The organism is Pseudomonas orientalis, from assembly GCF_022807995.1.
Lineage (GTDB): Bacteria > Pseudomonadota > Gammaproteobacteria > Pseudomonadales > Pseudomonadaceae > Aquipseudomonas > Aquipseudomonas orientalis_B.
Genome location: NZ_CP094351.1, coordinates 832,672 through 945,539, shown reverse-complemented (window position 1 = coordinate 945,539; position 112,868 = coordinate 832,672). Strand labels below are relative to the sequence as shown.

Below are 112,868 nucleotides of genomic sequence, written 5' to 3'. Positions count from 1 at the left end.
TGCTTCTTGCCGTCTTCAACGACCTGAACCTGCTTGCATCCTACCACCTGGCGCCCCTGCAGGCCGACCAGAACGTTAGGCATGCCGACGTTCGGGAACACTTTGTTATTCACGCCCCAGGGACGGGCCGGGTCTTCGTAGAAGGATTTGAGGTAGCCGTAGAGCCAGTCGGTGCCGCGCACACGCGCCACCAGGGTGAGGTCCGGCGGCGCGGCGCCGAACCAGGCCTTGGCGTCCGCCGGCTTCATGCCGATGTTCATGTGGTCGCCGATCTTGGCGCCGGTGAACACCAGTTTTTCCAGCATCAACTCATGGGGGATGCCCAGGTCGTCGGCCACCCGCTCGTAGCGCTGGAACTTGGCGCTGTGGCAGCCCATGCAGTAGTTGGCGAACGTGCGAGCGCCATCCTGCAACGCGGCTTTATCGGAGACGTCGATGTCGACCTTTTCCAGTTCCGCGCCATGCTCGGCGGCCAGAGACAGGAGCGGCAGCGCCGCAAGCACTAATGCAACGAATAATTTTTTCATCAGCCAGTCACCCTTTCCGGAACCGGTTTGGTCTTCTCGAGCCGGGTGTAGAACGGCATCAGAATGAAGTAGGCGAAGTACAGGAAGGTGCAGACCTGCGACAGCAACGTGCGCTCAGGGGTCGGCGCCAGTACGCCCAGTACCCCCAGGATCACGAACGAAATGCAGAACACCCATAGCCAGATCTTGCTCAGCCAGCCTTTGTAGCGCATCGACTTGACCGGGCTGCGGTCGAGCCAAGGCAGCACGAACAGCACCGCAATCGCCGCGCCCATGGCGATGACGCCCATGAGTTTGTCGGGGATCGCACGCAGGATGGCGTAGAACGGCGTGAAGTACCACACCGGGGCAATATGCTCGGGTGTCTTGAAGGCGTTGGCTTGTTCGAAGTTAGGTTTCTCCAGGAAATAACCACCCATCTCCGGGAAAAAGAACACGATCGAGCAGAACACGAACAGGAACACGACCACACCGACAATGTCCTTCACGGTGTAATAAGGGTGGAAGGGAATGCCATCCAGTGGGATGCCGTTCTCGTCCTTGTGCTTCTTGATGTCTACGCCATCGGGGTTGTTGGAGCCCACTTCGTGCAGGGCCAGGATGTGCAACACCACCAGGCCCAGGATCACGATCGGCAATGCCACCACATGCAAGGCGAAGAAGCGGTTCAGGGTAATGCCGGAAATCAGGTAGTCGCCACGGATCCACTGGGTCAGGTCGTTGCCGATGACCGGGATCGCACCGAACAGCGAGATAATCACCTGGGCGCCCCAGTACGACATCTGGCCCCATGGCAGCAGGTACCCCATGAAGGCTTCGGCCATCAACGCCAGGTAGATCAGCATGCCGAACACCCACACCAGCTCGCGCGGCTTTTGGTACGAACCATAGAGCAGGCCACGGAACATGTGCAGGTAGACGACGATAAAGAACGCCGACGCGCCGGTGGAGTGCAGCAAACGCAGGATCGAACCGTACTCGACATCACGCATGATGTATTCGACGGAGGCGAATGCCTCTTCCGCCGAGGGGGTGTAGCTCATCGTCAACCACACACCGGTGACGATCTGGTTGACCAGCACCAGCAGTGCCAGGGAGCCGAAGAAGTAGAAGAAATTGAAGTTTTTTGGCGCGTAATATTTGCTGAGATGGTCTTCCCACATTTTAGTGGCGGGGAAGCGCGCATCCACCCAATCCATGAACTTGCTCATCACGCGTTCTCCTTATCGAGGCCAATGACAATGATGTCGTCAGATTCGTAGTTGTGCGGAGGAACCGGCAGGTTCAAGGGCGCGGGTTGGGACTTGTAGACGCGGCCGGCGAGGTCGTAATGAGAGCCGTGGCACGGGCAGAAATAACCACCAACCCAGTCCTTGCCCAAGTCGACGGGCGCGACTTCCGGGCGAAAGGTCGGCGAGCATCCCAGGTGAGTGCACAGTCCAACCAGCAGCAGGATCTCCGGCTTGATCGAACGTGCTTCGTTCTTGGCGTAGGCGGGTTGGTCGGATTTCTCGGATTGGGGGTCAGATAACTGGCCTTCAATCTTCTTGAGATTCCCCAGGATTTCCTTGGTACGACGAACAATGAAAACCGGCTGGCCGCGCCATTCAGCAATCATCTGCTGGCCTGGCTCAATCTTGCTGACATTCACCTTCACCGGTGCACCTGCGGCTTTCGCCTTGGCACTGGGAAACCATGACCCCACGAACGGGACCGCAGCCCCCACCGCTCCTGCAGCACCCACCACGGATGTGGCTGCTACCAGGAAGCGACGCCGGCCTGCATTCACGCCGTCATTGCTCATTCAGTCCTCTCCCATCAGCTTTTTGGCCTGTTAAATCAGGCGTCTACTAAGTGTTGAATCTTTACTTATAAAAATTTTGACGGATGGTAATGAAAAGCCCCACGGATGACAAGGGAATTGCCCGGGCCACTACCCCCAGGCCTTGTAGTATAGGGGGTCTACGGATGTGGCAAGTTGTCACGGCGAAAAATCTGCATAAATCCCAGGCAATAAAAAACGCCCAGCTCCGTGAGGAGGCTGGGCGTTTTTGTGGAACGTAAAGCGAATTAACGCTTCGAGTACTGCGGACGCTTACGCGCTTTACGCAGACCGACTTTCTTACGTTCAACTTCACGAGCATCGCGAGTTACGAAGCCAGCTTTGCGCAGAGCGCCACGCAGGGTTTCGTCGTACTGCATCAGAGCGCGAGTGATACCGTGGCGGATAGCGCCAGCTTGACCACTTACACCGCCACCGATAACGGTGACGTAGATGTCGAACTTTTCAACAGTCTCGGTCAGTTCCAGCGGCTGACGAACTACCATGCGGGCAGTTTCGCGGCCGAAGAAGTTGTCCAGAGTGCGGTTGTTGATCGAGATGTTACCAGTGCCCGGACGCAGGAAAACGCGTGCGGTTGCGGTTTTGCGACGGCCAGTGCCGTAATTTTGAGTCGCCGACATAATGAACTATTCCGTTAAAACTTCAGTTCTTGGGGCTGCTGAGCAGCATGAGGGTGTACAGCGCCCGCATAGACTTTCAGCTTGCGAAACATATCGCGACCCAGTGGGCCCTTAGGCAGCATGCCTTTGACCGCGATTTCGATCGGGGCTTCAGGCTTCTTGGAGATCAGGCCTTCAAAGTTGGAAGACTTGATACCGCCTGGGAAACCGGAGTGACGGTAGTACATTTTGTCTTGCGCTTTGTTGCCGGTAACACGTACCTGCTCAGCGTTGATGATGACAATGTAGTCACCGGTATCAACGTGCGGGGTGTATTCAGGCTTGTGCTTGCCACGCAGACGGCTGGCGACTTCAGTGGCCAGACGACCCAGGGTCTGACCAGCGGCGTCGACGACAAACCAGTCGCGCTGAACTGTTTCCGGTTTTGCAGTAAAAGTTGTCATTCTTTAATAGCCTCAGGGGCCGCCCTGTAAATTAGACGGCGGATCTTACTGAATAGTGCGTACTTTGACAAGGTCAAAGGCAGCCGGATACAGACGCTATCGGGGGCTCGGGTCAGCGCGTCCGTTCAACGGCAAGATTCTTCGGCAGGCGGCGCATCACTTCCACTGCAGAAAGAGGTGGGCAATTATGCAGATTGCGAAAAAAAATTCAACCTGCTTTTATGATTGTTTTCCCCCGAAGGAGTACCCGATGGATTATCGACAGCTGGGCCGCACCGATCTGAACGTCAGCGCGATCGCTCTGGGCACCATGACCTGGGGTGAGCAGAACAGCGAGGCAGAGGCCTTCGCCCAGATCGAACGGGCCAAGGCGGCAGGCATCAACTTCCTCGATACGGCTGAAATGTACCCGGTACCGCCCAAGGCCGATACCTATGCCACCACCGAGCGGTATATCGGCAATTACTTCAAAAGCCGTGGCGACCGCGCCGACTGGATCCTCGCCAGCAAGATCGCCGGCCCCGGCAACACCATCGATTACATCCGCGACGGCCACCTGCGTCACAACCGCAAGCACATCGTCGAGGCTCTGGATGCCAGCCTCAAGCGCCTGCAGACCGACTGGATCGACCTTTACCAACTGCACTGGCCGGAGCGCAGCACCAACTTCTTTGGCCAATTGAGCTACAAGCACAAGGACGAGGACAACCTCACGCCGCTGGAGGAAACCCTCGAAGCGCTGGATGAGCAGGTCAAGGCCGGCAAGATCCGCCACATCGGCCTGTCCAACGAAACGCCGTGGGGCACCATGAAGTTCCTGGCCCTGGCCGAGGCCCGCGGCTGGCCCCGCGCGGTGTCGATCCAGAACCCCTACAACCTGCTCAACCGCAGTTTTGAAGTGGGCCTGGCGGAAATCGCGATTCGCGAACAATGCGGCTTGCTGGCCTATTCGCCGCTGGCGTTCGGCATGCTCAGCGGCAAGTACGAAGGCGGCGCGCGCCCGGCCAAGGCGCGCCTGACGGAGTACAGCCGCTTCAGCCGCTACTTCAACCCGCAGTCGGAAGCGGCGTGCAGCCGATATGTGGCACTGGCGCGGGAGCATGGCCTGGACCCGGCGCAGATGGCATTGGCGTTCGTGACGCAGCAGCCGTTTGTGACCAGCAATATTATTGGTGCCACGAGTCTGGAGCAGTTGGACAGCAACATTGGCAGTGCCGATTTGAAACTGTCCAAGGAAGTGCTGGAAGGGATTGAGGCGATTCAGAAGGATCATCCGAATCCGGCGCCTTGATTGATCTTCAGGCCGCCATCGGGGGCAAGCCCCCTCCCACACCTGACCCTGTTCACAGATCAAAATATGGGAGGGAGCTTGCCCCCACACACCTGACCCTGTTCACAGATCAAAATGTGGGAGGGGGCTTGCCCCCGATGAGGCCCTCAGCAACATCACACAATCAAAGCGCCCGCGCAATGATCTCCTTCATGATCTCATTGGTCCCCGCATAAATGCGCTGCACCCGCGCATCCGCCCACGCCCGGGCAATCGGGTATTCCCACATGAAACCGTAGCCGCCGTGCAACTGCACGCACTCATCGAGCACCTTGCATTGCAGGTCCGTGGCCCAATATTTGGCCATCGCCGCAGTGGGCACATCCAGCTTGCCTTCCAGGTGCAGCGCCAGGCATTTATCCACGAACACACGGCCGATCTGAATCTCGGTGGCCATCTCCGCCAGCTTGAACCGGGTGTTTTGAAAGTCGGCAATCGCCTTGCCGAACGCCCTGCGCTCGCGGGTGTAATCCAGTGTCCACTGCAGCGCCGCCTCCGCTGAAGACAGCGCGCCAATTGCCACGGTCAACCGCTCCTGGGGCAGCTCCTGCATCAGGTAGGCAAAGCCCATGCCCGTCTGGCCCAGCAGGTTTTCCCTGGGCACGCGCACCTCCTGAAAGAACAACTCCGAGGTGTCCTGGGCCTTCATGCCGACTTTTTCCAGGCGCTTGCCCTTGTCGAAGCCCGGTGTATCGGTTTCCACCAGGAACAGGCTGGTGCCCTTCGCACCCGCCTTGGGGTCGGTCTTGGCGACCACGATCACCAGATCGGCCAGATAGCCGTTGGTGATAAAGGTCTTGGAGCCGTTGATCACATAGTCATCACCGTCCAGCACCGCCGTGGTCTTCACCCCCTGCAAGTCTGAACCGGCCCCCGGCTCGGTCATGGCAATGGCCGTAACCTTCTCGCCGGAGATCAACTTGGGCAAGTATTTGTGTTTCAGCGTTTCGCTGCCGTAATGCAGGATGTACGGCGCGACAATGTCCGAATGCAGTGAAAAACCGATGCCGGTCAAGCCCAGGCGGCTGATCTCCTCGATCACCACCGCGCTGTAAAGAAAGTCCGCGCCCAGCCCGCCATATTCCTCCGGCACGTGCGAGCACAACATCCCCGCCTCCCCCGCCTTGTTCCAGAGGCTGCGGTCGATATGGCCCTGTTTCTCCCATTGCCCGTGGAATGGCGCCGCGTCCTTTTCAAGAAAGGTGCGCACGCTTTCGCGGAAGAGTTCGTGCTCCGAACTGAACAAAGTTCTGGGAATCATGGGTCACCTGCGTGGATTGTCGGACAAAGACCTGCTGACAGAGCCTATGCCGTGAAACCCTCACGGGACACTGGACACATCCGACAAAAAATAAGACGATCCAGCCGTCTGATGACCACTTTCCCCTATAAGAATAAATGAAATCATGTCTAACCAAATCTCCACGCCGTTGCGGCGCGTCAGCATTCTGGCCATTGATCGGGTATTTGCTTCAACCCTCATGCAAGCCAAGGATTTCTTCCACCTCGCCAGCCTGCGCTATGGCAAGCAACAAGGCCTGGGCCTGACCCCTGCGTTTGAAACGCGCCTGGTCAGCCCCGACGGGCAATCGGTGCGCAGTTTCAGCGATGTGATCATGCCGGTGGACGGCGGCCTGGAAGACGCCGACATTATCGTGCTGCCAGCCTTCTGGGACGACTTCGACGCCATGTGCACCCGCTACCCCCAGGTGCTGCCGTGGTTGCGCCAACAACACGCACGCGGCGCCGTGCTGTGCGGCGAAGCCACCGGTGTGTTCTGGCTGGCCGAAGCCGGTTTGCTCGATGGCAAGGAAGCGACCACCTATTGGCGCTTCTTCAATGCCTTCAGCGAGCGCTTCCCCAAGGTCCAGCTCAACCAGGACAAGCACCTGACCGACGCCGATAACCTGTACTGCGCCGGCGGCACCACTTCAGCCTGCGACCTCTATATTTATCTGATCGAACGCTTCTGCGGCGCCAATATCGCCCAGGCCGTGGCTCGCGACATTCTCTACGAGGTGCAACGCAGCTATGCGCCGGGGCGCATCGGTTTTGGCGGGCAGAAGCTGCACCAGGATGTGATCATCCTGCAGATCCAGCATTGGCTCGAAGAACACTTTGCCGACAAGTTCCGCTTCGAAGACGTCGCCCGGGAACACGGTATGAGCATCCGCAACTTCATGCGGCGCTTCCAGGCCGCCACCGGCGACAAGCCGTTGCATTATCTGCAACGCTTGCGCATCGAGACCGCCAAGGGCCTGCTGTCGGCCAGCCGCAAGAGCATCAAGACCATCAGCTACGAGGTGGGTTACGACGATGCGAGTTTCTTTGCGCGGTTGTTCAGGCAGCACACGGAGTTGTCGCCGAACCAGTACCGCCAGCAATTCCAGCAGGCCGCCTGAAACACGCCTGTAGGAGCGAGCTTGCTCGCGAAGAACTCAAGGACAATGCGTGGAATCAGATTCCACGCGTTATCGTTAACGACCTTCGCGAGCAAGCTCGCTCCTACAGGGGGGGCGGGGCGATTAGGGTTTGTGTCCGCGCGAGAGGAACTCGTGGGACTGCATTTCCAGCAAACGACTCAAGGTGCGCTGGAATTCGAAGTTCAAGCGCCCGCCGGTATACAGGTCCTTGAGTTCGACTTCCGCCGAGATGATCAGCTTGACGTTGCGGTCGTAGAATTCATCGACCATGTTGATAAAACGCCGCGCGATGTCGTCGGTGGTCACGCCCATCTGCTCCACGCCGCTCAAGATCACCGCATGGAAGATCTTGCCCAGTTCGATGTAGTCGTTCTGGCTGCGCGGGCCGTCGCACAGTTGACGGAATTCAAACCAGGCCACGTCATCGCAGGTACGCAAGGCGATGATTTCGCGGTTCTCGATCATCAGCTTGTCGTTTTCCACCGCCTGGGTGCATTCCGGCGTCAGCGCGCGGAAGCTTTTCTTCAGGCTTTCGTGGGCCGCTTCGTTGAGCGGGAAGTGGAACAGCTCCGCTTGCTCAAGGTGACGCAAACGATAGTCGACGCCGCTGTCGACGTTGACGATATCGGTGTTTTGCTTGATCAACGCAATGGCCGGCAGGAAGCGTGCGCGCTGCAGGCCGTCCTTGTAGAGGCCATCGGGCACGATGTTCGAGGTGGCAACCAGGGTCACGCCGTTCTTGAACAGTTCTTCCATCAAGGTGCCGAGGATCATGGCATCGGTGATGTCTGAGACGAAGAATTCATCGAAGCAGATTACCCGCGCTTCGTCGGAGAAACGCTTGGCGATGATCGTCAGCGGGTTCTTTTCCCCCGGCAGGGTCTTCATTTCTTCGTGCACACGCTTCATGAAGCGGTGGAAGTGGGTGCGCACCTTTTCCTTGAACGGAAGCGCTTCGAAGAAGGTGTCCACCAGGTAAGTCTTGCCCCGGCCGACGCCACCCCAGAAGTACAGGCCCTTGACCGGCGTGTGGTCTTTTTTGCCAAACAGCTTGCTGAACATCCCCGGCTTGGTTTGCGAGGCCGCGACCAGGTCGTCGTACAGGCGCTGCAAATGACGCACCGCATTTTCCTGGGCCGCGTCATGGAAGAAGTCAGGGCGTTTCAGATCAGCTTGATATCGTTCTAGGGGCGTCATAATTTCGTTAGCAAGGCAACAAAAACGGGCCGTCACTGTAACGACGGCCCTGGATAATGGCAATCAACCCTTGGTCGGGTTAATTAATCCTCGAGGGGGGTCAACGCCACGCGCAAGGCGGCGATGGCGGCATCGCGGGAGGCTTGGTCGGCGAATTCGGCGCTGTCGGCCACTGCAGCGCCGTTCAGCCAGACGCTGAAGCTCAAGGCCTCGGTGCGAACATCCAAAGCGTCGCCGCTTTGCAACTGCCTGGTCACCGCGCCCGCCGCTTTGCCGTCAGCAAAGTGACGCGACAGCAGCAGTTGCTCGCCGTCGGCCGCCAGCAGGCGAAAGCGGAAGCTGCCGTCGTCTTCACGAAAGCTCACGAAGCGCGCAGCCTTCGCGGCTTTCTTCTTGGTGGCGACCGGCGCCGCAGCCTGGTTGACGAACGAGCGCAGACCCACCGCTTCACGCAGCTCGGCGAGGAACGGCGCCGCCACGGCACGGGCTTTTTTCGCGCCGACCAGCAGCAGGTCTTCCATGTCGGACGGGCGCGACATCAGTTGATGGTAACGCTCGCGCGCTTCACCGAGTTGGCCGTCGAGCAGTTGGAACAGACGATTTTTCGCTTCACCCCAGCCAAGGCCTTGCAGCAGTTCGCCACGCAATTCTTCTTCCTGGGCCTTGGTCGCGAACGCCTGGTACAGGGTAAACAGATGCGAGTTGTCCGGATCCTTGGCTTCGCCGGGCGCGCGCGAGTCGGTGACGATCCGCGAGATTGCGTCTTTCATGTCCTTGGCGCTGGTGAACAACGGGATGGTGTTGTCATAGCTCTTGGACATCTTGCGCCCGTCCAGGCCCGGCAAGGTGGCGACGCTTTCTTCGATCAACGCCTCGGGCATGGTGAAGAATTCTTTACCCTTGCCGAACAGGTGGTTGAAACGCTGGCCGATATCACGGGCCATTTCCACGTGCTGGATCTGGTCGCGACCCACCGGCACCTTGTGCGCGTTGAACATCAGGATGTCCGCCGCCATCAGCACCGGGTAGCTGTACAGGCCCATGGTGATGCCCGCATCCGGGTCTTCGCCGCTCTCCACGTTTTTGTCCACCGACGCCTTGTAGGCGTGGGCGCGGTTGAGCAGGCCCTTGGCGGCCACACAGGTCAGCAGCCAGGTCAACTCGGGGATTTCCGGGATATCGGACTGGCGATAGAACGTCACCCGGTTCACATCCAGGCCACCGGCCAGCCAGGTCGCAGCGATTTCCATGCGCGAGCGCTGGATGCGCTGCGGGTCATCGCATTTGATCAGGGCGTGGTAGTCGGCCAGGAAGTAGAAGGAATCGGCATTGGCGTCCTGACTGGCAAGGATCGCCGGGCGGATCGCACCGGCGTAGTTGCCCAGGTGCGGCGTGCCGGTGGTGGTAATGCCGGTGAGGATACGGGTACGGGTCGTCATGGGTGATCGCTTGTCATCAATTCGAAAGGCGTGGCAGCACCAGATCCTTGAGATCGGTCAGCTTGCCATGAAAAAAGTGTCCGCATTCTGCCACTTTCAGCAGCGTATGGGGGCGATTCAAGGCGGCGGACCAGTCGTAGACGATTTGCGGGTCGACCACTTCGTCGGTTTCCGGCTGGATCAGGGTCAACGGGCAACCTTGGGGCAACACGTCCGACTCGCCCAGGCGCATCACCGCAGCAGCGACCATGAACAGGTGCGCGAGCTTCTCGCCCCTGGCTTCCAAACGCCCGCCGAGACTGGCAGCCACGTAACCGCCGAAGGAAAAACCCAGCAAGGTGATCGGCAGGTCCGGGTGTTTTTCCCGCAGCCAGGTGGCGGCCGCTTCGGCATCGTCGACTTCACCGCTGGCCATATCGTGGGAACCAGCACTGGCGCCGACGCCACGATAATTGAAACGCAACGTAATCAAACCGGCATCGCGGGCGGTGCGTTGCAGGGTCGAGACCACTTTATTGAGCATGGTCCCACCCTGCACCGGGTTAGGGTGACAGATCAGCGCCAGACCACGTGGCTCGGGGTGATCCAGGTACAGGGCTTCCAGTTGGCCCACCGGGCCATCGATCAAAACAGGGGCTTCACGCATGAGCAAGAGATGAACTCCGTGACCTCTCAAAGGGTCGACTCGTCTAGCTAAAAGTCTGTGCATGGCATCATTGCGAGGTTAATCGCGGTATACAGCGCAGGTTTGAGCCGTTAACGTAAAGCAAAGCCGTTTATAGAGGAAGGACTCGTGGAACACTCGCTCTTAGTTTGGTTGTTGCCGACTCTTGCCCTGGTTGCCGGTGTCGCCATTGGATTCCTGGTTGCTCGCCTGCTGCCGAATGCCGCGCCTAACCGCACGCAACGTCAGCTGGATGACATTCAGGAACGTTTTGACAGTTATCAGAACGAGGTTGTTACCCACTTCAACAGCACCGCGACCCTGGTCAAGAAGCTCACCCAGAGCTACCAGGAAGTACAGGATCATCTCGCCGATGGCGCAAACCGCCTGGCCCTCGACGACATCACTCGCCAGCGCCTGCTGGCCGCGCTGCATTCCGATGCACCGCAAACCCCACGGGAACGCCTGACCCCACCCCGGGAAAACCAGGAGCCGCCTCGGGACTACGCGCCAAAAATGCCGGACGCTCCAGGCATGCTGGATGAGCACTACGGCTTGAAGAAGTAATTCATTCAAGCAATTAAAAAGCCCGGCTGATCGATGATCAGCCGGGCTTTTTTGTGGACTCTCTCCAGAGACAATCGAGATCCAATGTGGGAGGGGGCTTGCCCCCGATAGCAATGTGTCAGATCCAAAGTAGGTGACTGACACACCGCCATCGGGGGCAAGCCCCCTCCCACAATTGACCGAGCAAGACTTTAAATCTGTTCCTGCAACCGCCCACCCTCGATCCGCACATGCCTTCCATGAAAGCGCTTGAGACTGCTGCGATGACCAACGCTGACGACGCTCAGCCCCGGCAGCTCATCGATCAGCGCCTGGTACAACGTCGCCTCATCCTCTTCATCCATGGCCGAAGTGGCTTCGTCCATGTACAGCCATTGCGGCGCGAACAACAAGGCGCGGGCGAAGGCCAGGCGCTGCTGTTCGCCCGGCGAAAGCATGCGTTGCCAGTGATTGGCGTCATCCAGGCGACCAACCAGATGCGGCAAGCGGCAGGTTTCCAGCACCTGTGCATAACGTTCGGCCGGATAGACGCTGTCGTCCTGTGGATAACTCAGCACCGCCTTGAGCGTGCCTATCGGCAAGTAAGGCTTCTGCGGCAGGAACAAGTAGCGCTTCGCCGGCAGCCGAATGCTGCCATGACCGGCCGGCCACAGGTGGCCCATCGCCCGCAGCAAGGTGCTCTTGCCGCTGCCGGAACGCCCGCTGAGCATCACGCGCTGGCCAGGCTCCACGCTCATGTCGGCGTCGGCGAGCAGGTGACGGCCATCGGCCAGGTCCATGCCCAGGCCGTTGATCACCAGGCGTTCACCTTCAGGGCGCACATCGATGGCCGGGGCACGCTGCTCGTTATCGCTCATGGCCTGCTGGAAACTCAGCAGACGATCACTGGTAGCGCGCCACGACGCCAGTTCCGAATAGGCGTTGATAAACCAGCTGAAGTTATCCTGCACGTTGCCGAACGCCGAGTTGATTTGCATCAGCTCGCCCAGTTCGATCTTGCCGGTGAAGTAGCGCGGCGCGGCGACGATAAACGGGAAGATGATCGCAATCTGGCTGTAGCCGGCGGTGAAAAAGGTCAGGCGCTTGGACACTTTCATGATGTCCCAGAAGTTGTGCCAGACCTTGCCGAAGCGCGTACTCAGGCGCTGTTTTTCATTCGGTTCGCCATTGTACAGCGCGATGCTTTCGGCATTTTCGCGCACCCGCACCATGGAGAAGCGCAAGTCCGCTTCGAAGCGCTGTTGCTGGTTGCTCAAGCCGATCAGACGGCGCCCGATCAGGTGCGTCAACCAACTGCCCACGGCGGCATACAGCAGCGCGCACCAGAACATGTAGCCGGGAATGGTGATACCGAACACCTCGATGCTGCCCGACACGCCCCACAGGATGATCGAGAACGACACCAGGCTGACCACGTTGCGCAACAGCCCCAAGCCCAGGCTCAAGGTGCTGGAGGTGAAGGTATTGAGGTCTTCGGAAATCCGCTGGTCCGGGTTATCGGTGTAGCCGCCCTGCTCCAGCTGGTAGTAGTTCTTGTGGGCGAGCCAGCGTGCGAAGTGCTTTTCGGTCAGCCAGGCACGCCAGCGGATGGTCAGCATCTGGGTCAGGTACAAGCGGTACACCGCGCCCAGGATCGCCACGGCCGCGATGCCGCCGAAGTAACCGATCAGTTGCCAGAAGGCGGCCGTGTCCTTCTTCTCCAGGGCGTTGTAGAAATCCTTGTACCAATGGTTGATCCACACCGAGATCGCCACGCTGAACAGCGACAAACCAATCACGGCGGCCAGCAGCAACCAGGCCCTGCCCTTCTCTTCACTGCGCCAATACGGCGTGATCATTGCCCAGGTTCGGCGGAAGAATTGCCCACGCACCGCATCATTGACCGCGGAGTACTCAGCGTTCTGATTCATTGTTCAGGCTCGGTAGGAAAATATGACAGGCGTTTGAACCGATCATAGGCGATCGGTTCAGGGCTCCGTGCGGCCTGAAGCAGCTTGTTCAGTCTTCGTTCAGCGCCGTACCGGGCGCTTCTGCAATTTGCGCTGTAACGTGCGCCGGTGCATGCCCAACGCGCGCGCGGTGGCGGAGATATTGCCTTCATGCTCGGTCAGTACGCGCTGGATGTGTTCCCACTGCAAGCGGTCCACCGACATCGGGTTTTCCGGCACCAGGGTGTCGAGGTCGGCGTGCTCGGAAAGCAGCGCGGCGAGCACGTCATCGGCATCCGCCGGCTTGCACAGGTAGTTGCAGGCGCCGCGCTTGATGGCTTCGACGGCGGTGGCGATGCTGGAGTAGCCGGTGAGGATCACTACGCGCATTTCCGGGTCGAGTTCGAGCAGCTTGGGCAACAGCACCAGGCCCGAATCGCCGTCCATTTTCAGGTCGAGCGCGGCGTAGTCCGGCAGGTCGGCCTGGGCGATGGTCAGGCCTTCTTCGGCAGAACCTGCGGTGCTGACGCGAAAGCCGCGCCGGCTCATGGCGCGCGCCATCACGCGGGTAAAGGTGGCGTCGTCATCTACCAGCAGCAGGTGCGGCAGTTCTTCGCCTTCGACTTGGGTCTCGTCACTCATCGATATCTCCTCGTGCGACACGGGGCAGGCGCAGCTCGGTGAGCGTGCCGCCTTCCTCATGACTATAGAGCTTCACTGAGCCGCCCGCGCGGGTCACGCTGGCCTTGCTCAAAAACAGGCCGAGGCCGAAGCCTTTGCCCTTGGTGGTAAAGAAGGGTTTGCCGATCTGCTCGGCAATGGCCAGCGGCACGCCCGCGCCGTGGTCACGAATGCTGATGGTGACGTTTTCCGCGTCCCAGTCCAACTGCACGCCCAGGCCTTCAGGGCAGGCGTCGGCGGCATTGTTCAACAGGTTGAGCAAGGCCTGGGTAAGATCCGGCGGCGGCGCCATGCGCGGTACGCTGCCCTGGCCCAACAGGCTGAAACGGTAACTGGCTTCGGGGCGCATCAGGTGCCAGCGGTTCAGGGCTTCGTCGAGCCACTGGGTAACATCCTGCATCTCGACCGCCAGACGCCGATTGGCTTCGGCGGCCCGCACCAATTGCTGCAGGGTCAACTTGCACTGCTTGACCTGTTCCTGCAGCACGCTGAGGTCATCCTGCAACGCCGGGTCGTGATGGTCCTGGGTCATTTCCTTGAGCAGCACGCTCATGGTCGCCAGCGGCGTGCCCAGTTCATGGGCGGCACCCGCCGCCTGCGTGGCGACGGCCAGCAGTTGCTGGTCGCGCAGGCCTTCTTCGCGGCGAATCGCGCGCAGTTCTTCCTGGCGACGCAACTCTTCGGCCATGCGTGCGGCAAAAAACGTGATGACCGCAGCGGACAAGGCAAAGCTCAGCCACATCCCGTAGATCTGCAGATTTTCCCGAGCGATCGGAAAAGTCTGCAGTGGATAGAATTGCGCCAGCAGCAAAGTGTAGAGGGTCAGCGCAATGCCCGACAGCACCACCGAATAGCGCCACGGCAAGGTCACGGCGGCGATGGTCAGTGGCACCAGGTAATACGACACAAACGGGTTGGTGGAGCCACCGGAGAAATACAGCAACACACTGTGGATAAACAGGTCGCAGGCCAATTGCAGCGCGTATTCCAACTCGGTGACCGGCCAGGTGGTGCGCAAGCGGATGGCGGTAAACGCACACAGCACGCTGGAAAAGCCGAGGGTCACGGCCAGTTGCAGCCAGGGCAGCGGCAGCAGGTCGAACCAATAGGCGAGCCCGACGGAACCGGCCTGTGCGGCCAATACCAACGTGCGGATGAACGTCAGGCGCCAGAGGTTCTGGCGGGTGGCGGAAGTCAGTTTTACGGCGGCGAGCATGAGCTCTCCCGATGAGCGCTGCAGGCGGATCGGCACGAGTATAAACGAAGCAGAGCGGCTGGCACGGCGCGTGTGGCTCTTTGACGCAGGCCGCACAAATGACCGTTCGCCGCCGCCGCCAGCACATGTAGAGAATATGTAAACCCGAAGAACCCGATGCCACCGTCTACAGTCATACCGAACACGACAATCTCAAGGAGCTTTCATGTCCCGTTTCACTCGCAGTGCCGCTGTTCTCACCCTCGGCGTCAGCGCCCTGGCCAGCCTGCCGGCGATGGCCGCCGATGAACTGCATTACAACCAGATCTCCCTGCGCGCCGAAGTCAGCCAGGAAGTGGCGCGCGACAAGATGATCGTGACCCTCTACACCGAATCGCAGAACGCGGACCCGGCCAAGCTCGCCGCCGAAATCACCACCGCCATGAACACCGCTCTGGGCCAGGCCCGCGAAGTCAAGGGCGTGACCCTGCGCCAGGGCAGCCGCAACAGTTACCCGATCTACGACAGCAAGAACCAGAAAATCACCGGCTGGCGAGAACGCGCCGAACTGCGCCTGGAAAGCGCGGACTTCCCGGCGCTGTCCAAACTTACCGGCGAGCTGTTGAACACCCTGAAGATGGACAGCATGGACTTCGCCATCGCGGACAGCACGCGCAAGGCCAGCGAAGATGCGATGCTCAAAGACGCGGTGGCCGCATTCAAGGCCCGTGCGCAACTGGCAACCGATGCGCTGGGCGGCAAGGGTTACAGGATCGTCAACCTGAACTTCAACACCAACGGCTATCCGATGCCCTATGCACGCGGCGCCATGATGATGAAAGCGGCGATGGCCGATTCAGCGCCCACCCCTGAAGTGGAAGCCGGCACCAGCCAGGTCACCATGAGCGCAGACGGCGTGATTGAAGTGCAGATGCAGTGACCCCTACCTGACAACCCTGAACGGCGGTAACCTCGGTGACCGCCGTTTTTTTATTTGCGCAGCTTTTACAGGGTTGCGATTTCAGGGGTCTCCATGGACAGAACTGCCTTCAAACCGCTCCTCCTTGCCGCCGGCCTCCTGGCCTTCATGCCCATGGCGCACGCAGCTACCACCCTGGTCTACTGCTCCGAAGCCAGCCCCGCCGGCTTCGACCCCAGCCAGTACACCAGCGGCACCGACTTTGACGCCTCCGCCGAAACCGTGTTCAACCGCCTCACCCAGTTCAAGCGTGGCGGCACCGAAGTCGAGCCCGGCCTCGCCACTCGCTGGGATGTCTCCGAAGACGGCCTCACCTACACCTTCCACTTGCGCGAGGGCGTGAAGTTTCACACCACCGATTTCTTCACCCCGACCCGCGACTTCAACGCCGATGATGTGGTGTTTACCTTCAACCGGCTGTTGGACGCCGAAAGTCCGTTTCGCAAGGCCTACCCTTCCGAATCGCCCTACTTCACCGACATGGGCCTGAACACCACAATCAAAAGCCTAGACAAACTCGACGATCGCACCGTGCGCTTCAACCTGAACAAGGTGGATGCCGCGTTCGTGCAGAACCTGGCGATGAGTTTCGCCTCAGTGCAATCGGCCGAGTACGCCGCCCAGCTCCTCAAGCAAGGCAAGGCCGAGGACATCAATCAGAAGCCGGTCGGCACCGGCCCGTTCGTGTTCAAGCGCTACCAGAAAGATTCACAGATCCGTTACGTCGCCAATAAAGCGTATTGGAAGCCCGAAGATGTGAAGCTCGACAACCTGGTCTTCGCCATCACCCCGGACGCCGCCGCGCGCCTGCAGAAACTCAAGGCCGGTGAATGCCAGGTCAGCGGCTACCCGCGCCCCGCCGATATCGAGGTGATGAAACAGGACCCGAACCTGCGCGTGCTGCAGCAGGCCGGCTTCAACCTCGGCTTTCTCGCCTACAACGTCACCCATCCGCCCCTGGACCAGCTGAAGGTGCGCCAGGCGCTGGATATGGCCATCGACAAGCCTGCGATCATCAAGGCGGTGTATCAAGGCGCCGGACAATTGGCGCAGAACGCGCTGCCGCCCGCGCAGTGGTCTTATGACACGGCGATAAAGGATGCGCCGTACGACCCGACCAAGGCCCGGGCGCTACTAAAAGAAGCAGGGGTTGCACCAGGTACCACCATCGATCTTTGGGCAATGACCGTGCAACGCGCCTCCAACCCGAATGCGCGCATGTCCGCACAAATGATCCAGCAGGATTGGGCCAAGGTCGGCATCAAGGCCAATATCGTCAGCTATGAGTGGGGCGAATACATCAAGCGCGCCAAGAATGGTGAACACGACGCGATGATTTACGGCTGGACCGGCGACAACGGCGACCCCGATAACTGGCTCGGCGTGCTCTACAGTTGTGCCGCGGTCAAGGGCAGCAACTACGCCAAATGGTGTAACCCGGCGTATGACAAGCTGGTGCAGCAGGCCAAGGTCAGCAACGCCCGCGAACAGCGCATCAAGTGGTATCAACAGGCACAACAAATCCTTAAGGAACAAGTACCTATAACGCCTATTGCGAACTCGACGGTTTTCCAGCCAATGCGCAAGCAAGTGCGCGACTTCAAGATCAGCCCGTTCGGGCTGACACCGTTCTACGGTGTGAGTCTAGATAAGTAACAACAACGCCCCAATCGAGTGCACTAGACGCCTCGATTGGGCTTTTGCGGTGCGCCCCACGCACCGAAAAAAACCGCCAAATGGACACATTTATGTCAAAACTTTCATAAATGCGACATTCTTGTACGCCCGTCCCACTGTTTGCCGCTTGCAACCGTTCAACATCTTGCAATGGGTATGGCGCCTGCGTAAGTATCCGCAGGCCGACTCACGAGGTCGCCCTCACCACCAAAAATGACAACAAATCATGAGGCCAACATGCTTAAACACGCAGTCCTTCCGTTATTAGTGAGCGCTGGCCTTATGGCCGCAGCCCCATTTGCCCAAGCGGCAACTAACCTGGTGTTCTGCTCCGAAGGGAGCCCGGCCGGTTTTGACCCAGGCCAGTACACCACCGGAACAGACTTCGATGCCTCGGCCGAAACCATGTTCAACCGCCTGAGCCAGTTCGAACGCGGCGGCACCGCCGTGGTGCCAGGCCTCGCCACCAGCTGGGACGTGTCCCCGGACGGCCTGACATATACCTTCCACCTGCGCGAAGGCGTCAAGTTCCACACCACCCCGTACTTCAAGCCGACTCGTGAATTTTCGGCCGACGACGTACTGTTCACCTTTAACCGGATGATCAATAAAGACGATCCATTCCGTAAAGCCTACCCCACCGAGTTTCCGTACTTCACGGACATGGGGATGGACACCAACATCAAGAACATCGAAAAGATCGATGACCACACCGTCAAGTTCACCCTTGGCAAAGTGGACGCTGCGTTCATCCAGAACATGGCCATGAGTTTCGCCTCGATCCAATCCGCCGAATACGCCGCGCAATTGTTGAAGGAAGGCAAACCCGCCGACATCAACCAGAAACCGGTGGGTACTGGCCCGTTCGTGTTCAAGAGCTACCAGAAAGACTCGAACATTCGCTACACCGGCAACAAGGACTACTGGAAACCTGAAGACGTGAAGATCGATAACCTGATCTTCGCCATCACCACTGACCCGTCGGTGCGTATCCAGAAGCTCAAGAAAAACGAATGTCAGGTCACCCTGTTCCCACGTCCGGCCGACCTCAAGGCGCTGGGTGAAGACAAGGACCTGAAACTGCCGCACCAGGCTGGTTTCAACCTGGGCTACGTGGCCTACAACGTGATGGACAAGGTCAAGGGCAGCGATCAGCCCAACCCACTGGCCGACCTGCGCGTGCGCCAGGCGCTGGACATGTCGGTGAACAAGCAGCAGATCATCGACTCGGTGTACCAGGGTGCCGGTCAACTGGCCGTCAACGCCATGCCGCCGACCCAATGGTCCTACGACACCACCATCAAGGATGCCGCCTATAACCCTGAGAAAGCCAAGGCGCTGCTCAAGGAAGCCGGCATCAAGGAAGGCACCGAGATCGTGCTGTGGGCCATGCCGGTTCAGCGTCCGTACAACCCGAACGCCAAACTGATGGCCGAGATGCTGCAGAACGACTGGTCCAAGATCGGCTTGAAGGTCAAGATCACCAGCTACGAGTGGGGCGAATACATCAAGCGCTCCAAGGGCGGCGAGAACCAGGCCATGATCATTGGCTGGAGCGGCGACAATGGTGACCCGGACAACTGGCTGAACGTGCTGTTCGGCTGCGACTCGCTGTCGGGCAACAACTTCTCCAAGTGGTGCGACAAGAAATTCGACGGCATCGTGAAGGAAGCCAAGGCCACATCGGATGTCGCCAAACGCACCGAGCTGTACAAGCAGGCGCAACATGTTCTGAAAGATGCAGTTCCGATGACACCTATCGCGCACTCGACGGTGTATCAACCCATGCGCAACACCGTGCAGGATTTCAAGATCAGCCCGTTTGGCTTGAACTCCTTTTACGGCGTGAGCGTAAGCGGCAAGTAAGGATCAATGACGGCGACGTTTTACAACGTCGCCGTTATTTCATCCGCCTGGACCGTAGGAAACAGACCACATTTATAAGCGCTGCTGTCCTACAGCAATGAACTGCGCTTCATGTCTCCGTTACCTACAGGGTCAATCCGATTTGGCGCATTTACTGTGAAGTCCGCAGCCCATAACGTTGTAGGACAGCAGAGGCGCCAACTTGCGAAAGGCACTTACCGCGTGTGGGACCAGTGATGTCCGCCTGGCCGGAGGCCTAAGGGATTGTTCGCTGTTGATAACTACAGACAAGGATCGGAATCGTCATGCGCCATACCACCGTTCTATCCGCAATGTTTGCCACCAGCCTGTTGGCCGTGGCCACAATAGCTCAAGCCGCCGACAAGAAGAGCCTGGTGTTCTGCTCCGAGGGCAGCCCGGCAGGCTTTGACACCGCGCAATACACCACCGCCACCGACAACGATGCGGCAGAACCGTTGTACAACCGTCTGGTCGAGTTCGAAAAAGGCGCAACTGACGTAGTGCCTGGGCTGGCGACCAAATGGGACATCTCCGAAGACGGGCTGACCTACACCTTTCATCTGCGTGAAGGGGTGAAGTTCCACAGCAACAAGGAATTCAAGCCGACGCGCGACTTCAACGCCGACGACGTGCTGTTCACCTTCAACCGCATGCTTGACCCCGACCACCCGTTTCGCAAGGCCTACCCTACCGAGTTCCCCTACTTCAACGGGATGAGCCTGAACAAGAACATTGCCAAGGTCGAAAAAACCGACCCGCACACCGTGGTGATCACCTTGAACACGGTCGACGCCGCGTTCGTGCAAAACATCGCCATGAGCTTCGCCGCGATCCTCTCCGCCGAGTATGCCGAGCAGTTGGTCAAGGAAGGCAAGCCCAGCGATATCAACCAGAAGCCGATCGGCACCGGCCCGTTTGTGTTCCAGCGGTACCAGAAAGACTCGCAGATTCGCTACGTGGCGAACAAACAGTACTGGGACCCGAGCCGGGTCAAGCTCGATCAACTGATCTTCGCCATCAACACCGACGCGTCGGTGCGCGTGCAGAAGCTCAAGGCCGGCGAATGCCAGGTCACCCTGCACCCGCGCCCCGCCGATGTCGACGCGCTCAAGGCCGACCCGAACCTGCAATTGCTGACCAAGCCCGGCTTCAACCTGGGCTACATCGCCTACAACGTGCGCCACAAGCCGTTCGACCAGCTTGAAGTGCGCCAGGCGCTGGACATGGCGGTGAACAAGCAGAGCATCCTCAACGCCGTCTACCAGGGCGCGGGGCAACTGGCGGTGAACGCCATGCCGCCGACCCAGTGGTCCTACGATGACAGCATCAAGGACGCCGCCTACAACCCGGAAAAAGCCAAGGAGCTGCTCAAGGCCGCCGGCGTGAAGGAAGGCACCGAGATCACCCTCTGGGCGATGCCGGTACAACGGCCGTACAACCCCAATGCCAAGCTGATGGCTGAAATGCTGCAGAACGATTGGGCCAGGATCGGCCTGAAAGTGAAGATCGTCAGCTACGAATGGGGCGAATACATCAAGCGCACCAAGAACGGTGAGCACGATGTCAGCCTGATCGGCTGGACCGGCGACAACGGTGACCCGGACAACTGGCTGGGCACCCTCTACAGCTGCGACGCCATCGGCGGGAACAACTACTCCATGTGGTGTGACCCGGCGTACGACAAGCTGATCAAGCAAGCCAAGGTCGTCACCGACCGTGAACAAAGGACTGTTCTGTACAAACAGGCGCAGCAACTGCTCAAGCAGCAGGTGCCGATCACGCCAGTCGCCCACTCGACGGTCAACCAGCCGTTAAGCGCCAAAGTCGAAGGATTCAAAGTAAGCCCCTTCGGCCGCAACGTGTTCTCGGGCGTCAGCATCACCCCATAAGAAAAATAACCGGATTGCGCAGGGCGAAGTTGGCCCTGCGGCAAACGTGCAGCCTTTTGTTGGGATTTTTCCTACGCCAAACGTTTGCAATAGCTTGAACGAGTTACACACCCAATAGCCGGTTCACCTAAAAAGACCGGCATAAAAAAGAGAACCAAAGGAGCTTCACCCATGAAACTGAGCAGCAAAGCGCTTCTGGCCCTGGCCATCAGCAGCATCACGGCCACCGCCTACGCTGAAATCCAGAGCCAGGACTTCGTTCCTACCACTCTGGCCGGCACCAGCGCCCAAAGCGAGGCCAAAGGCTTCATCGAAGATTTCAGCCTGGGCGGCACCACGCGTAACTGGTACTCCCATGAAAGCAAATACCGTGGGGGCACCTTCTCGTACCAGAAGCACGGCCAGACCCTGACCGACCGCAACCGTACCAACTGGGTGCAGGGCACCATCCTCAACGCCAGCTCGGGTTTCACCCAGGGCACTGTCGGCGTCAAGACCGAAGTGGCGGTGTACAACGCGCTGGTCCTGGACCGCAGCAAGCGTGATATCAAGGGCGGCTCCAACCGCACCCTGGCCGACTCCAACGGTGATGCCGTAGACCAGTGGAGCAAACTGGGCCTGGCCAACGTGCAGTTCCGCGTATCCAACACTACGCTGACTGCCGGTCGCCAGAACTTCAGCAGCGGTATCGTCGATACCATCGGCAACCGTGCGCTGCCCTCAAGCTTCCAGGGTGTGAGCTTCAACAGCGAAGAATTCAGCAACCTGTCGTTCCAGGGCGGCGTGTTTGACCGCGTTTCCCCGCGTAGCGAGCAGAGCCTGTCGAAATTCCGCAGCGAATACGGCAATGGTGCGGAAACCGACAAAGTGTCGACCCTGGGTGTGAACTACCAGCCGCTGAAAAGCCTGAAGACCAGCTTCTTCGCCGCCAACGTGAAGGACTTCTGGAACCAGTACTACTTCGGCGCCACCCACGAACTGGGCGACGCTCAGCAACTGGGCCTGACCACCGGCTTCAACTACTACAAGACGGTCGATGAAGGCAAAAAAGAGATGGGGGAAATCGACAACGATACCTTCTCCCTGTCCCTGGGACTGACTCACCAGGCACACAGCCTGACCTTCGGCTACCAGCAGGTGAACGGTAACGAGTACTTCGACTACCTGCACGAAACCAACGGCATCTACCTGGCCAACTCCCTGACGTCCGACTTCAACGGCCCGAACGAGAAATCGTTCCAGATCGCCTACGCCATCAACATGGCCGAATACGGCGTGCCAGGCCTGAAGTTCAACGCCTACTCGGCCCGCGGCTGGGGCATCGACGGTACCCACTACACCGGCAACAATGGTCGCGCCAAGTTCGCCTACGACGGCATTCAGTCCCAGGACGGCGAGAAGCACCAGGAATACGGTGTAGGCGCCTCTTACGCCCTGCAAAGCGGCCCGCTCAAAGCCACTACCGTGCGCGCAACCTATGTTGAGCACCGTGGCAGCGAGTTCCAGTCCGACGGCAGCATCAAAGAGTTCCGTCTGGTCACCACCATCCCGTTCAACATTCTTTAATTAGCGCCAGGTAAGCGGCGGGCTCAGGACGAGCCCGCCGTCTTCGCGTTTCTGGCTCCATCGATTGCAGAGGGCTCTGAATGAAAATGCTCCCGCTACAAGCTGCCATGGCCGCTGCGCTGCTCAGCGTGGCGATCGGCGTTTCGGCCAAACCGCTGGTGGTCTGCACCGAAGCCAGCCCGGAGGGTTTTGACCCGGTCCTGTACACCACCGCCGTGACCGCTGACGCCGCCGCCGAAACCATGTTCAACCGCCTGGTGGATTTCAAGCCCGGCACCACCGAAGTGGTTCCGGCGTTAGCCAAGGACCTGCCGGAAATCAGCGCCGATGGCCTGACCTACACGTTCCACCTGCGTGACGATATCAAGTTCCACACCACCGACTATTTCAAACCCACGCGCAACCTGAACGCCGACGACGTGCTTTGGAGCTTCCAGCGCCAGCTGGACCCGAATCACCCGTGGCATAAAAAGTCCAACGTGGGCTACCCGTATTTCGAAAGCATGGGCTTCAAGGAACTGCTCAAGAGCGTAGAGAAGACCGATGATCACACCGTCGTCTTTACCCTGACCCGTCCTGAAGCACCGTTCCTGGCCGACCTGGCCATGGCGTTTTCCTCGATCCACTCCGCCGAATACGCCGACCAGTTGCTCAAGTCCGGCAAGACCGATGACCTCAACGCCAAGCCGATCGGCACCGGGCCGTTCATCTTCATGCGCTATGCCAAAGACGCCCAGGTGCGCTTCAAGGCCAACCCGGAGTACTTCCGTGGCAAGCCACCGGCCGATCCGCTGATCCTGGCAATTACCACCGACAACAACGTGCGCCTGCAGAAGCTCAAGGCCAACGAGTGCCAGATCGCGCTGTATCCCAAGCCCGACGATGTGCCGAGCGTCAAGGCCGACCCGAATCTGAAAGTGGATGAACTGGCGGCGATGACCACCAGTTACACCGCCCTGAACACCACTCACAAGTACATGAGTGATGCGCGGGTGCGCCACGCGATCAACATTGCGTTCGACAAGGCCGGCTACACCGACGCCCTATACGGCAAAGGCAACGCAGTCGTCGGCACTGGCCCGTATCCACCGACCTTGCTGGGCTTCAATGACAAGATCAAGAACCCGCCCCGCGACCTGGACAAGGCCCGCGCCCTGCTCAAGGAAGCCGGCGTACCGGAAGGCACCGAGTTCACCTTGTTCACCCGTAACGGCGGTGGTCCGACCAACCCCAACCCAATGCTCGGCGCCCAGCGTATGCAGGCGGATCTGGCGCAGATTGGCCTGAAGGTCAATATCAAGGTCATGGAATGGGGCGAAATGCTCAAGCGCGCCAAAGCCGGCGAACACGACATGGTTTCCGCCGGCTGGGCCGGGGACAACGGGGACCCGGATAACTTCCTCACGCCAAACCTGAGTTGCGATGCGGCGAAAAACGGCGAAAACTACGCCCGCTGGTGTAACAAAGAATTTCAAGACTTGATCGATAAGGCCCGCGCTGACGCTGAACCCGCCGAGCGCGCTGCACTCTATGAACAAGCTCTGGATGTGTTTGAAAAGGATCAGCCGTGGATTCCAATGGCTTACCCGAAAATGTTTACTGCCATGCGCAAGAACGTCGAGGGTTATACCCAAAGTCCTCTGACGACCAATAACTTCGCCACCACCCAGGTGAAGTAATAAGAAAAACGCTCGGCGCCGTCGCCACTGACGGCGCCGAACCTGCCTAACCGGCTGATTGAGGTATACACCAAGATGTTTAGTTTTATTGCCCGCCGACTGGGGTTATTGATCCCCACGTTCTTCGGCATCACGTTGCTGACCTTTGCGTTGATTCGCATGATTCCAGGCGACCCCGTAGAAGTCATGATGGGCGAGCGGCGGGTTGACCCCGAAATGCATGCCCAGGCAATGGAACGCCTTGGCTTGAACAAGCCGTTGTATGCGCAATACCTGGACTACGTGGGCAAACTTGCCCAGGGCGACCTTGGCGAATCCCTGCGCACCCGCACCAGCGTGTGGACCGAGTTCACCGCACTCTTTCCGGCGACCCTGGAACTGTCCATGGCCGCCCTGCTGTTCGCCGGTATCCTGGGCCTGCTGGCCGGGGTGATCGCGGCACTCAAACGAGGGTCGCTGTTTGACCACGGGGTGATGGGCATCTCCCTGGCGGGCTATTCGATGCCGATCTTCTGGTGGGGCCTGATCCTGATCATGTTCTTCTCGGTGAGCCTGGGCTGGACCCCGGTTTCCGGGCGTATCGACCTGCTCTACGACATCGAGCCGCGCACCGGCTTCATGCTCATCGACACGCTGCTGGCCGACGAGCCGGACGCGTTCTGGGACGCACTGCACCACCTGATCCTGCCGGCCATCGTACTGGGCACCATCCCGCTGGCGGTGATCGCGCGGATGACCCGCTCGTCGATGCTCGAAGTGCTGCGTGAGGACTACATCCGCACCGCCAAGGCCAAGGGCCTCTCGCCGGCGCGCGTGGTGTTCGTGCACGGCCTGCGTAACGCGCTGATTCCGGTGCTGACCGTGGTCGGCCTGCAAGTCGGCACGCTGCTGGCCGGTGCGGTACTGACCGAAACCATCTTCTCGTGGCCCGGCATCGGCAAATGGCTGATCGAGGCCATTGGCGCGCGGGACTACCCGGTGGTGCAGAACGGCATTCTGCTGATCGCCTGCCTGGTGATCCTGGTGAACTTCGTGGTGGACATCCTCTACGGCTTCGCCAACCCACGCATCCGTCACCAGCGCTGAGATCATGACCATGACTACCTCTACTCCAGTGTCAGCAGTCGATCAGAGCCTGCTGTACCCGTCCCCGTACAAAGAATTCTGGCAAGCCTTCTCCAAGAACAAAGGCGCGGTTGCCGGGCTGCTGTTCATGCTGCTGATCGTGTTCTGCGCGATCTTCGCGCCCTGGGTTGCACCGCATAACCCGAGCGAGCAGTACCGCGACTTCCTGCTCACCCCGCCGTCCTGGCTCGAGGGCGGGCAGATCCAGTTCCTGCTCGGCACCGACGAACTGGGCCGTGACCTGCTCTCACGCCTGATCCAGGGTTCGCGCCTGTCGCTGTTGATCGGCTTGTCGTCGGTGGTGATGTCGCTGATCCCGGGCATCCTGCTGGGCCTGTTCGCCGGGTTCTTCCCGCGTCTGCTCGGCCCGACCATCATGCGTTTGATGGACATCATGCTGGCCCTGCCTTCACTGCTGCTGGCCGTGGCGATTGTCGCCATCCTCGGCCCTGGCCTGATCAATACCGTGATCGCGATCGCCATCGTGTCGCTGCCGTCCTACGTGCGCCTGACCCGCGCTGCGGTGATGGGCGAACTGAATCGTGACTACGTGACCGCCGCCCGCCTTGCCGGCGCCGGGTTGCCGCGCCTGATGTTCATCACCGTGCTGCCTAATTGCATGGCGCCGCTGATCGTACAGGCGACCCTGAGCTTTTCCTCGGCGATCCTCGATGCCGCGGCCCTGGGTTTCCTTGGCCTTGGCGTCCAACCGCCAACGCCTGAGTGGGGCACCATGCTGGCTTCGGCCCGTGACTACATCGAACGCGCCTGGTGGGTCGTGAGCCTGCCTGGCTTGACCATTTTGCTCAGCGTGCTGGCAATCAACTTGATGGGTGACGGCCTGCGCGACGCGCTGGACCCGAAACTCAAGAACGCCGCCTGAGGAGATTCCCATGTCACTGTTAGAAATCAAGAATCTCAACGTGCGCTTCGGCGACAAGACCGCCGTGCCGGTGGTCGATGGCCTCGACATTTCGGTCGACAAAGGCGAAGTCCTGGCGATCGTTGGCGAGTCGGGCTCGGGTAAATCCGTGACCATGATGGCGCTGATGGGCCTGATCGAGCACCCCGGCATCGTCACCGCCGACGCGCTGAACTTCGACGGCAAGGACATGCTCAAGCTGAGCAACCGTCAGCGCCGCCAGATCGTCGGCAAAGACTTGGCGATGGTGTTCCAGGACCCGATGACCGCGCTGAACCCCAGCTATACCGTAGGCTTCCAGATTGAAGAAGTGCTGCGCCTGCACCTGAAAATGTCCGGCAAGCAAGCGCGCAAGCGCGCCATCGAGTTGCTGGAAAAAGTGGAGATCCCGGGCGCTGCCAGCCGTATGGATGCCTACCCGCACCAACTGTCCGGCGGTATGAGCCAGCGTGTGGCAATCGCCATGGCGATTGCCGGCGAGCCGAAGCTGCTGATCGCCGACGAACCGACCACCGCCCTGGACGTGACCATCCAGGCGCAGATCATGGAACTGCTGCTGGCCCTGCAGAAAGAACAGAACATGGGCCTGGTGCTGATCACCCACGACCTGGCGGTGGTGGCTGAAACCGCCCAGCGCGTCTGCGTGATGTACGCGGGCCAGGCCGTGGAAGTCGGCCAGGTGCCGCAACTGTTCGACATTCCGGCGCATCCTTACAGCGAAGCATTGCTCAAGGCGATTCCGGAGCACAGCCTGGGCGCCACGCGGCTGGCCACGCTGCCCGGCATCGTGCCCGGCCGTTATGACCGTCCGCAGGGTTGCCTGCTGTCGCCGCGTTGCCCGTATGTACGCGACAACTGCCGCGCCGAGCGCCCGGCCCTTGATCCGAAAACCAACAGCCTGGCGCGCTGCTTCTACCCCTTGAACCAGGAGGTGGCGTAATGGCCGTCGTTCTTACCGCCCGCGACCTGACCCGTCATTACGAAGTGTCCCGTGGCCTGTTCAAGGGCCACGCCACGGTGCGCGCCCTTAATGGTGTGTCCTTCGAACTGGAAGCCGGCAAGACCCTCGCCGTAGTGGGCGAATCGGGTTGCGGCAAATCCACCCTGGCCCGCGCCCTCACGCTGATCGAGGAACCGTCTTCGGGCTCGCTTAAAATCGCCGGCCAGGAAGTGGCCGGTGCCGACAAGGCCCAGCGCAAGCAATTGCGCAAAGACGTGCAGATGGTGTTCCAGAGCCCGTACGCCTCGTTGAACCCACGCCAGAAGGTCGGTGATCAACTCGGCGAGCCGCTGTTGATCAACACCAACCTGTCCGCCGCCGAACGCCGCGAAAAAGTGCAGGCGATGATGAAGCAAGTGGGCCTGCGCCCCGAGCATTATCAGCGCTACCCGCACATGTTCTCCGGCGGCCAGCGCCAGCGTATCGCCCTGGCCCGGGCGATGATGCTGCAACCCAAAGTGCTGGTGGCCGATGAACCGACCTCGGCGCTGGACGTGTCGATCCAGGCCCAGGTGCTCAACCTGTTCATGGACCTGCAGCAGGAATTCAACACCGCCTACGTGTTCATCTCCCACAACCTGGCGGTGGTGCAACACGTCGCCGACGACGTGATGGTGATGTACCTCGGCCGCCCGGTGGAAGTGGGCCCCAAGGAAGACATCTACGCCCGCCCGCTGCACCCGTACACCCAGGCGCTGCTGTCGGCCACCCCGACCATCCACCCGGACCCGAACAAGCCGAAGATCAAGATCGTCGGCGAGCTGCCCAACCCGCTGAACCCGCCGCCTGGCTGCGCGTTCCACAAGCGCTGCCCGTATGCGACGGCGCGCTGCAGCACCGAGGAGCCGCTGTTGCGGCCGTTGGATAACCGCCAAGTGGCTTGCCACTACGCGGAGCAGTTCGTCGCCTGAGATCGTTGAACGATCAGTGATACAGCGTTCTACAGCCCTTCCCGTCAGGTTGCGCATCAGCCTGGCGGGAAGGGCTTCTTTTTGGGTTGGGGCCGCGTCTCAGGTCTCGCCGTCGTCAAAAGTCTCACTGTCCTCCCCTTCGTTGACGGGGTTTTCCGGATCCCTGACATCGGTGGGCTGGGGCTGCGGCTTCCAACTGCCGGAGTTGACCTCGTTGGCCTTTCTCTTGGTGACGGGGCCGGTGTCCTTCCATTGGGGCGTGCCATCGACGGCCAGTGCCGGGAGCGTTGTCAGCCCCGGGCCTGCCAGTAGCATCAGACAAATAGCGTATCGAACATTTCGCACGGAGGTCTCCTTCGCAGTCAATGTGTGAACGCTAGACCCGATGCAGGATTCTCGCCAATCCCCAGCCGTATAGAGGGCAAAAGTGGGAGGGGGCTTGTCCCCGATAGCAGTGGGTCAGGACGTTACATGTCACTGATAGACCGCTATCGGGGGCAAGCCCCCTCCCACAGTTGATTGCTCAGCCGCAATCGAGGAGGTGTGTGGTTATCGCCACAGCTCATCGCCCGCCGGGCTATCCTTATCGCTTGGAGAAACAACTTTACTATCAAATCCGTTAATAACTCCCCGCCCTGAAACATGAATCTCTTCTCTATTACCCCATCGGTTTTTAGCAATAAAATTAAAATCAAAATCAATGCTGGGGTTGTCTCCCAGCGAAATGGCGTGGATATTGAAGGTTCCACTTATCGCCGGCCAACTATTAAGACTCGCATGGTTATACCAGGCTATGGCATCACCCTCGCCAACAGGCGCAATGGAATAAGAACCGACAGCAAAATCGTCTCCTCTCCAAGCCACGTAGGCCGCTGGGGAAAAAGAACCTTTACTTCCGCCAAAAGTCAGGACCCCTCTATCGTCCTTGTTAAATAAAAAATCCTTCGCGCTGAAATCAAGCTTCTTTTCGACGTAAACATCCAAATCCCCGGTCGGCACCATAACTTTTGTAGTTCCCATAGCCTTTTCCTCCTCAGCCTAGACCGCTAACGCCCAACTATAAATAATACCGTTTGCCCCATACTCCTTATTCACAACTCAACATTAGTAGCGGAAAAAGCACCTGTCTACTGCCAACATTAACAGTAGACACACCAACGCCATTCATATAAGTACCGACTGTATTCAGTCAGCCTATTGACCCGGCGCCGCCGAGCAACCTGCGGATGTGCTGTATGTTTGCCCTGACTTACATACATGCAGAAGCTCGACACACATTCAGACCAAAGCTATTGGCAGCACCGTTATAGAGAGAGCCAACAAAAAGGGCGAAGCCATGACAGCTTCGCCCTCTCTGCTACCGTTCAGACCTTAATGGTGTTCGCGGGTCGCGCGGAATTTCACATCCGGCCAGCGCTCTTCCATCAGCGCCAGGTTGACGCGGGTCGGGGCCAGGTAGGTCAGGTGACCACCGCCGTCCACCGCGAGGTTTTCCACGGCCTTGTTGGAAAACTCCTCCAGCTTTTTCTTATCGCTGCACTCGATCCAGCGCGCCGAATACACGGTGATCGGCTCGTAGGAGCATTCCACCTTGTATTCCTCTTTCAAGCGGCTGGCGACCACGTCGAACTGCAGCACACCCACGGCACCGAGGATGATGTCGTTGCTGCGCTCGGGGAAGAACACCTGGGTGGCGCCTTCCTCGGCCAGTTGCTGCAGGCCCTGGCGCAGTTGCTTGGACTTGAGCGGATCGCGCAGGCGTACGCGGCGGAACAGTTCCGGGGCGAAGTGCGGGATGCCGGTGAAGCCCAGCGCTTCGCCTTCGGTGAAGGTGTCGCCGATCTGGATGGTGCCGTGGTTGTGCAGGCCGATGATGTCGCCGGCGTAGGCTTCTTCGAGCTGTTCACGCTCGGAGGAGAAGAACGTCAGGGCGTCTCCGATGCGTACGTCCTTGCCGGTGCGCACGTGGCGCATCTTCATGCCCTTTTCGTAGCGGCCGGAGCAGATACGCATGAAGGCGATGCGGTCGCGGTGCTTGGGGTCCATGTTCGCCTGGATCTTGAACACGAAGCCGGTGAATTTCTCTTCGACCGGTTCCACGGTGCGCTCGTTGGCCACACGGGCCAGGGGCTTGGGTGCCCAATCCACCACGGCGTCGAGCACATGGTCGACACCGAAGTTGCCCAAGGCCGTGCCGAAGAACACCGGGGTCAATTGACCGTCGAGGAATTCCTGCTGGTTGAACGCGTGGCAGGCGCCCTGCACCAGTTCCAGCTGGTCGACAAAGCGGTCGTACTCGTCGCCCAGGTGGGCGCGGGCTTCGTCGGAGTCGAGCTTCTCGATGATTTTCACATCGGTGCGCTCATGCCCATGACCGGCGGTGTAGACAATGATGTAGTCGTCGGCCAGGTGATACACGCCCTTGAAGTCGCGGTAGCAACCAATCGGCCAGGTGATCGGCGCGGCCTTGATCTTCAGGACAGCTTCGATTTCATCCAGCAACTCGATGGGGTCGCGGATATCGCGGTCGAGTTTGTTGATGAAGCTGACAATCGGTGTGTCGCGCAACCGGCACACGTCCATCAGCGCAATGGTGCGAGGCTCGACGCCCTTACCGCCGTCGAGGACCATCAGCGCCGAGTCCACTGCCGTCAGGGTGCGGTAGGTGTCTTCGGAAAAGTCTTCGTGGCCCGGAGTGTCGAGCAGGTTGACCATGTGGTCGCGATACGGGAACTGCATGACCGACGTGGTAATGGAGATACCCCGTTGCTTTTCCATTTCCATCCAGTCGGATGTCGCATGGCGGTCGGATTTGCGCGATTTGACCGTGCCGGCCACCGCGATTGCCTTGCCCATCAGCAACAGCTTTTCGGTGATGGTGGTCTTACCGGCATCGGGGTGGGAAATAATGGCGAAAGTGCGGCGTTTCGCGACTTCGGCGGCCTGGTGGGTCATGGGAAATCGCCTGGCAGGTGAGTCAAAAAAGGGCGGCGAGTATAGCGCAAACGCGAGGGTACGGACCACCGTTGAGCCCATTGGGGGTGGCTAAATGCGCCCAAGTGTGGAACCTTTTAAAAGGTAGAGACGTCCACTCCCCTGCTTACGCACTCGGAACAGGGGCTGGAAAATCAGCAAGTTAGCCTGACGAGGCTGCGCTTATGGCTCGAACTCATGCCGCTTTTGACGGCATTGGCGAGCTGCATTTCGCGATTACATTTCGCTGACAGCCAGCAATGGCTTGCCACGCAGGAATGTGTTCGTCGACAGAAGAAAAAAGGAGTCCGCCTGTGGCTATTCGCTATGGCAAAGGGCTTATGGGAGCAGCGGTTGTCGTCGCGCTCCTGGCCCTGCTGGTCCACTGGATCGGCATCAACACGATCGAACTGTACCGCGACGATTTGTTGTTTTACCTGCAAGCTCATCTGATTCTGGTTTTAGTGTCCATGCTGGCCGCCCTGATTGTGGGGATCCCCGCCGGTATCCTGCTCAGTCGACCGAACATGGTCGGACGCGCAGAACGCTTCATGCAGATTTTCAACATCGGCAACACCGTCCCTCCCCTGGCCGTACTGGCCATCGCCCTCGGCGTCCTCGGCATCGGCAGCGGCCCGGCGATCTTCGCGTTGTTTCTCGCCTCCCTCCTGCCCATCGTGCGTAACACCTACGAAGGCCTGAAAAATGTTCAGGGCTCCCTGAAGGAGGCCGCCACCGGCATCGGCATGACCCCGCGCCAGGTGCTGTTTCGCGTGGAATTGCCCAATGCCGTGCCGATCATCATCGGCGGCGTGCGCGTAGCCCTGGCGATCAACGTCGGTACCGCACCCCTGGCGTTCCTGATCGGTGCCAACAGCCTCGGCAGCCTGATCTTCCCCGGCATTGCCTTGAACAATCAGCCGCAACTGCTGCTTGGTGCTGCATGCACCGCGCTGCTGGCATTGCTGCTTGACGGCCTGGTGACCATGGCCAGCCGCCTCTGGCTGGAACGCGGGTTGCGCCCGTCTTAACGCCAGGTAAGGAATCGACATGAAAAAATTAAGCTTGATATTAGGCTGCGTCCTGCTGCTTGCAGGTATTGCGCAAGCCGCCGACAAACCCGTAATCCGTATCGGCGCCCGGGTGTTCACCGAACAGACCCTGCTCGCCGAAATCACCTCCCAGTACCTGCGCAGCAAGGGCTACGACGCCCGAGTGACCGGCGGCCTGGGCAGCAACCTGGCGCGCAGTGCCCAGGAAAGCGGGCAACTGGATCTGATCTGGGAATACACCGGCGTGTCGCTGGTGGCCTACAACCACATCGACGAGAAGCTCGACAGCGAACAGTCCTACGCGCGGGTCAAAGAACTCGACGCGAAAAAGGGCCTGGTCTGGCTGTCGCCGTCGCGCTTCAGCAACACTTACGCCCTGGCGTTGCCCGAGAAAGTGGCTCAGGAACACCCCGAGATCAACAGCATCAGCGATCTCACCCAAGCCATGGCCGAAGACGCCAAGGATCACCGCCTGGTCGCCCTGGACACCGAGTTCGCCAACCGTTCCGACGGCCTGGCAGGCATGGTCAAGCTGTACGACATGAACCTGACGCGCAAGAACACTCGGCAGATGGACGCAGGCCTGGTCTACACCGCGTTGCGTAATGGCCAAGTGTTTGCCGGCCTGGTCTACACCACCGACGGTCGCCTCAACGCCTTCAAGTTGAAGCTGCTTGAAGACGACAAGCACTACTTCCCGGACTACACGGCCGCCCCGGTGATTCGCCAGGAATACCTCGATCAGCACCCGCAACTGGCTGCCGAGCTCAAGCCCTTGGCCACTCTGTTCGACGACGCAACCATGCGCCAGCTGAATGCGCGGGTCGACGTCGACCATGAAAGCCCGTCCGCCGTTGCCGCCGATTTCCTGCGCCAACATCCAATCAACTAAAAAGGAGAAGACATGGAATTTTTGAACGCCTTTTCCCATCTTGATTGGGCCCAGGTCCTGCACCTGACCTGGCAGCACATCACCCTGGTCGGTATTGCTGTGATTCTCGCGATTGTCGTCGGTGTGCCCTTGGGCGTGCTGATGACCCGCTATCCGACACTTGCAGGCCCCTTGCAAGCCAGCGCCACGGTATTGCTCACGGTGCCCTCCATCGCCCTGTTCGGCCTGCTGCTGCCGTTCTACTCCAAATTTGGCCAGGGCCTGGGACCGATGCCGGCGATTACCGCCGTGTTCCTCTACTCCCTGTTGCCGATCATGCGTAACACCTACCTGGCGCTCACCGGTGTTGAACCGGGTATCCGCGAGGCCGCCAAAGGCATCGGCATGACCTTCGGCCAGCGCCTGCGCATGGTCGAACTGCCGATTGCCGTACCGGTAATCCTCGCCGGTGTGCGCACCGCCGTGGTGATGAACATCGGTGTGATGACCATCGCCGCCACCATCGGCGCCGGTGGCCTGGGTGTACTGATTCTGGCTTCCATCAGCCGCAGCGACATGTCGATGCTGATTGTCGGCGCCGTACTGGTCAGTCTCCTGGCCATCTTTGCCGACCTGCTCTTGCAATGGCTGCAACGCTCGCTGACTCCAAAAGGATTGCTCAAATGATCGAACTTCAAAACCTGTCCAAGACTTTTCAAAGCAACGGCAAGACTGTCACCGCCGTCAACGATGTAAGCCTGACCGTCAACGAAGGCGAAATTTGCGTATTCCTCGGCCCGTCGGGCTGCGGCAAGAGTACGACGTTGAAGATGATCAACCGCTTGATCAAGCCCTCGTCGGGCAAGATCCTGATCAACGGCGAGGACACCACCGACCTGGATGAAGTGACCCTGCGCCGCAACATTGGCTACGTGATCCAGCAGATCGGCCTGTTCCCGAACATGACCATCGAAGAAAACATCGTGGTGGTGCCCAAGCTGCTCGGCTGGGACAAGCAGAAATGCCACGACCGCGCCCGCGAGTTGATGAGCATGATCAAGCTGGAACCCAAGCAGTACCTGCATCGCTACCCGCGTGAACTGTCCGGTGGTCAGCAACAGCGCATCGGTGTGATCCGCGCCCTGGCGGCCGATGCGCCGTTGCTGCTGATGGACGAGCCGTTCGGCGCGGTCGACCCGATCAACCGCGAGATGATCCAGAACGAGTTCTTCGAAATGCAGCGCGCGCTGAACAAGACCGTGATCATGGTCAGCCACGACATCGACGAGGCCATCAAGCTGGGTGACAAGATTGCGATCTTCCGCGCCGGCAAGCTGTTGCAGATCGACCATCCGGACACGCTGCTGGCGCACCCGGCGGACGAGTTCGTCAGCAACTTCGTCGGCCAGGACAGTACCCTCAAGCGCCTGTTGCTGGTGAAGGCCGAAGACGCGGCGGACAACGCGCCGTCAGTGAGCCCGGAAACCCCGGTGGCCGATGCGCTGGAGTTGATGGACGAGCACGACCGCCGCTATGTAGTGGTCACCTGCGCCGAGAACAAGGCGCTGGGCTATGTACGCCGTCGCGACCTGCACCGTCAGGCCGGTACCTGCGGCCAGTACCTGCGCGAGTTCAACGCCACGGCGGCGTATGACGAGCACCTGCGCATCCTGCTGTCGCGGATGTACGAGTTCAACCGTTCATGGTTGCCGGTGATGGATGCCGAGCGGGTGTTCCTCGGGGAAGTGACCCAGGAATCGATTGCCGAGTACCTGAGTTCCGGCAAATCCCGTGGCGGCAAGACCAGTATCGTTTCGCCTGCCGAGACCGCCCTGGCCTGACACAACGCGGTAAAAAAATGTGGGAGGGGGCTTGCCCCCGATGAGGGTGGGTCAGTTGATAACTATTTAACTGACCCACCGCTATCGGGGGCAAGCCCCTCCCACATTTGCCCCGCGGTGAGTCAGGGAAATGTGCTCAATTCCCCTTCAGCGGGGAACATCAATCCGTCACACCGGTCGGTTACATAAGTAGCTGCACGCGGCCGCGCGACGAACGCGTGCAGAAACGCGACATTTTTAGTTGATCCCACGCCCGCCAAGCCCTAAAGTTCGCGCCGAACGTCCATGCTGGAAACGATCCATCCGGCTCAAGTACTGACGACGAGACAGCAAGGCCAAGGGAAGCTTAACCCATGGCCTTTTTGCTTTCGGCGACATGCCTTGGGAAGTAGGCGAACCAAAGTGGGGATACGGAGGACGTTCATTTGCACCCATTGATCAAATTTGTTTGCCCTTAGGAGTTCCCAGCATGTCGATCAACGTCGAAGATTATTTCGCGCGCGCCACCTTTGACAAAATGAAGGCGTTCGCCGACAAACAGGAAACCCCGTTCGTGGTGATCGACACCGCGATGATCAGCCAGGCCTACGATGACCTGCGCGCCGGTTTCGAATTCGCCAAGGTGTATTACGCGGTCAAGGCCAACCCGGCCGTCGAGATCATCGACCTGTTGAAAGACAAGGGCTCGAGCTTCGACATCGCCTCGATCTACGAGCTGGACAAGGTCATGGACCGTGGCGTCAGCGCCGACCGTATCAGCTACGGCAACACCATCAAGAAATCCAAGGACATCCGCTACTTCTACGAGAAAGGCGTGCGCCTGTTCTCCACCGACTCCGAAGCCGATCTGCGCAACATCGCCAAGGCCGCGCCGGGCTCGAAAGTGTACGTGCGCATCCTCACCGAAGGCTCGACCACCGCCGACTGGCCTTTGTCGCGCAAGTTCGGCTGCCAGACCGACATGGCCATGGACCTGCTGATCCTCGCCCGTGACCTGGGCCTGGTGCCGTACGGCATCTCGTTCCACGTCGGTTCCCAGCAGCGCGACATCAGCGTGTGGGACGCGGCGATCGCCAAGGTCAAAGTGATCTTCGAACGCCTCAAGGAAGAAGACGGTATCGAGTTGAAGTTGATCAACATGGGCGGCGGCTTCCCGGCCAACTACATCACCCGTACCAACAGCCTGGAAACCTACGCTGAAGAAATCATCCGCTTCCTCAAGGAAGACTTCGGTGACGACCTGCCGGAAATCATCCTGGAGCCAGGCCGTTCGTTGATCGCCAACGCCGGTATCCTGGTCAGCGAAGTGGTGCTGGTGGCGCGCAAGTCGCGTACCGCCGTCGAGCGTTGGGTATACACGGATGTGGGCAAGTTCTCCGGCCTGATCGAAACCATGGACGAAGCCATCAAGTTTCCGATCTGGACCGAGAAGAAAGGCGAGATGGAAGAAGTGGTCATCGCCGGCCCCACCTGCGACAGCGCCGACATCATGTACGAAAACTACAAGTACGGCCTGCCGCTGAACCTGGCGATCGGTGATCGCTTGTACTGGCTGTCGACCGGTGCCTACACCACCAGCTACAGCGCGGTTGAGTTCAATGGGTTTCCGCCGTTGAAGTCGTTTTACGTTTAAAAGCAGCAGTAAGTTTTAAGCTACAAGCTATAAGAAAAAACCCATGACATTTCATGGGTTTTTTTATGCCTCAGGAAACGCTCAAGGCACGCTGTTGATATGCATCGGCCATGGCGCGAATCTGCGGATCGTAGGCGATTGCCAGCGCCTTGTGTGCCCCCCGCAAAAACTTTGAATTCCCGCCGTCCAGCGCTTTGCGCAACCACTCCAGTGCCGCTTCGATCTGGCCGCTATCGGCCAACACCGCCGCATAACTGAACTGTCCACGAAAATCCCCGGCTTCGGCTGAACGTCGGTACCACTCAACGGCCGCTTCAAAATCCCTCGGGCAATACTGCCCATCTTCCAGATAGCGCCCCAGCAGATTCATCGACTTGGCGTGGCCCTGCTCTGCCGCCTGGCGATACAGCACCAGCGCCTGGACCTCATCCTGCACAACGCCACGGCCGGTCGCCAGCAGGTTGGCGTAGTTGTACTGCCCCCAATCCAGCCCGGCCTCTGCTGCCAGCCGGTAATCCCGCGCAGCCGCCGCTTCATCGGCGGCGCACCCCCAACCATGCTCCAGGCAACGCCCGGCCATATTGCGCGCCATCAAGTGCCCGCCTTGCGCCGCAATCCGAAACCAGCGCAGCGCCAATGCTTGATCGCGGGCAATGCCGCGTCCTTCCAGCAGGATCTGCCCGAGCAACGCCTGGGCATCGACCACGCCTTCCCTGGCCGCAATCAGAATCGCCTGGGCGGCGCGCACCGGGGAATCCTCGAGCATCGACTGCAACTGCTCAACGTCGAGCACTTCCTGGCGGCGCAGTAAAAAGCCCATCTCAGACCTCGACCCAGCGGCGCAGCAGGTTGTGATAGGTGCCGGTGAGCTGGATCAGCGCCGGGTGGTCGGGCACGTCGCGGCTCAGTTGCTGGATGGCGCCGTCCATTTCGAACAGCAGGGTGCGCTGGCTGTCTTCGCGCACCAGGCTCTGGGTCCAGAAGAACGAGGCGTAGCGCGTGCCACGGGTCACCGCGCTGACTTTATGCAGGCTGGAACCGGGGTACAGCACCATGTCGCCCGCCGGGAGCTTGACGCGCTGCAGGCCGAAGGTGTCCTGGATTTCCAGTTCCCCACCGTCGTAGTCGCCAGGGTCGCTGAAGAACAGGGTGGACGAAAGGTCGGTGCGCACGCGCTCGTGGCTGCCTTTGGGTTGGCGCACCGCGTTGTCGATATGAAAATCGAAACTGCCGCCTGCGGTGTAGCAGTTAAGCAGTGGCGGGAAGACTTTATGCGGCAGCGCGGCCGACATGAACAGCGGGTTGCTCCACAACCGTTCCAGCATCGCCGCGCCGATTTCCTTGGCCAGCGGATGGCCTTCCGGCAATTGCAGGTTGTGCTTAGCCTTGGCCGACTGGTGCCCGGCAGTGATTTTGCCGTCAGCCCATTCGGTCTCCTCCAAGGCCTGGCGAATGCGCAGCACCTCCTCGCGAGAGAACAGGCCGGGAATGTGCAGCAACATGGGGCAATACCTGCGATCAGAGAAGCGTCAATGGTATTGATTCTTATCCGCTGTGTAAAACACGGGACGAACGAGAAGGCAAATTCCGTAAAGAAAAAGTGTAAAGAATGTAAATTTGATGCGAATAGCAATATCTCGCAATTGATACAAAGTCTTGTTGGCCCTATATTCCGCGGCCTCACATCCTTGGGGAAGGGACACGTCATGTCGCGCACTATTCTAAAAATACCGGTCAGCTCACCACGCCTTTTGGCCTCCGCCATCGGTGTTGCCCTGAGTGCCGGCTCCGCCGCCCACCTGGCGCAGGCGGCTGAAAATACCGAGCCAAAAGGCGAGCGCAACCCTATCTCCCTCGGCGCCACCAATATCACCGGCCAGGATCAGGACACCACTTCCTACCAAGTGGAAAAAGCCTCGTCGCAGAAATACACCGCGCCGCTGGTGGACACGCCGCGTTCGGTCACTGTGGTGCCGCAACAAGTACTCAAGGACACCGCCGCCACCTCGCTGCAGGATGCCTTGCGCACCGTACCGGGTATCACCTTCGGCGCCGGTGAAGGGGGTAACCCTCAGGGCGACCGTCCGTTCATCCGGGGTTTCGACGCCCAGGGCGACACCTACCTGGACGGGGTACGTGATACCGGCGGCCAGAGCCGTGAGATCTTCGACATCGAATCCATCGAAGTCAGCAAAGGCCCGAACTCGTCCTTCGGCGGTCGCGGCTCGGCCGGCGGCAGCCTCAACCTGGTGAGCAAGACCCCGCAAGCGCGGGACTTCACCAACGGCGGCTTCACCTACGGTTCCGACCAGACCCGCCGCTACGTGCTCGACGTGAACCGCCAGTTCCTCGACGACAGCGCCGCCTTCCGCCTGAACTTGATGAGCCATGAACAAAACGTGGCGGGCCGCGACGCGGTGAATTACGACCGCTGGGGCGTGGCACCCTCGCTGACCTTTGGCCTGGGCACACCGACCCGCGTCAACCTCAGCTACTACCACATGGAAAGCGACGACCTGCCGGATTCGGGAGTCCCCTACGGCTACGGCAACAATGGCGCACGTGCGGCCCACGTACACGACAAACCCACCGACGGCGGCGACAGCAACAACTTCTACGGTTTGAAGAGCCGCGACTTTCGCAAGACCCGTGCCGACATCAGCACGTTCTCCATCGAGCACGACCTGAACGACAATATGACGCTGAAAAACACCCTGCGCCATGGCAGCACCGGCCAGGACTACGTATTGACGCAACCTGACGACAGCCAGCACAACGTCAACCAGTTCGGCACCGTGTGGCGTCGTGCCAACAGTCGCGTTTCCACCACCACCACGACCACCAACCAGACCGACCTGTTCGGCAGCTTCCAGGCATTGGGCTTCAAGCACACTTACTCCACCGGCCTGGAATTCACCGGCGAAGAAACCCGCGTCAGCGGCTACACCGTCAGCCCCAACGCCAACCCAGTCTGCACCGTGGCCAAGGGCAGCCTGGGTGGCCAGTGCACCTCGCTGAGCAACCCGAACCCGGACGATGCCTGGAACGGCAGCGTCGCGCGCAACTACAACGGCACCAACACCAAGGCCACCAGCCGCGCCGCCTATGTGTTCGACACCATCGAGCTGGACCCGAAATGGCTGCTGAACCTGGGCCTGCGCTACGACACCTTCGACACGCAAGCCAACACCAACGCCGTGGCCGGGCGCAGCAAAATCAAGGAGGACAGCCAGTTCTTCAACTGGCAGGCGGGCCTGGTGTGGAAGCCGCTGGAAAACGCCAGCATCTACGCTTCCTACGCGACCTCGGCCACGCCGGCCGGTGGCCTGGTAGGTGAAGGTTCCGACGGCAACCCGTTGTCCGCCGGCGCTGCCACCAGCGACCTGCAACCGGAAGAGACCGTCAACTACGAACTGGGCACCAAATGGGACCTGTTCCACGACCGCCTGTCCCTGACTGCCGCCGTGTTCCGTACCGAGAAGAAAAACACTCGCGTCCTGGTCGACGCCCTCACCTACGAAAACGCCGGCGAATCACAGGTCGACGGTATCGAGTTGTCCGCCAGCGGCAAGCTGACCGAGCAATGGCAAGTGTTCGCCGGGTACACCTACCTGGACAGCAAACTGGTCAAATCCGGCCTCAACGGACGTAACGGTGTGGTCAGCGCCGGTTCCAACACCGGCAACCAGATGCCCAACACGCCGAAGAATTCCTTCAGCCTGTGGACCACCTACGCCATCACGCCAAAGCTGACCGTCGGCGGCGGCGCGTTCTATGTCGACGAGGTGTATGGCGATGCGGGCAACACCGTTTACGTGCCGTCCTACACACGCTACGACGCCATGGCCAGCTACAAGCTGACCAAGAACGTCGACTTGCAATTGAACGTGCAGAACCTGACCGACAAAACCTACTACGACAAGGCCTACTCGGCGCACTTCGCCAACCAGGCGGCCGGTCGTACGGCGCTGCTGACCACCAGCTTCCACTTCTAAACGCAACAACGTTCAGCCAAAAGCCCCACGCATCGGATGCGCGGGGCTTTTGCGTGTTTCCCGGCAACTCACGGCATAATGCGCGCCGTGATACCTATATCCAGCTAAGCGAGGCGCTCCGACGTGTTGAAGAAAACCCTGTTCCAGTTGCATTGGTTCTTCGGCATCACGGCCGGGCTGGTGCTGGCCTTGATGGGGATTACCGGGGCTGCGTACTCGTTCCAGGATGAAATCCTGCGGGCGCTCAACCCTACGGTGCTGAGCGTACAGAAACGCGAAGCCGGCGTGCTGCCGCCCGCCGAGCTGGTGCGCAAACTGGAAGCCGCCGAAGGCAAGCGCGTGGCGATGCTGTGGGTCGAAGACCACAGCGGCAATGCCGGCCGAGTGGCCTTTACCCCACCGCCGGGCGAGCGGCGCGGCCAGATGCGTTACTTCGATCCGTACACCGGCGACTACCTGGGCGACGCCGTCGGCCAGGACGTATTCGGCTTTATCCTGCAGTTGCACCGCTTCCTCGCCATCGGCGACACCGGACGCAATATCACCGGCGCCTGCACCCTGATCCTGCTGTTCTTCTGCCTTTCCGGCCTGTACCTGCGCTGGCCGCGCCAGGTCAAAAACTGGCGTGTCTGGCTGACCCTGGACTGGCGCAAAAAGGGCCGCAGCTTCAATTGGGACCTGCACTCGGTGTTCGGCACCTGGTGCCTGCTGTTTTACCTGCTGGCAGCGCTGACCGGGCTGTATTGGTCCTATGACTGGTACAACCAGGGCGTGACCAAACTGCTCTCCGATGCGCCGCAGAACGAGCGTATGCGCAAGCGCGGCCCGCCGCCTGCTGGCCTCGCGCCCGCGGCCAACTACGAGGCGATCTGGAGCAGCATCTACAGCAACGCCGGCCCTGGCTTGAGCGCCTACAACATCCGCCTGCCGGCCGTCGCCGGGCAACCGGCCACCGTGTATTACCTGCTGGATAGCTCGCCCCATGACCGCGCGCTGAACCAGATCAACCTCGACCCGGCCACCGGCGAGGTCACGTCCCATGAGCGTTACGCCAGCAAGAGCCTCAAGGCGCAGTTGCTGACCAGTGTCTATGCACTGCACACCGGCAGTTATTTCGGGCTGGTCGGGCGAATCGTCCTCACGGTGAGCGCGCTGCTCATGCCGTTGTTCTTTATTACCGGCTGGCTGCTGTATCTGGACCGCCGGCGCAAAAAACGCCAGGTGCGTGACGCGCGCAACGGCCTGGTGGTCAGCCACAGCGACGCGCCGGACTGGTTGATCGGCTTTGCCAGTCAGAGCGGCTTTGCCGAACAGTTGGCCTGGCAAACCGCCGGGCAATTGCAGGCCGCCGGGTTTGGGGTGAAGGTGCAACCCCTGGGCAGCGTCAGCCGCGATGATCTCGGCCAGGCGCAACAGGCGTTGTTCGTGGTCAGTACGTTCGGTGACGGCGAAGCGCCCGACAGCGCCCGTGGTTTTGAGCGCAGCGTGCTCGGCCAGGACCTGTCCCTCAAAGGCTTGAACTACTCGGTACTGGCCCTGGGTGACCGACAGTACGAGCACTTTTGCGGCTTTGCGAGGCGTCTGCATTTCTGGCTGACGCACCAGGGCGGTACCCCGCTGTTCGCGCCGGTGGAAGTCGACAGCGGCGACACAGAGGCCTTGCTGACCTGGCAACAACAACTCGGCCAACTCACTGGTCACGCGCCGGCAGCGGCCTGGCAAGCAGCACAGTTTGAAAACTGGCCCCTGAGCCGCCGCACCCTCCTCAATCCCGGCAGCGTCGGTGCCCCCGTGTACCTGCTGGGCCTCACGCCACCCTCGCCCATCAGTTGGCTGGCCGGTGACCTGGTGGAAATCCTGCCGCGCAATGGCCCAGGGGCCGTCGAGCACTTCCTGGAAGGACTGGGCCTGGCCGGCAGCGACGGCGTGCTGATCGAAGGCCTGGCGCAAACACTGAACCAGGCCCTGGCCACACGCCAGCTACCGGACAACCGCACGCACCTGGTCGGCCTGCACGCCCAGGCACTGGTGGATGCGCTGATCCCCCTGGGCATGCGCGAATACTCGATCGCCTCGATTGCCAGCGACGGCGTGCTGGAGCTGATCGTGCGCCAGGAGCGTCATCCCGATGGCAGCCTGGGCCTGGGCTCCGGCTGGCTGACTGAATATGCCGCCGTAGGCTCAAGCATCAGCCTGCGCCTGCGCCGCAACAGCGGCTTTCATCTGCCGGATGCGCCGGTGCCGCTGATCCTGCTGGGCAACGGCACCGGCCTCGCCGGCCTGCGCAGCTTGCTCAAGGCGCGCATTGCCGACGGCCGACAACGTAACTGGCTGCTGTTCGGCGAACGCAATATCACCCACGACTACCTGTGCCGTGAAGAACTGCAAGGCTGGCTGGCCAGTGGCGACCTGGCCCTGCTGGACCTGGCTTTCTCACGGGATCAGGCGGAGAAAATCTACGTGCAGGATCGCCTGCGCGAGTCCGCCGATGTGCTGCGCAAGTGGCTGGCCGATGGCGCGGCAATTTATGTATGCGGCAGTTTGCAGGGCATGGCCACGGGTGTGGACCAGGCGCTGGTGGATATCCTCGGCAGTGAAGCGGTAGAGCGCCTGATCGAACAAGGCCGCTATCGCCGGGATGTGTACTGATCCTTCACAGACACTGAAAATCAAATGTGGGAGGGGGCTTGCCCCCGATGGCGGTGTGTCAGCCAGAATATTTGTAGCTGACACACCGCTATCGGGGGCAAGCCCCCTCCCACAGTTTTACTGTATTCCAAGTCAGGTGGTGTGGACCAGGCATTGGTGGATATCCTCGGCGGCGAAGCGGTAGAGCGCCTGATCGAACAAGGCCGCTACCGCCGGGATGTGTACTGATCAATGTGGAGGGGGCTTAAGGCTTTTTGTAGGAGCGAGCTTGCTCGCGAAAAACTCACAGGCATCGCGTTCATTCAGAAAACACGCGTTATCGTTGACGTTTTTCGCGAGCAAGCTCGCTCCTACAGTTTTCAGGTGGGTTGCAGCTTCTGTTCGAACACTGAAAGCCCATCCAAGTCTCGCAGGATCACCGTCAACTCCGCCGTCTGCCCATCAATCTGCACCTCGCCGAAAAACTGAAACCCGGCAAACGGCGAGGTGTTCTGCGCCGGCGGTGCCTTCTCGAACACCACCTCGGGCCCGAAGGTCTTGTCCAACGGATTGGGTCCGAAGCTCCCGGCATTCAAGGGCCCCGCGACGAACTCCCAGAACGGTTCGAAATCCTGGAACGCCGCCCGGTCCGGATGATAGTGATGCACCGCGCAATAGTGCACATCGGCAGTCAGCCATACATGGTTGCGCACCTTGTGCGCGCGCAGGAACCCCAGCAATTCGGCAATTTCCAGCTCACGCCCCTGGGCCGGGCCGGGATCACCGTTGGCAATCGCTTCCCAGCGCGGCACGCCGGGGCTGACTTCACCGTCGGGCACGCCCAGCCCGATAGGCATGTCGGCCGCGACCACCTTCCACTGCGCCCGGGACGCCTTGAGTTCGCGCTTGAGCCAGTCCAGCTGCTCGCGGCCGAGGAAGGGCTTTTCGCCGCCCAGATTGTCGTCGTTGGGGCCGCGATAACTGCGCATGTCCAGCACGAACACATCCAGCAGCGGACCATAACTGAGCTTGCGATAAATCCGCCCGCCAGCGTCGGCGCTTTGCCGACGCATCGGTGAATATTCCAGCCAGGCCTGACGCGCGCGACCGACCAGGGTGTTGATGTCGCGGGTCTGGTAACGCTCATCCAACTGCTTGCTGGATGACCAGTTATTGATCACCTCGTGATCGTCCCACTGCCAGATCTGCGGCACCTCGGCATTGAAGCGCCGCACGTTTTCATCCAGCAGGTTGTAGCGGTAATTGCCGCGATACTCATCCAGGGTTTCGGCGACTTTGCTCTTGGCTTCGGTGGTGATATTGCGCCAGATGCGTCCACCTTCGGTGGCCAGTTGCGCCGGCACCGGGCCGTCGGCGTAGATGGTGTCGCCGCTGTGGATAAAGAAGTCCGGCAGGCGCAGGCGCATGGCTTCATAGATGCGCATGCCGCCGATGTCGGGGTTGATGCCGAAGCCTTGCCCGACGGTGTCGCCACTCCACACAAAGCGGATGTCGCGACGCTGTTGCGGCACGCTGCGCAGGTGGCCGAACCACGGCTCGCTGGCGATGCCGGTCTGGGCGTCTTCGAAATGCACGCGGTAGAAAATCGCCTGGTCGGCGGGCAGCCCGGTGAGTTCGACGCGGGCGGTAAAATCGCTGCGGTTATCGGCCAGGGGCGAGACGAATCTGCGCGGGTTGCTGAACACACTGCGGGTGTCCCACTCCACCACCATCCGCGCAGGTCGGTCGCTGCGGCTCCAGATCATCGCACGATCGCCGAGCAAATCCCCCGATTGCACGCCATCGGTGAGCAGCGGGCGGTCCTTGACCGACGCAATCACCGCAGGCGCCAGGCCCGGCAGCAGCAGGCCTGCGCCGACAGCTTGCATCACGCGGCGACGGCCGAGATCGAAGTGGCTCATGCGGGTGCCCTCTTGAGTATCAAAAGGCCAACTTAAGCATGATGGGATGAAGCGGATATGACACCGCCCTTACCGCCAATGCAAATCCAAATGTGGAAGGGGGCTTGACCCCGATGGCAGTGTGTCAGCTGCAAATAAGCTGGCTGACACACCGCTATCGGGGGCAAGCCCCCTCCCACATTTTTTTACCGCGTCAGGCAGTGACGGCCAGTTCCACTGCTTCCGGGCGCTTGAGCAGCGCATACACCACACCGGTCAGCACACTGCCGGCCACAATCGCCAGCAGATACAGCAGCGCATGATTCATCGCGTTCGGAATCACCAGCACGAACAACCCACCGTGAGGCGCGGCCAGTTTGCAACCGAAGTACATCGACAATGCCCCCGTCAACGTCCCTCCGGCAATGCTGGCCGGGATCACCCGCAGCGGGTCCTTGGCCGCAAACGGAATGGCGCCTTCGGAGATAAAGCACATCCCGAGAATCATCGCGGCCTTGCCGGCTTCGCGCTCAGTCTGGGCGAACTTGCGCCGGGCCAGGAACGTCGCGATGCCCATGCCAATCGGCGGCACCATGCCGGCGGCCATGGTCGCGGCCATCGGCGCCCCGCTTGAAGCCGCCAGCAGGCCGACGGAAAACGCATAGGCCGCCTTGTTGATCGGCCCGCCCAGATCGACGCACATCATGCCGCCCAACAGGATGCCCAATAGCACCGCGTTGGTAGTGCCCATGGTGCTGAGAAAATCCGTCAGCCCGGTCAGCACGCGCGCCACCGGTGGGCCGACCAGATAGATCATGGCCAGGCCAGTGAACAAACTGGCCAGCAACGGGATGATCAGAATCGGCTTGAGCGCCTCCAGGCTTTGCGGCAAACGCACCGCCCGTGTGATCAGCTTGACGCTGTAGCCGGCCAGGAAACCGGCGAAGATCCCACCGATGAACCCGGCGCCCAGCGTGCCCGCCAGCAACCCGCCGATCATGCCCGGCGCCAGGCCTGGACGATCGGCAATCGAGTAAGCGATGTAGCCTGCAAGCAACGGCACCATCAGCATGAACGCCTGGTCGCCGACGGTTTTCAGCGCCGCCGCCAGGGTGCCTTTCTCCTCGAAGGCATGGATGCCGAATACAAAGGACAGGGCGATCAACAAACCACCCGCCACCACCATCGGCAACATGAACGACACCCCGGTGAGCAGGTGTTTGTACACGCCGGTTTTCTCCGACTTGGCCACCGCACCGCTGCCCGCGCTTTCCACCACGCCTTCGGCCAGCGCCTTGTTGAGGGTGGCTTCCGATTGCTTGAGGGCAATGCCGGTGCCGCAGCGGTAGATCTTCTTGCCGGCGAAGCGCTCGGTAGCGACTTCAATATCCGCCGCCAGCAGCACCACGTCGGCATCGACGATGGCCTGCGGACTCAACGGCGTGCGCGCACCGACCGAACCCTGGGTCTCGACCTGCAAGTCGTAGCCCAGGCGCTTGGCGGTCTGCTGCAAGGCCTCGGCGGCCATGAACGTGTGGGCAACGCCGGTGGGACAAGCAGTAATCGCGACAATGCGCGGCGCATGCTTGGCCGGTGCATCCGTCGCCACATAGACCTGCGCCTCCTCGGCGCCTCGACGCAATACCGCATCGACATCCGCCAGCGCCTGGGCCGGCGTGCTCTGGAACACGCGCTTGCCGACAAAACGCTGCATATCCACCGGCGTGCTGCTGACCAGCAATACCCATTCGGCGTCATCGAGGGTCGCCTGGGACAGCTGGCTCTCCGGGCGTTGCACGTCCACCACTTCGACACTGGTGCTCCAGCCCTGGCGTTGCGCGGCAGCGTCCAGCAAGCGGGCGCACAGCACACTGGTGACCATGCCGTTCGGGCAGGCGGTAACAATGGCTAACTTCATCACAAACCCTCTTATTGTTCGGTCAGCGTGCGCACAGCGACGCCGCTTTCGAGACGCGCCAACTGCGCGTCATCGCTGATGCCAAAACCGATCTGCGTCACCGCCATCGCGGCAATCGCCGTGGCGCGGCGCAGGGTCTGCTCGGGCGCTTCGTCGCGCAGCAGGCCGTGGAGCATGCCCGCCAGCAGCGAGTCGCCGGCGCCTACGGTGCTGGCAACCGTCACCTTGGGCGGCTTGGCCTGCAGGCTCGCCCCCGAGCTGTACCAGCTCACGCCGGCGGCACCGTCGGAGACCACCACATGTTCCACACCCTGTTGATGCAACTGGTGGATGGCGTCCGTGGCGTTATCCAGCGCCTGGGCAAGTTCTTCAGTGTTGGGCTTGACCATCCAGGGGCCTGCCTTCAACCCGGCGCGCAACGCTTCTCCACTGGTGTCCAGGGCCACTTTCAAACCGAGGCTTTTCAGCTGCTCGATCAGTGCCTGAAACCATTGCGGGCTCACGCCCCTCGGCAAGCTGCCGGCCACCACCACGGCATCAAACCCCGTGGCAATCCGCGCCAGTTTCTCAAGCAACGCGTTCTGCGCCTGCGCCGACACCTCAGGTCCGGGTGCGTTGATATCGGTGACGCGGCCATCGTGTTCGGCAATCTTGATATTGCTTCGGGTTTCGCCGGGCACACGAACAAATGCGTCCGTGAAACCACGCTGTGCAATCAGTGCCTCGAAAGCCTGCGGGTTGCCTTCGCCCAGAAAGCCGCCCACCGTCAGCTCGTGGCCCAGATCGGCCAACACCTGCGCCACGTTCACGCCCTTGCCGGCGGCATGGGTGATGAGCGTTTCGCTGCGGTTGACTTCACCGGGTTCCAGGCGCGCCAGGCGTACCGTGAGGTCCAACGCCGGATTCAGCGTCAGGGTCAAAATCCTTGCCATCTACACGGCCTCCACTAGAGCACGTACTTCGGCGGGCGAACCCACCGCGAGTGCCTGTTGCGCCAGGCCCTGGGCCTGGCTCAGGCTGAATTCACGTACCCGCGCCTTCACTTCGGGAATGCTGCGCGCCGACACGCTCAACTCATCCACGCCCAAGCCAATCAGCACCGGTACCGCCAGCGGGTCCGCCGCCAGCTCGCCGCACACGCCGACCCATTTGCCATGGGCATGGGCGGCACGCACGGTGATGTCGATCAGTTGCAGCACGGCCGGGTGCAGGCCATCGGCCTGGGCCGACAACGTCGGGTGGCCACGGTCGATGGCCAGGGTGTATTGGGTCAGGTCGTTGGTGCCGACACTGAAAAAGTCGACTTCCCGGGCGAGCACCGGCGCCAGCAACGCGGCCGACGGCACCTCGATCATGATCCCCAGTTGCAGGTCGGCCACCGGGATTTCCAGGCGCAGACGCTCGGTCATATCCCGGGCGGCGCGCCATTCATCCACGCTGCCGACCATGGGGAACATGATGCGCAACGGCCGGCTGTCCGCCGAACGCAACAGCGCACGCAGTTGCGCTTCCATGATTTGCGGGCGTTGCAGGGTCAGGCGAATGCCGCGCACACCGAGGAAGGGGTTTTCTTCCTCGGCAATCGGCCAGTACGGCAGCGGTTTATCGCCGCCCACATCGAGGGTACGCACCACCAGCGGGCGCCCGTCGAGGCCGTCGAGTACGCGGCGGTATTCGGCTTCCTGGGTGGCTTCGTCCGGCGCCTGGGGGTGGGCCATGAAAATCAGCTCGGTGCGCAACAGGCCGATGCCTTCGGCGCCCTGCTCCACCGCTGCGGCCACGCCGGCGCTTTCGCCGATATTGGCGAACACTTCCACCGCGTGGCCGTCGCGGGTCAGCGCCGGTTCATGGCGTTGTGCGGAGGCGGCTTGAAGGCGTTGTTCGCGGGTGTCGCGCTCAACAGTCGCGCGTTGCAGGGTGGCGGCATCGGGGTCGACATGCAGGCGTCCGCGCTGGCCGTCGAGCAACAACGGCGTGCCGGCCTTAAGCAGCAACACCGCTGCGCCGGCACCGACCAGCGCGGGAATGCCAAGCGCGCGGGCGACGATGGCGCTGTGGGCCGTGGCGCCGCCACGGGCCGTGAGAATGCCGGCGACACGGGCCGGGTCCAGGCGCGCAACGTCCGAAGGACCGACTTCGTCCATCACCAGAATGTAGGGCTCACTGGGCTCCTGCGCGGTGTCGACACCACACAGTTGCGCCAGTACGCGGCGACCGATGTCGCGCAGGTCGGCGGCGCGCTCGGCAAGCAGGACATCCTGCAACGACTCCTGCTGCCTGGCGGCCGCTTCGATCACGCTCATCCAGGCCGCTTCGGCGCTTTCGCCTTGCTTGAGGCGCGTATCGACTTCGTCGGTCAGCTCCGGGTCGTCGAGCATTTCCTGGTGAGTGATGAAGATCTCGCGAATCGCCTTGGACTGGCTGCGTTCGATCAGGCCCTCGATATCGCCACGTACATCACTCAGCGCGGTGTGCAGGCGCTGGCGCTCAACGGCGCAAGACTCACCGCGCAAGGGATAGTCGAAGACCTGTTGCACCTGAATATGCGCGGGGCCGATGGCGATACCGGGCGCGGCGGCAATCGCCTGGATCTGGCTACCGGACAGCGGCGCGCTGATGACCGGTTCGATATCGACGGTGGCGGGCTGGGCGCTGACGGTCGGCAACGGCTCGACTTCTTCGCCCAGGCCTTCTTCAATTGCGGCCAACAGGGCCGGCAGCGCATCCCCGGCAATGCTCGGCTCGGCGACGAATTCCAGCACCTGGCCCCGCCGCGCGCCGAGGCTCAACAGCTTGCTCAGGCTTTTGACCGACACCGCACCGACCGGCCCATCGACAATGCGCACACGGATATCGCCGTCAAAACTTTTCGCCAGTTGCGCGAGGATTTTCGCCGGGCGCGCATGCAGGCCGTGAGCGTTGGCCAGGGTGATGCGGGCGCTGGGCCAGTCGGGCGGCAGTTCGCCACCCAGCACTTCAAGCACGGCACGACTGCTGGTGGCGCGGCCCAATTCCTGGCCGCGCCCTTCGATCAGCAAGGCGCACAGGCGCTCGAGCAGCGCCTGATGCGCTTCGCCCAGGCTGGCCAGGCAGAACAGGCCATTGAGGGGCTGGCCCAGGTAGCGCATGGGTTTGTCCGGCGTGACGAACGCCAGGCCCGGACGCTTGACCGTCTGCTCGCTGTGCAGCCACCACAGCCCATCGCCCAGGGGCAGTGCATCGACTTGCTGCAACACGGCGGCAAACCCGTTGCTCACGCAATCGGCCTGGCGCAACAGGCGCGCGCCTCGCCACACCAGTTCCTCGAAATCATCGGCCGACACGCCGAGGCTGATCATCTGGGCATCCAGTGCCAGCTCCTGCGGCGCGCCTTGCAGCAGTTTCAGCAAGGCCTCGGCGGAACCGGCACGACGCAGCGCCTGGCCGAGGTCGGTTTCACCCAGGGCGCGGGTCAGCAATTGCAAAAGACGCAAGTGCTCATCGGATTTGGCGGCAATCCCGATTGCCAGGTACACCACCTGGCCGTCGCCCCAGTCAACGCCTTCGGGAAACTGCAACAGACGCACGCCAGTGGAAAACACTTGGTCGCGGGTTTCCGGGGTGCCGTGAGGAATGGCGATGCCTTGGCCAAGAAAGGTCGAGCCTTGGGCTTCACGGGCTTGCAAGCCACCGAGATAACCGTCGGCAACCAGGCCATCGGCCACCAGTTTTTCCGCGAGCAGGTGCAAGGCCGCAGATTTATCCACCGCCACCTGGCCCATGGATATCTGCTCTACAGTGAGCTCGAGCATGCCGTTCTCCTAGTTAGTGCGAGGTGCGCACTAGGTATTGTTTTGAATAAATCAGCTTAGCGGTGTTCGAAAGTAACTGACTGAGCGGTCAGTTGGCAGTAGCCACTCAGCGGCGAACATCGTAAAAATACCCTTGCTGAAACGTTTAATCTAGAATTTATGGCAGATTACGCGTTAATTGCGCAAGCTTGAAGGGCCACTCGGCGCCTGTTGTGGGACATTGGTCGTATGCGGGAATCGGTTACGATTGGACAAAATGTCGGGGCACGCTCAAAAAAACAAGGAAACCCGGTTTGAAACTCAGTGATATCGCACGTCTGGCCGGTGTGTCCGTGACCACCGCCAGCTATGTCATCAATGGCAAGGCCGAACAACAACGCATCAGCTCCGCGACGGTGGAGCGGGTGCGGGCAGTGGTCCAGGCCCACGGTTTTACACCTAACCCACAAGCGGCCGGATTGCGCAGCCGGCACACGCGCACCCTGGGCTTTATCCTGCCGGACCTGGAGAACCCCAGTTACGCACGGATTGCCAAGTTGCTCGAACAAGGCGCACGGGCGCGCGGCTATCAATTGCTGATCGCCAGCTCCGATGACGAGGCTGACAGCGAGCGCCAGTTGCTGCAACTGTTCCGCGCCCGGCGTTGCGATGCGCTGTTTGTCGCCAGTTGCCTGCCGGCCGAGGATGACAGCTATCGCGAGCTGCAAGCCAAAGGCTTGCCGGTGATCGCCATCGACCGGGTCATGGAACCCAGTCAGTTCTGCTCGGTGGTCAGCGATGACCGCCAAGCCTGCCAGCAGCTCACCGGCAGCCTGCTGCAACCGTTGCCCAAGCAAATCGCACTGATCGGCGCACATCCGGAGCTGAGTATCAGCCAGGAACGTGCCGCTGGTTTCCGTGAAGCCCTGCAAGGCTTCACCGGCGAGGTCATCATCGAACAGGGCGAAGCCTTCAGCCGTGACTGCGGGCGACAGCTGATGGAGCAATTACTGCAGCGCCTGGGGCATCTGCCTGACGCTCTGGTGACCACCTCCTACGTGCTGCTGCAAGGTGTGTTTGACGCCCTGCACGACTTCCCGCTCAAGTCGCGGCCCCTGCGCCTGGGCACCTTCGGCGATACGCAGTTGCTGGACTTCCTGCCGCTGCCGGTCAACGCCATGGCCCAGCAGCATCAACTGATCGCCGACACCGCCCTGCGCCTGGCCCTCGCGGCCATTGAAGAAGAACAGTATGAACCCGGCGTACACGGCATCAGCCGAACCTTCAAGCAGCGTATTCACGAGGCCTGAGCGTGGAGCTGATCGATACCCACACCCACCTGGATTTCGCGGACTTCGACGCTGACCGTCCGCAGGTCCTCGCCCACAGCCGTCAACTCGGCGTGCGGCGCATGGTGGTGCTGGGGGTTTATCAGCGCAATTGGCAACGGTTGTGGGATCTGGTGGTGGAGGATGAAGGCCTTTTCGCCGCCTTCGGCCTGCACCCGGTGTATCTCGATGAGCATCGTCCGACCGATCTGCGGGAATTGGGCGACTGGCTGACGCGCCTGCAGGGCCACCGGCAGCTGTGCGCCGTGGGTGAGATCGGCCTGGATTACTTTCTTGAGCATCTGGACCGAGCGCGCCAGCAAGCGCTGTTCGAAGCCCAGTTGAAACTGGCGGTGGATTTCGCCCTGCCCGCCTTGCTCCACGTACGCCGCAGTCACGCGGCGGTGATCGCCACACTCAAGCGCATCCACCTGCCGCGCGGCGGCATCGTTCATGCGTTCGCCGGCAGCCGGGAAGAAGCCCGCGAGTACATCAAGCTCGGTTTCAAGCTGGGCCTGGGTGGTGCCGCCACCTGGCCGCAGGCCTTGCGCATGCACAAGGTGCTGGCCCAATTGCCGCTGGACGCCGTGGTGCTGGAGACCGACGCGCCCGATATGGCCCCGGCCATGTATCCGGGCCGGCGCAACAGCCCACAACACTTGCCGGCTATCTGCAGCGCCCTGGCCGAGCGGATGGGCATCAGCGCATCACGGCTGGCTGAGGCGAGCACACGCAACGCGTGCGAGCTGTTCCATTGGTAAACGGCTGACCGCCTGCAGATTCAAGGTCATCCTTTGCCGATGACGCACGTAGCGCAGCACCAGAAAGTGGATCAACAGCGTCGCCAGCGAAATGTTGAATTGCCCGATCACACTGAGCAGCCCCAGCCATTCTGCAAACAGCGCCGCCAGGAGGGTCGCGCACGTCAGCATGATCATGCCGGGCGGCACCAGGGCCCAGTGGTCGAGGGCACGAAAGCGCCGCAGCTGCTTTCGGCAACACAACTGCAGACACGCGTGGCAATAGGTACAGACGAAGGGTTCGTCGATGGCGATGGCATTCAATTGCCAGGGCTTGAGTTCAAATGTCATGTCGCAGTGGGCGCAATGCCCTTTGATGCCGATGACAGCGGCCATCGCCGTGCCTCCTTGAGACCGTGACCAGGTGATACAAATTTTCACCTATTCACGCCGCTTTGAAAGGCCAGCAGCGAAATCAGGACAAGTGCCACGCCCTGCCAAGTTAAATCCCACCGACAATTCCTACACGCGAAACGCGCCAATCAATTGCTTCAATTCCATCACCTGCTGCGACAACTGATGGCTGGCCGCTTCGGTCTGGTCGGCCCCCTGGGCGGCGTGCTCACCCGCGCGATGGATGGCGACGATATTCTGATCGATCTCATGGGCGACCGTCGTTTGCTGCTCCACGGCGGCCGCGATCTGCTGGTTCTGATCGACGATCATGCCTACCGCCCCGAGGATGTTCTCCAGGGCTTGCTGGACTTTTTCCGACTGCCCTACCGTGCCATTGGCCATGTCATGGCTGGCCCCCATGGCCTTGACCGCTGCGCCGACGCCACTGTGCAGGCGCCCGATCATCTGTTCGATTTCTTCGGTGGACTGCTGGGTACGCCGCGCGAGCGTACGCACCTCGTCGGCCACCACCGCAAAACCCCGCCCCTGCTCGCCGGCGCGCGCGGCCTCGATCGCCGCGTTGAGCGCCAGCAAATTGGTTTGCTCGGCGATGCTTTTGATCACGTCCAACACGCTGCTGATGGACTGGCTGTCGGCAGCCAACTGGTTGATCACCCGCACCGACTCATCGATCTCCGACGCCAGGCGCGCAATGCTGCCTTGCTGGGACTGCACCAGCCCACGGCCGCTGACGGTTTCATCGTTGACACTGCGGGCGCTGCTGACAGCGGCTGCGGCGCTGCGCGCCACTTCCTGAGCGGTGGAAGACATCTGGTTCATCGCCGTCGCCACTTGCTCGATCTGGCTGCGCTGGCCGGACACCGCCTGATTGCTCTGCGCCGAGACCGCCTGTACCTGCCCGGCTTGTAGCTCGACCTGGCCAACCGTGTGTCCGACGCGCTCGATCAGGTCGTGGATCCTGGCCACGGTGCCATTGAATACCTGACCCAGATCCCCCAGTTCATCGCGACTTTCGGCCACGAAGCTGACGGTCATATCCCCGGCCGCCACTTTATCCATCATTGCCCCAAGGCTGCGCAAGGTCGTGCGCGTGGACGCGTAGAAGCCTGCATACAAGTAGAAAATCAGCGCAAATACCGCCACCAGCGCCGTGACCAACAGCAGCATGTGCAGACGCTTTTGCGCCAGGCGTTGCTCCAGTTGCTGCTTGAGGAATGCCAGGGTGGCGTCATCGAGTTGATAGGTCTTTGCCATCAATTGGCTGACGTCGTCATAAAAGGCCTGCCACGGCGCGTCCAGGGTTTCAGCCACCACCACCCGCTCTTCGAACAGGTCAGCGCCCTGCTTGAGGCTGGCCCGGCTGGCTTGCGCCACGGGATCAAGCGCCACCCGCGCGGCATGGCTGGCGCCGAGCGCATCCTGCAGCTTCAGGCCATATTCGCCCTGGAGCTTTTCCAACTGCTGCAGCAAATCGTCAAAGCGCGTGCTGGAGGATGAATTGATAAAGCCCTGGCCCAGGGAATACGCGCCCATCGCACGCCCTTCCCCGAGCAACTGCGTGACGTGTGGGGTGACGGCGATGATCAGCTCGCTGAGCTGGCGCAGATCGCTCTGCGAATCCCGGCTCAAGCCCGATTGACTGGCGATGATCTGGCTGAGTATCTGGGCCTGGTTGAGCAATTTGCCGATCATCGCAGTTTTGTTGAGCAGTGACGTTTCCTGTTGTTGAGCCTTGAACGCAGCGATCAGTTCGTCACGCTTGGCATCGAAGGCGGCAACCTGCTCGGGCTCGGTAGTCATCGCGCTGAGCCCCTGCACACGGCCGAGCACACTCTGCTCCAGGGCATGGATTCTGGCTTCAAGGTCGCCAGCCTTTCCGGACTGGCCGAGGGCCGCGTTGATCTGCACCAGGTTATTCAGCGCTTCCAGCTCGCGACGCACCACCAGGCTGCTGCCAAGCAGATCGAGGCTTTGCAGTTCAACGCGAGTCCCCTGGAACTCGGCCCAGGCGTCACGCACCAGGTAATAGTTGGTCGCCAGCATCGGCAGCAGGAACAGCACGCTGATCAGACTGAACTTCAGGCCGAAACTCAGGCGATTCATCAACGCGACGGCGGGATAGAGCAAGCGCTTCACAGGTGATCTCCCCTTCTTTATTTTTATTGAGGCGCAGGGCGGCGGCAAATAGCCACTATTGGGCGCCCTGTCTGTATAGCTCAATTTGAAAGAGAGTTTTGTAACGTAAGGTTAACGGCAGGGGTTGCCCCTGCCGGTTGTCTCAGGGCAATACGGTCCAGATTGCAAACCCGGCATACCACAACACCGCCGCACGCAGCAGCAGTTCCCACAGCTGATCCAGACTGGTGATACCTTCGGCGCCCACCACCGGCGGCGGTATTTCCGCGGCGGCCAGGCCGACCTTTTCGACCAGCCGTGCAGCGCTGATATCCCAGCTCAGCAATTCGTGGAGCATGACCCGACTGACCCCGACAAAATTGCCCACCAGGGCAAAGCTCGCCGCCAGCAGGCGCACCGGCAGCCAGTCAAAGGCGTGGCGCATTTGCGTGGCGCGTTCGGCTACCAAGGGATTCTGGCTGTGCTCACTGGCCAGCGCCAGCAGGCGATAGGCCAGAGCAGCCACCGGGCCCAGCAGGAAATACCAGAAAATCACCGCAAAAAAGCTCTGGTACGCCTGCCACAGCAAATAGCCTTGCACCCGCTCGAGCAATTGCTCGCCACTGTCGGCACCCAGCTTCAGGTCACGTTCGGCCACATGCTCGGCGGCTTGCAGATCCCCACGACGCCACGCATCGCGAAACGGTCCCAACCCGGCCAACAGATCGCCACGGCCCAGGCTGTAGATCACCACCAGCACGTGCACCGGCAATGCCAACAAGCCATAGGCCACGGGCTCCAGCACGAGCAGCAGCAAGCCCAGCAGCGCCACCGGCAGCACCACCAGCACGAGCAGGATCAGCCAGGGCCGCTTGCCCATGCGCGGGCTCGATTCAAGCTTGGCCAGCTCACGCAGCCAGCCGCCGTCGCGCTGCAACCGCTGACGCAAGGCCGAGAACTTCTCGATCCACACCGCCAGCACCAGCACCAGGAAACTCATAGTTTGTGTCCTCCATCCTGCAGCGCGCCACGAAAGCGCTTCCAATCAAAAGCCGGGCCCGGATCGGTTTTGCGGCCGGGAGCGATGTCGCTGTGACCGCAGATACGTTCAAGGGTGATCGCAGGGTAGGCTGCAAGCAACTGGCGCGTCAGCTCAATCAGCGCCTGGTACTGGGCATCGGTGAACGGCAGATCGTCCGTGCCTTCGAGCTCGATGCCCAACGAAAAATCGTTGCAGGTGTCCCGACCGTCAAAGCTGGAAACCCCCGCGTGCCAGGCCCGGTCCCGACACGCCACAAACTGCGTCACGGCACCGTCGCGCTCAATCAGAAAATGCGCAGAGACCCGTAGGTGGACGATCCCTTCAAAGTAGACGTGCTCCGTTACATCCAGGCGATTCTGGAAAAATTCCTGCACCTTACCGGTGTCGAACTGCCCCGGGGGCAAGCTGATGTTATGTATCACCAACAGCGATACCTCGCCTGCCGGGCGCTCGTTGAAGTTGGGCGAAGGGCAATGGCGAATACCCTCCAACCAACCACTGACGGGGTCCAACTGCATACAGGCTCCTTGAATGAGACGAAGTGTTACCAGTATGCCGCGTTCCGCCCTGCGCTTGCGATCACTTGCGGCGATTGAGTTGACGCAGGTTGCCCATCACCGCAGCCAGCGCGCGGTCGAACAGCAGACCCTCGTCCAGGCTGCGCAGAGCGCCGCGCTTGAAAGCCGCAGCCAGTTGCCCGGGGGTTTTCTCCAGGACCTTGAGCCCCGTACGGCTGACGAAAATATAACGATGGTTCGGCGCCATGATCGCCGTGAGCTTGCACCGCAGCATTGTGTGCTCGTCCTGTTGGAACTCCACCCAACCGCCGATCCGCAGTTGGTGGACCTTGAGCAGATCCGGGCCATCATGCGGCAGGTCTTCGACGGCGTCCGGCAACTGGGTGCCGAGAACGAAGGGTTCGCGAACTTCAATCAGTCCGTCGCCGCCCTCACCTTCACAGGTTTGAACATGTACGTTCTGCAAGCGTAAAAAGAACTCACGTGTGCTGAAAGGATCAAACGCCGCACTGGCCAGCCCGTCACGCAACGACTTGAGCAACCCCGGCAATTGCTCCAGCAGATGCCGGCCCGCCTCGGTGTCTTCATGCAGGCCGACGCTCCAGATCAATTCATCCATGGTGCGCAGCCCGGTCTGCCACTGCACCGAGTGTTCGCCGTGCTTGAGATTGGCCAGCAACAGCACCTGACTCCAGGTGTGTTGCACAAATTGCACCACGAACGGCGGCAGCACCTTGCCCGATAACCGGCGGTTCAGCGCTTGCGCCACGCGCTGGCGAGCGACCTCGGTACGCAGGCGCCCTTCCTCGACGTCACGGGTGTGCTGCTCAAGCAACTCACTGCGTTGCTGTTCTTGATTGATGAATGTGCTGAATTGCGCCAGTAACTGCGAAAAAATCGCCGGGTCTTCGATGAACTCATTCAACAGGCGCTGGATGACCTGTTCGATACGCAGGTACAGGCTGTCGTTCTGATAGCCATTGCGCGGGCTGCAACCCATGGCGGCGCTGGCGATCTGATTGAGCAGGCATCGCGCCGGATGCCCGGGGCAACTGAACAGGCTCGTGTCCAGAACGGCGACTTTCAGTATCGGAATCTGCAAGCGAGCGATCAGGGCTTTGAAGGCGTGGGGAACACTGCGGTCATTGAGGATGAACTCAAAAAGCAGCGCGACGAGGTTGATCACATCCTCGTCGGCCGCCTCCAGCACCCGCGACTTGCCGCTCTTGACGCTGCCCCGGGTCAGCAACTGTGCGAGCTGGTTGCGCAGGTCGAAATCGTCCTCGGCCCCAGGTTCCGGTACATATTGCTGCAAATGCGACAGCAGGCGCAGCAGGTCTCGGCTGGCGATGGGTTGCGGTTGCGCGCTGGCTTCAAGGGTCGGCGCTACGCTGCCGCGCACACCGACCAGCAACGCTTGCAAGGCGGTAAAGGCCTCCACGCCGTTTTCGTCACAAGGGGGTTCGGCGGTCGACGGACGAGCCTGGTGCTGACGCTCACGCGCCGCGCGCCCACCCGCACGACGGGATGGCACGCTCTTGAGTCCAGGCAGGACCCCGGTGGCAACCAGCAGTTGATTGGCTTCACCATAGAGCTGGTCGGCATCGCTGAGCACGTATTTCTCAAAAAGCTTGAGCATGATCAGCTTGACCCGGATCTCCACCCCCAGACTGCGCCCCGCCTGCAAAAAAAACTGGCAAAGCCGTGCAGGGCCCAGAGGATTCTCATGATCGGTCATGGGCCTGCCCAGCACTTCACTCAAGCGCGCGCTCAGTTGTCCGAGCGCCAAGCCGTCACGGTGTTGCACCCGACCGAGCATTGCCTCCAGTGCCACGGCTTTTTCCCGGTCATCCGCCCGGGTAGCGCCCGCCATCTCGTAGGACACCACTGGCACCGGATGCAACTCGCCGCTATCGGCCTGGCTCAGTGCGGCAAAGACGGCATACAGTTGCTCCATGAACACGCGCTCGAAGTTCTTGCGCTTGAGGCGCAGGTCGCGCATGGCCTCAAAGAAAATATGCTGGTCAACCGTGCTGCGGGACTTGTCGGCCATTTCGAACAGGGTGTCGTCGGCGTTATCGAACAGCTCCTGCAACCCCTGTTGCAACTGCTGCGCCGCTTTGTCACGCACTTGCACCACCACCACCGGCAGACGTGCGAGCGGCGATGGCGTGGCCTGTGCCTGCTTGATAGGCACCACCTTCCCGTCATTGTGCATCCTGGCCTCCTGAAACGGCGGGTGTTTAGATGGGCAAGTAACGGACTCAGGGCTTCTGGGCGCTGCAGATACCGGTCACCATCAGGACGTCAAAGCTATGACGCCAATTGCAAGGCGCGAGATTATCGGCAAATCAGGGGCGTTGCGCCAGTAAACTCTGCCCTGCGCGGTAAATGAGTGACGAGGCTGGGTTCGAGTCCACGCAGCCCCTATAATCCTGGCACTTTGTCTGTGGAGCCCGTTATGCCGAACCTGCGTCTTGCCGACCTCGCCGCCGAAATCGAAGCCAACGTGCGCCGCGCACTGCTGGAAGACATCGGCAGTGGTGATATCACCGCACAGTTGATCCCGGCCGAACGGCTGGCCAAGGCCACGATCATTACCCGCGATGCGGCCGTTGTCGCCGGGACGGCCTGGGTGGATACGGTATTCCGCCAACTGGACCCACGCGTCGCCGTGCATTGGCAGGTGGCCGATGGTGAACGCGTCAGTCCCAACCAACCGCTGTTTCACCTTGAAGGCCCGGCGCGCTCGCTGCTCACTGGTGAACGCAGTGCGCTGAATTTTCTGCAAATGCTGTCAGGTGTTGCCACCCGTGCCCGATACCTGGCGGATTTCGTCGCCAGCACCCAGGTCAAGCTGCTGGACACGCGCAAGACATTGCCGGGCCTGCGCCTGGCGCAGAAATACGCGGTCACCTGCGGCGGTTGCCACAATCATCGCATCGGGCTGTATGACGCCTTCCTGATCAAGGAAAACCATATCGCCGCGTGCGGGGGCATTGCCCAGGCTATCAGCGCGGCCCACAAAATCGCGCCGGGCAAGCCGGTGGAGGTCGAAGTGGAAAGCCTGGAGGAGTTGCGCGAAGCATTGGCGGCGGGCGCCGATATCGTCATGTTGGATGAACTGAGCCTGGACGACATGCGCGAAGCCGTGCGGCTGAACGCGGGCGTGGCCAAGCTGGAAGCCAGCGGCGGCATCAATGAAAGCACCCTGCTGCCCATCGCCGAGACCGGTGTTGACTACATCTCCATTGGCGCGATGACCAAGGATGTGAAGGCCGTGGATTTATCGATGCGGCTGAGTATCTAAAGAGCCTTGGCTGTAGGAGCGAGCTTGCTCGCGAAAAACTCAAAGGCAGCGCGTGCACTCGGATGTCACGCGTTATCGTTAACGTTTTTCGCGAGCAAGCTCGCTCCTACTGGCGGCGTTTAGACTACAAGATTGTTCATCTCGCAGTACTCTTCCCATTCGACACCCAGCACTTCGGCCGCTTCCTTGTGCAAGGCGAGCCGTGAGGCTTCGAACTCTTCCGGGGTAGAGGTGTATTTGAGGGTCAGTTCCCAAGGCTGGAGGTTCTGGCTCTCTGCCTCGTCCTCGAATGCCCACTGAACCTGATCACGCTGGTCGTCCGCGCTCAGGTCCTTGATCTCTTCTTTGAGCTGCGGCGTTGCCTCGAGGTATTTGTCGAGGGCTGCCTGGTGCCGAACTTCCTGGGTCATCTCAGTCGTGGTCATGTCGTTCTCTTAGATCGAGGAATGGGGATGCATCTGGGTCATCAAGGTTGCGCAGATACGAAAGAGCGGGCGCGAATGCCGGCTCGTCTGGCCTTCAGAACCATTCTGGGATCATCTGAAAACAGTGCCTTTGAAACATGCTCTTGAAACATGCTCTTGAAACAGTGTTGCCTTGGTGCCCGAGACAGGAATCGAACCTGCGACCTTCGCGTTACGAGTGCGCTGCTCTACCGGCTGAGCTACACGGGCGGTGGGCTAAAGCTAGCACCGCATTGGACATGCGGCAACCAGCTCGCTCACCGCCCGGCAGCCGTTATGCGCCGTTGGCGCCACAACCCTTGGCCACGTATTGCGCCTCGGCGGTGGTTGCGCACGTCCAGCCGCTGGTGGCGCTGCGCGTCAAGGTGATCGTCTTGCCCAGCACGGGAGCAGGCGCATCAAGGATTTCACAGCTGATGGAGCCGCTGCCCGTGGCGACATCTCCTGTCACATCGACCTTGCAATTGGCCGTGGGGCTCTTGCCGCCAATCGACGGCACCGTGGGCACGGCGCCCTGGTTAATGACATCTTCGTAGCCGGCCTTCAACGCACTGATTTCCGCCAACCCGGCCGTGAACTTGGCCTTGGCCTGGTGCTTGGTGTACATGGGCAAGCCAATCGTGGCCAAAATGCCGATGATTGCCACGACGATCAACAACTCGATCAAGGTAAAGCCTTTCTGACGCATCACTTTCACTCTCCAGAATAGAACCGTGACAAGGCGCTTCCTGCGCCCTGCATTGTGCAGCGGCGCCAGTGTACTCATCCCTGCGCGACCAATTGCATACCGGAAGCACAATCTGACATTTTATCGCCCAACGCCAGCCTGCCTGTATCCGCCCGCTGGCTAAGCTGTAAATTCTTAATCTGCATGTGCGAACGCGACATGAAAGACAGCTCGACGATCTACGCCTGGCAGGGCATCAACCGCAAAGGCCACTGGGTGTGCGGAAAAATCGCGGCGCGTGACCTTGCGCAAGTCAATGCACAACTGCGCGAACAAGGAATCTGCCCCGAGCGTGTGCGCAGGCAATCGCCAGGCCTGCCAAGCCTGGCTGCGCCGATACTGCCGGCGGACATTGCCCTGTTCACCCGCCAGTTGGCGACGCTGTTGAAGGCGGGTATCCCGCTGCTGCAAGCCTTCGACATCATCAGCGCGGGCGTTGAAAACCGCACACTGCGCGAGCTGGTCAAGGGTCTGAAGCAACACGTCGCCGCCGGTAACAGCCTGACCAGCACGCTGCGCCAATATCCCCGTTACTTCGATGACCTGTACTGCCACTTGATTGCCGCCGGTGAACAGGCCGGTGCCCTGGAAACGCTGCTGGAGCGCGTGGCCATTCATCTGGAAAAAAGCCAGCGGCTCAAAACCAGAATCAAAAAAGCCATGACCTACCCTCTTGCAGTGCTGGTGGTGGCCGGACTGGTCAGCGCAGTGTTGTTGATACAAGTGGTGCCGCAGTTCCAGAACCTGTTCGCCGGAGTCGACAGCCAATTGCCCGCTTTTACCCTCGCGGTCATCGCCCTTTCCGATTTTCTGCAACAGGCCTGGTGGATGCTGGCGCTGGGCCTGGGCACGGCCTTCGGCGGGCTGCGTCACGCCTACCGTGGCTCTGCGGGGTTTCGCTATCGACTGGAGGCGGGTTTGTTGAAAGTCCCCCTGGCAGGCAAACTGTTGACCAAAGCTGCCGTCGCACGCTACGCCCGCACGCTTGCAACCACCTTTGCGGCAGGTGTCCCGCTGGTGCAGGCGCTGGGCTCAGTGGCCGGCGCTGTCGGCAATGGCCATTTCAAACAGGCAATCGAACATATGCGCCACGATGTATCCACAGGCATGCAGTTGAATCAATCCATGGCCGCCAACGGCCTGTTTCCAGGCATGGCGATCCAGATGACGGCGATCGGCGAAGAGTCCGGCACCCTGGACCACATGCTGGAAAAAGTTGCGAACCATTACGAGGCCGACGTAGAGACCCTCGTCGATAACCTCACCAGCCTGATGGAACCGCTGATCATGGTGGTGCTGGGGAGCATCGTCGGCGCGCTGGTGATTGCAATGTACCTGCCGGTATTTCAACTGGGTTCGGCATTTTGAGCGCGTTGCTGGGCGAGCAGCCCTGGGCACTTGTCGGCATGGCGCTGGTGCTGGGCCTGATCATTGGCAGCTTCCTCAATGTGCTGGTATGGCGTCTGCCCAAAATGCTCGAACGCGAATGGCGCGCCCAGGCCCATGAGATCCTCGGCCTGCCCGCCGCGCCAGCGGAGCCGGTCTATAACCTGATGCGCCCGAATTCGTGCTGTCCACACTGCGACCAGCCGATTCGCCCCTGGGAGAATATCCCCCTGGTCAGCTACCTGATGCTCAAGGGACGTTGCGCCCATTGCCGTGCAGCGATCAGCGCGCGCTACCCCTTCACTGAACTGGCCTGTGCGCTGATATCCGCCATCGTTGCCTGGCACTTCGGCTTTGGCTGGCAGGCCGGCGCAGTGATGCTGCTGAGTTGGGGGTTGCTGGGCATGAGCCTGATCGATGTGGATCACCAACTGCTGCCGGATGTCATGGTGCTGCCGCTGCTGTGGCTGGGGCTTGTCCTCAATAGCCTGGGCCTGCTAGCGACATTGCCCGATGCGTTATGGGGCGCGGTGCTCGGTTACATGAGCCTGTGGAGCGTGTTCTGGCTGTTCAAGCTGGTCACCGGCAAGGATGGCATGGGCCATGGCGACTTCAAGCTATTGGCGCTGCTGGGTGCCTGGGGCGGCTGGCAGATACTGCCGATGACGCTGCTGATGGCGTCACTGCTCGGCTTGTTTGCCGGGCTGCTGCTGATGCGCGGGCGCAAGACGCCTATGTCGGCACCGATGCCATTTGGCCCCTGCCTGGCAATTGCCGGCTGGATTGCATTGCTCTGGGGTGGTCAAATAACCGACTTCTATTTGCAGTCTGTCGGTTTCAGATGACCACTCCTGTTGCAACACCCTGGATTCTCGGCCTCACGGGCGGTATCGGCAGCGGTAAAAGCGCTGCGGCCGAGCACTTCACCCGGCTGGGTGTCGACCTGATCGACGCCGACCATGCCGCCCGCTGGGTGGTCGAGCCCGGCCGGCCTGCGTTGGCGCGCATTGCCGAGCATTTCGGCAGCGCTGTGCTGCAGCCGGACGGCCAATTGGACCGTGCGGCGTTGCGCACATTGATTTTTGAAGTACCCGAAGAGCGTCGCTGGCTCGAAGGCCTGTTGCACCCGCTGATCGCTGAAGAAATTCGCGATCACCTGGCACGCGCCCGTTCGCCTTACGCGATTCTGGTGTCACCGCTGCTGATCGAGTCCGGCCAATACAGTATGACCCAGCGCATTCTGGTGATCGACGTGCCGCAGTCCCTGCAGATTCAGCGTACCCTGCAGCGCGACAGCATCAGCGAGCAACAGGTGCAGGCCATTCTCAAGGCCCAGTCGAGCCGCGAAGACCGCCTGAACCATGCCGATGACGTACTGGTCAATGACCAGGACCTTGCCTGGCTGCACCGTGAGGTCGAGCGACTGCACCACTTTTACCTTACTTTGCGTGGAGGCCGATCATGAGCCAACCCTTGACCGTCGATTGCCCAACCTGCGGTGCCCCCGTGGAATGGAAAGCGACCAACCTCAACCGGCCGTTTTGCTCGGACCGTTGCAAACTCATCGACCTGGGTGCCTGGGCCGCTGAAGAACACAAGATACCGGTGGCCCCGGACGCCGAGGACGAGTTGTTTTCCGAAGACCTGCCGCCACGCCACTAAGGCCGCATAAAGGCATATTCCTGCTGGTCGTCGAGATTTTCCGCAAGGTATTGCAACTCGTCGGCCAGGTCTTCAAAGCTGCGCACGCCCTTGCTCTGCTGCACCACTGCGCTGAGCATGGCGCGCAGGGTCAAGCCCGGATCAAAACCGATTTCCTGCGCTGCATCCTGGCTTCTACGCAACTCCTGCCGTGCCCATTCGTACACACTCATGATCGGTGCTCCTGAAATTTCGCAGAGCATGGGCCTGTGCGGTCATCTGCCTTTTGACCTGGATCAACGCAGCGAATCGTCGTCCTTCCACGGTGCCGAGAGGTAGCGGGTGCGGTTGAATGTCTCAAGCCATTCCGGGCAGAACACCACCAGGGCACTGATGACCATGCCATTGATGAAGGCTTCGGGAAAGATGATCAGCCACAAGTAGCCAACAAAATCCTCCAGCCATTGCGGCATCGCAAATCGTCCATCGGCCCACAGCAACCCCAGGCCGACCAGCAGGCAAAGCAACGCCGACAAGGCGGCGGCAAAGAAACCGGAACAGAAGATGTAAACGAAGGGGTTGCGCGGCTGCGCCCGCTCCACCCATACCGCGCAGGTCTCGGTGACCAGCACCGGTAGCACAATCAGCAGCAGTCCATTGACGCCGACGGCGGCGAGGTCCTGACGCCCCAGCCATACCAGCCCCAACTGCGCGGCAAACCCACCGACGATCGCCAGCGGCCAATCCAGCAGCAGTGTCACCGCGGTCATGCCGATAAAGTGATAAGACACCCCCGTATCGAAATCCCGCCGCACCAGCCACAACATGAACAGCGCGAACGCCGTGCCAAACAGCAAATGCTGGCGCCGTCGGTCGGCAAACAGCTCGACCCAGGGCGCACGCACAATCGCCCAGACCACCACCGGGGCATACAACAGCCCGCCGAGGCCGAGGGTCAGGGGCGCCAGAACAGCGGCACTGATCACGGATGCACTCCCTTTATAAAAAGCCTCACCGCCCACCTCATCCTTGGACCGGTAGCCAGATGAACAGTCTACACCCACGTTTTAAAGCAAGACTTCCTGTGGTCATCATTTGAACGCTAAGCTGCCAATATGGATGACTCAGACTATTTGCGACTGCTCACCGTAGCAGCCGAACAAGCCAACGCGTTCCTGTCCAATGCCCGCAAATGGGAGCGTGAGCGTTGGGTCTGCCAGCGCCTGTTGCAAGGCTTGAACGTGCCCTATCGCGCCGAAGAGTTCCACGCCGCAGGCACCGAGCCGCCGGACGTGCTGTTTCGCGACGCCAGTTTTGAAGTGTTCTTTGTATTGGACGAAGGCCGCCGCCTGAACGATGAATGGCGCGACGAATTGCTGCGCAGGCGCAGCGCGTTCTCCTTGAGCCAACTGGTGCGGCGCGAAGCCAAGCCAAGGCGCATTCCCGCCCATGAGTTCCTGCTGCGCCTGGCACCGACACTGCGCAAGAAAGCGCATAACTACAGAGAACGCGGCATGGACCTGGGGGAGCTGGACCTCATCGCCTTCACCAGCCTCAAGCGCGAAGTGCTGGACCTCAACAGCCACTTTCCGCCGCCCACCGAATACCTGCGCCAGGGCTGGCGCTCCCTGTCACTGGTGGGGCCAACCTTTGCGCGGGTGCTGTTCGCTCATCCCGACGCGCCGGATTTCTTGCGCAACAACCTGGGCCGCAGCATAGTGTTCGATGTGGGCATCAGCCTTTGATCCAGCGGCTGTAACGTGACGCCCTTTTGCAACGTCTACCTGACGAGGCCTTTATGAGCAGCCGCCTGAAACCCGATGACCAACAGCATGTCGAAGAGTACCTGCAACTCTCCCAGCACAGAGTCGAGCGCAAGCCTTTCAGGCCGTGGCTGCTCCTCGGTGTGGTGCTGGTGGTGGTGATCGGGCTCGGTTTGCTGAGCCGCCTTTTGAGTTACCTGACGCTATGAGCTGCCTGGCGCTCGCGGGGGTAACTGCTCCGATTTCTTTTAGCCTTGCGAGATATCCCCATGACCCATCGTATTATTGTCGTCGGCGGCGGTGCCGGCGGCCTGGAGCTAGCGACCCGCCTGGGTAAGACTCTGGGCAAACGCGGCAAAGCCAGCATCACGCTGGTGGACGCCAACCTGACGCATATCTGGAAACCGCTGCTGCATGAAGTAGCGGCCGGCTCGCTGAACTCGTCGGAAGACGAACTCAACTACGTCGCCCAGGCCAAATGGAACCACTTCGAGTTCCAACTGGGGCGTATGAGCGGACTTGATCGCGAACAGAAGAAAATCCAACTGGCCGCCACCCTCGACGAAGAAGGCCGGGAACTGGTGCCCGCACGCGTACTTGGCTACGACAGCCTGGTCATTGCCGTGGGCAGCACCACTAACGATTTCGGCACCGAGGGCGCTGCGCAACATTGCCTGTTCCTCGACACCCGTAAACAGGCCGAGCGCTTCCATCAACAGCTGCTCAACCATTACCTGCGCGCCCACGCCGGGCAGACCGACACGGTCGAACAGATCAGCGTCGCCATCGTCGGCGCCGGCGCCACCGGCGTTGAACTGGCCGCCGAACTGCATAACGCCGCCCATGAGCTGGCGGCGTACGGCCTGGACCGCATCAAGCCGGAAAACATGCACATCACCTTGATTGAAGCCGGCCCGCGGGTATTGCCCGCGCTGCCGGAGCGGATTGGCGGGCCGGTGCATAAAACCCTGGAGAAACTCGGGGTGACCGTGCTGACCAACTCGGCCGTCAGCGAAGTGACCGCAGACGCGCTGATCACCAGCAGCGGCCAAGTGATACCGGCCAGCCTCAAAGTCTGGGCCGCCGGGATTCGCGCCCCGGGCTTTCTCAAGGACATCGATGGCCTGGAGACTAACCGCATCAACCAGCTGCAGGTGCTGTCGACGCTGCAGACCACCCGCGACGAAAACATCTTCGCCTTTGGCGATTGCGCCGCCTGCCCGCAACCGGGCACCGACCGCAATGTTCCGCCACGCGCGCAAGCCGCTCACCAACAGGCTTCATTGCTCGCCAAATCGCTGAAACTGCGGATTGAAGGCAAGGAGCTGCCGACCTACAAATACACCGATTACGGCTCGCTGATCTCGCTGTCGCGCTTTTCCGCAGTGGGTAACTTGATGGGCAACCTGACCGGCAGTGTGATGCTGGAGGGCTGGTTGGCGCGGATGTTCTACGTGTCGTTGTACCGCATGCACCAGATGGCACTGTATGGGTTCTTTCGCACGGCGATGCTGATGCTGGGCAGCAAGATCGGGCGCGGGACTGAGCCGCGCCTGAAACTGCATTAACAAACACATGACCATGTGGGAGGGGGCTTGCCCCCGATAGTGGTGTGTCAGCTAAGTATCTATTGACTGACACACTGCAATCGGAGGCAAGTCCCCTCCCACATTTGATCTCCACTGTTACCGAGTTTTGCGCAGGCAAAAAAAATCCCCGTATCTTTCGATACGAGGATTTTTAATATGGTCGGGGTAGGGGGATTCGAACTCCCGACATCCTGCTCCCAAAGCAGGCGCGCTACCGGACTGCGCTATACCCCGGTAATAAAAAGGCGACCTTTCAGTCGCCTTCTTCGATCAGTGCTTTTGGCCTCTGATCTTAAGATCTGATTCCAGCGCTAACTGGTCTCAAAAATGGTGGGTCGTGTGGGATTCGAACCTACGACCAATTGGTTAAAAGCCAACTGCTCTACCAACTGAGCTAACGACCCAAATATGGTCGGGGTAGGGGGATTCGAACTCCCGACATCCTGCTCCCAAAGCAGGCGCGCTACCGGACTGCGCTATACCCCGGTTTGAAATTGGCTCCGTGACCAGGACTCGAACCTGGGACCCAATGATTAACAGTCATTTGCTCTACCGACTGAGCTATCACGGAACTGCATATTTCAAAGTACAACATTTACTGCTTTGTAGCTCCTCTTCAACCCTGTCCGTATCGCTACGTTAGCGTCTCTGAGGCGCGCTATTCTACAATCTTAAAAACCCCTGTCAACCCTTTAAATTGCTTTTAAGACAATGATTTGCGCTTCTTTCTGATTTCTTCTTGGGGAGAAGAAACCCGTGGGCTGACGTTGCTGCGGGGCGCACTTTACAAGCCTTTGCCTTACAGTTCAACGCCCTATCGAAAAAAAAGGCCCCGCAATGCAGGGCCTCCTCTTATAGCGCTGGCCACTGGGCTTAGTGGAAGACGATTTCATCGTTCTCCACCGTCGCCTCGACGCTGGTGCCGGGCATAAAGCTGCCCGACAGGATCAGTTGTGCCAGCGGGTTCTCGATCCAGCGCTGGATCGCACGCTTCAACGGCCGCGCGCCATACACCGGGTCGTAACCCACCGCGATCAGCTTGTCCAACGCCTCGCTGCTCAGCTCCAGGGCCAGCTCGCGCTCGGCCAGACGTGCACGCAAGCGTCCCAATTGGATCTCGGTGATGCCGGCAATCTGATCCCGCGCCAACGGCTCGAAGATCACCACTTCATCCACCCGGTTGATAAATTCCGGCCGGAAGTGCGTGGTCAGCGCGTCCATGACAGCGGCCCGCTGCGCCTCGCGATCGCCCACCAGTTCCTGGATCTGCGACGAGCCCAGGTTGGAGGTCATGACGATCACCGTGTTGCGAAAGTCCACCGTACGTCCGTGGCTGTCGGTGAGGCGGCCATCCTCAAGCACTTGCAGCAGAATGTTGAACACGTCCGGGTGCGCCTTCTCGACCTCATCGAGCAGGATCACCGAGTAAGGCTTGCGCCGCACGGCTTCGGTCAGGTAACCGCCCTCTTCATAGCCCACATAGCCTGGTGGCGCGCCGATCAGGCGAGCCACCGAGTGTTTCTCCATGAACTCGGACATGTCGATACGCACCATGGCCTCTTCGGTATCGAAAAGGAATTCCGCCAAGGCCTTGCACAGCTCGGTCTTACCCACACCGGTGGGCCCAAGGAACATGAACGAACCACTCGGGCGATTCGGGTCGGACAAGCCGGCGCGGGAACGCCGCACCGCATTGGACACCGCCACCACGGCCTCTTCCTGGCCAATGACGCGCTGGTGCAACAGGCTTTCCATCTTCAGCAGTTTGTCGCGCTCGCCTTCAAGCATCTTCGACACAGGAATACCGGTCCACTTGGAGACCACCTCGGCAATTTCCTCCTCGGTCACCTTGCTGCGCAACAGCTGGTTCTCGCTATGACCATGCTGGTCGACCATCTGCAAGCTACGCTCCAGGTCCGGGATCACCCCGTACTGCAACTCGGCCATGCGGTTCAGGTCGCCTTTACGGCGCGCGGCTTCCAGCTCCTGGCGCGATTGCTCGATCTTTTGCTGGATCTGCGCAGAGCCCTGCACTTCGGCTTTTTCCGAAGTCCAGATTTCTTCAAGGTCCGAATACTCGCGCTCCAGGCGAACGATTTCTTCCTGGAGTTTTTCCAGGCGTTTCTTCGCGGCCTCATCCTCTTCTTTTTTCAGCGCCTGGGATTCGACCTTCAGTTGAATCAGGCGGCGATCCAGGCGGTCGAGCACTTCCGGCTTGGAGTCGATCTCCATGCGGATGCGGCTGGCCGCCTCGTCGATCAGGTCGATGGCCTTGTCGGGCAACTGGCGATCGGTGATATAGCGATGGCTCAGCTTGGCCGCCGCAATAATCGCACCGTCGGTAATCGCGACCTTATGGTGAACCTCATAGCGTTCTTTCAGGCCACGCAGGATGGCGATGGTGTCTTCTTCGCTGGGCTCTTCCACCAGGACTTTCTGGAAGCGCCGCTCAAGGGCCGCGTCCTTTTCAATGTACTGACGATATTCGTTGAGCGTGGTCGCACCGACGCAGTGCAACTCACCCCGTGCCAGAGCGGGCTTGAGCATATTGCCTGCATCCATCGAGCCTTCGCCTTTACCGGCGCCGACCATGGTGTGCAGTTCGTCGATAAACAGAATGATTTGCCCTTCCTGCTTCGACAATTCGTTAAGCAGGGATTTCAGGCGCTCTTCGAACTCACCACGGAACTTGGCGCCGGCGATCAACGACCCCATGTCCAGGGAGAGCAGGCGCTTGCCTTTGAGGCCGTCCGGCACTTCGCCATTGATGATGCGTTGGGCCAGACCCTCCGCGATTGCGGTTTTACCCACCCCAGGCTCACCGATCAGGACCGGGTTGTTCTTGGTGCGACGCTGCAGCACCTGGATGGTGCGACGGATTTCATCGTCACGCCCGATGACCGGGTCAAGCTTGCCCTCTTCGGCGCGCTTGGTCAGGTCAACGGTGTATTTATCCAGGGCCTGGCGCGACTCCTCATGATTGGGGTCGTTCACCGCCTCGCCGCCACGCAGGTTGTTGATGGCGTTTTCCAGGGCTTTTTTGCTCACGCCCTGGCCCAGCAACAACTTGCCGAGCTTGCTGTTGTCGTCCATGGCGGCGAGCAGCACCAGTTCGCTGGAGATGAACTGGTCGCCTTTTTGCTGAGCCAGGCGGTCGGCCTGATTCAGCAGACGCGCCAAGTCCTGCGACATATTCACGTCGCCGGTAGGGTTCTGGATTTTCGGCAGTTGGTCGAGCTCTTTGCTCAACTCCTTGCGCAGGCTGTTGACGTCAAAGCCCACCTGCATCAACAAGGGCTTGATGGAACCACCTTGCTGTTCGAGGAGCGCCTGCATCAAGTGCGCCGGTTCAATCGCCGGGTGGTCGAGACCGACCGCCAGGGACTGGGAGTCCGATAAGGCCAACTGCAATTTGCTGGTTAAACGATCAATACGCATTAGTCACCTTCCTTTTGAGCAGGCCGGAGCTATGAACAAACACATCCTGAATGAAGAAACCTGCCAGATACCCCTATAGATGGGGTGGATTCTGCGGGATTCAAGCAGTGGATGGTTGATACAGATCAGGACAGTCTAGCGTTCAAGCCAGACAAGGGAGGCGAATCGGCCCGTACGCGGGCTGCGGCGATAGGAAAAGAATCGCGGGTCGGTCACGGTGCAGTAACCGCCACCGTAGACGGCGGTGATACCCCGTGCGGCAAGGCGCAGGCGAGCAAGTTGATAGATGTCGGCCATGAACTTGCCGGGATTACGGCTGGGAACAAAGGCCTGGGCAGTCGCCGGCAGTTGCTGCAGGAACGCTTCACGCACCTCGGGTCCGACTTCAAAGGCCTGCGGGCCGATGGCCGGACCGAGCCAGACCAGCACGTCGGCGGGCGGGCTCTCAAGGCTTTCGAACGCCGCCTCCAGCACTCCTGCCGCCAACCCACGCCAACCGGCATGAGCCGCCGCAACACGGGTACCCGCTCGATTGCAGAACAATGCAGGCAGGCAATCGGCCGTCATGGCGGTGCAGGCGATGCCCGGTGTGCTGGTCCAACTGCCATCGGCTTCGGCGATACGGCTCGGATCGGCCTCGACCACCGTGGTGCCGTGGACCTGGCGCAACCAGGCCGGCTGGATATCGAACGCTTCGGTAAGGCGACGACGATTTTCCAGGACAGCCTCAAGGCTGTCCTCCACATGGTCGCCCAGGTTGAGGCTGTCGAACGGCGCCACACTGACGCCGCCCGCTCGGGTGGTGACGCAGGCTTTGACCTGAGACGGCGCGGGCCAGTCAGGAATCAGCCAGTCATTCACCCGACAAACGCCTCGCGATCCTGCTTGAGCAGCGACAACAGCCAGACCAGATCGTCCGGAAGCGGCGATTCCCAGCTCATGCGCTTACCGCTCGTCGGATGATCCAGTTCCAGGAAGCGTGCATGCAGTGCCTGACGCGGGAACGTTTTGAGCGATTCAACCATGGTCTGGCTGGCCGCAGGCGGAATGCGGAAGCGACCACCGTAGGCCGGATCACCGACCAGCGGGAAGTTGATGTGGGCCATGTGCACGCGGATCTGGTGAGTTCGACCGGTTTCCAGCTTGACCCGTACATGGGTGTGGGAGCGGAAACGCTCCAGCACGCGATAGTGGCTGACGGCCTGCTTGCCGCCCTCCATCACCGCCATGCGCTGGCGCTGCTGGCCGTGGCGACCGATAGGCGCGTTGATCTTGCCACCGGCCACCACGACGCCGATCACGATGCATTCGTAGATCCGGCTGACGCTGCGACTCTGCAATTGAGTAACAAGTTGCGTCTGCGCCTGAATGGTCTTGGCCACCACCATAAGGCCGGTGGTGTCCTTGTCCAGACGGTGCACGATGCCGCAGCGCGGCACATTGATGATGTCCGGCACGTGGTGCAACAAGGCATTGAGCAAGGTGCCATCAGCGTGCCCGGCCGCCGGGTGAACCACCAGGCCTGCGGGTTTGTTGATGACCAGGATGTCATCGTCTTCATAGACGATATCCAGCTCGATGTCCTGGGCGACCCATTCTCCCTGGGCTTCCTGCTCGGCAGTCAGCTCAAGAATCGCACCGCCATGCACTGTGTCTCGCGGGCGGATAACCGCTCCATCCACAGTCAGGCGGCCGTCTTTGATCCAGGCGGAAAGGCGCGAGCGCGAGTGCTCAGCGAATAATTGTGCGGCGACTTGATCGAGGCGTTGGCCGCCCAATTCGGACGGCACCTCTGCGCGAAGTTCAATTTTATCGGACATGCTCGGACTAGGCGTGGCACAGCCTTTGGTTTCGGCTGCGCGCTTGTGGTTAAATACGGCGTCTTTTGCCCCGAGGCTTTCAACGGGGCGCTCATCATAACAGGACGGCCCCGCCCAAGACAGCGGCCGTCATAGGGACGCAAGCCGCCATGCAAGTGAAACACCTGCTGCTGATCGCCATCCTCGCCATGACTGCTGCTTGCTCGTCAACAAAGGACGTCGTCGACGAAAACCTGAGCGAAGTCGAGCTGTACCAGCAAGCTCAGACAGACTTGGACAACAATAGCTACACCAGCGCCACAGCGAAGCTGAAGGCACTGGAGTCGCGCTATCCGTTCGGACGCTATGCCGACCAGGCCCAGCTCGAGCTGATCTACGCCAACTATAAAAACGCCGAGCCGGAAGCTGCCAAGTCCGCCGCCGAGCGTTTTATCCGCCTGCATCCGCAGCACCCGAACGTGGACTACGCCTACTACATGAAGGGCCTGACCTCGTTCGACCAGGACGTCGGCCTGCTGGCGCGGTTCCTGCCGCTGGACATGACCAAGCGCGACCCGGGTGCCGCCCGCGACTCCTACAACGAGTTCGCCCAGCTGACCAGCCGCTACCCGAACAGCCGCTACGCGCCGGACGCCAAGCAGCGCATGATCTACCTGCGCAACCTGCTGGCTTCCTACGAGATCCACGTGGCCCACTACTACCTGACCCGTCAGGCATACGTGGCCGCTGCCAACCGTGGCCGCTATGTGGTGGAGAACTTCCAGGAAACCCCGTCCGTGGGTGACGGCCTGGCCGTGATGACCGAGGCTTACCAGCGCTTGCACCTGGATCAACTGGCGAGCACCAGCCTGGAAACCCTGAAACTCAACTATCCGGACCACCCGAGCCTGAAAGACGGCCAGTTCGTGCCTCAGGTTGACGAAGCCGACAACCGTTCGTGGCTGAGCAAGTACACCCTGGGCCTGATCGAGTCCCGTCCACCGCTGCCGCCAGGCGAAACACGCGCCAACCAGGACGTGATCAAGCAGTACCAGGACGCCAAGGACGCTATTCCTTCGGACCTCAAGCCCCACGACGAGAACGGCGACGTGATCGAAGAGGAAGAGCCGCAAGCCCTGGGTAACAACCAGGACCGCTCGTGGTTCAGCTACATGACCTTCGGCGTGTTCGACTGACCGTTCGACGCAACGCAAAAGGGAGCTCTCAGGAGCTCCCTTTTTCATTGGTGAGTATTTATTGCGCTGTGCGCCCAGCGCGAGCTTGGCTAAACTGGCGCATTCCTTATCGAGAAACCGCCCATCATGCTTCGTCTATTGTTCTGGATCGCCGTCATTGCCGCTGCGGTATGGCTCTGGCGCAAATTCAAAAGCCCTGCCACCAAGCAACCGCGCGCCGGCGAACCCAATGCTGCGTTGATGGTGCGTTGCGCCCATTGCGGCGTGCACGTGCCGCAGGATCGGGCGCTGAGCTCAGGCCAACAATGGTATTGCACCCAGGCGCATCTGCAGCAAGGGCCGAAGTCTATCCAGCGCTGACTCGACCGGCGGGCGCGTAGGGTGCCGGGTCGATGATCGGCGCATGCCCCAGCAACAAGTCGGCAAACAGCTGGCAGGACGCCGGGGCAAGCACCAGGCCATTGCGGTAATGCCCGCAGTTGAGCCACAGGCCCTTGAAGCCGGGTACCACGCCGATATACGGGATACCTTCCGGCGAGCCGGGCCGCAGACCCGCCCAGTGCCCCACCACCTCGGCGTCCGCCAGGGCGGGAAGCAGCTCCACCGCAGACGCCTTGAGACTGTCCAGCGCGCTTATCGTCGGCGTTTTGTCGAAGCCCTCATGCTCCAGGGTGCTGCCAATCAGAATATGCCCATCACGCCGCGGGATCGCATAGCGCCCTTTGGCCAGGACCATGCTCGATAAAAAGTCGGACGCGCATTTGTAGAGAATCATCTGGCCCTTGACCGGTTCCACGGGCAGCGCCAAGCCCAGTTTCCCCAGCAAATCTCCACTCCAGGCGCCGGCGGCGAGCACGACCTGATCACCCGTGATGACGCCGGCGGACGTATTCACGCCCACCACGGTGTCGCCTTGCACGATAAATCCATCGACTTCGCACTGCTCGTGAATCGTCACGTCGGGCAGCGCCGACAACGCCGCCTTGAGGGATTTGACCAGGCGCGGGTTGCGCACATTGGCCACATCGGCCATGTAGATCGCCTGCGAATAACCGCCGCCCAGCGCCGGAACGGCATCATGGGCAGCCGATACGTCCACTTTGCTCAAGGGCCGCCCCTCACGCGCAGCCCAGGCCAGGGCATCGGCTTCGTCATCCAGATCGAGCCAATACAGTCCCGTGGTGTGGACCTCAGGATCAATGCCGGTCGCAGCGAACAGCCGTTGTGCCAGTTGCGGGTAGAAATCCTGGGACCAATGGGCCAAGGCGGTCACCGCCGGGCTATAACGCCACGGGTACAACGGCGAAACAATCCCGCCGCCTGCCCAGGAAGATTCCTGCCCAAGCCCTCCGCGCTCCAGCAATATGACCGCCTGCCCCTGGTTCGCCAGGTTGTATGCCGTCAACAAACCAATAACGCCGCCGCCGACAATCACTACTCGCTGTTGCTTCGCCATCATTTGATCCAGCCGATAAAAAGGGAAAAGCGCGCCCGGCGCCCATTCATCCAACACTCTCATCATTGCCCCCAGCATGCCTTGAGCGGCATGTGCGGCGCCGCGCCCGGATTGCTTCGCAGACCGGTGCTGGTCAAGCTGAATTGGCCGCAGGCGTCGTCTGCCATGACTGAGTCAAAGGCAGGCGTGGCGAGCAGGACAAAATCGTGAGGGTTCAATACGGCGCTGATTCTATAGTGATCATTGCCTGTACTGACGCCGCCTGCATCAATAAAAGTGCCGTTGCGCGTGTAAAAACGCTCCAGATGTTGAGCCTGCTCGCTCAGCAATGCGACGATTTGCACCCGATACACCTTTTTCACCTGTCCGGTATAGGCGGGGTAAGCGATCCCGGCCAGCAACGCGACGATCACCACCGCGATCAACAATTCGATCAGGGTAAAACCCTGGCTATCCATGCCCATTGAATGGCTCCTTATTGAAGTTGCCGCCATAAGACTCGCCGAAACCGCGCGCCGTTGGCCTCCTCCACCCGCGCATACACCGTCTCGAGTACCGTGCGCGATTGGCCACCCAGCCCCACAGCCGTCACCCGAAAGAGCGCGGCCGGGGTATGCGGCGGTAAATGCGCCTGGCCCATGCCCAGTCCCAGGGATTGAACGCCATACACCCCGTCCTTGAACGCCACCCACTTCACCGTCGAGACCGGATTTGGCCCGGCGCCAACCACCGAAAATGCATCGGCGGGCGGCGCGCAGCTGATGATCGAGTTGCAAAGTGGCAGCGCAAGCCCGCCCCTGCGTACCGCCGATTCCCCGAGCCGCAGGCCACTTTCGGCCGTCTGGAACGATTGATTACGTTGCCACAGGCTAGTGGCGACCTTCTGCTGGGAAATCGCGCCTTGCATCGACGACAAGCCCACCAGTGACAGCAACAGCAGAAATACCAGACTGATCAGCAGTACCGTCCCAGCCTGGCGCACCTGGCGATAACTACTCATGGGCATCGTCCTACTCCAGCCGGTTGCGCAGCGCCGCCACGACGCTATAGGCCTGATCCTTCACTCGCCCGGTCGGGTCCTGCAGGGTCATGCGGATGCGCACACTGCGTATCAACGCTACGTCGGCAGGGTGGCTGTCGTAACGCACCACGTCCGTCGATTCAGGCCTGGCCGCCACCCCGAAACTGATCTCGAAGGCCCGCACGTTATCTATCAGCACTGCCTTGGCCGGTGCCGATGGGGTACTGATCTTCAACTGCCCCGCCTCATGGGTGTAGGTGAGCTCACGTATGGCAAACCGAATCTGGCCCGGCGCGATCACAGGCGGCGTGCCGGCGTAAGCCTGTGCCTTGTCCTTGCAGTCGGACACCACCGTCCAGTCCGGCTTGCCGGCACCGTCGCCGGCATTGGCGGTCACCAGTGTCAGTGACATAGCGCTTGCCGACATGTCCCAGCCAATCGGCCGATCAAAGGCCGCCGGGGCATTGTCGATAAAGGCTGGGGCCAGACACCCCAGCATGCCTGCCTGGCGAATATCCTGGACCAGCTTGCTCAGGACGAATCGCGCATCATCCTGCAGCACCATCGCGGCTTGCTGGCTGGCCTGAGTCAACCGCGCACTGATCAGCACCTGGCTCGCGCCAAGGATCAGCACCAGACCGACGGCCAACGCCAGCAGCAGCTCCACCAGCCCAAAACCACGTGCAGGACGGTTCATTGCGATCTGCCTTGGTCATTGGCGATACGACTGGTCAGGGTGAAGATTTGCCGCGTACCCAGGCTGCCCGCCGCCCTGGCATCATCCCAACTGATGCTGATGGTGACTGCGTTGCCGCTGACCGTCACAGCGCCTTTGGCGTCCTTGCCGGCAAAACCCAGGATATTGGTTTCGAAATCATGCAAGTCCAGGTCACGCACGCTGGCGGTCGAGGTGCCGGGCGGCGCGCGCTCGGCTTGCGCCCAGGCGTAATCGACACCGGCATTGGCGCGAATTCGGTCGAGCATGTCGTAGGCAATGAAACTGGCCTGGCTGGTCATCCGTGCGCTGTCAGTGTATTTGAGCGCGTTGAGCTGTATAGCCGCGGCCCCCAGCAGCCCCAGAGCCAGGACCAGCAGCGCCACCAGCACCTCGATTAGCGTCATGCCGGATTGAGGTCGATGAACCGCGCGTAGAAATAATCTATTTCGGCAGAAAGGCATTACCGTCGTCATCCATGTCGAAGGCTTTAGAAAAACAGCAGAACCCTGCTGTACGCCCCAAGACTAGCGCCGGTTTTTAGCCGCGGCCGCTGCCGGAACAAAGGGAAATACATTGGACGTAAAGGCCATCATTCAGCATCAGGGACCAAACGCTATACCTATGCCTGTCACTTGAAGATCACCCGCATCCACGGAAGGAGCGCACATGACACAACGAGGGTTCACCTTGATCGAATTACTGCTGGGACTGGTCGTGACGGGCTTCCTGGCGCAGTTGGCCATACCCGGCTTCAAGGGTTTGCTGGAATCGCAGCAGCGACAAAGCATGGCCCAGGCACTGGCCGACGGGCTGCGCTATGCGCGCAGCGAGGCGATCGCACGCAATCGTGCAGTGATCATCCATGCACGGAAGCAGGACTGGAGCCAAGGGTGGCGGGTGATCCTGGATATCAGTGGTCGCGGCCATCTGGATGACGACAATCCGGTGCTACTGGAGCGACAGGACAGCGGGCGCGTACCGGTGGCAGGTAATGGCCCGGTCAGCAGCCAGGTTCGTTTCAGCGCATTGGGAGAGCCGGTATTTGCAGGCGGCGGATTTCGTGCCGGCACCGTGCATGTGTGCGACACGACGCAGGCACGAAGCCTGTATCAGGTAGTGCTGGCGCCGAGTGGGCGTGTCAGCCTGCGCAGTGACAAGACCGAGCAGGCGTTATGCCGTGGCTGAGCGAACCTGGCTCAGAGCAGCGAGCGTACCCGCAGCTCCTTGGGCATTGAAAACGTGATGTTTTCTTCGCGCCCCGCCAATTCATCGGCGCCAGTGGCGCCCCAGGCGTGCAATTGCTGAATGACGCCACGCACCAGAACTTCCGGAGCCGAGGCGCCCGCCGTGATGCCGATGCGCTCGACACCGTCGAACCAGCTGCGCTGCATATCCTCGGCACCGTCGATCAGGTACGCCGGTGTCGCCATACGCTCGGCCAACTCACGCAAGCGGTTGGAGTTGGAGCTGTTGGGGCTGCCGACCACCAGCACCACATCACACTCGTCGGCCAGTTGCTTGACCGCGTCCTGGCGGTTTTGCGTGGCGTAGCAGATGTCGTCCTTGCGTGGGCCGCCAATGGCCGGGAAGCGCGTGCGCAAGGCATCGATAACGCGACTGGTATCGTCCATGGACAAAGTGGTCTGGGTCACGAAGGCCAGGCGTTCCGGGTTCTGCACTTGCAGGTTGGCGACGTCTTTTTCGTCCTCCACCAGGTAGATGGCGCCGCCATTGCTGGCATCGTACTGGCCCATGGTGCCTTCTACTTCCGGATGGCCGGCGTGGCCGATCAGGATGCATTCACGGCCATCACGGCTGTAGCGCGCCACCTCGATGTGCACCTTGGTCACCAGTGGGCAGGTGGCATCGAAGACTTTCAGACCACGGCCGGACGCTTCGGTGCGTACGGCCTGGGACACGCCGTGGGCGCTGAAGATGACGATCACATCGTCAGGCACCTGGTCGAGTTCTTCGACGAAGATGGCGCCGCGAGCACGCAGATCCTCGACAACGAATTTGTTGTGGACGACTTCATGCCGCACATAAATCGGCGGCCCGAAGACTTCCAGGGCGCGGTTGACGATTTCGATCGCCCGGTCCACACCGGCACAGAAGCCACGGGGGTTGGCGAGTTTGATTTGCATGCTGTGCCTCGTGTCTTGCAGCCACATTGAGTCAATAAGAACGCTGACTCAACCGACAATGGAAATCAAAGGTGGGAGGGGGCTCGCTCCCGATAACGGTATATCAATCTGCACATACTTAGCTGATACACCGCTATCGGGGGCAAGCCCCCTCCCACATTTTAGACCTTGCAGGGTCAGTTACAGCGCCTTGACGTTGATGATCTCGACGTCGAAGGTCAGTGTCTTGCCAGCCAAAGGGTGGTTGAAGTCGATGGTCACTTGCGTGTCATCGAAGGCTTTGACCACGCCCGGCAATTCCGTATTCGCCGCATCATTGAAGATCACCAGCAGGCCTTCGGACAGATCCATGCCTTCGAACTGCGAACGCGGGATGATCTGCACGTTTTGCGGGTTGGGTTGGCCGAAGGCATTTTCCGGCAGGATCTGCAGGTTGCGCTTGTCGCCAGCCTTGAAGCCGAACAAAGCCGCTTCAAAACCCGGCAACAGATTGCCATCACCGACCTTGAAGGTCGCCGGGGTTTTGTCGAAGGTGCTGTCGACCGTGTCGCCATTCTCCAGGCGCAGTGCAAAATGCAAGGTGACTTCCGTGTTCTGGCCGATGCGTTGCTCAGCCAATACCTGATCAGTCATTGACGGTCTCTCCGGTTTTCTTGCTCTTGAACATGTCCAGCGCCAGCATGATTGCACCGACGGTGATGGCGCTGTCGGCGAAGTTGAACGCCGGGAAATAATGGCGGTTCTGCCAGTGCACCAGAATGAAATCGATCACATGGCCCAGGGCAATGCGGTCGTACAGGTTGCCCAGCGCGCCGCCCAACACCAGGGCCAGCGCGATGGCCAGCCAAGTGTCATCCCTGCCCAGGCGCTTGAGCCACACCACCAGCACCGCACTGACCACCACGGCGATCAGTGCGAACAACCAGCGCTGCCAGCCACCGCCATCGGCGAGAAAGCTGAAGGCCGCACCGGTGTTGTACGCCAGGGTCCAGCTGAAGTAATCCGGGATTACCACGATCTGCTGGAACATTTCCAGGGTGCCTTCGAAATGAGCCTTGCTGACCTGGTCGATGACCAACACCAGCACGCTCAGTACGAGCCAGCCCAGACGTCCGAAACGACTGGCTACATTAGGCATAGTGGCGGACCTCGCCTGCACCGCTGATGTTATCCACGCAACGACCGCAGATTTCCGGATGCTCGGGGTTCACGCCGACATCTTCACGGCAGTGCCAGCAACGGGCGCATTTAGGGAAGGCCGACTTGACCACCTTGAGCTTCAGGCCCGGTACCTCGGTAGCCACGGCATCTGCCGGAGCCTGGGCGAATGGCGCCAGGCTGGCGGTAGAGGTGATCAACACAAAGCGCAATTCGTTGCTCAGCTTGGCGAGGTCGGCGGTCAGGCCTTCCTCGGCAAACAGGGTGACTTCGGCTTGCAGGTTGCCACCCACGGCCTTGGCCGCGCGCTGCACTTCCAGCTCCTTGTTCACCGCAACCTTAACGGCCATCACGCCTTCCCAGTACTCGCGGCCCAGTTCGAAGTCGGCCGGCAGTTCGGTCAGGCCTTCGTACCAGGTGTTGAGCATGACGGACTCGTTACGCTCGCCCGGCAGGTATTCCCACAGCTCGTCGGCGGTGAACGCCAGGATCGGTGCGATCCAGCGCACCAGCGCTTCGCTGATGTGATAGAGCGCGGTCTGCGCCGAGCGGCGCGCCTTGCTGTTGGCGCCGGTGGTGTACTGGCGGTCCTTGATGATGTCGAGGTAGAAGCCACCGAGCTCCTGCACGCAGAAGTTGTGGATCTTGGAGTAGACGTTCCAGAAGCGGTACTCGCCGTAGTGTTCCTGCAGCTCGCGCTGCAGCAACAGGGCGCGGTCCACGGCCCAGCGGTCGAGGGCGAGCATGTCCTCGGCCGGCAGGATGTCGGTGGCCGGGTTGAAACCGGTCAGGTTCGACAACAGGAAGCGCGCGGTATTACGGATGCGACGGTAGGCATCGGCGCTGCGGGCCAGGATCTGGTCGGACACGGCGATTTCGCCCGAGTAATCGGTCGACGCGACCCACAGACGCATGATGTCGGCGCCCAGGGTGTCGTTGATCTTTTTCGGCTCGATCACGTTCTTCAACGACTTCGACATCTTGCGGCCGTTTTCGTCGACGGTGAAGCCGTGGGTCAGCAGCTCGCGGTACGGCGCGTGGTTATCGATGGCGCAACCGGTCAGCAGCGACGAGTGGAACCAGCCACGGTGCTGGTCCGAACCTTCCAGGTAGAGGTCGGCACGCGGGCCGGTCTCGTGGCCCATCGGGTGCGAACCGCGCAGCACGTGCCAGTGGGTGGTGCCCGAGTCGAACCACACGTCGAGGGTGTCGCTGATCTTGTCGTACTGCGGCGCTTCATCACCCAGCAGTTCGGCGGCATCCATTTTGAACCAGGCTTCGATACCTTCCTGTTCAACGCGCTGGGCCACGACTTCCATCAACTCGACGGTGCGCGGGTGCAGTTCGCCGCTTTCCTTGTTCAGGAAAAACGGGATCGGCACGCCCCAGTTACGCTGGCGGGAGATGCACCAGTCCGGACGGTTGGCGATCATCGAGTGCAGGCGCGCCTGGCCCCAGGCCGGGACGAACCTGGTGCCTTCGACGGCCTTGAGCGAGCGCACGCGCAGGGTTTCGCCGCTGGCCGGCTCTTTGTCCATGCCGATAAACCACTGCGCGGTGGCGCGGTAGATCAACGGGGTCTTGTGGCGCCAGCAGTGCATGTAGCTGTGCTGGATGGTGGCGGTTTGCATCAGCGCACCGACTTCACGCAGCTTTTCGATGATTGCAGGGTCGGCCTTGAAGATGAACTGGCCGCCGAAGAACTCCAGCGACGGCACGTAGACACCGTTGCTCTGCACCGGATTGATGATGTCATCGTTGACCAGGCCGTACTGCTTGCAGATCACAAAGTCGTCCACGCCATAAGCGGGCGAGCAATGAACGATGCCGGTACCCGAACCCAGTTCGACGTAGTCAGCCAGGTACACCGGCGACAGGCGGTCGTAGAACGGGTGACGGAAGTTGATCAGCTCCAGCGCGGAGCCGGTGGTGGTGGCGATCACCGAACCTTGCAGCTCGTAGCGCGCCAGGCACGACGCGACCATTTCTTCGGCCAGCACCAGCAGGCGATCACCCACGTCCACCAGCGCGTAGGTGAACTCTGGGTGCACGTTCAGCGCCTGGTTGGCCGGGATGGTCCAAGGTGTCGTGGTCCAGATCACGATGGCAGCCGGCTTGGCCAGCGATGCCAGGCCAAAGGCCTCGGCCAGCCGGGCCTCGTCGGCGATCGGAAAGGCCACGTCGATGGTCGAGGACTTCTTGTCTTCGTACTCGACTTCCGCCTCGGCCAGGGCCGAACCGCAGTCGAAGCACCAGTTCACGGGCTTGAGACCCTTGAACACGAAACCGCCCTTGACGATTTCGGCCAAGGCGCGGATTTCACCGGCCTCGTTCTTGAAGCTCATGGTCTTGTACGGGTTGTCCCACTCGCCCAGCACACCCAGGCGGATGAATTCGGACTTCTGCCCTTCGATCTGCTCGGTGGCGTAGGCACGGCACAGTTCGCGGGTTTTATCCGCGCCCAGGTTCTTGCCGTAGGTCACTTCGACCTTGTGTTCGATCGGCAGGCCGTGGCAGTCCCAACCCGGGACATACGGCGCGTCGAAGCCCGACAGGGTCTTCGAACGCAGGATCATGTCCTTGAGAATCTTGTTCAGCGCATGACCGATATGAATCGTGCCGTTGGCATAAGGAGGGCCGTCGTGCAGGACGAATTTCGGACGATCCTTGCCAATTTCGCGCAACTTTCCGTACAGGCCAATACTGTCCCAGCGCTGCAAGATCTGCGGTTCGCGCTGTGGCAGGCCGGCCTTCATTGGGAAGGCGGTGTCCGGAAGGTTTAGCGTGGCTTTATAGTCGGTCATTTAAGGCTCTTCGGTTAGCGATGGGCGCTAGGTGCGGCTAGTGCACGGGCGGCGGCGACATCCGCATTGATCGCCGTTTTCAACGCCTCAAGGGAGGCGAAACGCTGCTCTTCACGCAGCTTCTGGTGGAAAACCACGGTTAAACGCCGGTCATACAAGTCACCGGCAAAATCCAAAAGGTGAACTTCCAGGTGGGCCTTGCCATCACCTGCAACCGTGGGCCTGACGCCTATGTTGGCGACTCCCGGCCACGATTGGCCGTCGATGTCGACGCTCACCAGGTAAACCCCGGTCAGCGGCACACGGCGGCGCTTGAGTTGCACGTTGGCGGTTGGCGTGCCCAGTTGGCGTGCCAGCTTCTGGCCGTGCAGGACCCGACCGGCAATGCGGAACGGGCGACCGAGCAAACGCTCGGCCAAGGCGAAGTCGGCGGCGGCCAGGGCGTTACGCACCTGGGTACTGCTCACGCGCAGGCCGTCGAGTTCGACGGTTTGCGCGGCTTCGACGGTAAACCCCTGGTTTATGCCGGCCTGTTGCAGGAAATCGAAATCGCCGACGCGGTCGCAACCAAAACGGAAGTCGTCGCCGACTTCCAAATGCTCAACGCCCAGGCCATCGACCAGGATACGGTCGACGAACTCTGCGGCGCTCAGGCTTTGCAAACGCTGGTTGAAGGCCAGGCAGAGGACGCGGTCCACGCCTTCTTCAGCCAGCAGTTGCAGCTTGTCGCGTAAGCGGGCAAGACGGGCCGGCGCAGTCTCGGGGGTAAAATATTCCCGCGGCTGTGGCTCGAAAATCACCACGCAGCTGGGCACACCCAACTCGACCGCACGCTCGCGCAGCCTGGCCAGGATGGCCTGGTGGCCACGGTGAACACCGTCAAAGTTGCCAATAGTGGCGACGCAGCCCCGGTGCTCGGGGCGCAGGTTGTGGAGACCTCGAACCAGCTGCATAACGCGCTTCTTGCTCATAAAGTGGTCGATTATAACCACACCCGGCCCCGGACGACAGGCAACAGCACAGGCCAAATGGATCGATTCGATAAAACAGCCGTTTTATCGCGGCAAACTCCCTACCCCAGCGACTTGCGATTGAAATCGCGCAGACGGAAGCCCTGAAGCAGCAACATCCCGAAGTACACCACCACGCCTGCCACTACCAATACGCCCAAACGCATGAAGCGCTCCAGCATGTGGCCCTGGTCCCAGGCCGGCATGACGTGCATCAGGCCAAGCAACACGGCGGACATCGCGGCAACCGCCACCAGCAACTTGAGGGTGAACGCGCCCCAGCCGGGCTGCGGTTGGTACATCTGCTGCTTGCGCAGTTGATAGAACAGCAGGCCGGCGTTGATACAGGCACCGGCACTGATCGCCAGCGCCAGGCCGGCATGGGCCAACGGGCCGATAAACACCAGGTTGAGCAGTTGCGTGACGATCAACGTGAAAATCGCGATCTTTACCGGTGTGCGGATGTTTTGCTGGGCGTAGAAGCCCGGCGCCAGCACCTTGATCACGATAATGCCGAGCAAGCCAACGGAATACGCCACCAGCGCATGCTGGGTCATCAAGGCGTCGTGCGCGTCGAATTGCCCGTACTGAAACAGCGAGACCGTCAAGGGTTCAGCCAGGATTCCCAGGGCCAGGGAGCATGGCAACACCAGCAGGAAACACAGGCGCAGACCCCAGTCGAGAATGCGTGAGTATTCCTGGCGGTCCTTGCTCGCATAGGTGCGCGCCAGGGTCGGCAGCAAAATGGTGCCCAGGGCCACCCCGAGCACGCCGGACGGCAACTCCATCAGGCGATCGGCGTAGTACATCCACGACACCGAACCGGACACCAGCAACGAAGCGAATGCCGTATTGATGATCAGGGAAATCTGACTGACCGACACACCGAGGATCGCCGGCAACATATTGCGCATCACGCGCCAGACGCCGGTGTCCTTGAGGTTCAGACGCGGCAGCACAAGCATGCCGATCTTTTTCAAGTGCGGCAGTTGATAGAGCAACTGGGCCAGACCGCCAGCCAGTACGGCCCACCCCAGGGCCATGACCGGTGGGTCGAAGTACGGCGTAAGAAACAGCGCAAAGATAATCATGCTGACGTTAAGCAGCGTCGGCACGAAGGCCGGCACCGAGAAACGGTTCCAGGTATTGAGAATCGCCCCGGCGAGCGATGACAGCGAGATCAGCAATATATAAGGAAAGGTCACACGCAGCAGGTCGGTGGTCAGCGCGAACTTTTCCGGTGTATTGGCAAAACCGGGGGCTGTGGCCCAGATCACCCACGGCGCAGCGAGCATGCCCAGAACGGTCACCAGCATCAACACCAGGGTCAAAAGGCCCGAGACATAGGCGATGAAGGTCCGGGTTGCCTCCTCTCCCTGCTGGGTCTTGTATTCGGCCAGGATCGGCACGAAGGCCTGTGAAAACGCGCCTTCGGCGAAAATCCGGCGCAACAGATTGGGCAGTTTAAAGGCAATGAAGAAGGCATCCGTGGCCATACTGGCGCCAAAAATGCGCGCCAGCAGGGTGTCACGCACAAACCCCAAAACCCGGGAGATCATCGTGATAGAGCTGACGGCGGCCAACGATTTGAGCAGATTCATTGAAAGAGTTTGCGCCTATAGATAAAGAGCAGGCGAACAAAGCGCCTACTTATGCGATACTGCGCGCCTGCAACAGCACAGAGCCAAAGCTGGCGAGTTTACAGGTCAAGCGCCGGAAATAAATCACCCGCCTCTTCAGATCGACCACTCAGCAGTTCGCATCAGCCGCCCTTGACAACCCATCAAGTCATCGGCATGATTCGCGGCCTATTTTGTTTGCTATTTCCTAAAAAGTCTTTCGAGGAGCTCGACGGTGGCCAACACACCTTCCGCCAAAAAACGTGCAAAACAGGCTGAGAAGCGTCGCAGCCACAACGCCAGCCTGCGTTCCATGGTTCGTACCTACATCAAGAATGTAGTTAAAGCCATCGACACCAAAGACGCTGAAAAAGCCCAAGCTGCTTACGTTCTGGCCGTGCCAGTTATCGACCGTATGGCCGATAAAGGCATCATCCACAAGAACAAGGCCGCTCGTCATAAGAGCCGCCTGAATGGCCACATCAAGGCTCTGAACGTTGCTGCTGCAGCCTAAGTGGTAACAACTGCCGCGTGACCTCGGGTTGCGTAACAGTTAAGAAATGCCCCGTACCGAAAGGTCCGGGGCATTTTTGTTTTCTGGAATATGTGGGAGGGGGCTTGCCCCCCGATAGCGGTGTATCAGTACCGGATATTCTGACTGACACACCGTCATCGCGGGCAAGCCCCCTCCCACATTGACCCCAAGAGTGTCAGGTAGATATTTTCAAGCACAAAAAAACGCCCCGAACCAGTCGGGGCGTTTTTTGCTATCTATTGATCAAGCCACAATCAATGGTGATGACCGCCTTCACCGTGGACGTGGCCGTGGGCCACTTCTTCCTGGGAAGCGTCGCGGATGGCAACGATCTTCACCTGGAAGTTCAGGCGCTGGCCCGCCAGAGGGTGGTTGCCGTCGACGGTCACGTCGTCGCCGTCCAGGTCGCGGATGGTCACGATCTGCATCTGGCCGTCCGGCGCGGAAGCGTGGAACTGCATGCCCACTTCCAGCTCATCAACACCTTCGAACATGCTGCGGCTCAAGGTGCTGACCAGTTCGGCGGAGTATTCGCCGTAGGCATCCTCAGGTTCTACGGCAACGGTCAGTTCGTCACCAACCGCCTTGCCTTCCAGCGCCTTTTCCAGGCCTGGGATGATGTTACCCGCGCCTTGCAGGTAGACCAGCGGCGCGCCGCCGGCTGAGCTGTCGATGACCTCACCAGCGTCGTTGGTCAGGGTATAGTCGATGGAGACAGCCTTGTTAGCGGCGATCGTCATGGGGCGAGACCTTTTGCATAAGAATGAAGAACGGACAAGTCTAAACAAGGATTTGCCCGAAAGCGAACAGAACCCGGACAGACGGGGCCGACCAACGGTCTCGACGATCAGCGGATTCCACCAGGACGACGACCTGCACTGGGTCGCCGAGCTGTCCTGCGGCCACACCCAGCATCTGCGCAACCAGCCGCCCTGGCAGTCGCGTGCCTGGGTGCTCGACCCCGCGCAACGCGTTGAAAAAATAGGCCAACCCTTTGCGTGCGGCTGGTGTGCGCAACAACACGAATAACGATAACCTTGGCGCCTGATTCGCGGTAGGCACTCACGCATAGAGCGCCACCCCAGCCATGCACCTCCAGAGAATCCGCATGCAGACTTTTTTTATCGCGCCCACCGATTTTGGTGTGGGTCTGACCTCCATCAGCCTTGGGCTGGTGCGTACCCTGGAACGCGCCGGGCTGAAGGTTGGTTTCTTCAAACCGATTGCCCAGCCACACCCTGGCGATACCGGCCCTGAGCGCTCGACCGAACTGGTGGCGCGTACCCACGGCCTGAAACCGCCACAACCTCTGGGCCTGGCCCATGTCGAGCGCATGCTCGGCGACGGCCAATTGGATGAGCTGCTCGAAGAAATCATCACGCTGTACCAGCAAGCCGCCGTGGGCAAGGACGTGCTGATCGTCGAAGGCATGGTGCCGACCCGCAGCGCCAGTTATGCGGCCCGGGTCAACCTGCACCTGGCCAAGAGCCTGGATGCGGAAGTGATCCTGGTCTCGGCCCCGGAAAACGAAGTGCTTACCGAACTGTCCGGCCGAGTGGAACTGCAGGCTCAACTGTTCGGCGGCCCGAAAGACCCGAAAGTACTCGGCGTGATCCTCAACAAGGTGCGCACCGACGAAAGCATGGAGGCCTTCTCGGCGCGCCTCAAGGAGCACTCGCCGTTGTTGCGCAGCGGTGATTTCCGCCTGCTCGGCTGCATTCCCTACCAGCCCGAACTCAACGCGCCGCGCACCCGCGACGTGGCCGACCTGATGGGTGCGCAGATCCTCAATGCCGGCGACTACGAAACCCGGCGCATGACCAAGATCATCATCTGCGCGCGCACCATGCGCAACACCGTGGAACTGCTCAAGCCCGGCGTGCTGGTGGTGACGCCCGGCGACCGCGACGACATCATCCTCGCCGTCAGCCTGGCCGCGATCAACGGCGTACCGCTGGCCGGCCTGCTGCTGACCAGCGACACCCTGCCCGACCCGCGCATCATGGAGTTGTGCCGCGGTGCGTTCCAGGCCGGATTGCCGGTACTGTCGGTGAGCACCGGTTCCTACGACACCGCCAACCAGCTCAATAGCCTCAACAAGGAAATCCCCATCGATGACCGCGAACGCGCGGAGATCATCACCGACTTCGTCGCCGGCCACCTCGATGCGCGCTGGCTGCACCAACGCTGCGGCACGCCACGGGAGATGCGCCTGTCGCCGGCGGTATTCCGCTACCAGTTGATCCAGCGCGCCCAGGCCGCCAACAAGCGCATCGTGTTGCCCGAAGGCAGCGAGCCGCTGACCGTGCAGGCCGCTGCAATCTGCCAGGCGCGGGGCATCGCCCGTTGCGTGCTGCTGGCCAAGCCGGCGGACGTGGAAGCCGTCGCTCGCGCCCAGGGCATCGAATTGCCCGAAGGCCTGGAGATTCTCGACCCGGACCTGATTCGTCAGCGCTACGTCGAGCCGATGGTGGCACTGCGCAAGAGCAAGAGCCTGAACGCACCGATGGCCGAGCAGCAGTTGGAAGACAGCGTGGTGATCGCCACCATGATGCTCGCCCTGGATGAAGTGGACGGACTGGTCTCCGGCGTTACCCACTCCACCGCCAATACCATCCGCCCTGCCCTGCAGCTGATCAAGACGGCGCCGGGCTGCACCCTGGTGTCGTCGGTGTTCTTCATGCTGTTCCCCGAGCAGGTGCTGGTGTACGGCGACTGTGTGATGAACCCGCACCCCAGCGCTGCGGAGCTGGCGGAAATTGCCCTGCAAAGCGCCGACTCGGCGGCCGCGTTCGGCATCACTCCACGCGTGGCGATGATCAGCTATTCCAGCGGCGATTCGGCCAGTGGCGAGGAAGTGGAAAAAGTCCGCGAAGCCACCCTGCTCGCCCACGAACAGCAAAGCTCACTGCTGATCGACGGCCCGCTGCAATACGACGCCGCCGCCAACGAAAGCGTGGCCCGGCAACTGGCGCCCAACAGCCAGGTCGCCGGCAAGGCCACGGTCTTCGTGTTCCCTGACCTGAACACCGGCAACACCACCTACAAAGCGGTGCAGCGCAGCGCCGATTGCGTAAGCCTGGGGCCAATGCTCCAGGGCCTGCGCAAACCGGTCAACGACCTGCCACGTGGCGCCCAAGTGGACGACATCGTATACACCATCGCCCTGACCGCGATCCAAGCCGCCAACCGACCTATGGATATCTAAATGCTGGATTTTCTACCTGCCGCCGTACGTGGGGTGATCGCGTCCCTGCTGTTGGCACTGAACACGATCCTGCTGTGCTCGTTCCTGTTTATCGTCGCACTGTTCAAGGCGCTGCCCTTCGCCAAGCGCTTCAGCGAATGGTTGATGAATCACACCCACGAAGCCTGGGTCACCAACAACAAGGGCTGGATGAACCTGGTGCGGCGCACACGCTGGCACCTGAACGGCCTGGAAGGCCTGGATTACCAGCATTCGTACCTGGTGACCAGCAACCACCAGAGCTGGGTCGACATCATGGTGCTGCAATACGTGCTCAATCGACGGATTCGCCCGCTGAAGTTCTTCCTCAAGCAGGAGCTGATCTGGGTGCCGGTGATTGGCCTCGCGTGGTGGGCCCTGGGCTTCCCGTTCATGAAGCGCTACACCAAGGCTTACCTGGAAAAACACCCGGAAAAGAAAGGCAAGGATCTGGAAACCACCCGCAAGACCTGTGCGAAGTTTCGCGACAACCCGGTGGGCATCTTCAACTTTGCCGAGGGCACGCGGTTTACCCCGGGCAAGCATGCGCAACAGAAGTCACCGTTTCGCTATCTGCTCAAGCCCAAGGCCGGTGGTATCGCATTTGTGCTGGATGCCATGGGTGAGCAATTGAAGTCACTGGTGAATGTGACCATCCACTACCCAGCCGGGCGTCCGGGGTATTGGGACTTACTGTGCGGGAATGTGAAGGACGTGGTGGTGCAGTTCGAAGAAGTGCCGATTCCGGCCGGGTTCATTGGCAGGAATTACGAGCAGGATGGAGAGTATCGGTTGGCGTTCCAGGGCTGGATCAACCAGCTGTGGGAAGACAAGGATGCATTGCTAGACAAGCTGCACACCGATTACCCAGACCGCAACTGATCAAAAATGTGGGAGGGGGCTTGCCCCCGATTGCTGAGTGTCAGTCACTGCATCTTTTGACTGACACACCGCCATCGGGGGCAAGCCCCCTCCCACATTTGATCAAGTACCGGCTTAGATCGCGCCGCGCTGGCGCAACAGCTCCAGCACCTGCTTGACGCTGTCTTCCAGCGACAGGGCCTGGGTGTCGATCACCAGGTCGGCATTCAATGGCACATCGTACGGGAACGACTCACCCGGAATGTTATCCCCACCGGCAGCGTACAGCCCTTGCGGATCACGCTCGGCGCACACCAATGGCGACGCTTGCACGTACACCGTCAGCAGGCGGTCGCTGCCAATCAGCGCCTTGGCCTGTTCACGGCCTTCGGCATCCGGGGCGACGAACGCGGCCAGGGTCAGCAGGCCGGCTTCGTTGAACTGGCGCGCCACGTGAGCGGCACGCCGCCAGTTCTCGGTACGCCCGGCGCGGTCCTGGGGCAGGCCCTTGTTCAGGTCGTGACGCAGGTTCTGGCCATCCAGTACAAACACCGCACGGCCCAGGTCGAACAACTTGCGTTCAACCGCATAAGCCAGGGTGCTCTTGCCGGCGCCGGACAGGCCGCTGAACAGCACAGTGGCCGGCTGCTGGCCAAAGCGCAGGGCGCGCTCTTCGGTGGCCACGTGGGCCAACCTGCCGTGCTGCGCTGCGCTGCCATGGGTCACCGGCGGCGCGATGATCATGCCTGCCGCAACGGTGCCGTTGGTCAAACGATCGATGACGATAAAGGCGCCGGTGGTGCGGTTGCTGTCGTAACCGTCCAGGGCGATGGCGGCGTCGAGGCTGACCTTGACCCGGCCGATCTCGTTCAGTTGCAGCGAGCTCGCCGGGCCTTCGGCCAGGGTGTTCACGTCCACACGGTGCACGATGCTGGTGATGGACCCCGGCACGTAGCTGGTGGCGCGCTTGATGTCGTACTTCTTGCCCGGCAGCATCGGCTCTTCGGCCATCCACACCAGCATGGCGTCGAAGGCGTCGGTCACTTGCGGCACGTTGTCGGCGTGGACCAGCAGGTCGCCACGGGAAATATCGATCTCGTCTTCCATGGTCAGCGTCACCGCTTGACCAGGCCCCGCATGTTCCAGCTCGCCCTCGAAGGTGACGATGGATTTCACGCGGCTGCTCTTGCCCGACGGTAGCACCACCACTTCGTCGCCCTTGTGCACGATGCCGCTGGCCAGGGTGCCGGCAAAACCACGGAAGTTCAGGTTCGGCCGGTTGACGTACTGCACCGGGAAACGCAGGTCGGTGTAGTTGCGGTCGTTGGCGATCTCGACGGTTTCGAGGATCTCCATCAGCGACTGACCGGTGTACCAGGGCGAACGTTCGCTCTTGTTCACCACGTTGTCGCCCTTGAGCGCCGACATCGGCACAAAGGCCAGGGTGCTCGGCTTGAAGGCGATGCCGTCGGCGAACTTCAGGTAATCGGCCTTGATCGACTCGAATACGCTCTGGTCAAAGCCATTGATGTCCATCTTGTTGACGGCGACCACGATGTGCTTGATGCCCAGCAGCGAGGCGATGAAGCTGTGGCGACGGGTCTGGGTCTGCACGCCGTAGCGGGCGTCGATCAGGATGATCGCCAGGTCACAGGTGGACGCACCGGTGGCCATATTGCGGGTGTACTGCTCATGGCCGGGGGTGTCGGCGATGATGAATTTGCGTTTGGCGGTGGAGAAGTAGCGGTAGGCCACATCGATGGTGATGCCCTGTTCACGCTCGGCCTGCAGGCCGTCGACCAGCAGCGCCAGGTCGATGTCATCGCCGGTGGTGCCGGATTTTTTCGAATCGCGGGTGATGGCTTCCAGGTGATCTTCGTAGATCATCTTGGAGTCGTGCAGCAGGCGCCCGATCAGGGTGCTCTTGCCGTCGTCGACGTTGCCGCAGGTCAGGAAGCGCAACATTTCCTTGCGCTCATGCTGGCCCAGGTAGGCGAGGATGTCCTCGCTGATCAAATCAGATTGATGCGACATGACAGCCCCTTAGAAATAACCTTGACGTTTTTTATCTTCCATCGAGCCTGCACCATCGTGGTCGATGACACGGCCCTGGCGCTCGGAAGTTCGCGTCAGGAGCATTTCCTGAATGATGTCCGTCAGCGTCTCGGCTTCGGACTCCACCGCGCCCGTCAACGGGTAGCAGCCAAGGGTACGGAAACGCACTTTCTTTTTGACGATACGGGCTTTGTCTTCGTCTGACAGGTGCTCGAGGATGCGCTCGTCGTCAATCATGATCAACGTGCCGTTCTTCTCGATCACGTCGCGTTCGGCGGCGAAGTACAGCGGCACGATCGGGATGCCTTCGAGGTAGATGTACTGCCAGATGTCCAGCTCGGTCCAGTTGGACAGCGGGAACACACGGATGGATTCGCCCTTGTTGACGTTGCCGTTGTAGACGTTCCACAACTCCGGGCGCTGGTTCTTCGGGTCCCAGCGGTGCTTGCTGTCGCGGAATGAGTACACGCGCTCTTTGGCACGGGATTTCTCTTCATCGCGACGTGCGCCGCCGAACGCCGCGTCGAAACCATGCTTGTCCAGGGCCTGCTTGAGGCCTTCGGTCTTCATGATGTCGGTGTGCTTGGCGCTGCCGTGGGTGAACGGGTTGATGTTCTGCGCCACACCGTCCGGGTTGATGTGGGTGATCAGGTCCAGACCCAGTTCCTCGACCATTTTGTCGCGGAACCTGTACATTTCCTGGAATTTCCAGCGGGTGTCGACGTGCATCACCGGAAACGGCAATTTGCCCGGGAAGAAGGCCTTGCGCGCCAGGTGCAGCATCACGGCGGAGTCTTTACCGATCGAGTAGAGCATCACCGGGTTGTCGAACTCGGCGGCGACCTCGCGGATGATGTGGATGCTTTCCGCCTCCAGCTGTTTCAGATGCGTCAGTTTGTCGACCATGGCTACTCACGGAAAAACGATCGTGTGGACGGCCAGCGGGCCGTGTTCGAGCGGGGCATGCTAGCACAGCACCTGCTTCTATTCAGGGCGCCAACTAGATCGAAACGGTATATGAATATACCCCTGAGTTTGGCCCGGAATGCGGTCAAGTGTGGGAGGGGGCTTGCCCCCGATAGCGGTGGATCAGTGAAATGGATACTGACTGACACACCGCAATCGGGGGCAAGCCCCCTCCCACATGAAGTCCCGCTGTATGGCTCAGATCGGGTTCGGGCAGTCGATGAACAGGTGTTCCAGAGCAAAGCGTCGCGCCAGGTAATCGCCCAGTGCCTGCACGCCATAGCGTTCGGTGGCGTGATGGCCGGCGGCGATGAAGCTGATGTCGTTTTCGCGGGCACTGTGGAAGGTCTGCTCGGAGGCTTCGCCGCTGATAAACAGGTCGACGCCCGCGGCAATCGCATTGTCAATATAGCCCTGGCCGCCCCCGGTGCACCAACCGACGCGGCGGATCATCGCGCTGCCTTCGATCAGCAGCGGTTCGCGGCCCATCACGTCCTGCACGCGACGGGCGAAGTCGCGCGGTGACAGCGGCTCGGCGAGCGAGCCGACCAGGCCGACGACTTTGGGGTTGCCGGGGTCCAGCGGGCCTTCGACAGTAATGTCCAGTTGCCTGGCAAGCTGCACGTTATTGCCGACATCGGGGTGCAGATCCAGGGGCAGATGGTAGGCCAGCAGGCTGATGTCGTGCTTGAGCAAGGTTTTCAGGCGACGCTGCTTCATGCCGGTGATGCAAGGGTTTTCACCCTTCCAGAAATACCCGTGGTGCACCAGGATCAGGTCGGCCTGGGCTTCGACGGCGGCGTCCAGCAGGGCCTGGCTGGCGGTGACGCCGCTGACGATGCGCATCACCTGGGGCCGGCCCTCGACTTGCAGGCCGTTGGGGCAATAATCGGCGATTTTCAGGCTGCCAAGGTAGCGGTCCGCTTCCTCGACGAGGGTGGTAAGGGGGACGGCCATAAAAGACTCCTAAATATCCGGTTCGCAGGCGTCACAGCCTCGTATAATGCGCGACATTATGGGCGCTCCCGCGCCCCCTGCAACCTGTCAGGACTTACTTGATGCTCAAGGCGCTGCGTTTTTTTGGATGGCCATTACTGGCTGGCGTGCTGATCGCGATGCTGATTATTCAGCGTTATCCCCAGTGGGTCGGCCTGCCCAGCCTGGATGTGAACCTGCAGCAGGCCCCGCAAACCAGCACCGTGGTGCAAGGCCCGGTGACCTATGCCGACGCTGTGGTCATCGCCGCCCCCGCCGTGGTCAACCTGTACACCACCAAGGTGATCAACAAGCCGGCGCATCCCCTGTTCGAAGACCCGCAGTTCCGCCGCTATTTCGGTGATAACGGGCCCAAGCAGCGCCGCATGGAGTCCAGCCTCGGTTCCGGGGTGATCATGAGCCCCGAAGGCTACATCCTCACCAATAATCACGTGACCACCGGCGCCGACCAGATCGTGGTGGCCCTGCGTGACGGCCGCGAAACCCTGGCCCGCGTGGTGGGCAGCGATCCGGAAACCGATCTCGCGGTACTGAAGATCGACCTGAAGGATTTACCGTCGATCACCCTCGGCCGCTCCGACGGCCTGCGCGTGGGTGACGTGGCGCTGGCCATCGGCAACCCGTTCGGCGTCGGCCAGACGGTGACCATGGGCATCATCAGCGCCACCGGGCGTAATCAGTTGGGCCTTAACAGCTACGAAGACTTCATCCAGACCGACGCGGCGATCAACCCCGGCAACTCCGGCGGCGCGCTGGTGGATGCCAACGGCAACCTGACGGGGATCAACACGGCGATTTTCTCCAAGTCCGGCGGCTCCCAGGGCATCGGCTTTGCGATCCCGGTGAAGCTGGCGATGGAGGTGATGAAGTCGATCATTGAACACGGCCAAGTGATTCGTGGCTGGCTGGGCATTGAAGTCCAGCCTTTGACCAAAGAGCTGGCCGAGTCTTTTGGCCTGACCGGGCGCCCGGGCATCGTGGTCGCGGGGATTTTCCGCGACGGCCCGGCGCAGAAAGCCGGCCTGCAGCTGGGCGATGTGATCCTCAGCATCGACGGCGCACCCGCCGGTGATGGCCGCAAGTCAATGAACCAGGTGGCGCGGATCAAGCCGACCGACAAGGTGGCGATCCAGGTGATGCGCAACGGCAAGGAACTCAAGCTGTCGGCGGAAATCGGCCTGCGCCCGCCTCCGGCCACGGCACCGGTGAAGGAAGAGGAATAAGCGGCATCGACGAAGTGCCCGTTCGCGGGCACTTGTAACGTTATATTACATAACAACTCTTCTCATTAGACATGTTATATTGTTTCAATATTGACATTGGAACACTCTATCATGCCGTCTCGAAAGTTTGTGCCCCTGGCCGGCCTGGCCCTGGGTTTGCTGCTCGACCCTGCCTACGCCGAAGAAAACACCCTGGAGCTGGACACTATCAGCGTCACCACCGACGCGTACGAGTCGGCGACCGGCCCGGTGCAGGGCTACCGGGCGACCCGCTCCGCCAGTGCCACCAAGACTGACACCGCCCTGCGCGATATCCCGCAATCGATCAGCGTGATTCCCGCCACGGTGCTCAAGGACCTGGGCAGCACCAGTGTGGAGCGCGCCCTGGAGTTTGCCGGCGGCGTCTCCAAGCAAAACAATTTCGGCGGCCTGACCCTTTACGAATACAGCGTGCGCGGCTTCACCACCTCCGAGTTCTACCAGGACGGCTTCAGCGCCAATCGCGGCTACCCGAGCACGCCGGACGCGGCGAACATCGAACGCATCGAAGTGCTCAAGGGGCCGGCCGCCAGCCTGTACGGGCGTGGCGATCCAGGCGGTACGGTGAATATCGTCAGCAAGAAACCCCAGCCCGAGGCCTTCACCACGCTGCAAACCAGCGCCGGCAGCTGGGATCGCTACCGCACCGCGCTGGACGTGAATACGCCGCTCGACAGTGAGGGTCGCGTGCTGTCGCGTGTGAACCTGGCGGTTGAAGACAACCACAGTTTCCGCGATCACGTGGACGCCAAGCGAGTGTTCGTCGCGCCGTCCTTCAGTTGGGAACTGGACCCGGATACCACTCTGCTGGTGGAAAGCGAATTCGTGCGCCATGCCTCCACCTTCGACCGCGGCATTGTCGCCAACACCGGCATGTCCCACTCCACGTTCCTTGGCGAGCCGGACGACGGCACTATCCGCAACCACAACAACCGCATCCAGGCCGCGTTGGAACATCATCTCAACGATGCCTGGAAGCTGCGCCTGGCCAGTCACTACAAACAAGGCAGCCTGTGGGGCGACGCTTCGGAAAGCCGCGCGCTGAACGCCGATGGACACACCGTCAACCGCCGCTACCGCGAGCGCTCAACCGGCTGGCACGACAGCATCACCCAACTGGAACTGCGCGGGCTGTTCGATATCGGCAGCTGGCAGCATGAACTGCTGGTCGGCACCGAGTACGAGGACTACCGCAAGAAGGAACGAGTGACCGCCATTGGCGGCAGCAACTACCCCATTGATCTCTACAACCCGGTCTACGGCCAGCCAAAACCCAATGGCACGCGCACCGGTACCGATTTCTTCGAGCAGACCCAAAGCCATGCGCTGAACCTGCAGGACCAGATCGTCTTCACCGACCGCCTGCGCGGCATGGTGGGCGCGCGCTTCGAGCATTTCGAACAGAGCACCGACGATTTCACCCGCAACCACGCCAAAAGCCGGCAAACCCACGACGCCTTCACCCAACGCGCCGGCCTGCTCTATCAACTCACACCCCAGCTCGGGGTATTCGCCAACGCCTCCACCTCGTTCAAACCCAACAGCGGCCTGGATGCCGGTGGCAAGACCTTCAAGCCCGAAGAAGGTGTGGGGTATGAAGTCGGGGTCAAGAGCGAGTTGTTTGACGACCGCCTCAGCGCCACCCTCGCCGCCTTCCATATCGAAAAGGAAAACGTGCTGACCCTGGACCCGGCGACCAACACCAACCGCGCCATGGGCAAGGCGCGCAGTCAGGGCCTGGATCTGCAACTGACCGGGCAGGTCACCGACGCCATCCGCGTGATCGGCGCCTTCGCTTATATCGACGCCGAAGTGACCAAGGGCGACAAAGACATCCCCACGGGAAGCCGCATCCTCGGCGTCGCCAAACGCAGCGGCAGTCTGTTGGGGGTGTATGAATTCCAGGACGGCGCGTTGCGCGGTTCGGACCTGGGGGCGGCGTTTACCTATGTGGGGGATCGCTCCGGTGAAGCGGGAACAGGCTTTGAACTGCCCGCTTACCACACCGTCGATCTGCTGGCGCATTACAAGGCGACGGAGAATGTCACCGTGGGGCTGAACCTCAACAACCTGTTCAACGAGAAGTACTACGAGCGCTCCTACAGCAGCTATTGGGTCAACCCGGGCGAGCCGCGCAACTTCACAGTCAGCCTGAGCCTCAACCTCTGACAGACATGGGACTAAATGTGGGAGGGGGCTTGCCCCCGATGGCGGTGTATCAGTCAAATAGGCTGAGACTGACACCCTGCTATCGGGGGCAAGCCCCCTCCCACATTGGATCACCGCAAGGCGTGATTGAGCCGCGCAACGTCAGCGCCAGCCTGAGCCTCAACCTCTGACAGACATGGGACTAAATGTGGGAGGGGGGCTTGCCCCCGATAGCGGTGTATCAGTCAAATAGGCTGAGACTGACACCCTGCAATCGGGAGCAAGCCCCCTCCCACGATTGGATCACCGCAAGGCGTGATTACAGCGTAACCGGCGCTCTTTCGCAGAGAGTATTGAGCGCCGCCGCCCACTGCGGGTCATCATTCAAGCACGGTACCAACACCAGTTCCTCGCCCCCTGCCTCACGGAACTGCTCGCGCCCGCGATCACCGATTTCCTCCAGCGTCTCAATGCAATCGGCGACGAACGCCGGGCACATCACCAGCAATTTTTTCACCCCTTGCTGCGCCAGGGCCTCAAGACGCGCCTCGGTATAGGGCTCGATCCATTTGGCGCGGCCCAGGCGCGATTGGAACGCCACCGACCACTTGCCATCCGGCAGCCCCAACCGCTCGGCCACATCCCGGGCAACGCTGAAACACTGCGCGCGATAACAGGTGGCAAGCACCTCAGGCGAGGCATTTTTGCAGCAATCGGCATCCTTGAAACAATGCTGGCCGGTCGGGTCGAGCTTGGTCAGGTGACGCTCGGGCAAGCCGTGGAAACTCAACAGCAGGTGATCGTATTCCTGTTCTACATGCGGCCGCACACTCGCGGCCAGGGCATCGAGGTACTCAGGCTGGTCGTAGAACGGCTGCAGGATCGAGAATTGCACCTTCAGTTTCTTGTCGCGCACCACACGCCTGGCTTCCTCTATCACCGTGGTCACGGTGCTGTCGGCAAACTGCGGGTACAGCGGCGCCAGGGTCACGTTCCGAATGCCCTGGGCGGCCAGGCGCGTCAGCACCGTCTCAAGCGAAGGCTCGCCATAACGCATCGCCAGTTCGACGGGGCCCTGGGTCCACTGCGCGGTCATCTGCTGCTGCAGGCGACGGCTGAGGACCACCAGCGGCGAGCCTTCGTCCCACCAGATCGACGCATAGGCATGGGCCGACTGCTCCGGGCGCTTGATCAGGATCAGCGATACCAGCAAGCGCCTTACCGGCCACGGCAGGTCGATCACATAAGGGTCCATCAGGAACTGATTGAGGTAGCTGCGCACATCGGCCACCGAAGTGGACTTTGGCGAGCCCAGGTTGACCAGTAACAACGCGTGATCCGTCATGCAACATCCTATCTCTAGAGGCGGCCGGACAAGTCGTCCAGGGCCGCACGCAATTCAGTGAACTGGAAAGTGAAACCTGCGGCCAACAGCCGCTCGGGCACTGCCTTTTGCCCGCCGAGCAACAAACCCGACAACTCGCCCAGGCCGACCTTCAACGCAAAGGCCGGCATCGGCATGAACGCCGGGCGGTGCAGCACCTGGCCCAACGTCCTGGCAAATTCGCGGTTACGCACCGGGTGTGGCGCGCAGGCATTATAAGGACCACTGGCGTCAGCCTTGTGCAGAAGAAAATCAATCAGGGCGATTTGATCCTGAATGTGAACCCACGGCATCCACTGCCGGCCATTGCCGATCGGCCCGCCCAGCGCCAGTTTGAACGGCAGCAACAGGCGCGACAAAAAGCCGCCCTCGGCCGCCAGCACCAGACCGGTGCGCACCAGTACCACACGAATGCCCAGGGCCTCGGCCCGCACGGCGGTCTCTTCCCAGGCGATACACAACTGGCTGGGAAAATCATCCTGCACCGGGCCGCTGTCTTCAGTCAGTTCGCGCTCGCCGCCGTCGCCATACCAGCCCACGGCGGAACCCGAGATCAGCACCGCCGGTTTCTGCTCCAGGCCTTCCAGCCATGCCAGCAGACTTTCGGTCAGGCTGATGCGACTGTTCCACAGCAATGCCTTGCGCTTGTGGGTCCAGGGGCGGTCGGCAATCGGCGCACCGGCCAGGTTGACCACCGCATCCACCGCGCCGATCACGTCCTGCAGGCGCCCAACGCCCAGGACCTGCGCACCGCAAATAGGCGCCACGGATTCGGGGGTACGGCTCAACACGGTCAAGCGATGGCCCTGGGCAAGCCAGTGCCGGCACAGTTGACGGCCGATCAGGCCGGTACCGCCGGTCAGCAAAATATGCATGGGACTCTCCTCATGTAACGTTCGCCGCCGCTCACTGGTCTATTTTATAAGCAGGGATCGATTTGATATTCGAGCGTGACGATCGTTTAGCCTGTTGGGTAAACCATAGGTCACGCCACACAATCAGGCACGCCAAAACTTATACCAAAAAACAATATTGTACAGCTATTGGTGTCGGCGTAGTCTGTACCCAACGGTAAACGAGGCCTCCCATGACTGTTCCCATTGCGATCATAGGTACCGGTATAGCCGGTCTCTCCGCCGCCCGAGCGTTACGAGACGCGGGGCACGCGGTACAACTGTTCGATAAAAGCCGCGGCAGCGGCGGCCGTATGTCCAGCAAGCGCAGCGACGCCGGCGCGCTGGACATGGGCGCACAGTATTTCACCGCCCGCGACCGGCGCTTCGTCAACGAAGTGCAGCGCTGGCAACGCCATGGCTGGGCCGAGCAGTGGAAACCCCTGCTGTACAACTTCAAGGCCGGCCAACTGACGCCCTCCCCCGATGAACAGATCCGCTGGGTCGGTACGCCGCGCATGAGCGCCATTACCCGTGCCCTGCTCGATGACCTGCCGGTGGAATTCGGTTGCCGCATTACCGAAGTGTTCCAGGGCACCCGGCACTGGAACCTGCTCGATGCCGATGGCGGCAGTCACGGCCCGTTCAGCCATGTGATCATCGCCACGCCGGCGCCCCAAGCCACCACCCTGCTGGCCGCCGCACCGAAGCTGGCGAGCGCCGTGGCCGGGGTGAAAATGGATCCGACCTGGGCCATCGCCCTGGCCTTCGACACGCCCATGGACACGCCCATGGAAGGCTGCTTCGTGCAAGACAGCGCCCTTGACTGGCTGGCGCGCAACCGCAGCAAACCCGGGCGTGACGTGACCCTCGACACCTGGGTGCTGCATGCCACCAGCTCCTGGAGCAAGGCGCACCTGGACCTGCCCAGGGAAGCCGTGATCGAACACCTGCACGGCGCTTTCGCTGAATTGCTGCACTGCGCCATGCCGGCGCCATCATTCAGCCTGGCACATCGCTGGCTCTATGCCAGGCCGTCAAGCAGCCATGAATTCGGCGTGCTGGCCGATGCCGACCTGGGCCTGTTCGTCTGCGGCGACTGGTGTTTGTCCGGGCGCGTCGAAGGCGCCTGGCTCAGCGGCCAGGAGGCCGCGCGTCGGTTGATCGAGCATCTGCAATGAATCGCTTGAATCCGGCCAAATTGTTGCTGTCGAAATGGACCGCAACAGCCCCGAAAAACAAGGAAAAACACTTCCTCGTCACCGAGCTGTTCCGTGACGAGGAAGGCACCGTGCTGGACATCGAGCTGCAAGCAGTGATGACACGGCGCAGCGAACGCCTCCCATGGCAGACCCTGCAGAATCCTGAAAGCTGGAAAATGGGCTGGAAGTAAACCCGGGCAAAAAATACCTGTACAAAATAATTGACTTGTACAAGATCAAATCTATGATGAGATTAGTTGTACAGGAATAGAAATCTGTATAGGAATTTCGCAGAGGTTTACCCATGCCCCATTCCGTGAAACCCAAGATTGGCATCAGCGCCTGCCTGCTGGGCGAGAACGTGCGTTTCAACGGCGGGCATAAACAATCCCTCCTGTGCAGCCAGACCCTGGCCGATTACTTCGACTACGTGCCACTGTGCCCCGAAGTCGCCATCGGCCTGGGCATCCCCCGTGAAACCATTCGCCTGGTCGGCGACGCCGCCAACCCGCAGGCCGTGGGCAGCGTGCACCGCGAACTCAATGTGACCCAGCCGCTGGATGAATACGGCCAGCAGATGGCGGCCGAACACACCGACCTGTGCGGCTACATTTTTATGCAGAAATCACCGTCCTGCGGCCTGGAGCGGGTCAAGGTGTACCGCGAAAACGGCGCCCCGGTGGATGGCGGCGGGCGCGGTATCTACGCCCAGGCGTTCTGCGCGCGCCACCCCAACCTGCCGGTGGAAGAGGACGGTCGTCTGAACGATCCAGTGTTGCGCGAAAACTTCCTCACTCGCGTATTCGTCTACGCCACCTGGCAACAATTGCTCGCCGAAGGCCTGACGCGTCATCGCCTGCTGGCGTTTCACTCGCGTTACAAATACCTGCTGATGGCCCACAGCCCGGCGCACTACAAAAGCCTGGGCCAGTTGCTCGGCACCATGGGCAAGGATGACGACCTCGACGAACTGGCCACGGGCTATTTCAACGAACTGATGACGGGTCTGAAAAAGTGCGCCACGCGCGGCACCCACACCAATGTGCTGCAACACATCAGCGGCTACCTCAAGCAAGCGATCAGCGCCGACGACAAGCAGGAAATGCAAACCGTCATCAGCCAATATCGCCAAGGCATCGTGCCGCTGGTGGTGCCGCTCACGCTGCTCAAGCATCACTTTCGCCAACACCCGGACCGCTACATTGCGCAGCAGGCCTACCTGCAACCGCACCCGGAAAACCTCAGCCTGCGCAATGCGATCTAAACCATGAAAGCTGCCCTGCAAGATGAACCCGGCGAAGACATCGCCCAAGCCCTGCAAAACGGCTGGCTGCCAATCCGCGAGGTGGCGCGCCAGACCGGCGTCAATGCCGTGACCTTGCGCGCGTGGGAGCGCCGTTATGGCCTGATCGTGCCCCAGCGCACACCCAAAGGGCATCGGTTGTTCAGCGCCGAACACGTGCAACGCATCCATGCCATCCTCACCTGGCTCAATCGCGGCGTGCCGGTCAGCCAGGTAAAAGGCTTGATCGACTCGGCCCAGGTCGAGCCGGAGCCGATGGAAAACGAATGGCACGCCTTGCGCCAAACCCTGGTGACGGCCATCGGGGAACTGGCTGAACGCCGGGTCGACGATGCCTTCAACCAGGCCATGGCACTCTACCCACCACGCACCTTGTGCGAGCAACTGATGCTGCCGTTGCTCAGCGAGCTGGAACAGAAGTGGCAGGGCCAATTCGGCGCGCAGATGGAGCGGGTATTTTTCCTGTCCTGGTTGCGCAGCAAGTTCGGCGCGCGGATTTATCACAACAACCGCCAGCTCCACGGCGCCCCGCTGCTGCTGGTCAACCAGTCCGACTTACCCCTGGAGCCGCACCTGTGGCTCAGCGCCTGGATGGCCAGCAGCGCCGACTGCCCGGTGGAGGTGTTCGACTGGCCGCTGCCCGCCGGCGAATTGGCCCTGGCGGTGGAACATCTGCAACCGCGCGCAGTACTGCTGTATTCCAGCAAGGCGCTGCAGGTCGCGGCACTCACAAAACTGCTGGCGGGCATTGGTTGCCCGATATTGATTGCCGGACCGGCGGTCTGCATCCACCACGCCGAGTTGGCCGTATTAACCCGTGACATCCCCGAGTTGTTCGTCGCCGAAGACCCGTTGGCGGCCCACCAGATATTGATCCAGCGTGGAATCGTCTAATGCACCTGATCTGGCTGCGCACCGACTTGCGCCTTCACGACAACACCGCCCTGACTGCCGCCAGCCAGCGAGGCCCGGTCGCGGCCATTTACTTGATCACCCCGCAACAATGGATGGCCCACGATGACGCGCCGTGCAAGGTCGACTTCTGGCTGCGCAACCTGCACGCCCTTAGCCAGACGCTCGGAAAGCTGAACATCCCGCTGCTGATCCGCCACGCAGACACCTGGGACCAGGCGCCGAGCGTATTGAGCCAGCTATGCCGGGAGCTCAAGGCAGAGTCGGTGCACGTCAACGAGGAATACGGTATCCACGAGAGCCGCCGCGACAGCGCCGTGGCCCAGGCCCTGGAAGCCGACGGTGTGACCTTCCACAGTTACCTCGACCAGTTGTTCTTCCAGCCGGGCAGTGTGTTGACCAAGTCCGGCACCTACTTTCAAGTGTTCAGCCAGTTCCGCAAGGTCTGTTACACCCGTCTGCACAGCGCTTTGCCGCCCTTGGTGACAAGCCCCAAGGCCCAGGCCGGGCTCGACCTGCAAAGCGATGCCATCCCCACCCGCGTTGAAGGGTTCGAGCCTCCCAGGGAAACCTTGCGCGCCCTCTGGCCCGCCGGTGAAGACGAAGCACGTCGGCGCCTCGACGCCTTCGCCGATGAGCAGATCAGTTACTACAAGGACGAGCGCGACTTTCCCGCCAAGCCCGGCACCAGCCAGTTGTCCGCCTACCTTGCCGCCGGGGTCGTGTCGCCACGCCAGTGCCTGCACGCTGCGTTGCAGTCCAACCAGGGCGAGTTCGAAAGCGGCGACGTCGGCACGATCACCTGGATCAATGAACTGCTGTGGCGCGAATTCTACAAACACATCCTGGTGGGCTACCCGCGGGTATCGCGCCACCGTGCGTTCCGCCCCGAAACCGAAGCGGTGGCCTGGCGCGACGCCCCCAAGGACCTGGCCGCCTGGCAACAGGCGCGCACCGGTTTGCCGATCATCGATGCGGCCATGCGTCAACTGCTGGAAACCGGCTGGATGCACAACCGCCTGCGCATGGTGGTGGCGATGTTCCTGACCAAGAACCTGCTGATCGACTGGCGCGAAGGCGAGCGCTTCTTCATGCGGCACCTGATCGATGGCGACCTGGCGGCCAACAACGGCGGCTGGCAGTGGAGCTCCTCGACGGGTACCGACTCGGCGCCGTATTTCAGGATTTTCAGCCCGTTGAGCCAGTCGGAAAAATTCGACAGCGAAGGCCTGTTCATCAAGCATTGGCTGCCGGAACTGGCCGCGCTGAACAAAAAAGAGGTGCACAACCCCGAAGCGGCCGGCGGTCTGTTCGGCGTGGCCGACTACCCGCGCGCCATTGTCGACCTGAAGAAATCCCGCGAGCGCGCCCTGGCCGCCTTTCGCAGCCTGCCCTCGCGTCAGGAGATGGCCGAACATGAGTGACTTCCTGCGCCATTTCGGCCACACCTTTGCCACGCTGGACAAGCACAACCTGTCTCTGCTCGACGGCCTGTACAGCGACGACATCGTGTTTGCCGACCCGCTGCATGAAGTCCACGGCTTGCCCGAACTGCATCGCTACTTCGCGCAGCTGTACAGCAATGTCAACCAGTTGGACTTTGATTTCCACGGCTTCGACCAGACGGCCGAAGGCGAAGGCTACCTGCGCTGGACCATGAGTTTTCGTCACCCGCGCCTGGCCGGCGGCGAGCTGATCCGGGTGCCAGGCTGTTCGCACTTGATGTGGCACGACAAGGTTTACCGACATCGCGATTATTTCGATGCCGGCGCTTTGCTTTATGAGCACCTGCCGGTCCTCGGCGGCGTCATCAGTTGGCTGAAAAGGAGAATGGGATGAGCCTGACACCGCCCCGTCGTTACTGGTTGACCGGCGCCAGCAGTGGCATCGGTGCCGCGCTCGCCGTGGAGTTGCTCAACAGCGGCGCCCATGTGGCCCTCAGCTCGCGCACCAAAGGCCCGCTGGAAGCGCTCGCCCAGCGTTATCCGGGGCAAGTGCTGGTAGTAGCCGGCGACTTGACCAACAGCCAGACCGTGCGCGAAATCGGTGAACGGATCAGCGAGGCCTGGGGCTCGCTGGATACGGTGATTCTCAACGCCGGCACCTGTGAATATGTCGACGCCAGGCAATTCGATGCGTCGATCATCGAACACGTGGTGCGTACCAACCTGCTGGCCAGCAGTTACTGCATCGAAGCGGCGCTGCCGTTGTTGCGCGCAGGGCGAACGCCGCACCTGGTGGGCGTGGCCAGCGCCGTGACCTACCTGCCCATGCCGCGCGCTGAAGCCTACGGGGCCTCGAAGGCAGGGCTGCGCTATTTGTTCGAGTCCCTGCGCATCGGCCTGTCGCCGGAAAACATCGACGTTACCGTGATCAGCCCGGGGTTTGTCGACACGCCGCTGACCGAACGCAATGATTTCCCCATGCCGTTGAGTTGGCCGGCCGACAAGGCCGCCAGGCATATCTTCGCCAAGCTGGAAAAGCGTCCGCTCGAAATCGCCTTTCCGGCCCTGTTCATCGCCACCTTGTGGCCGCTGTCCAAGCTGCCCAACCGCGCGCAACTGATCATCGGCAAACGCATGTTGCGCAGCCCGCCGCCGCAAAAGGACGACCTGTGAAGATCGCCATTATCGGCAGCGGCATCGCCGGGCTGACCAGCGCCTACCTGCTCAGCCGTCGCCACGACATCACACTGTTCGAAGCGGGTGACTGCCTCGGCGGGCATACCCATACCGCCAACGTGACCGTCGAAGGCAAAAGCTATGCGGTGGACACCGGCTTCATCGTGTTCAACGACTGGACCTACCCCAATTTCATCCGCCTGCTGGGGCAGATCGGGGTCAGGTTCAAACCCACCGAAATGAGTTTTTCGGTGTGCGACGAAAGTACGGGGTTCGAATACAACGGCAATAACCTCAACAGCCTGTTTGCCCAGCGTCGCAATATTCTGTCGCCGGGATTCTGGGGCATGCTGCGCGACATCCTGCGCTTCAACCGCCAGGCGCCGCTGGATCTGCAAGAGCAACGCATCAGTGCCGACATGACCCTGGGCGACTATCTCGACGCCGGCGGCTACGGCCCACGATTTATCCGGCATTACATCGTGCCGATGGGCGCGGCGATCTGGTCGATGTCCCTGGCCGACATGCTCAAGTTTCCGTTGCAGTTCTTCGTGCGCTTCTTCAAGAACCACGGCCTGCTTTCCGTGAGCAACCGTCCGCAATGGTGCGTGATCGACGGGGGCTCCAGCAGTTATATCGAGCCCTTGACCCGCAGCTTTCGCGAACAGGTACGCCTGAACTGCCCTGTGCATAAGGTGCAACGCACCGACGACGGCGTGGTTATCCACAGCCCGGCCGGCAGCGAGACGTTCGACCGCGTGGTGTTCGCCTGCCACAGCGACCAGGCCCTGGGGCTACTCGCCGACCCGAGCAAGGCCGAACAGCAGATCCTCGGTGCCCTGCCTTATGCCGACAACGATGTGGTGCTGCATACCGACACGCGCCTGTTGCCCGACCGCAAGCTGGCCTGGGCCAGTTGGAACTACCGGCTGGGCAGCAACCAAAAGCAGCAGGCTGCCGTCACCTACGACATGAACATCCTGCAAGGCATCGACGGCGCCACCACCTTCTGCGTCAGTCTCAACCAGACGCCGATGATCAACCCGCTGAAGATCCTGGCGCGCTACACCTACGCTCATCCGCAATACAGCCTGGCGGCGGTGGCCGCACAGGCGCGCTGGGAAGAATTGCACGGCGCGCGCAACACCTTCTACTGCGGCGCCTATTGGGCCAATGGTTTCCATGAGGACGGCGTGGTCAGCGCCCTGCGCGTGGCCCAGGCGTTTGGGGAAACCCTGTGAACAGCGCCCTGTACAGCGGCTGGATCGCCCATCGCCGGTTTGCGCCCAAGGCCCATGCCTTTCGCTACCGTATCGGCCTGCTGTACCTGGACCTCAGCGAACAGGACGCCGTGCTCGGGCTCTCGCCGCTTGCCGGTTCTAGCCGCCTGGCACCGTTCGGCTTTCGTCAGCAGGACTACCTGCGCGAATTCACCCGCCACGGCATGTCCTTGAGCGACGCGGTGCGCCATGCCGTCGGCAACGCCTTGGGGCGCACCCCGCAGGGCGCTATCTGCCTGCTGACCCAGGCGCGCAGCTGGGGCCTGGCGTTCAATCCGGTGAGTTTTTTCTATTGTTTCGAGGCCGACGGGCAACTGGCGGCGATCCTGTGCGAAGTCACCAACACCCCGTGGCGCGAGCGCTATCACTATGTGCTGCCGGCCCAGGCACTGGGCGTCGATGAACACCAGCACTTCGCCGTGGCCAAGGCGTTCCATGTGTCGCCCTTCCTGCCGCGCGACCTGGAATACCGCATGAGCTTCAGCCCGCCCGCCGCCAGGCTCGGCGTGCACATGGCCGATTGGCAAGGCGCGCATAAAGTCTTCGATGCCACCTTGAGCCTGCAAAAAGAAGCCCTGAACCGCGCCAGCCTGCATCGCTATTTATGGCGCTTTCCCTGGATGACCGCCAAGACCTGCCTGGCGATTTACTGGCAGGCCCTGCGCCTGTTGTTCAAACGCACACCGATTTTTTCCCACCGGGCCGCCGATGGCGCCTCCAGCACCGCAGTCGGGTATACCAAGGATCGCCGCCATGAAGTCCCCTAGCTTATCGGTCAAGGCTAACCGCCTGAACGTCAATGGCATGACCGCTGCGCTTTTGCGCAAGGGCGTGTTGCGCCAACTCGGCCAATTGCGCCACGGCCAATTGGTGATCGTTGAGGACGGCGAGCGACACGTATTCGGTGCACGGGAAGCGCACCTGCTGGGAGAAATCCAGATCCTGGACTCGGCGGTGTGGGGCCTGGTGGCCGCCAACGGTTCGATCGGTGCCGGCGAAGCGTTTATCCATGGCTACTGGAGCAGCCCGGACCTGACCGCCGTGGTGCGTGTGATGGTCAGCAACCTGGACGTGCTCGATGCCATGGAGGGCGGCCTGGCCCGCCTGGCGCGGCCGTTCACCCAGGGCCTGCATTGGCTCAACCGCAACACACGCAAGGGCTCGCGGAAAAACATCGAAGCCCATTACGACCTGGGCAACGACCTGTTTCAGGAGTTTCTCGACCCGACCATGATGTATTCGGCGGCGCAATTTCTCAGCGCCGACGACACCCTGGAACAGGCACAACTGAACAAACTGGAACGCATCTGCCAGAAACTGTCGCTCAAGCCTACCGATCACCTGCTGGAAATCGGCACCGGCTGGGGCAGCATGGCGCTGTACGCGGCGCAGCACTATGGTTGCAAGGTCACCACCACGACCCTGTCCAGGGAACAGTTTGCCTACACCGCCAGGCGCATCGAAGCGGCGGGCCTGCAAGACCGGGTGACACTGTTGCTGCAGGACTACCGCGACCTGACCGGTGAATACGACAAGCTGGTGTCCATCGAAATGATCGAAGCGGTGGGCCATCGTTTCCTGCCCACGTATTTCAAACAGTGCGCCCACTTGCTCAAACCCGACGGCTTGATGCTGCTGCAAGCCATCACCATCCGCGAACAACGTTATGAGCAGGCCAGGAACAGCGTCGACTTTATCCAGCGCTACATCTTTCCCGGGGGCGCCCTGCCCAGCGTGCAGAACATGCTGCAGATCGTCTGCCGCGACACCGACATGAACCTGGTGCACATGGAGGATTTCGGGCTGCACTACGCGCGCACCCTGCGCCTGTGGCATGAGAACTTTCGCCGCGCCCACGGCCGCCTCGCGGAGCTGGGTTACGACGAGTACTTTTTGCGCTTGTGGGAGTTCTACCTGTGCTACTGCGAAGGCGGCTTCATGGAGCGCACCATCGGCACCGCGCAGTTGCTGCTGGCCAAGCCGGCGGCGATTAACCCGCCATTGCTCGGGCGCTTCAGTGCTTAAATCCCTGGCCAATGCCGCGCTGTTTCAATGCGGCTGGTTTGCCTGTGTGCTCGGCGGCGACAGCCCGTGGTTATTGGTAGGGCTGGCGGTACTGGCGGTCAACCTGCTGTGGATAAGTTCGCTGGCGGATGACGGTGTGCTGATCGTCGGCGTGACACTCGCCGGCACACTGCTCGATACTCTATTGCGCACCCTGGGGGTGTTCCACTTCAGCGAGCCAGGGCCGTTAATTCCCTTCTGGTTGATGCTGCTGTGGGCCTTGCTGGCCACCACCTTGCGCCATTGCCTGGCCTGGAGCGCCCGCCCCTGGTGGCGCGCCGCGCTGTTGGGCGCGGTGGGCGGGCCGCTGTCGTATTACGCCGGCAGCCAACTGGCCGGCGTGCAGTTCGGCTATGGCCTGGGCCCGACAATGGCCGGGCTGGCGTTACTCTGGGCCGTGGTGTTCGTCGGCCTGCATCGACTGGCACGCTGACGCCCGTCGAGCATTCATACGTCTTTCGCCTGCTTGGCTTACACTGCGCGCCTATGACCAACATCCCTCACATCCAGATCACTGAACCGGCCGTCACCTGCTCGACGTGCGCGGCCTGCTGCTGCCAGCTGGAAGTCATGCTGATCACCGACACCGGCGTGCCGCAACGCTATATCGATACCGATGACTGGGGCGGGGAAGTGATGCTGCGCCTGGATGACGGCTGGTGTGCGGCGCTGGACCGGGACACGATGATGTGCACGATCTATGAGCTTCGGCCGTTGATATGTCGGGAATTCGAGATGGGTGCGCCGGAGTGCCTTGAAGAGCGCGAAGGCATTGCCACGGTCTATCGCTGAGACTTAAATGCGTGGAGATTCGAATGTGGGAGGGGGCTTGCCCCCGATGGCGGCCGGTCAGTCAAATTATAGGTGACTGACCCACCGCTATCGGGGGCAAGCCCCCTCCCACATTGGTTTTTCGGTGTTCTTGAACGTTACAACGGCATGGTGTAGTGCAGCGCGTAGCTCTCTACCCCATCGTTATTGCTGCTGATCCCGGCGTTGGAATAGTGCGTGGCACGAATGCCCACTTCATGCCCGCCGGCAAACCGCAGGCCGAACCCCAGGCGATCTTCGAACTGGAAGGACTGGCCGATGTTGTTATCTTCAAGCCTGGTGCGGGAAAACAGCGCCACCCCGATCCCGGCCTCGATGTAAGGCTTGACCGATTCCCCGGCAAACTCATACACAAACACCGGCGAGAACGACAGGCTGCTGGCGCCTGCACGATCATCACCTTCCCAATACGTATAAGCGCCGCTCCAGTAGCCCGTCAGGCGACCGACGTTGCTCTGCATCCAGCTTTTGTCCCAATCCGAGGTCAGGCCCAGACGGTAGGTCAGCGTTGAATCGCTGGTGCTGCCCAGCCCGAACTCCAGGCCGGCGGCCTGGGTGGTAATAGAGTGTCCCACCATCACAGCCGCGATAGCAGCCATACAGAACAAGCGCTTCATAGAAACTACCTTTGCGAACGAAGTTATTGATTATTTACAGGCCATCTCGCTATAGAAGTCGGCGTAGAGCCGGAAGTTCAGCGAGATTTCACGAAATTTTCACGAGGCGAAGCTTCGCACAACTCCAGGATGTTTCCAAAGTGTTGGTAGGATATTTCTGAGGTGAGACACATCGCCGCTGGTCCAGAACTGCGCAGGCAAGGCTGCCGCGCCGCTGGCGAGCAAGCCTCGTTCCCCCAGCAGGCGCTTGAGCTGACGCGCAACGGCGGCGCCGGTGTCGATCAGGATGATGCTCGGGGGGAGCATCTGCGCCAATAATGTCTTGAGGAAGGGGTAGTGGGTGCAGCCGAGGATGATGGTGTCGCAACCGGCGCTGAGCAGCGGTTCGATATAGCCCTGCAATAAATCGCGCAGGGCCGGGCTGTTCAAGTCGCCGGTTTCAATCAGCTCCACCAGGCCCGGACACGGCTGGGTAATTACCTGCACGTCGGTGGCGAAGCGGTCGAGCAAGGCGGCGAACTTGGCGCTTTGCAGGGTGCCGGTGGTGGCCAGCACGCCGACCACGCCACTGCGCGTCGCGGCCGCCGCCGGTTTTACTGCGGGCTCCATGCCGACCAAGGGCCAGTCAGGGTAGTCCTGGCGTAAATCGGCAACGGCAGCGACCGTCGCGGTGTTACAGGCAATCACGAACGCCTTGGCGCCCTGCCCGCGAAAAAATTCGGCAACCAGGCGCGAGCGCTCGCGAATGAAGGCCGGGGTTTTCTCGCCGTAGGGGATATGCCCACAATCGGCCACGTACAGCAGTGACTCCTGAGGCAACAACTGCTGAATTTCGTCCAGTACCGACAAGCCGCCGACACCGGAATCGAACACACCGATGGGCGCGTCCTTAACCATGTTGCGTCCCGCACACGCTGCAACCGGGGTCGCGTTTGACGCGCAGCTCGCGAAACCGTGTGCTCAATGCATCGATCAGCAACAAGCGCCCCACCAGCGGTTCACCAAATCCGGCCAGCAGCTTCAAGGCTTCCAACGCTTGCAGGCTGCCGACCAGCCCCACCAGCGGGCCGACGACACCGGCTTCGCTGCAAGTCAGTTCGGTGTCGCTGCCGTGCCCATACAAGCAGTGGTAGCAAGGGCTTTCGGGGCGCCGTGGGTCGAAGACCGACAACTGCCCTTCAAGGCGAATCGCCGCGCCACTGATCAACGGTTTGCCGGCGGCAACACAGGCGGCG

The 112,868-nt window shown here is 60.9% G+C and carries 103 protein-coding genes, 5 tRNA genes and 1 pseudogene (2 of these 109 only partly in view); 51 read left to right on the top strand and 58 right to left on the bottom strand.

What is annotated here, in order from left to right; translation table 11 throughout:
* From MRY17_RS04060 to rplM, 5 genes are all read right to left on the bottom strand, one after another.
* Positions 1 to 527, bottom strand: the 5' portion of a protein-coding gene (locus tag MRY17_RS04060; protein ID WP_124422374.1) for a cytochrome c1. The gene continues 253 nt to the left of window position 1, outside the view; 527 of the gene's 780 nt are visible here — the first part of the coding sequence; it begins with the start codon at positions 525 to 527; its stop codon lies beyond the left edge, outside the window.
* Positions 527 to 1,738, bottom strand: coding sequence for a cytochrome b (locus tag MRY17_RS04055; RefSeq protein WP_003188526.1), 1,212 nt, complete (start codon positions 1,736 to 1,738; stop codon positions 527 to 529). The genes MRY17_RS04060 and MRY17_RS04055 overlap by 1 nt, the downstream gene beginning before the upstream one ends.
* Positions 1,738 to 2,331: a ubiquinol-cytochrome c reductase iron-sulfur subunit gene (gene petA / locus MRY17_RS04050; RefSeq protein WP_181282689.1), complete on the bottom strand. Its 594-nt coding sequence runs from the start codon at positions 2,329 to 2,331 to the stop codon at positions 1,738 to 1,740. The genes MRY17_RS04055 and petA overlap by 1 nt, the downstream gene beginning before the upstream one ends.
* Before the next feature lie 266 nt (positions 2,332 to 2,597).
* A complete protein-coding gene (gene rpsI, locus MRY17_RS04045; protein ID WP_003171743.1) occupies positions 2,598 to 2,990 on the bottom strand; it encodes a 30S ribosomal protein S9 in 393 nt (130 codons plus the stop codon).
* 14 nt (positions 2,991 to 3,004) lie between these two features.
* Positions 3,005 to 3,433 (bottom strand): 50S ribosomal protein L13, encoded by a 429-nt coding sequence (gene rplM / locus MRY17_RS04040; RefSeq protein ID WP_003171742.1) that lies wholly within the window; start codon positions 3,431 to 3,433, stop codon positions 3,005 to 3,007.
* A gap of 250 nt (positions 3,434 to 3,683) precedes the next feature.
* Between rplM and MRY17_RS04035 the strand changes: the two genes are divergently transcribed.
* Entirely contained in the window at positions 3,684 to 4,724 is a 1,041-nt protein-coding gene (locus MRY17_RS04035; protein WP_191951664.1) for an NADP(H)-dependent aldo-keto reductase, read from the top strand.
* Between the two features lie 163 nt (positions 4,725 to 4,887).
* Here MRY17_RS04035 and MRY17_RS04030 read toward each other — a convergent pair whose 3' ends face one another.
* A complete protein-coding gene (locus MRY17_RS04030) occupies positions 4,888 to 6,024 on the bottom strand; it encodes an acyl-CoA dehydrogenase family protein (RefSeq protein ID WP_243353335.1) in 1,137 nt (378 codons plus the stop codon).
* 220 nt (positions 6,025 to 6,244) lie between these two features.
* On the opposite strand from MRY17_RS04030, the gene MRY17_RS04025 reads away from it, so the two are divergent.
* Positions 6,245 to 7,165 carry a GlxA family transcriptional regulator gene (locus tag MRY17_RS04025; RefSeq protein ID WP_243353912.1) on the top strand — a complete coding sequence of 307 codons (921 nt, stop codon included), beginning with the start codon at positions 6,245 to 6,247 and terminating at the stop codon, positions 7,163 to 7,165.
* Positions 7,166 to 7,288: 123 nt separating this feature from the next.
* On the opposite strand, the gene zapE is transcribed toward MRY17_RS04025, so the two are convergent.
* From zapE to MRY17_RS04005, 3 genes are all read right to left on the bottom strand, one after another.
* The gene (zapE, locus tag MRY17_RS04015; RefSeq protein WP_124357033.1) at positions 7,289 to 8,383 is read right to left on the bottom strand and encodes a cell division protein ZapE; all 1,095 of its coding nucleotides are present in this window, start codon (positions 8,381 to 8,383) and stop codon (positions 7,289 to 7,291) included.
* Between the two features lie 83 nt (positions 8,384 to 8,466).
* Complete coding sequence (locus tag MRY17_RS04010) at positions 8,467 to 9,822, bottom strand: tryptophan--tRNA ligase (RefSeq protein WP_181282692.1); 1,356 nt, start codon at positions 9,820 to 9,822, stop codon at positions 8,467 to 8,469.
* Between the two features lie 16 nt (positions 9,823 to 9,838).
* Positions 9,839 to 10,468, bottom strand: coding sequence for an alpha/beta hydrolase (locus MRY17_RS04005; RefSeq protein WP_243353334.1), 630 nt, complete (start codon positions 10,466 to 10,468; stop codon positions 9,839 to 9,841).
* A 147-nt stretch (positions 10,469 to 10,615) separates the two neighbouring features.
* Between MRY17_RS04005 and MRY17_RS04000 the strand changes: the two genes are divergently transcribed.
* Positions 10,616 to 11,053 carry a YhcB family protein gene (locus MRY17_RS04000; RefSeq protein ID WP_181282694.1) on the top strand — a complete coding sequence of 146 codons (438 nt, stop codon included), beginning with the start codon at positions 10,616 to 10,618 and terminating at the stop codon, positions 11,051 to 11,053.
* A 191-nt stretch (positions 11,054 to 11,244) separates the two neighbouring features.
* Here MRY17_RS04000 and MRY17_RS03995 read toward each other — a convergent pair whose 3' ends face one another.
* The 3 genes from MRY17_RS03995 to MRY17_RS03985 form a co-directional block, all read right to left on the bottom strand.
* Positions 11,245 to 12,963, bottom strand: a complete 1,719-nt coding sequence (locus tag MRY17_RS03995) for an ABC transporter ATP-binding protein/permease (protein WP_181282695.1) — start codon at positions 12,961 to 12,963, stop codon at positions 11,245 to 11,247.
* A gap of 99 nt (positions 12,964 to 13,062) precedes the next feature.
* Positions 13,063 to 13,623, bottom strand: a complete 561-nt coding sequence (locus MRY17_RS03990; protein ID WP_181282696.1) for a response regulator transcription factor — start codon at positions 13,621 to 13,623, stop codon at positions 13,063 to 13,065.
* Positions 13,616 to 14,878, bottom strand: coding sequence for an ATP-binding protein (locus tag MRY17_RS03985; RefSeq protein WP_065893639.1), 1,263 nt, complete (start codon positions 14,876 to 14,878; stop codon positions 13,616 to 13,618). Before MRY17_RS03985 ends, MRY17_RS03990 begins: the two co-directional genes overlap by 8 nt.
* Before the next feature lie 205 nt (positions 14,879 to 15,083).
* Between MRY17_RS03985 and MRY17_RS03980 the strand changes: the two genes are divergently transcribed.
* From MRY17_RS03980 to MRY17_RS03935, 10 genes are all read left to right on the top strand, one after another.
* Positions 15,084 to 15,797: an SIMPL domain-containing protein gene (locus tag MRY17_RS03980; RefSeq protein ID WP_181282697.1), complete on the top strand. Its 714-nt coding sequence runs from the start codon at positions 15,084 to 15,086 to the stop codon at positions 15,795 to 15,797.
* Between the two features lie 93 nt (positions 15,798 to 15,890).
* Entirely contained in the window at positions 15,891 to 17,492 is a 1,602-nt protein-coding gene (locus tag MRY17_RS03975) for an ABC transporter substrate-binding protein (protein WP_243353333.1), read from the top strand.
* Positions 17,493 to 17,750: 258 nt separating this feature from the next.
* Positions 17,751 to 19,379 carry an ABC transporter substrate-binding protein gene (locus MRY17_RS03970; protein WP_181282699.1) on the top strand — a complete coding sequence of 543 codons (1,629 nt, stop codon included), beginning with the start codon at positions 17,751 to 17,753 and terminating at the stop codon, positions 19,377 to 19,379.
* Between the two features lie 305 nt (positions 19,380 to 19,684).
* Positions 19,685 to 21,289, top strand: coding sequence for an ABC transporter substrate-binding protein (locus MRY17_RS03965; protein ID WP_243353332.1), 1,605 nt, complete (start codon positions 19,685 to 19,687; stop codon positions 21,287 to 21,289).
* A gap of 171 nt (positions 21,290 to 21,460) precedes the next feature.
* The gene (locus MRY17_RS03960; RefSeq protein WP_243353331.1) at positions 21,461 to 22,855 is read left to right on the top strand and encodes an OprD family outer membrane porin; all 1,395 of its coding nucleotides are present in this window, start codon (positions 21,461 to 21,463) and stop codon (positions 22,853 to 22,855) included.
* Positions 22,856 to 22,935: 80 nt separating this feature from the next.
* Positions 22,936 to 24,534: an ABC transporter substrate-binding protein gene (locus tag MRY17_RS03955; RefSeq protein ID WP_243353330.1), complete on the top strand. Its 1,599-nt coding sequence runs from the start codon at positions 22,936 to 22,938 to the stop codon at positions 24,532 to 24,534.
* Positions 24,535 to 24,609: 75 nt separating this feature from the next.
* Positions 24,610 to 25,620 carry an ABC transporter permease subunit gene (locus MRY17_RS03950; RefSeq protein ID WP_003171721.1) on the top strand — a complete coding sequence of 337 codons (1,011 nt, stop codon included), beginning with the start codon at positions 24,610 to 24,612 and terminating at the stop codon, positions 25,618 to 25,620.
* A 10-nt stretch (positions 25,621 to 25,630) separates the two neighbouring features.
* Positions 25,631 to 26,542 carry an ABC transporter permease subunit gene (locus MRY17_RS03945; RefSeq protein ID WP_057724524.1) on the top strand — a complete coding sequence of 304 codons (912 nt, stop codon included), beginning with the start codon at positions 25,631 to 25,633 and terminating at the stop codon, positions 26,540 to 26,542.
* A 10-nt stretch (positions 26,543 to 26,552) separates the two neighbouring features.
* Complete coding sequence (locus tag MRY17_RS03940) at positions 26,553 to 27,521, top strand: ABC transporter ATP-binding protein (protein ID WP_243353329.1); 969 nt, start codon at positions 26,553 to 26,555, stop codon at positions 27,519 to 27,521.
* Positions 27,521 to 28,492: a peptide ABC transporter ATP-binding protein gene (locus tag MRY17_RS03935; RefSeq protein ID WP_057724522.1), complete on the top strand. Its 972-nt coding sequence runs from the start codon at positions 27,521 to 27,523 to the stop codon at positions 28,490 to 28,492. Before MRY17_RS03940 ends, MRY17_RS03935 begins: the two co-directional genes overlap by 1 nt.
* A 99-nt stretch (positions 28,493 to 28,591) precedes the next feature.
* On the opposite strand, the gene MRY17_RS03930 is transcribed toward MRY17_RS03935, so the two are convergent.
* The 3 genes from MRY17_RS03930 to MRY17_RS03920 all read right to left on the bottom strand — a co-directional run bounded on the left by MRY17_RS03930 (position 28,592) and on the right by MRY17_RS03920 (position 31,447).
* On the bottom strand, positions 28,592 to 28,837 hold the full coding sequence (locus MRY17_RS03930) for a hypothetical protein (RefSeq protein WP_057724521.1): 246 nt from the start codon (positions 28,835 to 28,837) through the stop codon (positions 28,592 to 28,594).
* 204 nt (positions 28,838 to 29,041) lie between these two features.
* On the bottom strand, positions 29,042 to 29,512 hold the full coding sequence (locus MRY17_RS03925; protein WP_181282703.1) for a hypothetical protein: 471 nt from the start codon (positions 29,510 to 29,512) through the stop codon (positions 29,042 to 29,044).
* Positions 29,513 to 29,863: 351 nt separating this feature from the next.
* Entirely contained in the window at positions 29,864 to 31,447 is a 1,584-nt protein-coding gene (locus tag MRY17_RS03920; RefSeq protein WP_057726109.1) for a peptide chain release factor 3, read from the bottom strand.
* Positions 31,448 to 31,743: 296 nt separating this feature from the next.
* On the opposite strand from MRY17_RS03920, the gene MRY17_RS03915 reads away from it, so the two are divergent.
* The 5 genes from MRY17_RS03915 to MRY17_RS03895 all read left to right on the top strand — a co-directional run bounded on the left by MRY17_RS03915 (position 31,744) and on the right by MRY17_RS03895 (position 36,862).
* Positions 31,744 to 32,496 (top strand): ABC transporter permease, encoded by a 753-nt coding sequence (locus MRY17_RS03915; RefSeq protein WP_370671691.1) that lies wholly within the window; start codon positions 31,744 to 31,746, stop codon positions 32,494 to 32,496.
* 19 nt (positions 32,497 to 32,515) lie between these two features.
* Complete coding sequence (locus tag MRY17_RS03910; protein WP_191956602.1) at positions 32,516 to 33,409, top strand: glycine betaine ABC transporter substrate-binding protein; 894 nt, start codon at positions 32,516 to 32,518, stop codon at positions 33,407 to 33,409.
* A 12-nt stretch (positions 33,410 to 33,421) separates the two neighbouring features.
* The gene (locus MRY17_RS03905) at positions 33,422 to 34,075 is read left to right on the top strand and encodes an ABC transporter permease (RefSeq protein ID WP_057726112.1); all 654 of its coding nucleotides are present in this window, start codon (positions 33,422 to 33,424) and stop codon (positions 34,073 to 34,075) included.
* Positions 34,072 to 35,229 carry an osmoprotectant ABC transporter ATP-binding protein OsmV gene (locus MRY17_RS03900; protein WP_057726113.1) on the top strand — a complete coding sequence of 386 codons (1,158 nt, stop codon included), beginning with the start codon at positions 34,072 to 34,074 and terminating at the stop codon, positions 35,227 to 35,229. The genes MRY17_RS03905 and MRY17_RS03900 overlap by 4 nt, the downstream gene beginning before the upstream one ends.
* Positions 35,230 to 35,698: 469 nt before the next feature.
* Positions 35,699 to 36,862, top strand: coding sequence for a type III PLP-dependent enzyme (locus MRY17_RS03895; protein ID WP_003188470.1), 1,164 nt, complete (start codon positions 35,699 to 35,701; stop codon positions 36,860 to 36,862).
* A 70-nt stretch (positions 36,863 to 36,932) separates the two neighbouring features.
* Here the strand turns inward: MRY17_RS03895 and MRY17_RS03890 are convergent, their stop codons facing one another.
* Positions 36,933 to 37,682: a tetratricopeptide repeat protein gene (locus MRY17_RS03890; protein WP_243353328.1), complete on the bottom strand. Its 750-nt coding sequence runs from the start codon at positions 37,680 to 37,682 to the stop codon at positions 36,933 to 36,935.
* Between the two features lies 1 nt (position 37,683).
* On the bottom strand, positions 37,684 to 38,364 hold the full coding sequence (locus MRY17_RS03885; RefSeq protein ID WP_181282707.1) for a Fe2+-dependent dioxygenase: 681 nt from the start codon (positions 38,362 to 38,364) through the stop codon (positions 37,684 to 37,686).
* A 204-nt stretch (positions 38,365 to 38,568) separates the two neighbouring features.
* Between MRY17_RS03885 and MRY17_RS03880 the strand changes: the two genes are divergently transcribed.
* Positions 38,569 to 40,857 carry a TonB-dependent receptor gene (locus MRY17_RS03880; protein ID WP_243353327.1) on the top strand — a complete coding sequence of 763 codons (2,289 nt, stop codon included), beginning with the start codon at positions 38,569 to 38,571 and terminating at the stop codon, positions 40,855 to 40,857.
* Positions 40,858 to 40,980: 123 nt separating this feature from the next.
* On the top strand, positions 40,981 to 43,506 hold the full coding sequence (locus tag MRY17_RS03875) for a PepSY domain-containing protein (protein WP_243353326.1): 2,526 nt from the start codon (positions 40,981 to 40,983) through the stop codon (positions 43,504 to 43,506).
* A gap of 359 nt (positions 43,507 to 43,865) precedes the next feature.
* Here the strand turns inward: MRY17_RS03875 and MRY17_RS03870 are convergent, their stop codons facing one another.
* The 4 genes from MRY17_RS03870 to ptsP all read right to left on the bottom strand — a co-directional run bounded on the left by MRY17_RS03870 (position 43,866) and on the right by ptsP (position 51,095).
* A complete protein-coding gene (locus tag MRY17_RS03870; protein WP_243353325.1) occupies positions 43,866 to 45,407 on the bottom strand; it encodes an alkaline phosphatase D family protein in 1,542 nt (513 codons plus the stop codon).
* A gap of 193 nt (positions 45,408 to 45,600) precedes the next feature.
* On the bottom strand, positions 45,601 to 47,304 hold the full coding sequence (locus tag MRY17_RS03865; RefSeq protein WP_243353324.1) for a PTS fructose-like transporter subunit IIB: 1,704 nt from the start codon (positions 47,302 to 47,304) through the stop codon (positions 45,601 to 45,603).
* A gap of 11 nt (positions 47,305 to 47,315) precedes the next feature.
* Positions 47,316 to 48,236 carry a 1-phosphofructokinase gene (gene pfkB / locus MRY17_RS03860; RefSeq protein WP_243353323.1) on the bottom strand — a complete coding sequence of 307 codons (921 nt, stop codon included), beginning with the start codon at positions 48,234 to 48,236 and terminating at the stop codon, positions 47,316 to 47,318.
* Complete coding sequence (gene ptsP / locus MRY17_RS03855; protein WP_243353322.1) at positions 48,237 to 51,095, bottom strand: phosphoenolpyruvate--protein phosphotransferase; 2,859 nt, start codon at positions 51,093 to 51,095, stop codon at positions 48,237 to 48,239.
* Positions 51,096 to 51,388: 293 nt separating this feature from the next.
* On the opposite strand from ptsP, the gene cra reads away from it, so the two are divergent.
* Entirely contained in the window at positions 51,389 to 52,384 is a 996-nt protein-coding gene (gene cra, locus MRY17_RS03850) for a catabolite repressor/activator (protein ID WP_181282714.1), read from the top strand.
* A gap of 2 nt (positions 52,385 to 52,386) precedes the next feature.
* Entirely contained in the window at positions 52,387 to 53,163 is a 777-nt protein-coding gene (locus MRY17_RS03845) for a TatD family hydrolase (RefSeq protein WP_181282715.1), read from the top strand.
* On the opposite strand, the gene MRY17_RS03840 is transcribed toward MRY17_RS03845, so the two are convergent.
* The 5 genes from MRY17_RS03840 to MRY17_RS03820 form a co-directional block, all read right to left on the bottom strand.
* The gene (locus MRY17_RS03840) at positions 53,110 to 53,538 is read right to left on the bottom strand and encodes a hypothetical protein (RefSeq protein WP_181282716.1); all 429 of its coding nucleotides are present in this window, start codon (positions 53,536 to 53,538) and stop codon (positions 53,110 to 53,112) included. The genes MRY17_RS03845 and MRY17_RS03840 overlap by 54 nt on opposite strands.
* 126 nt (positions 53,539 to 53,664) lie before the next feature.
* Positions 53,665 to 54,369 carry a methyl-accepting chemotaxis protein gene (locus tag MRY17_RS26555; RefSeq protein WP_411566719.1) on the bottom strand — a complete coding sequence of 235 codons (705 nt, stop codon included), beginning with the start codon at positions 54,367 to 54,369 and terminating at the stop codon, positions 53,665 to 53,667.
* Positions 54,370 to 55,837: 1,468 nt separating this feature from the next.
* The gene (ampE, locus tag MRY17_RS03830; RefSeq protein WP_181282718.1) at positions 55,838 to 56,674 is read right to left on the bottom strand and encodes a regulatory signaling modulator protein AmpE; all 837 of its coding nucleotides are present in this window, start codon (positions 56,672 to 56,674) and stop codon (positions 55,838 to 55,840) included.
* The gene (ampD, locus tag MRY17_RS03825) at positions 56,671 to 57,234 is read right to left on the bottom strand and encodes a 1,6-anhydro-N-acetylmuramyl-L-alanine amidase AmpD (protein ID WP_181282719.1); all 564 of its coding nucleotides are present in this window, start codon (positions 57,232 to 57,234) and stop codon (positions 56,671 to 56,673) included. Before ampD ends, ampE begins: the two co-directional genes overlap by 4 nt.
* Positions 57,235 to 57,295: 61 nt before the next feature.
* Positions 57,296 to 59,452 (bottom strand): DUF1631 domain-containing protein, encoded by a 2,157-nt coding sequence (locus MRY17_RS03820; RefSeq protein ID WP_243353321.1) that lies wholly within the window; start codon positions 59,450 to 59,452, stop codon positions 57,296 to 57,298.
* Positions 59,453 to 59,695: 243 nt separating this feature from the next.
* Here MRY17_RS03820 and nadC point away from each other — a divergent pair, with 243 nt between their 5' ends.
* Entirely contained in the window at positions 59,696 to 60,544 is an 849-nt protein-coding gene (gene nadC, locus MRY17_RS03815; protein WP_243353320.1) for a carboxylating nicotinate-nucleotide diphosphorylase, read from the top strand.
* Positions 60,545 to 60,663: 119 nt separating this feature from the next.
* Here nadC and MRY17_RS03810 read toward each other — a convergent pair whose 3' ends face one another.
* From MRY17_RS03810 to MRY17_RS03800, 3 genes are all read right to left on the bottom strand, one after another.
* Positions 60,664 to 60,969 (bottom strand): DUF6388 family protein, encoded by a 306-nt coding sequence (locus MRY17_RS03810; RefSeq protein ID WP_181282722.1) that lies wholly within the window; start codon positions 60,967 to 60,969, stop codon positions 60,664 to 60,666.
* Positions 60,970 to 61,142: 173 nt separating this feature from the next.
* A tRNA-Thr gene (locus MRY17_RS03805) sits at positions 61,143 to 61,218 on the bottom strand.
* Positions 61,219 to 61,282: 64 nt separating this feature from the next.
* Positions 61,283 to 61,696, bottom strand: a complete 414-nt coding sequence (locus tag MRY17_RS03800; RefSeq protein ID WP_181282733.1) for a pilin — start codon at positions 61,694 to 61,696, stop codon at positions 61,283 to 61,285.
* A gap of 198 nt (positions 61,697 to 61,894) precedes the next feature.
* Between MRY17_RS03800 and MRY17_RS03795 the strand changes: the two genes are divergently transcribed.
* From MRY17_RS03795 to yacG, 4 genes are read left to right on the top strand one after another with little or no spacing between them, the layout of a single operon-like run.
* Positions 61,895 to 63,103, top strand: a complete 1,209-nt coding sequence (locus tag MRY17_RS03795; RefSeq protein ID WP_279308382.1) for a type II secretion system F family protein — start codon at positions 61,895 to 61,897, stop codon at positions 63,101 to 63,103.
* Positions 63,100 to 63,966 (top strand): prepilin peptidase, encoded by an 867-nt coding sequence (locus MRY17_RS03790; protein WP_279308381.1) that lies wholly within the window; start codon positions 63,100 to 63,102, stop codon positions 63,964 to 63,966. The genes MRY17_RS03795 and MRY17_RS03790 overlap by 4 nt, the downstream gene beginning before the upstream one ends.
* Positions 63,963 to 64,586, top strand: coding sequence for a dephospho-CoA kinase (coaE, locus tag MRY17_RS03785; protein WP_181282724.1), 624 nt, complete (start codon positions 63,963 to 63,965; stop codon positions 64,584 to 64,586). Before MRY17_RS03790 ends, coaE begins: the two co-directional genes overlap by 4 nt.
* Complete coding sequence (yacG, locus tag MRY17_RS03780) at positions 64,583 to 64,783, top strand: DNA gyrase inhibitor YacG (RefSeq protein WP_003188437.1); 201 nt, start codon at positions 64,583 to 64,585, stop codon at positions 64,781 to 64,783. The genes coaE and yacG overlap by 4 nt, the downstream gene beginning before the upstream one ends.
* Here yacG and MRY17_RS03775 read toward each other — a convergent pair.
* Both MRY17_RS03775 and MRY17_RS03770 read right to left on the bottom strand, forming a co-directional pair.
* Positions 64,780 to 64,995, bottom strand: coding sequence for a hypothetical protein (locus MRY17_RS03775; protein WP_003171680.1), 216 nt, complete (start codon positions 64,993 to 64,995; stop codon positions 64,780 to 64,782). The genes yacG and MRY17_RS03775 overlap by 4 nt on opposite strands.
* A 63-nt stretch (positions 64,996 to 65,058) precedes the next feature.
* Positions 65,059 to 65,748 (bottom strand): energy-coupling factor ABC transporter permease, encoded by a 690-nt coding sequence (locus tag MRY17_RS03770; RefSeq protein ID WP_243353317.1) that lies wholly within the window; start codon positions 65,746 to 65,748, stop codon positions 65,059 to 65,061.
* 129 nt (positions 65,749 to 65,877) lie between these two features.
* Between MRY17_RS03770 and MRY17_RS03765 the strand changes: the two genes are divergently transcribed.
* The 3 genes from MRY17_RS03765 to MRY17_RS03755 are packed head-to-tail and all read left to right on the top strand — an operon-like array spanning position 65,878 to position 68,093.
* Positions 65,878 to 66,507 (top strand): DUF1780 domain-containing protein, encoded by a 630-nt coding sequence (locus MRY17_RS03765; protein ID WP_181282727.1) that lies wholly within the window; start codon positions 65,878 to 65,880, stop codon positions 66,505 to 66,507.
* 53 nt (positions 66,508 to 66,560) lie between these two features.
* Complete coding sequence (locus tag MRY17_RS03760; RefSeq protein ID WP_065887994.1) at positions 66,561 to 66,734, top strand: DUF3094 family protein; 174 nt, start codon at positions 66,561 to 66,563, stop codon at positions 66,732 to 66,734.
* Positions 66,735 to 66,794: 60 nt separating this feature from the next.
* A complete protein-coding gene (locus MRY17_RS03755; RefSeq protein ID WP_181282728.1) occupies positions 66,795 to 68,093 on the top strand; it encodes an NAD(P)/FAD-dependent oxidoreductase in 1,299 nt (432 codons plus the stop codon).
* Positions 68,094 to 68,271: 178 nt separating this feature from the next.
* Here the strand turns inward: MRY17_RS03755 and MRY17_RS03750 are convergent.
* From MRY17_RS03750 to rluD, 7 genes are all read right to left on the bottom strand, one after another.
* Positions 68,272 to 68,348: transfer RNA gene (locus MRY17_RS03750), tRNA-Pro, on the bottom strand.
* 94 nt (positions 68,349 to 68,442) lie between these two features.
* Positions 68,443 to 68,518, bottom strand: a tRNA-Lys gene (locus MRY17_RS03745).
* Positions 68,519 to 68,523: 5 nt separating this feature from the next.
* A tRNA-Pro gene (locus tag MRY17_RS03740) sits at positions 68,524 to 68,600 on the bottom strand.
* A gap of 9 nt (positions 68,601 to 68,609) precedes the next feature.
* Positions 68,610 to 68,685, bottom strand: a tRNA-Asn gene (locus MRY17_RS03735).
* A 302-nt stretch (positions 68,686 to 68,987) separates the two neighbouring features.
* Positions 68,988 to 71,552 carry an ATP-dependent chaperone ClpB gene (gene clpB / locus MRY17_RS03730; protein ID WP_057725840.1) on the bottom strand — a complete coding sequence of 855 codons (2,565 nt, stop codon included), beginning with the start codon at positions 71,550 to 71,552 and terminating at the stop codon, positions 68,988 to 68,990.
* 135 nt (positions 71,553 to 71,687) lie between these two features.
* Positions 71,688 to 72,413, bottom strand: coding sequence for a peptidoglycan editing factor PgeF (pgeF, locus tag MRY17_RS03725; protein ID WP_243353316.1), 726 nt, complete (start codon positions 72,411 to 72,413; stop codon positions 71,688 to 71,690).
* Positions 72,410 to 73,372 (bottom strand): 23S rRNA pseudouridine(1911/1915/1917) synthase RluD, encoded by a 963-nt coding sequence (gene rluD, locus MRY17_RS03720; protein WP_057725842.1) that lies wholly within the window; start codon positions 73,370 to 73,372, stop codon positions 72,410 to 72,412. Before rluD ends, pgeF begins: the two co-directional genes overlap by 4 nt.
* A gap of 149 nt (positions 73,373 to 73,521) precedes the next feature.
* Between rluD and MRY17_RS03715 the strand changes: the two genes are divergently transcribed.
* Together MRY17_RS03715 and MRY17_RS03710 are read left to right on the top strand one after the other, a co-directional pair.
* Positions 73,522 to 74,547 (top strand): outer membrane protein assembly factor BamD, encoded by a 1,026-nt coding sequence (locus tag MRY17_RS03715; protein ID WP_181282248.1) that lies wholly within the window; start codon positions 73,522 to 73,524, stop codon positions 74,545 to 74,547.
* Between the two features lie 126 nt (positions 74,548 to 74,673).
* Positions 74,674 to 74,907, top strand: coding sequence for a PP0621 family protein (locus MRY17_RS03710; protein ID WP_181282247.1), 234 nt, complete (start codon positions 74,674 to 74,676; stop codon positions 74,905 to 74,907).
* On the opposite strand, the gene thiO is transcribed toward MRY17_RS03710, so the two are convergent.
* From thiO to pilV, 5 genes are all read right to left on the bottom strand, one after another.
* Complete coding sequence (thiO, locus tag MRY17_RS03705; protein ID WP_243353315.1) at positions 74,894 to 76,003, bottom strand: glycine oxidase ThiO; 1,110 nt, start codon at positions 76,001 to 76,003, stop codon at positions 74,894 to 74,896. The genes MRY17_RS03710 and thiO overlap by 14 nt on opposite strands.
* 62 nt (positions 76,004 to 76,065) lie before the next feature.
* On the bottom strand, positions 76,066 to 76,467 hold the full coding sequence (locus tag MRY17_RS03700; protein ID WP_274597937.1) for a type IV pilin protein: 402 nt from the start codon (positions 76,465 to 76,467) through the stop codon (positions 76,066 to 76,068).
* Between the two features lie 11 nt (positions 76,468 to 76,478).
* Positions 76,479 to 77,003: a pilus assembly PilX family protein gene (locus MRY17_RS03695; RefSeq protein WP_191951684.1), complete on the bottom strand. Its 525-nt coding sequence runs from the start codon at positions 77,001 to 77,003 to the stop codon at positions 76,479 to 76,481.
* Between the two features lie 10 nt (positions 77,004 to 77,013).
* Positions 77,014 to 77,721 carry a PilW family protein gene (locus MRY17_RS03690; RefSeq protein WP_191951685.1) on the bottom strand — a complete coding sequence of 236 codons (708 nt, stop codon included), beginning with the start codon at positions 77,719 to 77,721 and terminating at the stop codon, positions 77,014 to 77,016.
* A complete protein-coding gene (pilV, locus tag MRY17_RS03685) occupies positions 77,718 to 78,203 on the bottom strand; it encodes a type IV pilus modification protein PilV (protein ID WP_181282243.1) in 486 nt (161 codons plus the stop codon). Before pilV ends, MRY17_RS03690 begins: the two co-directional genes overlap by 4 nt.
* 205 nt (positions 78,204 to 78,408) lie before the next feature.
* On the opposite strand from pilV, the pseudogene MRY17_RS03680 reads away from it, so the two are divergent.
* Positions 78,409 to 78,985 (top strand): annotated as a pseudogene (locus MRY17_RS03680) (GspH/FimT family pseudopilin).
* On the opposite strand, the gene ispH reads toward MRY17_RS03680, so the two are convergent.
* From ispH to murJ, 6 genes are all read right to left on the bottom strand, one after another.
* Positions 78,939 to 79,886 carry a 4-hydroxy-3-methylbut-2-enyl diphosphate reductase gene (gene ispH, locus MRY17_RS03675; RefSeq protein ID WP_057725850.1) on the bottom strand — a complete coding sequence of 316 codons (948 nt, stop codon included), beginning with the start codon at positions 79,884 to 79,886 and terminating at the stop codon, positions 78,939 to 78,941. The pseudogene MRY17_RS03680 and the gene ispH sit on opposite strands and share 47 nt — an antisense overlap.
* A 180-nt stretch (positions 79,887 to 80,066) precedes the next feature.
* Positions 80,067 to 80,504 (bottom strand): FKBP-type peptidyl-prolyl cis-trans isomerase, encoded by a 438-nt coding sequence (locus MRY17_RS03670; protein WP_243353911.1) that lies wholly within the window; start codon positions 80,502 to 80,504, stop codon positions 80,067 to 80,069.
* 7 nt (positions 80,505 to 80,511) lie between these two features.
* Complete coding sequence (gene lspA, locus MRY17_RS03665) at positions 80,512 to 81,024, bottom strand: signal peptidase II (protein WP_124422324.1); 513 nt, start codon at positions 81,022 to 81,024, stop codon at positions 80,512 to 80,514.
* Complete coding sequence (gene ileS, locus MRY17_RS03660; protein WP_243353313.1) at positions 81,017 to 83,848, bottom strand: isoleucine--tRNA ligase; 2,832 nt, start codon at positions 83,846 to 83,848, stop codon at positions 81,017 to 81,019. The genes lspA and ileS overlap by 8 nt, the downstream gene beginning before the upstream one ends.
* Before the next feature lie 14 nt (positions 83,849 to 83,862).
* Positions 83,863 to 84,801, bottom strand: a complete 939-nt coding sequence (gene ribF, locus MRY17_RS03655) for a bifunctional riboflavin kinase/FAD synthetase (RefSeq protein ID WP_181282238.1) — start codon at positions 84,799 to 84,801, stop codon at positions 83,863 to 83,865.
* Positions 84,802 to 84,920: 119 nt separating this feature from the next.
* Positions 84,921 to 86,459 (bottom strand): murein biosynthesis integral membrane protein MurJ, encoded by a 1,539-nt coding sequence (gene murJ / locus MRY17_RS03650; RefSeq protein ID WP_181282237.1) that lies wholly within the window; start codon positions 86,457 to 86,459, stop codon positions 84,921 to 84,923.
* Positions 86,460 to 86,712: 253 nt separating this feature from the next.
* On the opposite strand from murJ, the gene rpsT reads away from it, so the two are divergent.
* Positions 86,713 to 86,991 carry a 30S ribosomal protein S20 gene (rpsT, locus tag MRY17_RS03645; RefSeq protein ID WP_003171647.1) on the top strand — a complete coding sequence of 93 codons (279 nt, stop codon included), beginning with the start codon at positions 86,713 to 86,715 and terminating at the stop codon, positions 86,989 to 86,991.
* Between the two features lie 275 nt (positions 86,992 to 87,266).
* Here rpsT and MRY17_RS03640 read toward each other — a convergent pair whose 3' ends face one another.
* Positions 87,267 to 87,752, bottom strand: coding sequence for an FKBP-type peptidyl-prolyl cis-trans isomerase (locus tag MRY17_RS03640; protein WP_003171645.1), 486 nt, complete (start codon positions 87,750 to 87,752; stop codon positions 87,267 to 87,269).
* On the opposite strand from MRY17_RS03640, the gene MRY17_RS03635 reads away from it, so the two are divergent.
* The 3 genes from MRY17_RS03635 (at position 87,751) to MRY17_RS03625 (ending at position 91,120) form a co-directional block, all read left to right on the top strand.
* Positions 87,751 to 88,041: a DUF3565 domain-containing protein gene (locus MRY17_RS03635; RefSeq protein ID WP_347710230.1), complete on the top strand. Its 291-nt coding sequence runs from the start codon at positions 87,751 to 87,753 to the stop codon at positions 88,039 to 88,041. The two genes, MRY17_RS03640 and MRY17_RS03635, sit on opposite strands and share 2 nt — an antisense overlap.
* A gap of 79 nt (positions 88,042 to 88,120) precedes the next feature.
* Positions 88,121 to 90,220 (top strand): phosphate acetyltransferase, encoded by a 2,100-nt coding sequence (gene pta / locus MRY17_RS03630; protein ID WP_243353311.1) that lies wholly within the window; start codon positions 88,121 to 88,123, stop codon positions 90,218 to 90,220.
* The gene (locus MRY17_RS03625) at positions 90,221 to 91,120 is read left to right on the top strand and encodes an acyltransferase (protein WP_243353310.1); all 900 of its coding nucleotides are present in this window, start codon (positions 90,221 to 90,223) and stop codon (positions 91,118 to 91,120) included.
* 114 nt (positions 91,121 to 91,234) lie between these two features.
* Here MRY17_RS03625 and cysN read toward each other — a convergent pair whose 3' ends face one another.
* From cysN to MRY17_RS03610, 3 genes are all read right to left on the bottom strand, one after another.
* Positions 91,235 to 93,133 (bottom strand): sulfate adenylyltransferase subunit CysN, encoded by a 1,899-nt coding sequence (gene cysN / locus MRY17_RS03620; protein ID WP_243353309.1) that lies wholly within the window; start codon positions 93,131 to 93,133, stop codon positions 91,235 to 91,237.
* A 9-nt stretch (positions 93,134 to 93,142) separates the two neighbouring features.
* Positions 93,143 to 94,060 (bottom strand): sulfate adenylyltransferase subunit CysD, encoded by a 918-nt coding sequence (gene cysD / locus MRY17_RS03615; protein ID WP_181282233.1) that lies wholly within the window; start codon positions 94,058 to 94,060, stop codon positions 93,143 to 93,145.
* Between the two features lie 258 nt (positions 94,061 to 94,318).
* Positions 94,319 to 95,077: a Nif3-like dinuclear metal center hexameric protein gene (locus MRY17_RS03610; RefSeq protein ID WP_243353308.1), complete on the bottom strand. Its 759-nt coding sequence runs from the start codon at positions 95,075 to 95,077 to the stop codon at positions 94,319 to 94,321.
* A 101-nt stretch (positions 95,078 to 95,178) separates the two neighbouring features.
* On the opposite strand from MRY17_RS03610, the gene algW reads away from it, so the two are divergent.
* Positions 95,179 to 96,339 (top strand): Do family serine endopeptidase AlgW, encoded by a 1,161-nt coding sequence (gene algW / locus MRY17_RS03605; protein ID WP_181282232.1) that lies wholly within the window; start codon positions 95,179 to 95,181, stop codon positions 96,337 to 96,339.
* A 111-nt stretch (positions 96,340 to 96,450) separates the two neighbouring features.
* Positions 96,451 to 98,547, top strand: coding sequence for a TonB-dependent siderophore receptor (locus tag MRY17_RS03600; RefSeq protein WP_243353307.1), 2,097 nt, complete (start codon positions 96,451 to 96,453; stop codon positions 98,545 to 98,547).
* A 298-nt stretch (positions 98,548 to 98,845) separates the two neighbouring features.
* On the opposite strand, the gene hemH is transcribed toward MRY17_RS03600, so the two are convergent.
* Positions 98,846 to 99,871: a ferrochelatase gene (gene hemH / locus MRY17_RS03595; protein ID WP_191951693.1), complete on the bottom strand. Its 1,026-nt coding sequence runs from the start codon at positions 99,869 to 99,871 to the stop codon at positions 98,846 to 98,848.
* Between the two features lie 14 nt (positions 99,872 to 99,885).
* On the bottom strand, positions 99,886 to 100,785 hold the full coding sequence (locus tag MRY17_RS03590; protein ID WP_181282229.1) for a TIGR01777 family oxidoreductase: 900 nt from the start codon (positions 100,783 to 100,785) through the stop codon (positions 99,886 to 99,888).
* A 212-nt stretch (positions 100,786 to 100,997) separates the two neighbouring features.
* Here MRY17_RS03590 and MRY17_RS03585 point away from each other — a divergent pair, with 212 nt between their 5' ends.
* From MRY17_RS03585 to MRY17_RS03530, 12 genes are all read left to right on the top strand, one after another.
* The gene (locus MRY17_RS03585; RefSeq protein WP_243353306.1) at positions 100,998 to 101,984 is read left to right on the top strand and encodes an NAD(P)/FAD-dependent oxidoreductase; all 987 of its coding nucleotides are present in this window, start codon (positions 100,998 to 101,000) and stop codon (positions 101,982 to 101,984) included.
* Positions 101,981 to 102,196, top strand: coding sequence for a TIGR02450 family Trp-rich protein (locus MRY17_RS03580; protein ID WP_124431431.1), 216 nt, complete (start codon positions 101,981 to 101,983; stop codon positions 102,194 to 102,196). Before MRY17_RS03585 ends, MRY17_RS03580 begins: the two co-directional genes overlap by 4 nt.
* A 113-nt stretch (positions 102,197 to 102,309) precedes the next feature.
* Positions 102,310 to 103,269 (top strand): YbgA family protein, encoded by a 960-nt coding sequence (locus MRY17_RS03575; protein ID WP_181282227.1) that lies wholly within the window; start codon positions 102,310 to 102,312, stop codon positions 103,267 to 103,269.
* Between the two features lie 3 nt (positions 103,270 to 103,272).
* Positions 103,273 to 104,202: a MerR family transcriptional regulator gene (locus MRY17_RS03570; protein WP_181282226.1), complete on the top strand. Its 930-nt coding sequence runs from the start codon at positions 103,273 to 103,275 to the stop codon at positions 104,200 to 104,202.
* Positions 104,202 to 105,644, top strand: coding sequence for a deoxyribodipyrimidine photo-lyase (gene phrB / locus MRY17_RS03565; protein ID WP_243353305.1), 1,443 nt, complete (start codon positions 104,202 to 104,204; stop codon positions 105,642 to 105,644). Before MRY17_RS03570 ends, phrB begins: the two co-directional genes overlap by 1 nt.
* Positions 105,637 to 106,059: a nuclear transport factor 2 family protein gene (locus MRY17_RS03560; protein ID WP_191956594.1), complete on the top strand. Its 423-nt coding sequence runs from the start codon at positions 105,637 to 105,639 to the stop codon at positions 106,057 to 106,059. Before phrB ends, MRY17_RS03560 begins: the two co-directional genes overlap by 8 nt.
* The gene (locus MRY17_RS03555; RefSeq protein WP_065888026.1) at positions 106,056 to 106,838 is read left to right on the top strand and encodes an SDR family NAD(P)-dependent oxidoreductase; all 783 of its coding nucleotides are present in this window, start codon (positions 106,056 to 106,058) and stop codon (positions 106,836 to 106,838) included. The genes MRY17_RS03560 and MRY17_RS03555 overlap by 4 nt, the downstream gene beginning before the upstream one ends.
* Complete coding sequence (locus MRY17_RS03550) at positions 106,835 to 108,082, top strand: NAD(P)/FAD-dependent oxidoreductase (protein ID WP_243353304.1); 1,248 nt, start codon at positions 106,835 to 106,837, stop codon at positions 108,080 to 108,082. The genes MRY17_RS03555 and MRY17_RS03550 overlap by 4 nt, the downstream gene beginning before the upstream one ends.
* Positions 108,079 to 108,888: a DUF1365 domain-containing protein gene (locus MRY17_RS03545; RefSeq protein WP_181282223.1), complete on the top strand. Its 810-nt coding sequence runs from the start codon at positions 108,079 to 108,081 to the stop codon at positions 108,886 to 108,888. The genes MRY17_RS03550 and MRY17_RS03545 overlap by 4 nt, the downstream gene beginning before the upstream one ends.
* The gene (locus MRY17_RS03540) at positions 108,875 to 110,146 is read left to right on the top strand and encodes an SAM-dependent methyltransferase (protein WP_181282222.1); all 1,272 of its coding nucleotides are present in this window, start codon (positions 108,875 to 108,877) and stop codon (positions 110,144 to 110,146) included. The genes MRY17_RS03545 and MRY17_RS03540 overlap by 14 nt, the downstream gene beginning before the upstream one ends.
* A complete protein-coding gene (locus MRY17_RS03535) occupies positions 110,139 to 110,618 on the top strand; it encodes a DUF2878 domain-containing protein (protein WP_181282221.1) in 480 nt (159 codons plus the stop codon). Before MRY17_RS03540 ends, MRY17_RS03535 begins: the two co-directional genes overlap by 8 nt.
* A 53-nt stretch (positions 110,619 to 110,671) precedes the next feature.
* Positions 110,672 to 110,977 carry a YkgJ family cysteine cluster protein gene (locus MRY17_RS03530; RefSeq protein WP_181282220.1) on the top strand — a complete coding sequence of 102 codons (306 nt, stop codon included), beginning with the start codon at positions 110,672 to 110,674 and terminating at the stop codon, positions 110,975 to 110,977.
* A gap of 137 nt (positions 110,978 to 111,114) precedes the next feature.
* Here the strand turns inward: MRY17_RS03530 and MRY17_RS03525 are convergent, their stop codons facing one another.
* The 3 genes from MRY17_RS03525 to MRY17_RS03515 form a co-directional block, all read right to left on the bottom strand.
* Positions 111,115 to 111,633 carry an acyloxyacyl hydrolase gene (locus MRY17_RS03525; RefSeq protein ID WP_057725878.1) on the bottom strand — a complete coding sequence of 173 codons (519 nt, stop codon included), beginning with the start codon at positions 111,631 to 111,633 and terminating at the stop codon, positions 111,115 to 111,117.
* Positions 111,634 to 111,732: 99 nt separating this feature from the next.
* Positions 111,733 to 112,530, bottom strand: a complete 798-nt coding sequence (murI, locus tag MRY17_RS03520) for a glutamate racemase (RefSeq protein ID WP_243353303.1) — start codon at positions 112,528 to 112,530, stop codon at positions 111,733 to 111,735.
* A protein-coding gene (locus MRY17_RS03515; RefSeq protein ID WP_243353302.1) for a molybdopterin-synthase adenylyltransferase MoeB crosses the window boundary here: on the bottom strand, positions 112,523 to 112,868 show its 3' portion. It continues 410 nt past the right edge of the window; the window shows 346 of its 756 coding nt (coding positions 411-756); the start codon falls outside the window, past its right edge — the gene reads right to left on this strand; the stop codon is at positions 112,523 to 112,525. Before MRY17_RS03515 ends, murI begins: the two co-directional genes overlap by 8 nt.

What these genes read in the sequence shown, in the direction of transcription:
- MRY17_RS03640 (WP_003171645.1), bottom strand. Translation starts at nt 87,752, where the DNA reads ATGACGATCGCCGCTAACAAGGCTGTCTCCATCGACTATACCCTGACC.
- MRY17_RS03810 (WP_181282722.1), bottom strand. Translation starts at nt 60,969, where the DNA reads ATGACCACGACTGAGATGACCCAGGAAGTTCGGCACCAGGCAGCCCTC.
- MRY17_RS03970 (WP_181282699.1), top strand. Translation starts at nt 17,751, where the DNA reads ATGCTTAAACACGCAGTCCTTCCGTTATTAGTGAGCGCTGGCCTTATG.
- MRY17_RS03955 (WP_243353330.1), top strand. Translation starts at nt 22,936, where the DNA reads ATGAAAATGCTCCCGCTACAAGCTGCCATGGCCGCTGCGCTGCTCAGC.
- rpsI (WP_003171743.1), bottom strand. Translation starts at nt 2,990, where the DNA reads ATGTCGGCGACTCAAAATTACGGCACTGGCCGTCGCAAAACCGCAACC.
- MRY17_RS03700 (WP_274597937.1), bottom strand. Translation starts at nt 76,467, where the DNA reads ATGGGCATGGATAGCCAGGGTTTTACCCTGATCGAATTGTTGATCGCG.
- MRY17_RS03525 (WP_057725878.1), bottom strand. Translation starts at nt 111,633, where the DNA reads ATGAAGCGCTTGTTCTGTATGGCTGCTATCGCGGCTGTGATGGTGGGA.
- cysD (WP_181282233.1), bottom strand. Translation starts at nt 94,060, where the DNA reads ATGGTCGACAAACTGACGCATCTGAAACAGCTGGAGGCGGAAAGCATC.
- pfkB (WP_243353323.1), bottom strand. Translation starts at nt 48,236, where the DNA reads ATGGCAAGGATTTTGACCCTGACGCTGAATCCGGCGTTGGACCTCACG.
- yacG (WP_003188437.1), top strand. Translation starts at nt 64,583, where the DNA reads ATGAGCCAACCCTTGACCGTCGATTGCCCAACCTGCGGTGCCCCCGTG.
- murI (WP_243353303.1), bottom strand. Translation starts at nt 112,530, where the DNA reads ATGGTTAAGGACGCGCCCATCGGTGTGTTCGATTCCGGTGTCGGCGGC.
- MRY17_RS03585 (WP_243353306.1), top strand. Translation starts at nt 100,998, where the DNA reads ATGACTGTTCCCATTGCGATCATAGGTACCGGTATAGCCGGTCTCTCC.
- MRY17_RS03885 (WP_181282707.1), bottom strand. Translation starts at nt 38,364, where the DNA reads ATGTTGCTGCACATTCCCGGCCTGTTCTCTCGCGAGGAGGTGCTGCGC.
- MRY17_RS04005 (WP_243353334.1), bottom strand. Translation starts at nt 10,468, where the DNA reads ATGCGTGAAGCCCCTGTTTTGATCGATGGCCCGGTGGGCCAACTGGAA.
- ribF (WP_181282238.1), bottom strand. Translation starts at nt 84,801, where the DNA reads ATGCAGCTGGTTCGAGGTCTCCACAACCTGCGCCCCGAGCACCGGGGC.
- MRY17_RS03905 (WP_057726112.1), top strand. Translation starts at nt 33,422, where the DNA reads ATGGAATTTTTGAACGCCTTTTCCCATCTTGATTGGGCCCAGGTCCTG.
- MRY17_RS04030 (WP_243353335.1), bottom strand. Translation starts at nt 6,024, where the DNA reads ATGATTCCCAGAACTTTGTTCAGTTCGGAGCACGAACTCTTCCGCGAA.
- MRY17_RS03840 (WP_181282716.1), bottom strand. Translation starts at nt 53,538, where the DNA reads ATGGCCGCTGTCATCGGCATCAAAGGGCATTGCGCCCACTGCGACATG.
- MRY17_RS03610 (WP_243353308.1), bottom strand. Translation starts at nt 95,077, where the DNA reads ATGGCCGTCCCCCTTACCACCCTCGTCGAGGAAGCGGACCGCTACCTT.
- MRY17_RS03765 (WP_181282727.1), top strand. Translation starts at nt 65,878, where the DNA reads ATGGATGACTCAGACTATTTGCGACTGCTCACCGTAGCAGCCGAACAA.
- MRY17_RS03945 (WP_057724524.1), top strand. Translation starts at nt 25,631, where the DNA reads ATGACTACCTCTACTCCAGTGTCAGCAGTCGATCAGAGCCTGCTGTAC.
- MRY17_RS03755 (WP_181282728.1), top strand. Translation starts at nt 66,795, where the DNA reads ATGACCCATCGTATTATTGTCGTCGGCGGCGGTGCCGGCGGCCTGGAG.
- MRY17_RS03635 (WP_347710230.1), top strand. Translation starts at nt 87,751, where the DNA reads ATGGGGCGAGACCTTTTGCATAAGAATGAAGAACGGACAAGTCTAAAC.
- MRY17_RS03555 (WP_065888026.1), top strand. Translation starts at nt 106,056, where the DNA reads ATGAGCCTGACACCGCCCCGTCGTTACTGGTTGACCGGCGCCAGCAGT.
- MRY17_RS03715 (WP_181282248.1), top strand. Translation starts at nt 73,522, where the DNA reads ATGCAAGTGAAACACCTGCTGCTGATCGCCATCCTCGCCATGACTGCT.
- MRY17_RS04055 (WP_003188526.1), bottom strand. Translation starts at nt 1,738, where the DNA reads ATGAGCAAGTTCATGGATTGGGTGGATGCGCGCTTCCCCGCCACTAAA.
- MRY17_RS03800 (WP_181282733.1), bottom strand. Translation starts at nt 61,696, where the DNA reads ATGCGTCAGAAAGGCTTTACCTTGATCGAGTTGTTGATCGTCGTGGCA.
- MRY17_RS03540 (WP_181282222.1), top strand. Translation starts at nt 108,875, where the DNA reads ATGAAGTCCCCTAGCTTATCGGTCAAGGCTAACCGCCTGAACGTCAAT.
- MRY17_RS03575 (WP_181282227.1), top strand. Translation starts at nt 102,310, where the DNA reads ATGCCCCATTCCGTGAAACCCAAGATTGGCATCAGCGCCTGCCTGCTG.
- phrB (WP_243353305.1), top strand. Translation starts at nt 104,202, where the DNA reads ATGCACCTGATCTGGCTGCGCACCGACTTGCGCCTTCACGACAACACC.
- nadC (WP_243353320.1), top strand. Translation starts at nt 59,696, where the DNA reads ATGCCGAACCTGCGTCTTGCCGACCTCGCCGCCGAAATCGAAGCCAAC.
- ptsP (WP_243353322.1), bottom strand. Translation starts at nt 51,095, where the DNA reads ATGCTCGAGCTCACTGTAGAGCAGATATCCATGGGCCAGGTGGCGGTG.
- MRY17_RS03695 (WP_191951684.1), bottom strand. Translation starts at nt 77,003, where the DNA reads ATGAGTAGTTATCGCCAGGTGCGCCAGGCTGGGACGGTACTGCTGATC.
- MRY17_RS03910 (WP_191956602.1), top strand. Translation starts at nt 32,516, where the DNA reads ATGAAAAAATTAAGCTTGATATTAGGCTGCGTCCTGCTGCTTGCAGGT.
- MRY17_RS03985 (WP_065893639.1), bottom strand. Translation starts at nt 14,878, where the DNA reads ATGCTCGCCGCCGTAAAACTGACTTCCGCCACCCGCCAGAACCTCTGG.
- ileS (WP_243353313.1), bottom strand. Translation starts at nt 83,848, where the DNA reads ATGACCGACTATAAAGCCACGCTAAACCTTCCGGACACCGCCTTCCCA.
- pilV (WP_181282243.1), bottom strand. Translation starts at nt 78,203, where the DNA reads ATGCCTTTCTGCCGAAATAGATTATTTCTACGCGCGGTTCATCGACCT.
- MRY17_RS03820 (WP_243353321.1), bottom strand. Translation starts at nt 59,452, where the DNA reads ATGCACAATGACGGGAAGGTGGTGCCTATCAAGCAGGCACAGGCCACG.
- MRY17_RS03965 (WP_243353332.1), top strand. Translation starts at nt 19,685, where the DNA reads ATGCGCCATACCACCGTTCTATCCGCAATGTTTGCCACCAGCCTGTTG.
- hemH (WP_191951693.1), bottom strand. Translation starts at nt 99,871, where the DNA reads ATGACGGATCACGCGTTGTTACTGGTCAACCTGGGCTCGCCAAAGTCC.
- MRY17_RS03925 (WP_181282703.1), bottom strand. Translation starts at nt 29,512, where the DNA reads ATGGGAACTACAAAAGTTATGGTGCCGACCGGGGATTTGGATGTTTAC.
- MRY17_RS03900 (WP_057726113.1), top strand. Translation starts at nt 34,072, where the DNA reads ATGATCGAACTTCAAAACCTGTCCAAGACTTTTCAAAGCAACGGCAAG.
- murJ (WP_181282237.1), bottom strand. Translation starts at nt 86,459, where the DNA reads ATGAATCTGCTCAAATCGTTGGCCGCCGTCAGCTCTATCACGATGATC.
- algW (WP_181282232.1), top strand. Translation starts at nt 95,179, where the DNA reads ATGCTCAAGGCGCTGCGTTTTTTTGGATGGCCATTACTGGCTGGCGTG.
- cysN (WP_243353309.1), bottom strand. Translation starts at nt 93,133, where the DNA reads ATGTCGCATCAATCTGATTTGATCAGCGAGGACATCCTCGCCTACCTG.
- MRY17_RS03690 (WP_191951685.1), bottom strand. Translation starts at nt 77,721, where the DNA reads ATGAACCGTCCTGCACGTGGTTTTGGGCTGGTGGAGCTGCTGCTGGCG.
- MRY17_RS03760 (WP_065887994.1), top strand. Translation starts at nt 66,561, where the DNA reads ATGAGCAGCCGCCTGAAACCCGATGACCAACAGCATGTCGAAGAGTAC.
- rplM (WP_003171742.1), bottom strand. Translation starts at nt 3,433, where the DNA reads ATGACAACTTTTACTGCAAAACCGGAAACAGTTCAGCGCGACTGGTTT.
- pta (WP_243353311.1), top strand. Translation starts at nt 88,121, where the DNA reads ATGCAGACTTTTTTTATCGCGCCCACCGATTTTGGTGTGGGTCTGACC.
- clpB (WP_057725840.1), bottom strand. Translation starts at nt 71,552, where the DNA reads ATGCGTATTGATCGTTTAACCAGCAAATTGCAGTTGGCCTTATCGGAC.
- MRY17_RS03795 (WP_279308382.1), top strand. Translation starts at nt 61,895, where the DNA reads ATGAAAGACAGCTCGACGATCTACGCCTGGCAGGGCATCAACCGCAAA.
- MRY17_RS03570 (WP_181282226.1), top strand. Translation starts at nt 103,273, where the DNA reads ATGAAAGCTGCCCTGCAAGATGAACCCGGCGAAGACATCGCCCAAGCC.
- MRY17_RS03890 (WP_243353328.1), bottom strand. Translation starts at nt 37,682, where the DNA reads ATGGGCTTTTTACTGCGCCGCCAGGAAGTGCTCGACGTTGAGCAGTTG.
- MRY17_RS03600 (WP_243353307.1), top strand. Translation starts at nt 96,451, where the DNA reads ATGCCGTCTCGAAAGTTTGTGCCCCTGGCCGGCCTGGCCCTGGGTTTG.
- ispH (WP_057725850.1), bottom strand. Translation starts at nt 79,886, where the DNA reads ATGCAAATCAAACTCGCCAACCCCCGTGGCTTCTGTGCCGGTGTGGAC.
- coaE (WP_181282724.1), top strand. Translation starts at nt 63,963, where the DNA reads ATGACCACTCCTGTTGCAACACCCTGGATTCTCGGCCTCACGGGCGGT.
- MRY17_RS03590 (WP_181282229.1), bottom strand. Translation starts at nt 100,785, where the DNA reads ATGCATATTTTGCTGACCGGCGGTACCGGCCTGATCGGCCGTCAACTG.
- MRY17_RS03990 (WP_181282696.1), bottom strand. Translation starts at nt 13,623, where the DNA reads ATGAGTGACGAGACCCAAGTCGAAGGCGAAGAACTGCCGCACCTGCTG.
- lspA (WP_124422324.1), bottom strand. Translation starts at nt 81,024, where the DNA reads ATGCCTAATGTAGCCAGTCGTTTCGGACGTCTGGGCTGGCTCGTACTG.
- MRY17_RS03625 (WP_243353310.1), top strand. Translation starts at nt 90,221, where the DNA reads ATGCTGGATTTTCTACCTGCCGCCGTACGTGGGGTGATCGCGTCCCTG.
- ampE (WP_181282718.1), bottom strand. Translation starts at nt 56,674, where the DNA reads ATGAGTTTCCTGGTGCTGGTGCTGGCGGTGTGGATCGAGAAGTTCTCG.
- thiO (WP_243353315.1), bottom strand. Translation starts at nt 76,003, where the DNA reads ATGGCGAAGCAACAGCGAGTAGTGATTGTCGGCGGCGGCGTTATTGGT.
- rluD (WP_057725842.1), bottom strand. Translation starts at nt 73,372, where the DNA reads ATGTCCGATAAAATTGAACTTCGCGCAGAGGTGCCGTCCGAATTGGGC.
- MRY17_RS03915 (WP_370671691.1), top strand. Translation starts at nt 31,744, where the DNA reads ATGTGTTCGTCGACAGAAGAAAAAAGGAGTCCGCCTGTGGCTATTCGC.
- MRY17_RS03880 (WP_243353327.1), top strand. Translation starts at nt 38,569, where the DNA reads ATGTCGCGCACTATTCTAAAAATACCGGTCAGCTCACCACGCCTTTTG.
- MRY17_RS03960 (WP_243353331.1), top strand. Translation starts at nt 21,461, where the DNA reads ATGAAACTGAGCAGCAAAGCGCTTCTGGCCCTGGCCATCAGCAGCATC.
- MRY17_RS03865 (WP_243353324.1), bottom strand. Translation starts at nt 47,304, where the DNA reads ATGAAGTTAGCCATTGTTACCGCCTGCCCGAACGGCATGGTCACCAGT.
- MRY17_RS04010 (WP_181282692.1), bottom strand. Translation starts at nt 9,822, where the DNA reads ATGACGACCCGTACCCGTATCCTCACCGGCATTACCACCACCGGCACG.
- MRY17_RS03950 (WP_003171721.1), top strand. Translation starts at nt 24,610, where the DNA reads ATGTTTAGTTTTATTGCCCGCCGACTGGGGTTATTGATCCCCACGTTC.
- MRY17_RS03980 (WP_181282697.1), top strand. Translation starts at nt 15,084, where the DNA reads ATGTCCCGTTTCACTCGCAGTGCCGCTGTTCTCACCCTCGGCGTCAGC.
- MRY17_RS03560 (WP_191956594.1), top strand. Translation starts at nt 105,637, where the DNA reads ATGAGTGACTTCCTGCGCCATTTCGGCCACACCTTTGCCACGCTGGAC.
- MRY17_RS03940 (WP_243353329.1), top strand. Translation starts at nt 26,553, where the DNA reads ATGTCACTGTTAGAAATCAAGAATCTCAACGTGCGCTTCGGCGACAAG.
- MRY17_RS03710 (WP_181282247.1), top strand. Translation starts at nt 74,674, where the DNA reads ATGCTTCGTCTATTGTTCTGGATCGCCGTCATTGCCGCTGCGGTATGG.
- MRY17_RS03870 (WP_243353325.1), bottom strand. Translation starts at nt 45,407, where the DNA reads ATGAGCCACTTCGATCTCGGCCGTCGCCGCGTGATGCAAGCTGTCGGC.
- MRY17_RS03530 (WP_181282220.1), top strand. Translation starts at nt 110,672, where the DNA reads ATGACCAACATCCCTCACATCCAGATCACTGAACCGGCCGTCACCTGC.
- MRY17_RS04035 (WP_191951664.1), top strand. Translation starts at nt 3,684, where the DNA reads ATGGATTATCGACAGCTGGGCCGCACCGATCTGAACGTCAGCGCGATC.
- zapE (WP_124357033.1), bottom strand. Translation starts at nt 8,383, where the DNA reads ATGACGCCCCTAGAACGATATCAAGCTGATCTGAAACGCCCTGACTTC.
- MRY17_RS26555 (WP_411566719.1), bottom strand. Translation starts at nt 54,369, where the DNA reads ATGTCTTCCACCGCTCAGGAAGTGGCGCGCAGCGCCGCAGCCGCTGTC.
- MRY17_RS03935 (WP_057724522.1), top strand. Translation starts at nt 27,521, where the DNA reads ATGGCCGTCGTTCTTACCGCCCGCGACCTGACCCGTCATTACGAAGTG.
- MRY17_RS03995 (WP_181282695.1), bottom strand. Translation starts at nt 12,963, where the DNA reads ATGAATCAGAACGCTGAGTACTCCGCGGTCAATGATGCGGTGCGTGGG.
- MRY17_RS03580 (WP_124431431.1), top strand. Translation starts at nt 101,981, where the DNA reads ATGAATCGCTTGAATCCGGCCAAATTGTTGCTGTCGAAATGGACCGCA.
- petA (WP_181282689.1), bottom strand. Translation starts at nt 2,331, where the DNA reads ATGAGCAATGACGGCGTGAATGCAGGCCGGCGTCGCTTCCTGGTAGCA.
- MRY17_RS03895 (WP_003188470.1), top strand. Translation starts at nt 35,699, where the DNA reads ATGTCGATCAACGTCGAAGATTATTTCGCGCGCGCCACCTTTGACAAA.
- ampD (WP_181282719.1), bottom strand. Translation starts at nt 57,234, where the DNA reads ATGCAGTTGGACCCCGTCAGTGGTTGGTTGGAGGGTATTCGCCATTGC.
- MRY17_RS03975 (WP_243353333.1), top strand. Translation starts at nt 15,891, where the DNA reads ATGGACAGAACTGCCTTCAAACCGCTCCTCCTTGCCGCCGGCCTCCTG.
- MRY17_RS03775 (WP_003171680.1), bottom strand. Translation starts at nt 64,995, where the DNA reads ATGAGTGTGTACGAATGGGCACGGCAGGAGTTGCGTAGAAGCCAGGAT.
- MRY17_RS03920 (WP_057726109.1), bottom strand. Translation starts at nt 31,447, where the DNA reads ATGACCCACCAGGCCGCCGAAGTCGCGAAACGCCGCACTTTCGCCATT.
- MRY17_RS04025 (WP_243353912.1), top strand. Translation starts at nt 6,245, where the DNA reads ATGCAAGCCAAGGATTTCTTCCACCTCGCCAGCCTGCGCTATGGCAAG.